The following is a 115343-nucleotide window of genomic DNA, read 5'->3' on the forward strand; positions in this document are numbered from 1 at the left end:
AGCGTTAATTCGCCATCCCGGGTAGCGAACAGGCTGCTGCCTGCCATCATCGTTCTCCACATGCTCAGGAACTCGGCCGTGGATCCGCTCAGCCGGGCCACGAACCCTCTGCCATGTGTGGCAGGGTCGGGGTTGCCGCCGGTGGAGATGAACGACGAATTCTCCAGCGTGCTGCGTCCGTATACCTCAGGATCAAGGAACGGGATCAGCGACGTTCTCAGCTCACTGTAGAATTCTTCATACAGTCCCGCCTTCAGCAGCTCAAGCAAGTATTTATAGGACATGTGCAGGAAGTTCGATTCCCGCTCCTGCCAGCCTGCGGTGAACGCCCGGATGCGTCCGATCTCATGCCCCTCTTCCTCCAGTGATACCGAAGTCCGGTACATCGAGGTGACCGGATCGAACAGCCCGCTCCGCTTCACCTTGCTGTAGATAGCCTTGGCGGTCTGCTGATCCTCCAGTGTCTTCAGCCAGCGGGTTGGGCCTTCCAGGAAATACGGCAGCGCCGAAGCCTCGAATTCTTCTACGACTGCCTTCGGCAGTCCATAGCCGCTGATGACCGGCTCGCCGGCAGCATCCGTGACCGGCCGGAAGCGCGTAGCCTCGAAACGGAAATAGGTTGGCACCAGTCCGCCGCCCATGTCTACCGCACGCGCAATCCCCTGATCCACTTTGTGCAGCCACTGCTCCAGCATTCCGCGGATCACTTCAAGGGAGACTTCGCCGGTCTCGCCCGTGATCCCGAACCGAACGGACGCCCGGTATGCCTCACGCGCTGCGGCCACACGGTCCCAATACGGGAACTCAGCCAGCGAACCGTCCAGCACTTCCGTTACAGCCTGGCCTACCTGTGTGAGCAGCGCCGCAATCTCCGATGGAAGAGCCACTGTGGAAGGAAGCCCGGCACTGTTCTCCAGCGCTTCCACCATGAAGACCAGCATCCGTTTCAGCTCCAGTGTCTCGCTCATGCCCGAGCCCATCAGGCCCGGCAGTCCGTTCATCGCATCGTTCCAGCCCGGCTTGTTCGCCTCCATCTCCACACCCATACCGTATGGATCAAGCGTGGCGAATTTGTTCAGGGCGAGCGACAGCATTTTCACAAACAGACTGGTCCGGTAGATCTCCCCGTGCCCGCCTTGTGTGCGCAGCCACTCGGTACCGGATGCCTTGCGCTTCAGCTTATGCAGCTTCTCCTCATCCTCCAGCAGAGCTCCGAACTGCCGCACCTTGCCGCCGCTGATCACGTACTTCTCGCTGCGCGGCAGGACATAGGCCGGAGAGTCGTAGAACGCATACGTCTCATCCCCGAACAGCAGCTCTCCAAGGCGCTCAGGATAAATATCCAGATAGCCTTCCACCAGGTCCAGGTTATACGTCCAGTGATCCGACCAGAACCCCTCGCCGAAGGCGGCTTCAATGTTCTGCTGCGACAACGCAAGCACCCCGCTGAGGAATTCCTGCTCACTTAGGGTTAACACGATCTGCTGATCGGCAATATAGTTAATCAGACTGCCTGCGGTGAAGCGTCCGGCCAGGAGCTGAGTAAGTCCCGCATGCTGCTCTGCAAGCGCCCCGGTCAGCCATGCCTTAAGCTGCTCCTCCGCACCCGGCAGAATCTCGAAGCTGGTGCCCTGTACACTGAGCGGGTTGTAGCCGTCTGCCTGAATCAGGCTATAGAACATTTTGATATTGAAGCTGCCCACCTTGGGATGGAAAAAGACGTCGTTGCGGCGGTTCTGGTTCATATCGCGGAAATTCCCGTTCCCCTGCGAATAATATTCGGGGGCCAGCGAGAAGAAGTTATAATCCCGTTCCATATCGCCATGCTTGCGGGAGTAGAGATGGACCACGAAGCCCTCTTCCCCATTGTCAAAGATAAACGGATATCCCCCGCGCAGGAAATTGTCGAGATAGGACTGGCGGCAATACGCGTCAAAGATCGGCGAGGACGTCCGGGTGGCGATATCCGCAGTTAACTCCTCGGTCAGTGCGGCAGCTTCAAGGGACTTGGCGGCAAAATACTCCTCACGGCACAGCTCCGCCGTCCGTTCATTAATCCGGGCAATATCATTTACATGCCCGATGATGGTGTTCAGCTTCAGCGAAGCCCCGGGGGCAAGCGTCCGGGCAGTGCCGCTAAATCCGCACGGCACCTTGTTGACCGGATACTGCGCCTGTGCCAGCAGCTCGGCCAGCGGAAGCGCCGCGAAGCGGTCAGGATAGGTCAGTGACGTATTTCCGCCAAAGATCACTTCATAATCTACAAGCGGGCGGAGCAGCTCTCCTTCCGCCGTGGAGGAGAGATAGAAATGCCCGCTCTCGATCTTGCCGATTTCGGCATCGTCATTCGTGCCGGAGCGCAGCTTGTAGAACGGAATCCCGTGCTCAAGGTTGAACACATCCATCCAGCTGCGGAGAAGGTTCCCCATCTCCTTATAGCCTCCGTTCGCCACTCCGAACGGAAGCACCTCCGGCAGACCGTCCAGCAGTTCAAGCGCAAGTTCAACTCCGCCGATATTCTGAATCTCCACCTGACGGACCAGCGCGGCATAATCATCCCCCGGAAGGTTGAAATAGTGGACTGTGGTCTTCAGGCCATGTCCGGCATGCGATTCCTCAATGGTCAGTCCGTTCGGCAGAATGGTCATGATCCGCTGGGCTGCCTGGTCCGGGCGGGCCGACTGGAACGGTTCATAGATCTCTGCGTTCCCCTTCAGCTTGATGAAGGTGCGGAAGCCGGTCGATGTTACATTCTTGTAGGAGATATTGGCCGGCGAGAACTCCATGATCGGCGAGTTTTTGTCCCGCACGCCGAAGCTGCTAATCCCTTGGCCGCGGTTCACATAGAATGTCCACATCGGTATCCCCTTCAGTCCGGCAAGGCCCGGCAGGAAGCTGGCGAACGGCTTGCCTTCATGGAACTGCTTGATCACAAATTTTCCTGAGTCAAAAGTATAACGGCTCATATTTACTCCTCCTAAAATATCAATGAATGCTTGCAGTGCAGGCCTACCCCTGCGTAATCAGATGTGTCGCGATAGAGTGCGCAGGCAGCGTGCATTCGGCGGTCTCAGCGCCCAGTCCCAGCGTCAGCGTACGTGCTTGCCCGCCTTCGTTCATCAGCACCACAGCGAGACTGCCGTCCGGATTGCGGAACGCAGCCGACAGCACATCTGCTGCTGCCGATTCAAGCCCGATCCGCACCGCACCCGGGGCGATGAATTTGCTGAAATGCCCGATGTAGTAATACGAGCTGTTGTAGTGGACCTCGTCAGTAGCCGTATCCGCGATCACCGGAGCATCGCAGAGATTGCCCACATGGTTCGGCCCGCCCGTCTCATCCAGCACCAGATTCCAGTCCAGGTAACCTTCGGTCCAGGCATTCAGATCGCCGATCATATTGCGGCCGTAGCGCTCACCCGTGAACCATTCGCCCAGACGCACGCCGCCCTCCTGACAGCCCTCGGTGAACAGCACATGCTTATCCGGGAAAAGCTCATGCACCTGCTCCACGTTGCCGAACTCCTCGCCGCCATACCAGTGGATACCGGTCCCCCAGACATACTGTGCAGCTTCCGGGTCCGACAGAATCGGGGTCACGCGCTCGACCATAATGTCGCGGTTATGATCCCAGATCACGATGTTCACATCGCCCATTCCGGCTTCGTGCATCACGGGTCCGAGATGGTTTTTGACAAAATCACGCTCTTCCTCAGCACTGTACACACAGGAATCCCAGGTCTGCACCGCTGCCGGCTCATTCTGCACTGAGACAGCCCAGACCGGAACGCCTTCCTTGCGGTAGGCCTCGATGAATTTGGTATAATACCGCGCCCAGACCGGCGCATACTCCGGCTTCAGCGAGCCGCCGTTGTTCATCTCCCCGTTCGTCTTCATCCAGGCGGGAGGGCTCCACGGGGAGGCCAGCATGGTGAACGGTCCGCCCCGGACCTCCATGGCATCCTTAATCAGCGGCAGCACCCACTTATGGTCACGCGCGATATCGAAGGTCTTAAGCTCCGTATCCCCATCCTCCACATACGTATAATTACCGAGTGCGAAGTCGCAGCTATGGATATGCACACGGCCCATACTGTAATTCAGCCCGTCTACCGGGTCAAAGTACCGCCGGATGACCTCTGTACGCTTCGCTGGACTCATCCGGGACAAGGTATACGCCGCTGCTTCTGTGAATGCGCCGCCAAAACCAATAATGGTCTGGAACGCCTGCTCCGGGTGCAGCACGATATCTGCTTTTGCCGCTGCGCCCTCTGCGCTAAACTGAATGCCATCCTTGCGACTCAGGCGATCTCCTGTATCTTTGGCGGTGACTACGGTTTGAACGGTTGTCATGTCTATCACTCCTTTATTATTTTTGCTAGGCGAAACCAAGGACGAAAGAAATCGAAACCGGTTTCGATTTTGCCGAAAAAAAAGGTATTCCTGAATGTACGCACCTTCATCACATGCGCGGCGGTGCGCAGGAATCCCTCACAATAATCTCCACAGGCAGCACAAGTGCTTCCTGAGCCGTACCTGGACCGTTCATAGATGCCAGCAGCAGCTCCGCCGCCCGGGTCCCCAACATTTCAGTATTCTGGCGTACAGTGGTCAGCGCAGGCGTAACGTATCCGGCAAGCTCAATGTCGTCATAGCCCATCACCGAGACATCCTCCGGCACCGCAAGCCCCTGATCCTTAGCCGCCATTACCGCACCCAGGGCCAGCAAGTCACCCGAAGCAAAAACAGCCGTCGGCCGCTGCGGCAACGCCAGCAGACGCTTCATTGCACCATAACCATTCTCCAGCGCGTAGAAGGCTCCCTCGGCCACATATTCATCCGGTACCTCAAGTCCCTGCTGCTCCATCGCCGTTCTGTACCCCAGCTCCCGCTGCTGTCCCGGATAGGTGTTCCCGCCTCCCGAGATATGGGCAATCCGGCGGTGTCCAAGACTGACCAGATACTCCACGGCCTGCAGCGCACCCGTCATGTTATCCGAGCAGACTGTATGCGACAGCTCCGTCTCGAAATCGAGCACCACGGTCGGAATATCACTCTCCAGCAGCTCCCGGAAATACGGGTCATCATAATCAGAGAGGAACACTACCACCCCGTCGACGCCGCGAATCCGGCAGTTCTCCAGATATCCGCTCTGCTTGCCGCCTACATCCTTCGAGATGAACATGAGGGCATAGCCCTTGGCTACGGCAACCTGCTTGAAGCTCTCAATCACTGCGCTGAAAAAAGGATGGCGGATTCCCGCCCCCGTATTCTCCACAAACAGCACACCGATGGTCCAGGATTTCTTGGTCGTCAGTGTACGTGCATGCGCATTGGGAAGATACCCCATCTCCCGGGCGGTACGCAGAATCTCCTCACGTGTCTTCTCCCGCACATCGGAATAGTTATTGAACGCCTTGGACACTGTGGTTGGTGAGTAGCCGGTCCTTTTGGCAATATCGTATATCGTGGTCATTTCCGGTTCACTCCCGCAGCTCAATGAAAGCCCTTTTATGTTCACTGACATTCTAACTTCTTTCGGCACGGCCGTCCAGCATAAAATATCTTTGGACCCCAGGCAGCAACGTCAAGATCTGAATCATCATTCCAAGTGACATATAGAACACATGAATCAAGCTGACCATGTTCCACATGTAGGTCTGCACCATAATCCAGATAATCTGGCCGAAGCCGATATAGAGCGAAAAGCTCCAGGCCGCATGCCGCTCCTTAAACGGTGTCAAGGCGTAGCTCCAAGCCCACTGCGGCTGCTTCCAGAGACCATACAGCACGAGCAGCGGGAGCACGCCGAATACGAACAACAGCAGCAGCCCAGGGACGGCAAAGCTGTGAAAGGGCATTCGTACCATTGCAGAGGCCGGCATGCCGAGCAATTCCCCGCTGGGATCAGTTAGCAGCGCCAGCCCGCCTGCGATGGCCCCCAAGCCCAAAAACCCTTGAAGTACCAGCAGCACCCTAACAGCACCTGGCGTTTTTTTAGCAGCGTTCATCCTCATTCCTCATTCCCCATTTCAGGCACCTATTTTCCGGCTACGGATTAGGGCTATTTCTGGTTAGCGCCTATGCTTTATTGAGATTTTACAGATTTCTCCTCAAGATTGCCGGGAAAGAAATCACACTCCGGAAAATTTGCATGATGTGCCTGCTGTGTGAATGTCTGCGGTTTACGCTATACTAGTATCAATTAGGACAACTCCTGACATTAAAGCGGACGCATGCAAGCAGATGCATTTATCATTCACAATACAGAAGGGATTGGACGGTTGCGGCTTAAGGCTGCTTCTGCCAAGTACACTTATGACTGAGATTACAACTCTACCTCCATCCAAAAAATGCGCGTACTGCCATCAGCTTAAGCCGCTCGCTGAATTCCGCCGGCGCACAGGCAAGCGCGCCAAAGGCGTGTCCCGGCGCGGAGCGTGCCGGGAATGCCGCAAGCTCCGCGAGGCCGAGGCTTCCTTGCCGCCAGTGCGGGCAAGCGTAGCCCCTGCCCTGCCGGAGCGCCAGGCCGGACCGGCCGGTCCCCTCAAGCGGGACAAGGGGCCGGTCTCTATCTCCAAGGCAGCTGCGCCCGAGAAGGCAAAGCCGCCCATGGCCCAGCCCCGTCCAGCCTCACGGCCGGAACGTGCCCGGGACGCCAGAGGCAGCGCGGGCACGGCCGGCCATAAGGGCAAGGCGCGTCCCCGGCATGCCGCCGAGACCGGGCGCAGCCTTCCGCAGCAGCGCGGGCCGAAGCCCGATCCGCAGGATGCCTCTGCCCTGATTCCTTCGGCCAAGGGCATGATTCTCATGCGCGGGCACAGCGATAAGGGCCGCCGCTGGCATCAGGAGATCGACCTTGAGCTTGCCGTGACACTGGTCAAGGAGCATGCGGCCATCGTCGTGAACCGGCGTACGATCCGCCGCTTGTACAGCAATAAGGACTTCCGCGCCTATATTTTGACGAGGGACAACTATACCTGTTATTTCTGCGGCCAATACGGGGATACCATCGATCATCTGCTCCCCCGCGCCAAAGGCGGGCATACTACGCCGGATAACTGCGTCTGTGCCTGCAATTTATGCAATCAGACGAAGGCTGACCAGTTAGTGGAGCAATTCATGAGCCGGTAATGTTCTTGACCCGTCCAACCTGGCCGTCCGAGAGCCGCACCTTGATCCCGTGCGGATGGCGGGGCGAGTTGGTCAGGATGTCTTTGACTGTGCCGTGCGTGAGCTTGCCGGTCGCCTGATCCTGCTTCAGTACGATATCTACCTGAATGCCAGGGCGGATATCCGCTCTTACTTGTCCGTTCATAATACACTCTCCTTCCGTTAATATTTGCGTTATATATCGTCTACTTTCTCTTACAGATAAGGATGAACAGCCATGGCTTTTGGAATCAACCGGGCGGAATTAACCCGCTGGAAACAGGCCGTCTCCGCAGGGGAGATTGCGTTCCTGACCCATTACTGGATCGATAAACGCTACCCTGAGATCACAACAGTCACCAAGGTGGGCTGCAGCGATCTGCCCCGCCTGCGGGAGTGGTGCAGGAAGCACGGTCTCCCGGCGCGGTATATCCATAACCGCCAGCCGTTCCCCCACTTCGACCTCATGGGCCCGAAGCAGGCGGAGATCCTCCGGCAGGAGGGCTTATGGGAGCACCTGGAACGCTTCCGTATGCTCTGATGAACGGCAGACTGCAAGAGCGCCTGTGACCGGGAGGTTATTTCGGTTTCCGCAGATCCTTCATAATCCGGCGGCCGGTCGGGGTCTGGGCCAGCCCGCCCCCGGCCGTCTCCCGGTGCTTCTCGGGCATCGCAGAGCCGACCTCCAGCATGACCTTAATCACTTCATCGGACGGAATCACACTGCGGACGCCGGCCAGGGCCATATCCGCCGCCGCAAGCGCCGTAACGGCACCGAAGCCGTTGCGGACAATGCATGGAATCTCCACGAGTCCCCCTACCGGATCACAGATCAGCCCCAGTGTATTTTTGAGCGCAAGACCTACTGCATGTACAGCCTGTGCCGGAGTCCCGCCGCGCATCTCAGTCAAGGCTCCGGCCGCCATACCGATCGCTGAGCCCACCTCGGCCTGACAGCCGCCTTCCGCACCCGATACAAAAGAATTATTAGCAATAACATACCCTATCGCTCCAGCCGCGAACAAACCGGAGACCATATAATCATCGTCCCAGCCGAAGCGCTCCTGACAGCTCAGGAACACACCGGGGATAATTCCGCAGGAGCCGGCAGTCGGTGTGGCAATAATCCGGCCCATAGAAGCGTTCACTTCAGAGACGGCAAGGGCATACGCCATCGCCTGGCCTGCCGGTCCCCCGAGACAAGGCTCATCCGCTGCATTATAGGCGGCCACCCGCTGGGCATCCAGCCCTGTCAGGCCGCTGCGTGAGGTGGTGTCTTCGGTCATGCCGCGCTGCACCGCTTCCTTCATTACCCCGTAATACTCGCGCATGGTGGCGAATTCCTGCTCTTTGGAACGGCCGGATTCGGCGCTCTGCTCCTCAAGCATCAGAGCACCGATCCCAAGCTCCCGCTCCCCGCATAGTACAGCCAGCTGGCTGAGTGTTTGAAAATTCATGTTGTGATGTCCTTCCCCTTCTGTGTCTGTTCTTGTGTATTGCCGTTCAAATCGACTACCTTGACGCTCTTCACTGCCGGAAGTGCCCGCAGCTTCTCCAGCAGCTCCGCCGTGGCTGGCTCATCCAGCTCCAGCACCGTTAGGGCTGCACCGCTGCGGTTCTTCCGGTCGAGTGACATATGTCCGATATTGAACTGGCCCTCCCGCATGACATCCGTAACACTGGCCAGCACACCCAGATAATCCATATGCTGAATCAGCACCGTCGGGTACATGCCGGTCAGCTTCACGCTGAAGCCGTCAATATCTACAATCTCAATATTGCCGCCGCCGATGGATGTGCCAGTAAGGGTCATCTCCGTCCCGCTCTCCCTGCCTGTAAGGCGCAGACGGACCGTATTGGGATGGGGAAACAGCCCCGTTCCCTGACCGAAGGAAATGCTCATCCCGGCTTCGGCCGCAAGCCCAATGGAATCCGGCAGCCGGTAGTCGTCCGTGGCGAAGTCAAGCAGACCTCCGGCGATCGCCCGGTCTGTCCCGTGTCCCTGATAAGTCGCGGCAAAAGAACCGAAGAACGTAACCTCGGCCTCTCGCGGCAGCTCACCAAGCACCTGCCTTGCGGCCCGCCCGATCCGCGCGGCTCCCGCTGTATGAGAACTGGAAGGCCCGACCATGGCCGGGCCTATAATTGAGAATACATCTTTAAATCTCATAGTTTTGGTCTCCCGCTATCTGAATTCGGCCATGTACAGCGAATAATGTAATGATGTCCATCCGCTCATTGTACAGCACCTATATATTATACTGCGTCCGCACCAAAGCTACACTATTACATGAATTGTGACCTATTATTCGCTGCTCTGCGAGTGGAAACGGCTTTGCCGTCCTTACAAAGGACGGTACCGTTTCAGCGAGAAGTAAAAGGAGAATGTATAGCGTGAAGTCTATACATTCTATTTCGAGAAAAGCACCAAGCCGTCCCGCTCCTGCCAGCCGATACGGGTCCAGAAGCTGCGGCCCGGCACATTAGCTTCGATCACCATGAGATGGCACTTCGTTATGCCCGCTTCGCGCAGTCCCGCAAGGCAACGCCTCACCAGCTCACGGCCTGCACCGCTTCCCCGGCTGCCGCTGGCGACAGCCACATGATACATATAGCCTCTGCGTCCGTCATGCCCGCACATCGCGGTACCCATTAGGGTGCCGTCCTCCTTCACGCACACCTGGCTGATGCCCGGATTCCGCTCCAGATAACGGATGATATTTTCACGCGAGTCGGCTTCACTGAGGCCCATTCCGTCCGTATTCTCCCACAACCGGTAAGCCGCCTCGTAATCGTCCCCTGTCATTGCTCTATATATCATGCATTCTCCCCTTTTCTATGCTTATGACTCCACTTCACGCCGCACGCTTTTCTGGGCGCATGCATACCCATATACGGAAGAGCTGAGCAGGCAAGGAGGAGTAACCGCCGATGAACCCCATGTATCCTTATTATGGCAAGTGGAAACAGCTTTGCCGTCCTTTGAAAGGACGGTACCGTTTCAGCGAGAAATAGAAGGATAAGTTATCGTGTGAAACCTATAAGTTTCTTATATTTTGAAAAGACGGTCTCCCATGTGCAGCCTGTTGCTTTTCCCCCTCAGCACCAGGACCGTTACCAGCTGATCCATGTCCAGGCTTCAGCCGGTCACGCCGGCCTTGTTCATTCCCAACCCGAGAGGATGTATAGCGATGAATCAACACAAGGATTTCAACCTGCCTTCTGTCCGCCTGAATGCGGGCATGTACGCTCTGACCAAGCTGTCGGCCGCCGGATTGACCTTCATCCTGATCTCCCTGTTCATGCTGATCCATGGCTATGAGAACGGAATTCCGTCCGGCTGGCCGGTATCGGTGCCTTATGCCATCTACGCTTACGGCCTGCCGGCTGCCATCCTGGCCGATGCGCTCCTGCGCATGTTCCGCTCCACCTCGCTCAGCCCGGCGCTGGCCCTGTACGCCATTGCCGGCTATGGCGCCGGCCTGTGGCTCGCTGCGGAGCAGGGCGGCGACTCCCTTGTCTCCGGCCTTACCGGCCTCGCAATCCTGCTGCTATTCCGCATCGCCCAGATCGCGGGCGAACGCTTCCCGATCCTGCTTCCCTTCTTCGCTCTGTTCATTCCGCTGATCTGTCTGGTCTTGTTCTGACCTGGCGGGTTCAGGCAGGGCGGAGCATTGGGGAGGGCCGGGATGGCGGGTAAGGCTGGATACCGGGCTGGATGGGATCAGTATCCGGAAACCGCAAACCCTTCTCACGGCACATTGTGTTCGGTTTTCCGCATACATTGGGACCACACGCCTCCGTCACGCCCAATGTGGTCGGTTTTTCGACTATATTTGGACCACACGTCTCCGTCACGACCAATGTGGTCGGTTTTTCGATTACATTGGGCCCGATGACCTCGCGCTGGCACATTGCGTTAACTCTTATCGTCCGGTGCATCGCGCTCAAGTAGGATGCCCGAAGCAAACAATTGGAGAAATGTGTCTTATTTCATCCGTTTCTGCCGTTTACAGGCAGGCAAGTGGAAAAGCTCCAACTAATAAAGTTAGTTTTGTCGCCTGGGGTGAAATGTGCTAAATTAAGTGCCGTTTATCCAACTAACGTCCCGCCAGAGCTCATCCGCTCATCAGCAGGTGGACAAAATCCACCTGTTATCCGCTAAAGCAGACAGCAGACTAACATAGACTTTGAACTCCAAGCAGCCCGTGCGCCAGAGCGAGCAAGAGCTTGAACTTGTTAATGAAATGGAGGGCTGGCGCTGTTGGTTGGAGACATCAAACCCGGTGCTTACATTTACAGCGCCTCGATAATATCCCCGGCGATCAGGGCAGCAGGATGGTCCCGCTTCCGGGCAGCACGTTCTCCAGCCAGCCCGTGTAGATAGACTCCGAACGCGGCGGCCTGATCCGCCTCCAGGCCCTGGGCCTGCAGACCGGAGATGATGCCTGTCAGCACATCGCCCGCACCGCCGGTACCCATACCGGGATGCCCGGTGATATTGATATAGGCCTGCCCTTCGGGCGTTGCTATTACGGTATGGGCTCCTTTTAGCACAAGGATTACCCCATGCTGAACTGCGTAAGACAATGCCAATCCGATCCGGTCCCGCTGCACCTCCGCTGTAGATATCCCCGCCAGACGGGCCATCTCCCCCGGATGAGGGGTCAGAATAACCGGATGGCGGCGGCTCCAGCTCCGGTAATCGGTATCCGCCAGTATATTCAGCGCATCCGCATCAATAACCATAGGACCCTCCGTCTCCTCCCATAGTCTGCGGAGCCACTCCGTGTCTCCTTCGAACCGGCCCAGGCCGGGGCCGATGGCTGTACAATCGCGGCTGGTACTCAGCCGCAGCACTTCAGCGGCCGTACCCGCATTCCACTCCCCGTCACCTCCGGTGACCGGGGCCAGCATCAGCTCCGGTACGGAACCGATCACATAGGGCAGCAGCTTCTCCGGCAGCGCCCAGGTTACCAGCCCGCAGCCTGCGCGCAGTGCAGCGCGGGCAGACAACAGGCCTGCGCCACTCATGCGCAGGCTTCCTGCTGCAAGCAGGACATGCCCGTAGGTGCCCTTGTGGCCCTCGGGCGAACGGCGGCGCGCCAGGTCAACCTTCAGGCGCGCCGTCAGTACTTCCGGCGTCAGGAGACTGACCTGGACGCCGCCCTCCCGGGCAAGGGCAGCGGGTATGCCGATGGAGCGGACCACGACCCGCCCGGCGGCCTGCGCGCCGGGATATTGCAGCAGCCCCCGCTTCAGGAACGCGAGGCAGACGGTCACTGACGCATGAATGCAGGGCTCATGCGTCTCCCCCGTGTCCGCATCCAGCCCGCTGGGGATGTCCGCGGACACAATGGCCCTGCCGCTGGCATTCGCAGCGGCAATCAGCTCCGCATAGGCACCGCGCGGGGCTCCCGCGCTGCCTGTGCCGAGCAGCGCATCCACGATGCCGCTGCATGCGGCAAGGTCCAGGGCGTCTCTGCCGTAGACTACGGCAGGAATGCCCATAGCTGCAGCGGCATCACGCTGCAGCGCGGCTTCGCCGGCCAGCGACTCCGGCGCGGCCGCGTACACCAGCGTGACGGCGATGCCGGCCTCACGCAGGTGCCTGGCGGCGGCGAGGCCATCGCCGCCGTTATTGCCCTTGCCGGCGAGGACGAGCCAATGCTCTCCGCCGGCAGCGGCAAGCGTCAGCGCTGCATCTCCGCTGACAGAGAAGCCCGCAGCGTCAGCGCCGAAGCCAGGCGCCCCGCGCCCGCTTAAGGCGCCCGCTACGTCACCAGCTGCTTCCGCTCCGTTCCGCATCATTCCGCCACCTGTCGTTCCCGCTCCATCCCGCTTCGCTCCACCTCCAGCCGCTCCCGCTCCAGCCCCCCACACCCTGCCACCAGGCACACCAGCTTCACTTGCCCGGCGGCGGCATAGGGCGATGAGCTCCTCGGCAATGGCCCGTCCCGCATTTTCCATCAGGGCGATGGCCGGGATGCCCAGCCGCTCGATCGTGTCGCGGTCGAATGCCCGCATCTCCTCCGCTGTCACCACATCCATTGGTCCAGACCTCCTTCATAGTTGCTTCGATTGTACTAAGTCCCGTTTCAGCAAGCAAATAACCCAGGTAGCTCATGGCAGCCAACGAGCAACAAGCCCCCAGAACAGCAAAAAGCCCTCCCGCTACGAAGAGGACTTCTATGTTAGATAGGTTATGATCCCAACTGCTTAGTCTTGAGGATCAGATAAGCATAATTGGATCCATAGTTGCATTCCATACACCTAAAAACACTCAAAATCAAGGCTGGCCTCTTCTAACTGTAGTTTGTACAACTAAATCTGCCCAATTGGAGAGAATCCCGGCACAGCGGCATTTTTAAATGTACAGACTGCAACTTAACGGATAATCGGTGGAAAATCAGGCGTTTTAGTTGTACAGAGTGCGATTAAACCCGCCGCCGACTCTACCTCTGCCTTTTCACCTTCCGCCTCCGCGTACCCCCCATCAATACCCTACAGTAAACCTGGCTCTGCTGAAATTGCCTTCCTCCAGCTCATCGATGACCGCCACGGCAAAATCCTGGATGCTGATGCTGCTCCGGCCGTCTTCGTCTACAATCAGCCGGTCGAGGCCGATGCGGAATTGGCCGGTACGGCGCCCGTCTACCAGAGCGGCAGGCGGACTAAGATACGTATAGTCCAGCTCCGACCCCCTATAGATCTCATAGGCATTAGCATGAGCCGAAGCCAGCGCGCGGTAGTCCTCCGGGAATCCGGCGGTGTCCATCAGCCATTCTCCCGATTCCGTCTTGAGGCTGCCTGCTCCGCCGACAATGATCAGACGCTCAAGCCCAGCCGCCCGCAGCCCCTCCAGCAGTGAATCCGCTACCCGCAGCAGATCATTCTCATGCCCTGCCGCCGGACCGAAAGCACTGATTACCTCCTCATGTCCGCGCACGGCTGCCGTTACCGAGGCCGGGTCCAGCAGATCAGCAGCCGTCACCTGCAGCCGCTCATGCTGAAGGCTGAAGGCTTCAGGTCTGCGTACCGCAGCCGTGACCTCATGTTTTCTTTTTAACGCTTCCTGTACGATGGCACTTCCAACCCTGCCCGATGCTCCAAACACTACAATATCCATTCTCCCGCTGCCTCACTTTCCTAATCTGCTATCCATTAGCATTACACGAATTCACACGATTTATCGCCGCAGGAACATTCCCTGTGAAGCAGGCATTACCGGCGCGAACCCGTATTTGGCATACAGCTTGGCCGCTTCCCCGTCAGCAATGAGACTGATATATGCCTTCTCCGGCACACTGTCCAGGAATGCGCGGATTTCCCCCATGATGGTTTTTCCGAGACCCCGTCCCTGGAAGGAAGGCTTCACTGCTATATCCGTCACTTGAAAAAAACATCCCCCGTCCCCAATAACCCTGCCCATTCCCACCAGCAGATCCCCCGCATACACGGTCACCGCAAAAGCAGAGTTAGGCAGTCCGACTGCCGCCCCCTCTATGCTCATCGGACTAAGCCCGGCTTCCTGCCGCAGTGCGATATAATCCTCTACTGAGGGCAACTCCTGCCGGATCTCCGGCTGTGCTGAATTTGTCATGCCACTCCTCCTATTTACTGCAATCTGCAAGCATAACCCGCCTGCTATACTGATACCAATATATATGTATTTGTTCAAAATTGAAACGCCCCGCCTCCTTCGGCGTACAATAACTCAAAACACAGCACTTGCACTCTGCAGACGGGCAGGTTATTCTTACCCCGTGTCCTTGGGTAAACTGTGGATAGACAAGCAACACTACTATTTTGGAAGGTTGGTGAAGTAATTATGTCTCCTACAGGGAAACTGTTTAAATGGGGAACTTTCGCTTATGAGGCTTTTCTGGCGCTGCCGATTATCGGGGGAAGCTTTGTGGTGGCAAATGCCTGGGCGCCGCTAGGAATCGCTTTTCTGCTGCATGCTGTAGCCATAATCATTCTGCTGAGAGAGCGCGGTCCGATTATCGGGAATGTAGTGGGCGTGGTCACCTCGGTGGTTGCCTTGATTCCTTTTGTCGGCTGGGTGATGCATGCAATTACCGCTATTATTCTGCTCGTAGAAGGGCTAAGCGGATCACGGCGCAATCCACGTTACTGACAGTAAGCACATTAATCAATGAACAAGGAGTACCTTACTAATTATGATTAAAGGATTATACGAAGCCCATTTACCCGTTTCTAATCTGGAAGCATCTATTGAATTCTATAAAAGACTGGGACTGAAATTCGCCTGGCGCGATGAGGACACCGCGTTCTTCTGGATTACAGAGGGGCGGAGCTGGATCGGATTATGGGAAGGGCCGGAGGTTCAGACCCCTTATCACCCTTCCCTGAGGCATATTGCCTTCGAAGTCACTTATGAGGACCTGAAGCAATCGCTCGCCTGGCTGCGTTCCCTACAGATTGACCCGGTTCCTTTCGGCAGCAGAAGCACGGTTGAGCCTTTTATCCGCCCCCATCAAGGCAATGCCTCGGTTTACTTCAATGATCCGGACGGCAACTCTCTGGAGCTGATGTGTCATATCGAAGTCCCTCAGGGGTTGAAGACGATCACAAGCAAGCTGTCTTTTGAGGAGTGGGAGGAGCTGTGCAGGAAGTCCAGCGATTAGTTCCAGCAGCCATGCTGAGAGGAACCTACAGGGAAACCGACATGTATACTGTTTTCCGCATACATTCGGGCCACATGCCTGCATGCCAGCAACTGTATGCTGTTTTTCGCATACATTCGGGCCACGCGTCTGCATGTGAGCACAATGTATGCTGTTTTCCGCACACATTCGGGCCACACGTCTGCATGTGAGCACAATGTATACTGTTTTCCGCATACATTTGAGCCACACGCCTGCGCGCCACTTATTCACAACAGAAGAAAATCATAATTTCCTATACCACAAGAAAGACCTTCCATTGGTTGCCCAATGGAAGGTCTTTCTGTATTATCCTCGTCCCCCTGCACGGGTATCGGTCCGCCGGCTTCCGGTCTCTCCACTACCACGTGAATTTGCTGTGCTGTTCTCGAAACGTTTGCGCTCCGTGCGCTCCATCTGTACGATTTGGCCTTCATGCACTACGATGTGCAAGGAGCCGAATTCCATATCGTCGAGCAGTTCCGTTATCCGCGCAAGCCATACCTCATCCACCTTCAGTGGTTTAGCCATTCGCAAGCCTCCCTTTCCCGGTTAGGGAATAACTCTGCCTAAATTCCGTTATTACCAACTTGTATACTATGAATTAACTTAGCACGGCACCCAATAGCTGTCAATGAGCATTTTTGCGTACAAGCAGGCTTTTTACAACCATCGTCACCAGTGCCAGCAGGAGCAGCAGAGAAGCCACCGCGAAGGATGCCGAGAACTGATATTCGTTGTACAAAATTTCGACATGCAGCGGCAACGTATTCGTCTCCCCGCGAATATGCCCGGACACCACCGAGACGGCCCCGAACTCACCCATGGCCCGTGCATTACAGAGAATAATGCCGTAGAGCAGGCCCCACTTGATATTCGGCAGCGTTACGCGCCAGAAGATATGCCACCCGTGCGCACCGAGCGTAATCGCAGCCTCCTCCTCCTGTGTGCCCTGCTCCTCCATCAGGGGAATCAGCTCACGGGCGACGAACGGGAACGTGATAAACAGCGTAGCCAGCACGATGCCCGGCAGGGCGAAGACGATTTTGATATCGTGGTCGCTTAACCAGGGGCCGAACCAGCCATGCGAGCCGAACACCAGAATGAAGATAAGCCCGCCAATCACCGGTGATACGGCAAAAGGCAGATCGATCAGCGTCACCAGAAAGCCCTTGCCGCGAAAACGGAACTTGGTTACCGCCCACGCCGCCGTTACCCCAAAGACCGTATTCAGCGGAACCGTAATGGCGGCGACCAGCAGCGTCAGCTTCAGCGCCGAGGCGGCATCCGGGTCGGTCAATGCGGCCCAGTAGACATCCAGCCCCCGCTTCAGCGACTCCACCAGCACAATAATCAGCGGCAGCGCAATCAGCCAGAGCAGGACCAGTCCCGCCAGGGAGATGAGCACCCATTTCACCGCTTGTGACTCCGTCGTAGAAGGCGATGACGCACCTGTACGCGGCCCGGGGACATGCAGGGGAACCGTACCGGCCATATTTATTCCTCCTAAAAGTTTTGTTGGTATATGCATCCTGAATCCGTTCCTAACAAAACTCGCTTCGGAAGCATATGCTTAAGTTTTGTTAGTATATGCATCCTGAATCCGCTCCTAACAAAACTCGCTTCGGAAGCATATGCTTAAGTTTTATGAAGCATACCCGTTCTCTCTTATCGCGAGCTCCTCCGCGCCCAGTGCTGAAGGCTGTTGATGACCAGCAGCATCAGGAAGGAGAGCAGCAGCAGAATCAGGGCCACGGCGGTGGCTCCGGCGTAATCGAACTGCTCCAGCTTGGACATGATCAGCAGCGGGGCGATCTCTGTGCGCATCGGCATATTGCCGGAGATAAACACGACAGAGCCGTACTCGCCGATGCCCCGGGCGAACGCCAGGGCGAAGCCCGTAAGCAGCGGCGGGAGCAGCTCGGGCAGGACAATCCGCAGGAAGGTGCGCCCGCGGCCTGCCCCCAGCGTAGCAGCGGCTTCCTCCATGTCCCTGTCCAGATCCTCCAGCACCGGCTGCACCGTGCGGACGACAAAGGGAATGCCGATGAACATCAGCGCCAGCGTGATGCCCAGCGGCGTGAAGGCAACCTTGAAGCCGAGCGGCGTCAGCAGGGAGCCGATCCAGCCGTTCTGGGAATAGAGGGCGGTCAGCGATACGCCCGCCACGGCTGTAGGGAGCGCGAACGGCAGGTCGATCAGGGCATCGAAGATTCTTTTGCCGGGGAATTCATACCGCACCAGCACCCAGGCCAGCAGCAGTCCCAGAAAAACATTGATCAGGGCCGCAGCGCCCGCCGTACTCAGACTGACACGGTAGGAGGCCAAGACGCGGGCATCCGTAGCCACATCCCAGAATTTCGCCCAGCTCAGCCCCGTTGAATTAAAGAGCAGTGCGGACAGCGGCAGCAGGACCACAAGACTCAGATACAGCACGCTGAATCCCATCGTAATCCCGAACCCCGGCAGCAGCCTGCGCCTTGATACCGTCCTTGCAGCAGCTTTGGTCGTGACATTCATCTGCCCATTCATCCTTTCCTGCCTTCGGCATATGGCCGATCAGCCTCTGGCGGAATTCCGCCTGTCAGTATGGTCTTTCCGCTTCTTCATCATCGTTCACGAACTCCGCTGTCAGCTGCCCGGTACGTAGATTTTGTCGAAAATCCCACCGTCATTGAAGTGCTTCGCCTGCGTCTCCTTCCAGGTTCCGAATTTATCCGCCAGGGTGAACAGCTTGATCTCCGGGAATTGATCCTTGAACTCGGCCTTTACGCTATCCAGTGTCGGACGGTAATAGTTCTCGGCAGCAATCTTCTGGCCTTCCTCGGTGTAGAGATATTTCAGATAGGCATCTGCTACCTCACGCGTTCCTCTTTTATCGACGACCTTATCCACCACAGCAACCGGCGGCTCAGCCAGAATACTCTCTGACGGATTCACAATCTCGAATTTATCCGGACCCAGCTCCTTGATGGACAGATAAGCCTCATTCTCCCAGGCGATCAACACATCTCCGATGCCGCGTTCCACGAAGGTAGTGGTTGAGCCGCGTGCTCCGGTGTCCAGGACCGGTACATTCTTGAACAGCTTTTGCACGAATTCCTGAGCCTTGGCTTCATCATTATTATTGTGGTCCAGCGCATAGCCCCAGGCAGCCAGGTAGTTCCAGCGGGCACCGCCGGAGGTCTTGGGGTTAGGGGTGATGACCTCTACGCCGTCCTTAAGCAGATCCGGCCAATCCTTGATGCCCTTCGGGTTGCCTTTACGGACCAGGAAGACGATGGTGGAGGTATATGGGGAGCTGTTATGCTCATATTTACTCTGCCAGTCCGCGCCAATCAAGCCGGCCTCCTGAAGCGCATCAATGTCATACCCGAGCGCCAGCGTAACGACATCCGCCTCCAGGCCATCCAGTACAGCCCGGCTCTGCTTGCCCGATCCGCCATGCGATTGCTTAACGGTTACCTTCTGGCCGGTCTCCTTCTCCCAGTAGGCGGCGAAGGCTTTGTTATAGTTCTCATACAGCTCACGCGTCGGATCGTAGGATACATTCAGCAGCTCCACCGGATCTTTGGCCTGTGTCTGGGTGGCTTCCGGTGCTGAAGATGCATTCGCAGCCGCTTCTGTTGCTGCCGGGGCCGCTGTTCCTGCACCCGCACTATTCCCTGCATTACTGTTCCCGCAAGCCGTAAGCCCTGCCGTCAATATCAATGCAACCCCGGCGAGAAGCCCCTTCTTGATCCCTTTTGTCATCCCAACCACTCCCCCATAATAGTCTTGTAACAAGCAATAGACGCAGGAAAGCCCGCTTGCGGCAAGTCAAACCGGTCTTATAGACACGTATCTGCGAGCCTGAAGCAGGCGTTCCTCCGTCTGTACGGTAAGAACTTATTCGATTATTCCTACCCATTTAGTAGGTTATACAGATATAATACTGAACGCTTCCCGCGCTGTCAAACCTTTTTTTCACTTTGAATGAAAGACGGCGATCGCTGAACCCGGGGCAGGAAGTGGCGCCCGTTCCTGTAAGACCCACTTGTTATTGTTGCCCCAAAGTAATATCATTGCTACATCTTATTGAGCGAAAATAGAGCGAATTCATATAAATAGAAACGGCATCGCAGTTTCTATTATTGCCGCTTACACCGGGGGAAATAATCATGGGAATGGATTTGGAGTATGGTCCCGCGCCGCAGGGACCACGGCTGCACAGGCGTGTATTCAGAGAACTGGGCAGACGTATCCTGGAGACGTACAGGTATGATACTACTTTATGGAGGACTGCGCTCAGCGGCCCGTGGACGCTATGCATTCTGGCTTTTTCTATAGTTATTATGGGTATTCCTACCGGACTCGGAAGCGCAGCGGATATTATGCTGGCAGCCGGCGCGGGGACGCTAGTTATGGCGCTGGCCGGCAATCTGCTGGCTGTGCTGCTCTCCCTAACCGGACTCCGCTGTCCGCATCTGTTCGCAGGCTCTTTGCTCAGCACCTATGGGACTGTATTGCTGATCCTGTATTTTTCCGATCTGGAGCTTGGAGCTGCAGCCGTTGTCGCCTGTATCGCAGCCTTGGCCTGCGGGATAGGGGGACTTGCGGCCGGTCTGCTGCGGACCCGGAGAATGTTCACCGGTGGTCTGCTGGCAGCGGCACTCTTGCTCTCCCCCTTCGCACTGGCCTATGGCTATGGGACGGGAAGCAGCCCGGTACCTGTACCCTCGCTTCAGAGTCTGGCGGCGGACGGACAGGTGCTTCCCGTAACGGCGGACGATCCCGCCCAGCCGGGCGACTATGAGTTCCACACCTTCACCTATGGCAGCGGCAAGGATCTGCAGCGCAAGGCGTATGGCAAGGATGTCCTGCTAGCCTCTGCTTCCGTGGATGCTACCGAATATATCTCTTCCTGGCCCGTGCTGCGGACCCTGTTCTGGGGGTTCGATCCCGCTTCCCTCCCGCTGAATGCCAGAGTGTGGATGCCGGATGGGGACGGGCCTTATCCGCTGGTGCTCATGGTCCATGGCAACCATATGATGGAGGACTTCTCCGAGGACGGCTATGCCTATCTTGGTGAATTACTGGCCAGCCGGGGCTTCATCGCGGTCACCCTGGATGAGAATTTCCTGAATTATTCGGCCTGGTCGGGTATTCCGGACAACGACTTCAAGGCGCGGACCTGGATGATTCTGAAGCATCTGCAGCAGATCGGCAGCTTCGCGGAGCAGCCCGGCACCCCCTTTTACCAGAAGGTTGATTATGACTCTGTTGCACTGCTTGGCCACAGCCGCGGCGGGCAGGCCGTAGCCATGGCTGCGGATGCGGCACGCTGGTTCGGCAGTGATCCGGTTCTGGACGCTATTCAGCAGTTCCATATTACTTCGGTTATTGCCCTGGCTCCTACGGATAAAATGATCGACAGCAAGCAGGCCCGTCTAACCGATGTGAGCTATCTGACACTCCAGGGCGCCCGTGACGGCGATGTACATGATTTCTACGGGGATCGTCAATATATGCGCTCTTCCTACACCGGCAATACCCCTGGCTTCAAAAGTTCGCTCTATATTGCCGACGCTAATCACAGCCAGTTCAATACGGACTGGGGGCTATATGACCAGACGCTGCCTACCGGCCTGTTCCTGAAGCGCTCCCGGATCATGGACGGGGAGGAGCAGCGGAGAATCGCCAAGGTCTATGTCTCTGCCTTCCTGGAGACCACGCTGCACGGGAGGAGCGAGTACCGGCAATTGTTCCGCGATTACCGCAGCGGTGCCCGGTGGCTGCCGGATACCGCCTACTATAACCGCTTCCAGAGCGGGGCCTATATCACGGTGGCGGACTATGATGAAGACCGCAACCGAGACGCCGTCCAAGGCGGGACTGTCTCTACTACTACGGGGCTTCACTGGAGCGAAGAGGCCGCAAAGGACCGCGAACGGAACAACAAGCCCTCTTACGGTATTCTGCTGGAGCGCAGCAGCAGCCCGGATCAGGAGCATACGGATCTTGAGGCTGCTTACAGCATTAGGCTTAGCGACACGCTGACTCAGACGCTTGCGGAATCCCCTGCCGTAGAGGGACTGACCTTCTCTCTGGCGAACCATAATTCCGGTCCTAACGAGGATGGAGATTCCAAGCCGCTGCCGGAGGCAGAGCTCTCCCCGGAGGTAGAGGTGGAGCTGACCGACAGTAAAGACACCTCTGCAAGAATTCCCCTGGACGAAGTGATGGATATTCTGCCGCTGCCACAGACTGAGTTTACGCTTAGTCCATGGCTGGAGGAGCGGATCAGTGACGGCAAATTCGGCAACCTCTCGGAAGCCGTCTACCAGACGTACAAGCTGCCCTTCGAGCTGTTCCTTGAGGAAGAGCCCGAGCTTGATCCGGATAGTCTGACAGACATCACCTTTTATCTGCAAGGGACAGAAGACAAGATTATGCTGGATGACATCGGCTTCTATGAGCGGGAGGACCCGCTGACAGAAGTGAATTAACCGGACATCATTCTATTTATAAAAAGCCAAAATTGCCCCCTGTCCGCCATACTGCGGACAGGGGGCTTTGCTGTTCCTGCACAGAGATGCTTGTCCAGGTTAGTCCAGGGCTACAAGGCAGACAGGTGCCGGCACTTCCAGCTCATTGCCGGTAGGGATCAGCCGTCCGGTCTCACTGTCTATGCGGAAGGAGGCAATATTGCCGCTGTTCTGGTTAGCAGCGAGCAGCATGCCGCCGATCAGAGCGAAATTACGCGGTGTCCGTCCCCCGGAAGTCACCCTGTCCTCCGTTTCCAGCAGACCCGTAGCCTTATCAATATGGAACAGTGCGATGCTGTCATGCCCACGGTTGGATACGTAGAGGTAGCGTCCGCATGGTGATACATGGATATCTGCAGCCGTATCATCACTTCCGGCGGTATAATGCTCCGGGAGACTGCTGATACTCTGCAGGAGCTTCAGATTGCCCTGAGGCTCATCATTGGCGAACACGGTAACCGTATTGTTCAGTTCATTAACCAGATAGATCCATTGCCGCGAAGGATGAACCGCCAGATGGCGCGGTCCTGAGCCTGGAGGAAGCTCTACCTCCCGGTGAGTGACCAGCTTCCCGTCCTCCACACGATAGAACACGATCTGGTCGAGACCGAGATCACAGACCAGCACATGATCACCCGTCTTGTCCGGAATCACGGAATGGGGATGGGGGGCCTCCTGACGGTCGCTGCGGATTCCCGAGCCCTCATGCTTCACCTGGGAGGACATCTCCTGTAATGACCCGTCCTCATTCAGCGGGAACACATTGACATTCCCTCCCGTATAGTTAGACACGGCTATGTAATCTCCCTTCGGAGCCACCGAGACATAGCAGGGCGCGCCGCCCCCGGTCGCTCTGCTGCCCAGCGGATGCAGCGCTTTGCTGCCGGGATCAATGGCGTAGGCATGAACCTCACCCTCATCCTGCTCACTCACAGCATATAATACCGTCTGCGCCGCATTAACCGCCAGATAGGAAGGGTTCTGGATCCCCCGGGTACCGCCCATAACCCTCATTTCTCCGCTCTCCTTATCCAGCGCACCGAGCAGGATGGCCTCTCTCTCCTCACTGTTGTACGTTCCAATATAGAATAATACTTCATTAGGCTGGTGCATGGCAGCGGCTCCTTTATTGTATAGTATATAAGCTTATATACCCTGTACACCCCTATACTCACTCAGCGGGTGAACCATAAATTCACTATAACATCTTTATGTACCCACTACGTTATCAGGGTTAAACAGCATAAATTTGGACAGACTGGAATACTAAATAAATGTGTGCCGGCAAAATTTAACACTTGGTTTAAACGCTGTGCATGAGGTTAATAGTAACCATCGAAGACAACAAACACAAAAGGAGCTGAAAGTTAATGAGTTTACTATGGATGTTGATTGTTGGTGGCGTAATTGGTTGGCTGGCCGGGTTGATTATGGGTAGAGACATTCCGGGCGGAATTATCGGCAACATTATCGCTGGTATTCTCGGTTCATGGCTCGGCGGCATGCTGCTGGGAAGCTGGGGACCTAAGATCAGCGACTACTATGTCTTCCCTTCACTGATCGGTGCTGTGGTTCTGATCTTTATCGTAAGCCTGATTCTGCGTTCGGTTGGCGGACGTAGCCGCTCTTAAGCTCTATGGCAGCATTCTTTCCTGAAGCTGCTGAACTATACTTAGCAAGCAGACCCGCCGGGGTTAGACTCTGGCGGGTTTGCTGTGTGCTTCAGGCAGATCACCCGTATGAGGCAGGCTGCGCATCATTAATGAAATCCGTTCATTATCTGCTATAATGAAGTAAATAGTGACCGAAATCACAGAGGAGGAACGTGAATTATGGGTAACATCAACCCCTCACTTCTGCATGTGGGCTCCACGCTGGGAGCAGTATTCATGGCGCTGATGGTGATTTTTATCCGCATGAAGGCCAGCGCCCGCCCGGTAACCATCCGCAAAATATGGATTCCGCCGCTTGGCATGTCCACCGGCTTCGCCATGTTCGTCGTACCGGAAGTGCGCTTCCCCTGGTGGTGGGCGGTAGCGGCTTTCCTGGTCGGCTGGTTTATTTTTGCCTACCCGCTAATCCGCAGTACGCGGTTCGAAGAACGTGAAGGGCTGATCTATGCCCAGCGCTCCAAGAGCTTCGCCTTCATTCTGCTTGGACTGCTGCTGGTCCGCACCCTGCTCCATGAGTTCATCAACCGGTATGTCTCTGTTCCGCAGTCCGGCGGATTATTCTTCATTCTGGCCTTCGGCATGATCCTCCACTGGAGACTGTTCATGTATAAGCACTATACCGGAATGCTGCATGCCGAGCCGCAGATTCCGCAGCCCCGGGTCTAGGGTGAGGCCGGGATGGATTATATAATTATGTACAAGGGGGTGTCCCCGGCAGCCTTAGGGAGGACTGCCGGGAACACCCTTTCCTTCTGTCTTCCCAAATACCCATCAGCTGCATATTATAATTCATAAGAACCCTGATACTCTAACCTTCCATGTGAATTATGGCCAAATAACGGACGGGTGCGGCGGGCATTTTCGGTGCGATGTCAGGTAACTTGCGATGAGATCAGTTAGAATAGTACCATACTTGTAGAGAGTGGGGACTGGGCAATTGAAAAGTAAATCGAGAAAAGTGGCAATCGTCGGCTCCGGCATGGTCGGCTCAAGCGTTGCCTATTCCATGGTGAATCAAGCCATATGCGATGAGATCATGATGATCGACCGTACCTACGACCGCGCCATGGCACAAGCGCTTGATCTCTCGCACTGCATGGACTTCACCGGAACACGCACCAAGGTCTATGCCGGCACCGCCAGTGACTGTGCGGGGATGGATGTCGTCATTCTGACGGCAGGCGCCAATCCCAAGCCGGGGCAGACCCGGCTGGATGTACTGGATGCCGCTGCTGTAATTACCCGGGAGATCATCACCGAGATTATGGCGGGCGGCTTCGATGGGATCTTCGTCGTCGCTGCGAACCCTGTAGATATTGTAACTTATATGGTCTGGCAGATCTCCGGCCTGCCGCGGCACCGGGTGATCGGCACAGGCACCTCCATCGACTCCTCCCGGCTGAAGACACTGCTGTCGGAGGTGTTCACGATTGATCCGCGCAGCGTCAACGGCTACGCCCTTGGCGAACACGGGGAGTCGCAGTTCGTAGCCTGGTCCCATGTGACAATCGGCGGCAAGCCGATTCTGCAGATTATGGAGCAGCACCGCGAGCGCTTCAGCAGCCTGGACCTTATGGATATCGCCCGCAAGACGAAGGATGCCGGCTGGGAGATTTTTACGCGCAAGGGTTCGACTCACTTCGGGATCGGCAGTGCCCTCGCTTATATCACCCGCTCCATTCTGAATGACGAGCACAAAATCATCGCCGTCTCCGCCATCCTGGACGGGGAATACGGACAAAGCGGCGTATGCGCCGGAGTTCCGGCCATTATCGGCAGCAGCGGTATTCAGGAATTGCTGGAGCTGAACCTCAGCGATACAGAGATGGCTAAATTCACCGACTCCTGCAATATCATCCGCGCGGGAATTGATAGCCTCACGCTGGAGGAGCAGCACTAAGCTTAACAGCACAGCCTATACCGCAAACCCCCCTCTGCTTCACACAGTAACCTGTGGGGCAGAGGGGTGTTTGCGATGATTTTACCTGATATTATTGAAACTTCTCGATCTCGCTGCGCAATTCGCTCATCAGCTGGTTGAGGGATTCGGCTGAGGTGACAACCTGGCCCATCAGATTCCGCTGCTCGGTGGAAGCCTCCGCCACCATCTCGGCGCTCTCGGCAGAATCTCTGGCAATAATCAGCATGTCGGAAATGGAGGCCGTAATCTCTTCTGTCCCGGCGGACATCTGCTCGTTGACGGCAGAGACGTCCTGGATCTGAACCGATACCTCACGGATGGACGAGCGGATATGGTCGAAGGAGGTGCCTACATTCTGCATTTTACCCATCCCGTCTCCGATCTCAGCAATGCTCTTCTCCATAGAGACCTCGGCCGCTCTGGTGGATTCCTGAATCTGACGGATCAGCTCCACAATGTTCACAATGGCGCTGTTCGTGCGCTCCGCCAGCTTCTTCACTTCATTCGCCACCACGCCGAACCCGCGCCCGTGCTCGCCTGCTCTGGCCGCTTCAATCGACGCATTGAGCGATAACAGCCCCGTCTGATTGGAGATTTCGGAGATTACGTCAACAATCTGGCCAATTTGTTCGGATTGCCCGCTCAGATTGCTGATCAGGGCCGAGGTCTCCTCCGCAGCGCCGCTGATGACATTCATCTGCTTAAGTGTGGATTGAATCTCCACATAGCCGTTCTCGACCTCGGCGCTGACTGTCTCCGCCTGGTCGGACACATTAACCGAGGATTCCGCAATCCGCTGCAGCCCGATCGCCATCTCCTCCGTAGCTCTGGCCGCCTGCTCCGAGCCTTTGAACTGCTCGCCCATTCCATGCGCGACCTCCTGGACGACCGTCTCAATCTCTGCCGATGTATTCGAGGTCTGACTGGCGTATTTCAGCACGCGTTCTGCCGAGACAGCAACCTGCTCCACGGTAGCATCGATTTTGCCGACAATGCCGGACAATGATCCGATCATATCATTAATGCTCTGGCTCATCTGGCCGATCTCATCACCCGAGCGCACGGTCACCCGTTCGCTGAGATAGCCGTCCGCTACTTTCTTCATCACCCCGGAGATCGCCACAATCGGCTTCACAATCAGACGGGTCAGATACAAGGCCAAGGCAACGACCGCCAGAATGATGATTGCAATGAACAATGTGGATATCCGCTGGGCTGAGGTGACTTTGGCGGTAATCTCACTTTTGGGAACCGTAATCAGCAGCTTCCAGTCTGTGCCCGGGACGGTACGGAAATAGGTAATCACCTGCTTGCCGTCCTCTCCCTTATAAACTTCCGAGCCTGCTTCCTTGCCGAGAATATGCTCTACGGCCTGCTTCATCTCTGTGGTCTTCGCGTAATCCGCGATATTCTTGCCGATCCGCTCGGTCTCGGAGTAGGCGTAATAATCACCCTTGCCAGAGATCACATATCCGTAGCCGGTATCGCCCACGTGGATGTTTTTGCCCATCTCCATCAGAATGTCCGGTGTCACCGAGAAGGCGATACCGCCGCCAAACTGCTTGTCCTTGTCCACGACCGGAACGAATACCGGGATAATATATTTACTGAGCTGTTCCAGATAAGACATCTCCGCTACCGCCGGAGCAAGACTCTCCTTGGCCTGCAGGAAATATGCCGATTGGCCTACATCCGCCGTAAGCTTAAGGGAATTAGCCAGAATGCCCTGCTTGTTAATGACGCTGTAGCCTTCGGACTGAGTATCGCTCTCTTCGAGTACCTTGACCACAGGAAAAATAGTATCCGGTCTTGAGGTATCGAATTCAGGATGCTGCGCAATCAGCTCCTGGACCGCAGATGTCCGCGTATTCAGCCACTCTACGATGCGTGTAGTGTTCATCTCCAGAATATTCTGGGCGAGCTCCTCGCTATCGTCTCTGGTGACACCCCCGAAGTACTGCATGAAAAAAATCGTGACGCCGAGCAGAGGTACAATAGCAATTGCCAAAATAACAAGCGAATACTTGCTTTGCAGCGATAATGATTTTCCGTTCTTTGCATTCATTTTCAATTTTGACCGTACACTTCCCTCATTCACCGCAAAATCCCCCTAGAAACCCATTCTGGTCTTCCATATGCTGTAAATATATATATTGATATATCGGCATAAATAGACAAAAAGCATAATACATACAATAAAAATAAGCCTTAAGACCCAAAAATTAGGATCATTAAGGCTTATACTTTTCATAATTATTTCATTATCGATTCATCTTACACGATTATAACGATTTCGGCGGCTGTAAGGCGCGCATGCTGTTCAGTACAGCGAGTACAGTAACTCCGACATCTGAGAATACGGCCTCCCACATAGTGGCAATTCCGAACGCTCCCAGCAGCAGGAAGACCGCTTTGACTCCCAGCGCAAAAGCAATGTTCTGCCAGACAATGGTCCGTGTCCGTTTGGCGATCCCGATGGCGGAAGCGATTTTGGAAGGCTCATCCGTCATGATTACAATATCCGCTGCCTCAATGGCCGCATCCGAGCCAAGTCCGCCCATGGCAATCCCGACATCCGCTCTGGCCAGCACCGGAGTATCATTAATCCCGTCCCCGACAAAAATGATCTTCTCCTTCGGTCCCTTTTCCCGCTCCAGCTGTTCAATCGCTGCGACCTTATCTCCCGGCAGCAGCTCAGCATGAATCTCCTGAATGCCCAGCTGTCTGCCGACAGACTCGGCTACCGGAGCGGCGTCACCCGTCAGCATAACCGTCTTGCGGATTCCCAATGCATTCAGAGCCTGAATCGCCTTAAGCGAATCGTCCTTCACTTCATCTGCAATGACGAGATAGCCTGCGTAGCGCTTATCTACAGCAATATGAACGATCGTCCCGTACTCCTGCGGAGTTACGCTGGTAATCCCTTCACGCTCCATCAGTCGCGCATTCCCGGCCAGCACTGCCTTCCCCTCCACGGTAACTGCGATGCCGTGGCCGGAAATTTCGTTATAGCCGGTAATGGCTTCACCCGGAATAGCTTCGCCATAGGCCGCACGGATGGATTCCGCAATCGGATGGCCGGAGTGGCTCTCCGCATAAGCCGCTACCCGCAGCAGCTCCTGCTCTGTGAAGCCTTCCGCCGGAACATTGCCGGTTACCGTGAACTGGCCTTTGGTCAAGGTTCCAGTCTTATCGAACACAACGATCTTCACATCATTCAAGGCTTCCAGATAGTTGCTGCCCTTCACCAGAATCCCGTTCTTCGACGCGGCACCGATCCCGCCGAAGAACCCGAGGGGAATCGACACGACAAGCGCACAAGGGCAAGAGATAACGAGGAAGACCAGTGCACGGTAGATCCAGTCGGAGAAGGTGGCTCCGCTCAGAATCAGCGGCGGAACCACGGCCAGCAGCAGCGCTGTTATGACTACGACCGGCGTATAGGCACGGGCGAATTTGGTGATGAAATTCTCTGTCTTTGCTTTGTTATTCGTAGCATTCTGGACCAGCTCCAGAATCTGCGAGACTGCCGATTCACCGAAGTCCTTGGTCACTTCAATGGTAATCACACCATTGCGGTTAATGAATCCGCTGAGTACCTGGCTGCCCGGCTGAGTAGAACGGGGAACGGATTCTCCGGTCAGTGCCGAGGTATCCATCATCGCGCTGCCCTCCAGAATAATCCCGTCCAGCGGAACCTTCTCACCGGGCTTAACTACGATGCTGTCTCCTACTCTAACCTCTTCGGGGGACACCTTCCGCAGATTACTGCCTTCCTTCAGATAGGCGAACTCCGGCCGGATATCCATCAGCGCTGTGATCGAACGGCGTGAACGGTTCACCGCCATTCCCTGGAACAGCTCACCTACCTGATAGAAGAGCATAACCGCAACGCCTTCGGGATATTCGCCGATGGCGAAGGCGCCGATGGTCGCAAGGGCCATCAGGAAGTTCTCATCGAACACCTGGCCCCTTACAATATTCCGGGCAGCGGCGAGGACGACTTCTCCGCCGACAATCAGATAAGCTGCCAGGAAGATCAGCAGCTCGGTGATCCCGCTGACCGGCAGGAACATGCCAGCCGCAGCCAGAATGGCACCGCCGCCCAGCCGCATCAGGATGCGGCGCGTATCGCCCTCCCCATGCTCATGGCTGTGTCCGTGGCCATGTGATTCCTCCTTGCTGTGGCTATGCTCAGCAGCATGTGAATGCGGGTGCCCCTCTTCATGGGAATGTCCTTCTCCATGGGCATGCTCATGACCGTGCGGTTCGCCGTGGGTATGAACATGACCCTGTCCTTGAACCGCTACGCCGCGTACCTGAGCTGCCCCCTCCGCAGACAACGGCTTCTTGACCGCACGCGAAGCTCGAACCGCACGCGGCTTCACATGCGGCTCCAGCTTGGTTACCGTATGCTCAGCCTGCTTCGCGATCTCATCTGCAGCAGCAGCTGTTGTCTCCAGTGTCATGGTCTTCGTCGCGAAGTTGACGGAGCAGGAGGACACGCCTTCAATCTTCTTGACCTTATTCTCGATTTTCATAGCGCAGTTCGCGCAGTCCAGCCCATCCAGGACCCACTTGCGCTTCACATTGTCTTCTACCGTACTCAAATGACTCATCTCCCTTGATCGTCCCTATATATGAGTATTTGTTCATATGTTAACTTACACCTATTATATTCCCCTGAATCATGCAGTGTCAATGCATTCAGCCCACAGATTGTGGCTAATTATGTACTGTGAAGAATCTGGATGCCGATGGAGTTATTTTGGACAAACTATTCTTCATCTATATAAAAAAGCTTGTAATTTGTCTGAGCTGGCCATAATATTAACATATGAGCAATCATTCATATGTTAACTGAAAAGAGGTCCTATCTAATGAACAATTCCAAAACCGATTCACACACTCACTCACATGCTGGAACACACACTCATTCGCACGCTGGCGGGCATTCGCATTCCCACTCCCATTCACATGCACATTCACATGCACATTCCCACGCACCGGATAATAAGAAAGGCCTGCTGATCGCCTTAATTATCACCGGCGGTATTATGTTCCTTGAATTCTTCGGTGGCCTGTTCACCGGGAGCCTGGCTCTCTTGTCCGACTCGGGGCATATGCTCAGCGATACCGCCTCCCTTGCCCTTAGCCTTGTGGCCATGATTATCGCGGTGAAACCGGCATCCTCCAAGAACTCCTACGGCTTCCACCGGTTTGAGATTATGGCGGCTTTGTTCAATGGGGTGACCCTGTTTGTAATCTCCGGATTCATTATGTATGAAGCTTTCCAGCGCTTCTCCGCCCCTCCGGTGGTAGCCAGCGGAACGATGATGCTGATTGCCAGTGTCGGACTGCTGGCCAACCTCGTCAGCGCCTGGTCACTGATGCGCAAAAGCGGGGCTAAAGACAATATCAATATCCGCAGCGCTTACCTGCATGTAATCAGCGATGCTCTCGGCTCCGTCGGCGCGCTGGCGGCTGGACTGATTATGAACCTGTTCTCCTGGTATGTGGCAGACCCTATCATCAGTGTGCTGGTCGCCCTGCTCATCCTGCGCAGCGCCTGGGGTGTCATCAAGCAGGCCTTCCACATCCTTATGGAAGGAACTCCGCTTAGCGTGAATGCCGAAGAGGTCGAAAAGGCGCTACTTCAAATTGAAGGGGTTCAGGATGTGCATGACCTGCATATCTGGACCATCACCTCCGGCCTGGATGCTCTCAGCGGTCATCTGCTGATCAAAGACGGGGTGAATACGGAGCAGGTGCTGCAGCAGGCACTTAAATTAGTGGAAGAGAATTTCGGCATCCAGCACTCCACACTGCAAATTGAGAATTCTGCTGTGAAGCACGGTGATCTTCCGGTCTGAGGAAGAGGTGGTAAGCGGGTAAGGGAGAATGAGGGAGTCCGAGGAAAATCTAACGATTCTGTATGCCTGCCGAATGTATGCTGTTTTCCACATATATTCGGCCACTTGCCCTCACAACGACCGATTGTATGCTGTTTTCCACATATATTCGAACCACTTGCCCTCACAACGACCAATTGTATGCTGTTTTCCACATATATTCGAACCACTTGCCCTCACAACGACCGATTGTATGCTGTTTTCCACATATATTTGGTTTATCGCACATCATAATATAAAAGGGGCTGCCCCAAGCCGTTACCTGGCTTGGGGGCAGCCCCTTTGCTATCATAACAATCTATTCATGCCGGATATGCTCATGGGTCTGCAGGAAAATCTGCTCCACATGTGCATCATTCAGCGAATAATATACGGTCTTACCTTCCTTGCGGCGCTTCACAATCCGCAGATTGCGCAGATAGCGGAGCTGATGGGAGACTGCCGATTGTCCCATATCCAGTATAGAGGACAAGTCATGCACACATAGCTCCTGCTGGGATAACGCGTAGATCAGCCGAACTCTTGTCGGATCACCCAGTGCCTTGAACATTTCTGCCATCTTATCTGTGATCTCACGGTCCGGCAGAATCAAGGCCATCGATTCCGGTTCCAGTTCGGAACCATTACAGGTGTTGTCGCATTCTTCAAGTGCCGCTGGTTCCATGCTCCCGCCCTCCTCCATATGCTCATCCGGTGTCACCGGCGCTTAATAGTATCTTCTACGATTAATTATAGAAAAAATGGCGTCCAATGTCCATTGAGAAGAAAATACGGGAGGGAATTCACTTAAACATGCGGCGATGTATAGCCTATCCGTCAGCGAGATCAGCTAGTATGATCAGTTTCGTTCGGGTTCGCTTCGAACATTCAGTGATAGTTGTAGTCTGTACATCTAAAAACCCCGAAAAGAAAGGTTTTCCTCTTCTAACTGTAGTCTGTACAACTAAATCTGCCCGAATGGGTCAGAATCCGGTACAGATGGATTTTTAAATGTACGAAGTGCAACTAAACCACTCCTAGGCCATATATCAGGTGATTTAGTTGTACAGAGTGCATTTAAGCATACCTCGTATACCTTAATCGCATACTTAAATCGTACGTGAACCCTAACATAGGATTAGTTTAACATTTCCCGCCAGCCGCATTCCGATACCTGCTAACCTTATACCGCCTTACGCCAAAAGGCTATCAAGCCAGCACCCAGGAACAGAAGCAGGCTACCCGCCACGACAATCATCAGGCTCTCCAGCGGCAGGTTGAAGGCGCCGAACCGTTCTTCGCCGAAGGGGGACATGGCCAGCACCGGCTGCACCCATGGATAATAAGGACCGTAGGTGGAGGAGTTCGCAATCAGTATATTGGGAATGGTGAAGCAGACATTCAGCGCAAGCGGGGCGCCGAAGCTGCTCCAGCCTTGAGATATCGCCAGTTGCAGTGCAGCCAGCGGCAGGCAGGCAAACCAGCCCCCGAACAGGCTGCTCAGCATCAGCCCCCAAGGAACTCCCCCTTCTGCACCCCGATACCATCCCACTCCCAGAACCCCTGCAAGAAACAGCAGCTGAACCGCACCCAGCAGCGCTACAATTAATGCATATTTGGCAAAATATACGGAGGTTCGTGTAACCGGAAGCGCCAGGAGCTGCTTCCAGCCGCCGTCACTATGCTCATTGCGGCAGATTAAAGCGGCGAAGAGTCCAGAGAGTACCGGAAGAAACAGCAGCGCATGTACCGCTGACATTGTGCTCAGCAGAACCTGCCAGGTTATCACCCTATCCTCTTGCATGTCCGAAAGCGCGCCTATCGGCAGGGAGATCAGCGGACTGAGCAGTATTAACAGCCAGGTGCGGAATCCGGCTATCTTCATGCACTCCGCAGACATTATTCGCAGAAAAGTCCGCATATTCAGTCCACATCCTTTCGCGCGAAATGTATGGCTCCAGGCAGGATTACCAGGAGTCCAAGCAACAGGCCGGCTCCGCTGAACAGCCAAGGACGCGGATCACTCCAGGCCAAGACCGGCCAGGAGAGCGGGAACCATTCCGTGAAGTACACACCGAACGGGCTGACCAGCGACAAGGTCAATCCCACCGATACCGGAAGGGTCTGGTTCCGGCTGGATAGAGAGAGCCACAGCTGGAGTGCAATGACAGGCATGGCCGCAGCATAAGCGGCGAAGCCTATCCGCAGGACATCTGCAAGCGGTATCGGCTGAGCGCCGAATCCGAGCAGCAGCCCGAGGACGACAGTTCCTGCCGACAGCAGCAGGCAGGACACGATAAGCAACAGCAGGCAGAGCAGCAGCTTCGCCATGAACACAGCCGTACGGGAGACAGGCAGCGCCAGAAGCTGCTTCCAGGCGCTGGTCTGATGCTCGACATTCGCAATCAGAGAGCAGATCAGTGTGCCTCCAAGATACAGGGCAATCGGTACGAAGGGTACGACCTCACTGAGCAGTCCACCCCACAGGTCCTCCCGGTACTGCCCGCGAAGATAGTCATAACGGAGGCCGAAATTCAGCCCCTGCATAGCGATAAGACCCAGCGGGCCGAGGAAGGCGAGGAACCAAATGCCTTTGCCGCGGATCTTAAGCCAGTCCGCCGACAGCGCACGCCACATCATAGCTCCCCTCCCCCAACCACCTGCAGGAAGAATTCCTCCAGAGATTGCCTGTGCTCCTCCACCCTGTAGATTGCGTGACCCTCCTCGACCAGCTCTTTGACCAGCAGCGATACTCTCGCATCACTCATCCGGGGCAGAACCAGCCGGCCCTCCTGCAGCTCGCCGCCGCAGCCGCGCCGCACCGCCGTCATCAGCGCAGTCTCCGGCTCGGATAACGCCAGACGCAGATGGCCGGCCGCCTGCTGCTGGAGATGTGCAATGGTATCCTGATAGACCATCTGCCCCTCGCGGATAATGCCGACCGTACCGGCCATTTGCTCAATCTCGCTCAGCAGATGGCTGGATACCAGAACTGTAATGCCCTGCTCTCCAGGCAGCCGCTTAATCAGGGAGCGGATCTCCTGTATGCCTGACGGGTCCAGTCCGTTGGTCGGCTCATCGAGAATCAGCAGCTCCGGGCTGCCCAGCAGGGCTGCCGCAATCCCCAGCCGCTGCTTCATGCCCAGCGAGAAGCCCTTGACTGGCCGCGTCTCCTCCCCGGTAAGCGATACGATCTCCAGCACCTCGGCAATACGCACCTTGGGCACACCCAGAATGCGGCGGATCGCCTCCAGGTTGTCCCATGCACTCAGATGCCCGTAGTAGGACGGCGATTCCACCAGCGAGCCTACCTTGCGCAGAATCTGCATCCGGTTCGCACGCAGCTCCTTGCCGAAGATTTCAATGCTGCCGGAGGTCGGCTTGATTAGGCCGAGCAGCATGCGGATGGTTGTTGTCTTGCCGGCACCGTTCGGTCCGAGGAAGCCGTAGATTTCCCCTTTTGTAATATTGAGATTCAGGTTCTTCACAGCCGCACGGCCGCGGTATTCCTTAAGCAGATTTCTTGTCTCTATCACTGTATCCTTCATTCTCTTCACCTCGGTAACAGCATAACGCCCCAAGGTTAAAAGCACGGAAGCAGCAAGTTTAAATTTTGTTTAAATTGTTCGGGGCGTCCCGCTTCCAGATCACAACCTCGGTCCCCTTCGCCGTGCTCTCCATGCTCCATTCCAGGTCCATCCGTTTCAGCAGCAGATCGACAATCGACAGGCCCAGGCCGGCTCCTGCGGAATCCGTGCTCTGCGCAAGGCCGCCGCCGTGATCGGAGATGATAATCACCCGGTTGCCCTCACGGATCTCCGTAAGTATGCCTACATATAATCCGCTGCGCGCATGACGCAGAATGTTCTGGAACAGATTATCCAGCACTCTGCGGAACCAGCTGTCATCGATCTCCCAGTACAGCGGCGCTCCCTCCAGATCAATCTCGATCTGGTACCCCTCCTTCTCCCACACCGGATACCAGGCGGCGGCGCTCTCCCGCACCAGTCTCAGCACATCCCGGCGTTCCGGGTGCAGCGCAATGCGTCCGCTGTTCAGCAGATTGTAGGACAGCAGGTTCTCAATTAGGATGCCAAGGCTCTCAATCCGCTGATCCATCAGCTCAAGGGAGGACTGGCCATGCGGTGACAACGGCTCCTTGCCCAGTACATGGAGGTGGCTGCGAATGACGGTCAGCGGAGTCCGCAGATCATGCGACAGATCGGCCACCAGCCGCTTGCGCAGCGCCTCTTCTTCCGCCTCTCTGGCACGGCCTGCCTTAAGCTCCGTCACCATGGTATTGAAGGCTTCCTCCAGACGCCCGATCTCATCCGGCTTCCCCGGCGGAACAATCTGCGGCAAGCCCTCTTGCCCGGTGAACACCATAGCGGTCTGCAGCCGCAGCAGTCTTCTGCGGATCATGATGAAGAAGAACCAGGAGCTGGTGATGAACAGCAGGAAGAACACCAGCATGGCAATCGTATACCATTTATCCAGTCCTGCCGCATATTTGCTTTCCGTAATATCCTCAGGAATCTGCATGACCATGAAGCCCTCTGCGGCCTCTGCCCGGTCTCCTATAAAAGCGACAATCGCCAGCGGCTTCAGCGCCGCACTGTCCTTCATGAAGGATACCGCTTCAGCGGCGCTCCACTGGGCGGGAACAGCCGGAGCCTCTCCCGTCAAGAGCAGCGGCGGTCCTGAAGGCTCTGTAACCAGCTGTGTTGTGCCCGCAGGATCGACCCAGAATATTCTCGACAACGGATAGGCTTCACCTAAGGCCGACAGCCGCTTGGTAATATCCGCCGGGGGTTCACCAAGAAGCTTGCGCGCTTCCTCATGCCACAGAATCTCCAGCTTATCTATACTGGAATACTGTTCATACTCCTTGGGTGGACTTGTATGAGTAGCCCCCGCGAAGATGCTGTATACGGCAATCGTCAGCGGAATAACAACCGGCACGAACAGCAGTGCAGCTACAATAATCAGCAGATAACGAAAAAGCAGCGAACGGTGCAGCAGCTGGAAACGCCCTGCCCCCTTCACCCTCTCACCCGGTAGCCGATCCCCCGGACCGTCTCAATAATCTCCGGCGCGGCCGGATCAAGCTCCAGCTTCTCGCGCAGATAACGGATATGTACCATCAGCGTCTTGTCGCCTTCGATATAGCTCTCCCCCCAGACCGCCTCATAGATCTGCTCCTTGGTCAGAATCTGGCCCAGATGCCGCAGCAGATAAGAGAAGATCTGAAACTGCTTACCGGTAAGCATAATCTCCCGTCCGGTCGCAGCTTCCGTGACCACACTACTCCCCGGTATGACAACCAGATGCTTAAGGGTCAACTGAGCGGGCGCGGCAGCGCCGCTTCTTCTCAGCAGAACCTCGATTCTCGCCGCCAGCTCATCGGGATGAAACGGCTTGGTCAGATAATCATCCGCGAAGTCCAGCCCCTGAAGCTTATCGTCAATGGAGGTGCGCGCCGAGAGCATCAGAACCGGCAGCTCCGGATAAGCCCGCTTCAGCCGCTGGCCGACGGTGAAGCCGTCCAGCCCCGGCAGCATCACATCCAGAATCGCAAGCTGGCAGCCCTCTGCAGCTTCAAGCGCCCCGTCTCCGCTCTCCAGCCAGCGCACAGCATATTCCCGTTCCCGCAGATCTGCAGCTACGACACTGCCGATCTCCCGGTCATCTTCTACGTACAATAGGGTTACACTCACGTTGTTCTCCGTCCTTTCTTCCTTCAACTGGCAAAACAAATCCCCGGATACCGGCAGTCTTGAGGTCTGCGGTATCCGGGGAGAATGATCCTTGCTGTTCAGGCCGTAATTCCAAACCGTCCCGGAGGCTTATCCTCCGGCAGCCCGAACAGATAGCCTTGTCCCAAATCCATACCGAGATCACGGCAGACCAGGAATTCCTCACGGCGTTCAATGCCTTCGGCCAGCAGGCTTGCACCGAATTCTCCGGCCCTGGAGATTATCTCCCTAAGCATCCGCTGCTTCCCCTCATCCCTGTCACAGAAGCTGATCAGACTGCGGTCAACCTTGACATAATCAGGCTGGAGGCTGGACATCAGTTCAACGGTCGAATAGCCCGCGCCCACATCATCCAGCGCAACCCGCATCCCCTGCTGGCGGTATTCGGCGAAGATGGCGCGCAGATGGGCAATATCGCTGATCTGCTCCGTCTCCACTACTTCAAATACATAGTCCTCCGGGTTCTGGTCCAGCCTCCGGATCGCCTCGAAGGTATGAGTAAGACAATACTTGGGATTATAAATAGAAGAGGGCAGGAAGTTAATGAACCGTTTGATGCCCTTAGGCAGCAGCTTACTGCTGGTCTCTATTGCCGAGATCCGGGCGGCCCGGTCAAGGAAGGAGTGAAACCCTGTCCGCCGGGCAATCTCAAACAGCTCATAAGGCTGAAAATAACTGCCCTGGGGCAGCGGGCGCAGCAGAAATTCAAAGCCGACAATCTCCTCGCTGAAATTCACAATCGGCTGCATGTGGCTGCAGAAATCATGGCTCATAATGATGGACACCAGATTCTCGTTAGCGAAGCGGACCTTCAGCTGATCGAAGGTCAGCCACCGTTCCGGGGCCGCAGGGGCATCTTTGCTCTTAACGCACACGGATAAGGAGTCCGCAATGTCCTTAGCCGCCACCAGCATTTCTATAAGCTTCAACAGCTCTTCCTTACGATGATATGGAATGATACAGGTCTTGCTTGTCTCAAATACTTCATAACCGGCATTCCGGATGGCAGCAGCCAGCGGATCAGAGCAGGGGCGGAGCTTCAGCTCCCCTTGATCCTCTATCGGGTCGATGTCAGCACAATCAACACAGTTCATGGCAATCCCCTCCGCCTCATGATGTCGATAACCTGAGGTCATTATAGCATGATTCCTTCGGCACAATCCGAAAAGCAGCAGCAGAAAGGGCCCCCTATGAACCATGGAGGTTCCTAAGAGGCCCGGATTGCCGGACTATATAGTACTTAGGCTTAGGCGGAACTTATCCGTTACCGGCCACTGCCATCCTTTTACCGGAGACAACCGCTTAAGGCTGCCATACCCCGTGCTCACCGTTCTTGCCCATATATTCAATCCGCGAAGGGGACAGCTCAAGAATGACATAATCGGGATCATCCGGTCCCTTGAACCATTTCTCCAGGGACTCATTCCATACCTTAGAGCGCAAGCTATCATCCTTCGTCACAGCAACTGTAGCTTCAATCTCCAGTACATCCTTGCCGCCGCCCTGTTCATAGCCAAGCAAGAGACTAGCATTCGGATTATCCTGAAGCTCTTCTACCTTATGAGTCTTGCGGTTAGTTGCCAGATAGATGGACAGTCCGTCATGAAAAATCGCCATGTAACGCACCTTAGGCTTGTTACCGGCCTCAATCGTGCCGAAGGAACCGAACCTGTTGTCGTCCAGCACCTGTATGATTGTTTTCTCCAGCTCTTTGTTATCCATTGACGTCACAGCTCCCTTCAAATTCATGTGAATATAAGTTTATATATTCACGTCCACGGTTTGGATTTATGATTAACCTGTGCCTAATATAGTGTACCCTTCCCGTTCATTCTGAATCCCGCCATCTGTTCATAAATTGATTCATAAGGAGTCTTATTCTTGAAAAAACTAATCTGGATCGGCTGTCTCTCCTATTTCGTAATCGGCCTCGCCCATGTCGTCCTGGGCTCCATTCTTCCGGTGCTGCTCCAGCATTATGACCGCAGCTACAGTGCAGGGGGCGAGCTGATCTTCAGCCAGTTCGCGGGCTTCCTGGCCGGCGTACTGGTCTCGCCGCTGCTGAACCGGCGGTTCGGCAAGCGCGGCGGCATTCTGATTGCAACCGGCCTGCTGCTCTGTGCCGAGATTGCCTACGCCTTCCTCCCGCCCTGGGGCTGGATGTACGTAATTGCCGTAGCCGCAGGGTTCGGCTTCGGGATGATCGAAGCCGTCATCGGCACGATTATTATTGCCGCAGTCACCGAAGGAACGGCGGTTGCCATGAGCCGGCTGGAGGTGCTGTTCGGTGTCGGGGCGCTGCTCATGCCGCTGGCGGCCAGTCCGCTGATTGCCGCCGGGCAGTGGAGGCTGGCCTTCCTGATCGTTGCCGCCTTCTCCCTCCTCTCGCTGCTCTTCTGGGCGAAGAGCAGATTCGGCCCGCTGGACAGCGCGCTGAATGAGCGGCCTGCCCGCCCTGACCGCGCTGCGGCAGCGGGAACTACGAGACGGTTGTCCTTGCCCTACAAGGGCAAGCAATGGGTGGTGCTTGGCTTGTTCATTCTGTTCTTCTTTCTCTATGTAGGCACTGAGATGAGCCTGGTGAATTTCATGCCGGCGATCTTCATCGCGAAGCTGGGCATGAGCGAGGCCGCGGCTGCGCTCACGGTGACCTTCTTCTGGCTTGCCATGTCGGCAGGCAGACTGTTCGCCGGTGTCATCGCCGAGAAGATCTCCTACCGCATCTATGTGCTCGTCAGCTGCTTTGCCGCTTTGCTGCTGCTTATTATTTTCCCGTTCGCCGGTCACCGGCTTGCCGCCTTTGCCATCATCCTGCTGCTTGGCCTGTTCATGTCCGGCATCTTCTCCATCGCGCTGGTCTTCTCCAGCAAGCTGCTGCCCGGCGCGGAAGAATCCACGCCGAGCATTATGATCGCCTCCGGCGGAATCGGCGGCGCGGTGCTGCCGCTGCTGACCGGCTGGTCCATGGATCATCTGCAGATCGCCCAGACCTCGGGACTTTTGGCCGCTTTTGCCGCGCTGTTATTCGTGCTGAGCGTAACCGCCTGGAGAATCGGGTAATTGTATACAACAAGGTCCATATTCTGTGAATAAGGATGGAACCCACATATGGCTGAACTGCATTCTGAGCCCACTCTGCATACCGCCTTGCTGCAATTCATTTTCCCCTTCTCCATCAAGGCCGAGGTCGATGAAGAGCTGATTGAGAGTTTACAGAAGGATGGATTTACGCGTTTTTTTCTTGAGAACAAGGAACTGGAGCATGCCTATTACGGAGAGAACCACTGTGTATCCCATGAGAAAATGGAGCGCAGCTATCTTCCTTTTGCCGCCCATGTCTTGTTTCCGCATGAGAAGGACAGGGATTCCTTCCGCCGCTTTTCCCGGGTGAGTGATCTGCTGTGCGGGCTGCAAATGCCCTTTCAGACGGTTCCCTTCCGCGTGCTGTCGACAGATGTGTTCCTCTGCCCGTTCGAGCTGGGCTTCCTGACGGTAAGAGTGGCTATTGAGGAAGAGAATCTCCCCTTCAGCATGGTGCTCGAATTCGCCGACCGTTTCCGCAACCTGGAGGATGTAAGCGTTCAGGATGAGCATACCTTCATCCATTGTCATAAGAAGTCTTTTGCCCGGGTGGAGGACTTCGTGTTCAGGCATCTGGCAGCCGGGCTGGAGCCGTATCTCGATCCTGCGGAGACCAATGGCAATTATTTCGAGACCCTGCCCTTCTTCGTTGATGAACGGATGCTGGTGCAGGCCTTCTACGGCGTTAATCTCCCTGAGGACGAGGAAGAGATCAGTGTCGAAATGCTCTACCGTGCCTCTCAGGTGGATGGTCTGACCATCGACGGCAGCCCCTACATGAGTGCAAGTGATCCGGATTATATCAAGCAGTACACCCGGGAGCATTGCTATAGCCGCTGGGGGCCGGACACCTACTATATGACCAATGAGCAGACCTTCTGCTGCGTGAGCCGGGCGAAGCCGGAGATTGCCGCAGGCCTGATCAGCCAGATGTACGGAGAGTATTATTACGGAATGCTGCTGAGTATTTTTCATAAAATCGTGCTGCTGAAGCTCGCCAACCTCCACTCCCGGCTGCGCATCAACCACGACAACGACGAGATCGAGAATCTGATCTTCCTGATCAACAAATTCTCGGCCAAATTCTACTTCCTGGAGCTGATTTCACAGTCGCAGGGGCGGGAGATTTTTTTTCAGCTGCGTAAGGTATATGGCAATGATGCGCTGTTCGATGAGGTGAAAATGACCCTGAATGACCTGTTCCAGTACCAGGACAAATTCCAGGCCAAACGGCGGGATACGCTCCTGATGGTGCTCACCGTATTTACGGTTATCAGCGGAATTTACGGGATGAATCAGGTCATCGAGGATCTGAAGGGCCAGATTGACTGGAGCAAAATGCTGGAGTACTCCGCGTTCGAGTATCTGGCTCTGTTCCTGACCTTCTCAGGGATCACCGTCAGTGTCGGCTTAACGCTGAGAGAGATCTGGAACGGCATCCGCAGCCGCCGCAAGAAGCGGCATTATACGAGGGATTAAGACACAGAGGGTGGACAATGTCGAAGCTGCCGTCTATAATACACCGTAAGAACATAGCAATACCCGTGAACTTTATAGAACCAGGGGTGCTGGAATTGGCCGGCTGAGATTGTATCCCACAAGATACTGACCCTTATACCTGATCTGGATAATGCCAGCGTAGGAATCTTCATTCGGCACAGTGCCTTAAGCGGTACTGAAGCTGAATTCCCCTCACGCAAGTAACTGGCGTCCCGATCTTCGGGACGCTTTTTTGATTATATGGATGTACAGGAATAGGGTTTCTGTAAGCTCTGAAGACCAGGGGTTGCTGGAAGGAGAGAAAAAGAGAAATGGGAGTCAAAAAAACAGTAATGCTGCTGCTCAGTTCCATGCTGGTTCTCACGGTCGCGGGATGTGGCGGCGGGAACAACAGCGGCAATGCGGGGGCCAGCGCACCTGCTGCCGGGAACAGTACGGCTGCACCTGATGCAACCGCAGCCGCACCCACAGATGCACCTAAGGCGCTGACTCCGGTCAAGATTGCCCTGGACTGGACGCCGAACACGAATCATACCGGCCTGTATGCAGCCAAGGAGCTGGGCTATTACGCGGAGGAAGGTCTTGACGTACAGATTGTACAGCCAGGCGCTGCCGGGTCGGATACAATGGTCACTTCCGGCGAAGCCCAGTTCGGCATCAGCGCCCAGGAGGCGCTGACCCTGGCCCGCCTGCAGGATGTGCCGCTGGTGTCGATTGCTGCAATCATTCAGCATAATACCTCGGGCTTTGCGGCTCCGAAGGACCGCAATATTAAGACGCCGAAGGATTTTGAAGGCAAAACGTACGGAGGCTGGGGCTCCCCTGCGGAGCAGGCTGCCATGAAAGCCATTATGGACCCCGAAGGCGGGGATGTCTCCAAGGTGAAGCTGGTGAATATCGGCGAAGCGGACTTTTTCACAGCTGTGAAGCGGGATATTGACTTCGCCTGGATCTTCTACGCCTGGACCGGTGTGGAAGCCGAACTGCGCGGGGAGCCGCTGGATATGCTCTATCTTAAGGATTATGCGCCGCAGCTTGATTACTACACACCGGTGCTGACCACCAGCGAGAAGGAGATCGCCGAGCATCCTGAAGTGGTGAAGGCCTTCCTTAAGGCTACGTCCAAGGGTTATCAGTACGCTATCGATAACCCGGAAGAAGCCGCGACGGTACTGTCGGATGCTGTACCTGATCTGGACCCCAAGCTGGTGCTGGCCAGCCAGAAATGGCTTAGCCCGAAATACAAGGACGACGCCCCGCGCTGGGGTGAGCAGAAGCTTGAGATCTGGAAGAATTACGCCGACTGGATGTACGGCCTGAAGCTGCTGGATAAGCCGCTGGATGCGGAGAGTACGTTTACGAATGAATTTTTGCCGGAATCATAATGAACCCGCATGCCGGGAATCTTATACTTAACTTGAAAGGAATGATTGATCATGGCTAACACACTGCTTAGCATTCAGGTAATTCCCAAGACACCGAACAACGAGGATTCCATCCCTTACGTGGACAAGGCTATAGAGGTGATTCAAAAGTCAGGCGTGAAGCATCAGGTGAATCCGCTGGAGACCACGATGGAAGGCGAGCTGTCCGAGCTGCTGGATATTGTGCGTGATATGCATGAGGCGCTGATCGCTTCCGGCAGTCCTAGTGTCATCTCACAGATCAAGATCGCCCATAATCCGGGCGGCATCAGCATGGAGAAGCTGACGGAGAAATACCGGCCGTGAGAAGCACCTGGAAGCTAGTGTGGCCGCCCTTTGTGGCGGTCCTCTTTTTTGTCGGGATATGGCAGCTATCGGTCATGCTGTTCGATATCCCGGCTTACCAGCTGCCCAGCCCCGCGGATATCGCGCGTGAGACGAAGATTAACGCCTCCGGGATCTGGGAGCACACCGCCGCCACGCTGCGGCTGACCCTGATCGGCTTCCCGGTCGGCACAGGCATCGGCCTGCTCACCGCCTTGCTGCTGCATCTGCTGCCCTGGGTCAAGCGAGCGCTCTATCCGCTGCTGATTCTCAGCCAGAATGTGCCCTCCATTGCGCTTGCCCCGCTGCTGATTATCTGGTTCGGCTTCGGCCTGCTGCCCAAAATCATCCTGATCACCCTCGTCTGCTTCTTCCCTGTGGCTGTTGCGACCATGGGCGGGCTGACGCAAAGCGACCGGGTAATGCTGAATTATATGAAGATGGCCGGTGCAGGCAAGTGGCAGATCTTCACCAAGCTGGAGCTTCCCGGCTCGCTGCCCTCCCTGTTCTCCGGGCTCAAAATCTCCGCCACTTATGCGGTGATGGGCGCAGTGGTCGCCGAGTGGATCGGCGCCGACAAAGGGATTGGCTACTATATGCTGCTGCAGAAGTCCTCTTACCGTGCGGACCGGATGTTCGTGGCCATCGCTATTATCGTGCTGCTGAGTCTCGTATTATTCGCGCTCATTGCCCTCCTGGAGAGATGGCTGGTGCGCTGGAAGCCGCGCAAGGAAGCTTAATGCCACGGGAGGATACCCCAACACGGAAGTACTTATAATCAACTGAAGGAGGTTACGCGAAGTGTCTGAGCTTACGAGGATTGAACTGGAGAAGGCGGACGGAGACGGACGCCTGGGTACACGGAGTGTGCCGCCTGCGCTCGAAGTCAGCGGCATCAGCAAGTCGTTCAAGCACCGCCGCCGGGAGACACAGGTGCTGAATCAGGTGTCCCTGACCGTGGAGCCGCAGGAATTCGTCTCCATTGTCGGCCCGTCCGGCTGCGGCAAAAGCACGCTGTTCCATATCATCGGCGGCCTTACGCTGCCGGATACCGGAACCGTCCGCATGAACGGCATCCCCGTGACCGGGCAGCGCGGCAAGATCAGCTATATGCCGCAGCAGCCCGCGCTGTTCCCGTGGCGCAGCACACTGGATAACGTCCTGCTTGGCGGCGAGCTGCAAGGCGCCCCGCAGCGGGAGGCCCGCGAGGCTGCACGCCACTGGCTGGCGAAGATCGGCCTAGGCGGCTTCGAGCGGGCCTACCCGCACATGCTGTCCGGCGGCATGCAGCAGCGGGCCGCCTTCCTGCGGGCCATGCTCGCGCCGCAGGAGCTGATGCTGCTCGACGAGCCGTTCAGCGCGCTCGATGCGCTGACCCGCGAGCAGATGCAGCGCTGGCTGCTGGAGCTGTGGGAGGAAAACCGCCGTTCCGTGCTGTTCATCACTCATAACATTGAAGAGGCACTGCTGCTCTCCACCCGCATCTATGTTTTCTCGGGGCGTCCCGGCTCCGTCCTCCACACCGTGGAGGTCCCGTTCCCGCGTCCGCGCCGCGAAGAGATCGCCGATTCGCCGGAGTTCCTCCGGATGCGGCGCCAGCTCTCAGAGTGGATGCGCGAGGAGCAGGCGAAGAGCCAGAGCTAAGTAGGCTCTTTGCCTGCTGGTACTGCTGCGCTCATTGCTGTGCCGTCTCGGCAGCAACTTATTTCTAACTGATTGTATTTGGTGCAATAGAATCCGCAATACTCCGGGCCAAACTCAAATCTGCTGTATTTCGTACAGCAGATTTCTGTTCTTTGGCCCCAAAGAGCCTTTTTCGCAGATTTCTGCTGTACGAAGTGCATTAGATTCAAATTTGCGGTGGATTTAAGGAGCATCTGTTGTAGAAAATACAATGGTCTAGAACAAACTCAGGTGGTGTAATGTAAGTTGCGAACCACTTCACCCGTGTAGTTGTATTCTGTACATTTAAAAACAGTAAAAAGGATCGCTCGCCTCCTATAACTGTAGTCTGTACAATTAAATCTGCCCGAATGAGTAATATCAAGCTATAAATACCAGGTTCCCCCGCCCTACATCCAGCCCTTGTCCTCCGCCAGCCGTACCGCTTCAATCCGTGTTTTTACCTCCAGCTTGCTGAGGATCTCCGAGATGTAGTTGCGGACCGTGCCATAGGAGAGGTGGAGCGCCGCGGCGATCTCTCCGGCGCTGCGGCCTGCGGCAGCCAGCTTCAGAATCTCCCGCTCCCGGTCCGAGAGCGGGTTCTCTTCACGCAGGCTGCCAAAGACCAGCTCCGGGGAAACCTCGCGGCCCCCGCCCATCACGCGGCGGATGGCATCCGCCAGCTTATCCACCGGCTCATCCTTCAGCAGATACCCCTGAATCCCGGCCTTCACCCCGCGCTCGAAATAACCGGGACGGGCGAAGGTGGTCAGGATAATGATTTTGGTGCGGCAGCCCCGCGACTTCAGCAGCTCGGCCACCTCCAGACCGCTCATCAGCGGCATCTCAATATCCATCAGACACACATCCGGCTGGACACGCTCGATCAGAGCCAACGCCTCCGCCCCGTCTCCCGCTTCGCCCGCTACCTCAATATCCTCCTCCAGATCGAGCAGCGATGCCATTGCGCCGCGCAGCAGCCGCTGATCTTCGGCAATTATGATGCTGATCATGCCGTTTCCCCATCCTTTCCATCCTTAACTACTCTTGGTGTGACCACCGTCAGCCGGGTTCCCCCTCCGGGTCTCTGGGCAAGCGTCAGTGAACCGTCAATCAGGGCCAGCCGCTCGCCCATTCCCTTCATGCCATTGCCGTCCCGGCGATCCGTGCTCTCCGAGCCGCAGGCATCTACCCCTATGCCGTTATCCTCCAGCGTAATCTGTACCTCGCCGGGTGTCATTACGATGCTGATCCGGCACTGGTCCGCACGGCTGTGCTTGACGATGTTGGTCACGCCCTCCTTGATGCAGAGGCTGAGAATACTCTGCGTCAGAGCGGATACGCCTAGCAGTGCTGCATCCCCTTCAACTTCAAGCGCGATCTCCGCACTGCGCAGCATCTCCGCTGCCTCAACCAGCTCTTCGGCAACTGAGACTGCACGCATCTCTGAGACCAGCTCCCGCACCTGGCGCAACGCGGCCCGCGAGGTCCACTGGATCTCACGGGCTTCCGCCTGCGCCCGCTCGGGGTTCTTCACCACCATTTTCTCAATAAGCTGGCTCTTCAAGGTAATCAGTGACAGCGTGTGTCCCATCGTGTCATGCAGATCGCGGGCGATGCGCATCCGTTCCTCGCGCTTGATCATCTCTCTAATCACCTCATTGGCCTGATCCAGCTCCTTCTCCAGCATCCTCCGCCGGTTCATGGAGCGGATACCGAAGGGAGTAATCAGCATCATCAGCGCAAAGGGCACCATGAACAGCAATCCCCCCGTGCTATACATTTGATCCAGGGACAGCAGAGCCAACGCGATCAGCATAGCTGTGAATATGGCCAAGGCCCGTCTGAACCGGCGCAAGTCGGTATACCAGCCGATAAAGTTGCTGGTGAAGAAGCCCATATACATGTTGTAGGGGCTATAGACTACGGTTAGCACGACAATAATCAGCATCTGCAGCCCCAGCCAGGCCGTATACGTTCTCTCTTCCGCCCAGTAGAGCTGGCGGTAAATCACCAGGAACAGCAGGAGCAGCGCCACTCCCCACATCAGCTTATAGCCGCTGTAGCCATCGAGATTCAGCACCGGGAACACCAGATAGAACAGCCAGATATAGGGGAAGAAGCCGAATCTTTTCGGAAATATCCAGAACTGCTTACGTGCCACCATGGATTACACCGCTTCCTGTTTTCGCCTTATATAGACCGATAATAACATAAATACAGCCAGGTAACCGAGCAGCAGCAGTACGGCCTTCCACGACGGGGAATCTCCCGCTACAATCGCCCAGGCTCCATCTCCATAATTGTAGGACGGCAGCCAGTGTCCGATCTTCTGCATCAGCTTAGGCATAATCTCCAGAGGCATCCACATGCCCCCGGCCACCGCCAGCCCCATATAGAGCACATTGCTCACCCCGCTGGCCGTATCCACCCGCTTCATGGAACCGATAATCGTACCCAGCGCCAGAAAAGGCAGAGAGCCCGCAAGCAGCCACAGTCCGCTAAGCAGCCACTGCGCTGCTGTCAGCGATACCCCGTTAATCAGGTACCCGGCTGCGAAAATGCACAGAACCGAGAACAGATGCATGATGCTCTGACCGAACATTTTACCGGAAAAATATACCGAAGACGGCAGCGGAGTAATGCGGATAAACGTATTCCAGCCCTGCGTCTGCTCCTGCACCAGCCGGACGCCGAGGGTCATAATCGCCGAGCCCATCACGCTGAAGGCCGCCATCGACATCAGATAATGCGCCTGCCACTGCTTCGTATCGTCCGTCCCCGTATTCACCACCCGGGTGAAGATGAAGTAGAACATAATCGGCATGAGCAGCGACCAGAATACATAATAGGGATTGCGGATAATCCGCAGCAGCTCTGCCTTGCACTGGGCTATCATAGGGTTCATCATACTGCCGCCTCCTCTTGATTCAGGGTCAATTGCTCGAACGCTTCATCCAGCTTCCCCTGGTCGATCCGTACATCCTGCACGGCCAGCCCGTTCACGAAAATAGCCCGCAGCGCCTCATCCGTATTCCCTGTCGACACATGCAGCCGTCCATCCTTCTCGTAGCAGCCTTCCACGGCTGGCAGCTCCAGCAATTGACCGCGCAGCAGCGCCGGGTCGCCGGACGCCAGGAAGGACAGCGACTTCTTGACCAGTCTCGCCTTAATCTCATCCGGGCTTCCGTCCGCCGCCAGCACTCCCCGGTTGAACAGCAGAATCCGGTCCGCGATATCCTCCGCCTCCTGCAGATAATGGGTGCTGAACAGAATCGTCTTGCCCTGACCGGCCAGTCCCCGCACCCTCTCCCAGAAATGCCGCCGCGCTGTCGTATCCAGCCCCACCGTGGGCTCGTCAAAAAACAGCAGATCCGGGTTGCCCGCCAGCGCCAGCGCGAAGCTGAGGCTGCGCTTTTGCCCGCCGGAGAGCTTCTCCGCATAGCGGTTCAGATCCGCCTCCCCCAGCCCCGTCGCCTGAAGCAGCACCTCCATCTCCATGGGCTGCGGATAATAGCTGCGGATCAGGGCCAGAAGCTCCCGGACCTTGAGCCGGTCCATGACACTGACCTCCTGGAGCATGGCTCCGGTCCGCTGCTTCACTCTGACGTCTGCCGGCTTAAGACCGAACACCTTCACGCTGCCCTCCGAGGGCTCGAGCAAGCCCAGAAGCATCGCCAGTGTAGTGGTTTTGCCGGCTCCATTAGGGCCAAGCACCGCTGTGATCGAGCCGCGGCTAATCGTAAAGCTCACCTGCTTTACCGCTTGCTTCTCCTGGAAGCTGCGGCTGACATTGTTCATTTCAATGACATGTTCCATCGTGTATCCCTCCGTGTCCTTCTGCCCTCTTGGCTATATTGCTATAGTACCGGAGACCGGAGAGAAGCATCAGTATGGACTGTCACCGATTCAAAGTGACAACTGTCACCCGGGCAACAAGTGGAAACGGCTTTGCCGTTCTTTTAAAGGACGGTACCGTTTCAGCGAGAAATAGAAGGATAATTTATCATGTGAAACATATAAATTCTTATATTTAAATAAAGCGCTCCTATCCACGATTCCGTTATCGTAGCAGGAGCGCCTCCGTGTGCATATTATTCAAACCTCAATTGCCCAATCGCCTGTTCCAGCATGCCGTTCAGCGTCTCCCCTCCGGGAGGGGCGCTTACCCAATGGAAAACCGCTGTGCGTATCGCTGCCATAAGCAGCGCGGCCAATAAATCCGGGTACAGGTCGAGCTTCACATCCTTGTGTGTACGCTCCGATATCACCTTGGCGAGCTCCCGCTCAATCTCGATCTCCACCTTCCGTGTCGCGCCGAACAATGCAGGATCATCGCGGAGGAGGACGATGCGTGCATACCACTGCCGGTCTGTAGTCTCAGCGAATCCGTCAAGCACAGCGGCACGGATGGAGTCCTGAAGCGGTTCACCTGAAGGACGGCTGGCAAGGGTAGCCGCTATCCGCTCGGAACGCTGATAGGCATTGCCGACAATAGCAGCCTCTTTGGACGTAAAATAGTTATTGAACGTCCGCATGGAGACATTCGCAGCTGCGGCAATATCCTCCACCCGAACCTGACTGGCCCCTTTCTCCATGGCAAGTCTGCAGGCTACATCACTTAGCGTCCGCCTGGTCTCTTCCTTCTTGCGTTCTCTCAAGCCCGGTTTCTCAGTCGTCATGTCCGTCTATGTCTCCATTCCTGTATGTAGTCAATTCAATATGTATTCAAAGGCCTGCGGTGCTGAAAATTTCAGCACTACAGACCCTGGTATCATTCTGCGGAATGGTTTACTGCGCCACTGGAAGCTGAATGTTATAATCCAGCACCTCGTCCAGCCAGTCAAACATCACCTGATAGCTGAGCGGCAGATTGTTCAGTTGGCAATGCAGGTCGGCACCATCCTCTTCCGTCCCCTTGAATATCGCGTTCTTCTCATTCGGAGCCTTCTCGTAAGTGTCTATCGCTTGCCGCTGCATCTCAGGATGCTCTGCTTCCGAATACATGGAGAGCAGGGGACATTTGACGTCCTTCGGGTCCACCTCGATAGCTTCCCTGGCTACATGATACCACTCGGCAATACTGTCGAAGCCGTGCGACCAAGCCGATCCGGCGAATAGAACCTGGCCGGTATAGGGCATCTTCTTGCTCTGCTCCGCCGCTTCTTCCGCGGTGCCCCGCAGGAATGAAGGCATCCCGCGTTCAATGAAGGACGCCATAGAGTACACCGGCGAGTTCGGCACTGCCGCAGCGAAGCGGTCGTCACAGCTGGCATGCACCATCGTCTTGGCCCCGCCATAGCTCATGCCGCTGACCACCAGCCGCTCAGGGTCCACATCCGGACGGGCCAGGACGAAATCCGTGGTGGCTCTGTAGACATTATGCAGCTCCTCGCGCGGGAAGTTCCGTGCTGTCGCCTCAGGCTCATAGAATCTGACACATACATCATAAGGAAGGTCTACGATCAGCGCGTTGTATCCCCGGTCAATAGCCGCTTGCCCTCCGAGAAAATAGGTATCTTCCTTGTGCGTCTCCCCGCCGTTATGGAAAATAATCGTTGGCTTAGGCGCATTCCTGTGCTCCGCCTTCAGGAAGCAGCCCGGGAACTTATACCCCTTGTATTCCACCTCGACCCACTCATGGGGGATCTGCTCAGACTTCGCATCAAGCGCCTTGCGGAAGCATTCCACACTTTTGCCGTGATACCGAACGAAATCCGGTTCACCGGGAAAAGCTCCATAGAAGGCTGCCCTGTAATACGAATGGGCACGAATGAATGCCTCACCGGCGCTGATCAGATGCCCTTTCTTCAGGCAGCGCTCTGCTGTTGCCTCGATTTTAACGGCTTCCTTCTCGAATTCAGTCTTCCAGCTGGTCAAAGAGCCGGGATCGATGTTCCTTGCAAGCTTGAATACTTCCCCCTGTGCCACACCGCCGCAGTGTACGAACGACAGCAGCCACTGGAACGTGAATTCAATGTCATCCCGCTCAAAGAATACCTTGTGTGTCAACCGTGCAGCCACCTTTGTCTCTTGCCCATCTACCTGTACCATACCATTCTCCTCCTTCTCCAATCTATCCTTTCAAGATCATCCACAGCAGACACAGCCGCGAAGCGGAAGAGGGAATCAGGCTACGGCGCGATTCCGGGCCCGGGTGTTGGCGTCCAGCGAAATTCGGCCTCTAACCAGATTTTAGCACTTTCCATATTTTTGCGCAACACGCAATATTTCTTGTAATGCAATTTTTCAATACGTGCAAAATAATCAAATGGGGGAATAGTATTCCGCTCGCTTCGGCTCCCTCACCTCCACTCGAACCCACTGCATTCGGTTTTCCGCATACATTTGCCCCGATCCCCCCCGCAGTTGCACATTGTATGTTGTTTTCGGCATACATTCGCCCCGTTCACCTTGCAATTGCACATTGTATATTGTTTTCCACATACATTCGCCCCGCTCATCCTTGCAGTTGCACATTGTATGTTGTTTTCGGCATACATTTACCCCGCTCACCCTCGCAGTTGCACATTGTATGTTGTTTTCGGCATTCATTTACCCCGCTAACCCTTGCAGTTGCACATTGTGTGTTGTTTTCCACATACATTCGCCCCGCTCACCCTCGCAGTTGCACATTGTATGTTGTTTTCGGCATTCATTTACCCCGCTAACCCTTGCAGTTGCACATTGTGTGTTGTTTTCGGCATACATTTACCCCGATATCCCCGCATCAGCACATCATGGCAACGTTCTGCCTATCTCTGGCTAATTTTGATGGTTTTCACTCTTACCAACCGCTTGTATGGAGCAACATTGTTGCAGTTTTTGCAGGATTTCTCCAGACATGTTACTGGCTGCGGTGCAATGTTGCATCATTTGCAGGAATTTTGGTGTTTGGAGCAGGTTAGCTCTGACATTGTTGCATTTGGTGCAGGATTTCTGCATAGGCCGCTTATATTGGGCAGCATTGTTGCATTTCTTGCAGAAAATTTCAATATTTGTTACTGGCTGTGGCGTATTGAACGTGCGTACCTTCGCACAAGCCTACATTTTTCACTTTTACGCATACCTTCTGTCCATCCTCCTCCAATCAAAAAAGGCCTTCCCCACTGACTCTGGAGAAGGCCTTACTGTTCACTACCTCTGCATGAATCCCTTGCTAAGCAGGAATTCCTTCATGTGCAGCCGGGCAGGCTGAGCCAGCCGGCCGGCCATCATCTCCGACCAGGAGGCTGCGCTCTGGCCGCCGGTACGCTCGCGCATATAGTCGCTGGAGATGGTGTCGTATACGCGGGCCTGTTCCACTGCGGCTTCGGCATTGTAGCCGTTATGATGCAGCACCGCTGCCTGCGGCAGGCGCGGGCGGATGCCATTCACGGCGGCCGGATACCCCAGGCACATGCCGAAGACCGGATAGACCAGCTCTGGCAGGCCGAGCAGCTCAGATACCGCAGCGATCTGATTGCGGATGCCGCCGATGTAGACAATGCCAAGACCGAACGATTCTGCGGCAACAGCAGCATTCTGCGCGGCTAGCGCCACATCGACAGTCGCTACAATCAGATTCTCGGCCGTATCCTCATAGGACGGCTTCCCCTCCAAATGCGGAGCAGACGCTTCCCGCAGCCGGTACAGATCCGCACACCAGACCAGAAAGACCGGGCACTGCTCGATGTAGGCCTGATTGCCGGATAAGGCAGATAACTGGGCTTTCAGCGCTGGCTCCGTTACAGCAATTACTGTGTACGCCTGGACATTGCTGGAGGTCGAAGCCATCTGCCCCGCTCCAATCACTGCTGCCAGCAGTTCGTCACTGACCGGCTTGTCCTGGTACTGGCGGACAGAGGTATGACGGTTCAACAGCTCAAGGGTTTCATTCGTAGGTTTCATTATCGTTCCGCCTCTCTTCACTCATATATAAGCCTATTATGATCCCATTTCACGGCACAGACAACAAGCGTGGCTTCCTCTTCCTCTTCCTCTTCCTCTTCCTCTTCCTCTTCCTCTTCCTCCTCCTCTTCCTCCTCCTCTTCCTCTTCCTCTTCCTCTTCCTCTTCCGCCTCCGCCTCTACCACCGGCTCCCCCGCTTCACCTCCTGGACAATCGCCAGGATTCCCTCATCAATCTGCGTAAGCCCCGCCCGGGAAATACTGATGCGCAGGAATTTGTCCCGGGTCTGGTAACCCGGCAGATAGAAGCCGTTCCCCGGCACCACGTGGATCTTCCGCCCGGCCAGGCGCTTGACCAGACGCTCCAGGTTGACGGTGACCGGCAGCTTGAACTGGATATAGATGCCGGAGCTGTCCGCAGAGGCTTCGATGAAGCCGTCCGTATTATGCCGCCCAAGCGCTTCGTATACCGCGCGGATTTTTTTGGCGTACATAGCTTTGATCTTGTGCCTGTGATGCCCGTACATCCCGTTCTTGATGTATACCTCAAGCGCAGCCTGCGACAGCAGCGAGGTATCGGTGTAGCCTTTATAGGAGCGGAAGGCCTCCAATAGCGGCTGCGGCACAACCACTGCACCGAGCCTGAGGCCCGGGAAGATGATTTTGGAGAAGCTTTTGAGATAAATGACATGGGAGGTCTGGTCATACGCATAGATCGGGTCATAACGCCGTCCGATCCCCAGATCCGCCATATAATCATCCTCGGCGATGTAGACATCGTATTTAGCTGCCAAGCCGGCAATGGCCTTGCGTTCCTCTGTGCTGTAGGTTGTCCCAAGCGGGTTGTGATACCTGGGCATCGTATAAAAAAACTTGAATCTTCCGCTAGCGAACCGCTCCTCCAGCTCCTGCAGGTTGATGCCCGCCGCCGAACGCCCGATTCCGCTCACCGGCAGCCCCTCAGCCTCCAAATACCGCAGATAGATATCATATCCCGGCTGTTCTACCAGAATCTCCGTCCTGCCGCTGGGAAAAGGCATTCTGGCCAGAATCTCCAGCGCCTGCTGTATCCCGGAGGTAATCAGGATCGACTCCGCCTTGGCGAACACCTGATACTCCGCCAGATGCGACACTAGGGTGCGGCGCAGTGTCTCCAGCCCCAGCGCATCGCCATAGGTGAACAGATGGTATTTGTACTGGTCAATCGCTTTATTGAGGCAATGCTGGAAGTCCAGGTACGGAAACACGTTCAGATCCGGCGAAGCCGAAGCAAAATCAACCGTCCCTTCGCTCCCCGCCGCTGCCGAATCGTCACTCTTGTCCACCATGTAATAGCCGCTCTGCGGAATAGAGTAGATCGTATGCGTCCGCTCCAGCTCCCCGTAAGCCTTCAGAATGGTACTGACGCTGCAGCCATAGATTTCTGAAGCACTGCGCACAGACGGCAGCTTATCCCCGGGGCGGTACTGCCCTTCCTTCATCTGCCGCTCCAGCTCTGTGATCACCTGATGATACTTGTTCATCGCCCGCCTCCGTTCGCCGTCATTACCATGCTATGCCTTGTATTTTATCCTATTATTCTTCCCTTATTATATAGGGATCGCTGCAAACTGTACCGGTACAGTTAAGGAAACCTTGTATTGTTGGTGTACGCCTTTTCCTTTAATTTTAAAGTAATAGATCGAATGTTTACAGCATCCAATCTTCACTAACCTACAAGGAGATGTACCCATGCACAAACAAGGACTCAAGCTGGCCTACAGCTTCGCCGTACTCAATGCGGTCATTATCGGCTTCTCCTTCCTGTTCACCAAAGTGGCGCTCGTTCATGCCGGGCCGCTCGACACGCTGACCTTCCGGTTCGCCGCCTCTTTTGCTGTGATGTCGGTTCCGGTCGCCCTCGGCTGGGTCAAGGTTTCCTACCGGGGCAAGCCGATTGGCCGGGCCCTGCTGCTCGCCGCGATGTACCCGCTCGGCTTCTTCACCCTGCAGGTCTTCGGACTTCAGCGTGCCACCTCAGCCGAGGGAGGCATCCTTTATTCATTCACTCCGGTGGTGACGATGATCATCGCTGCGATTTTCCTGAAGGAGAAGACCACACTGCTGCAAAAGCTGTGCATCTTCCTCTCGGTATTCGGCGTGGTATTCATCTTCGTCATGAAGGGAAGCGGCATTCAGCTGTCCAATATGACCGGGATTGTGCTGCTGTTCATGACTTGTCTCGCTTTTGCCGGGTACAGTGTGCTGGCCCGCTCTCTCTCCAGCCACTTCAGCCCCGCTGAGCTCAGCTACCTGATGATGGGGGTCGGCTTCGCCACCTTCCTGATCATCTCGCTCACCGGTCATACAGTCAGCGGGACGCTCGGGGAGTTCCTGAATCCGCTGGGAAGCGCAACGTTTGTCCTGTCCGCCGTATATCTTGGGGTGGTCGCCTCGCTGGTCACAACCCTGACTTCAACCTATATTTTATCCAAAATCGAGGCCTCACTCATGAGCGTCTTCACTAATCTGTCTACCATCGTATCCATTGCAGCCGGAGCGGTCTTCCTGGGTGAGCAGATCACGGTCTATCATTGGATCGGATCCTTCCTGATCATCGCCGGGGTCATTGGCACGAACCTGCTTGGCCGGAAAAAGACCGCTGCGGCTTCCGCAGCAGCCAGCGAATAGAGTAGCTTAGACTTCATTCGCCTATCCATTCAGCTTCTTCGATAACAAGTGGAAACGGCTTTGCCGTCCTTTTAAAGGACGGTACCGTTTCAGCGAGAAATAGAAGGATAATTTATAGAGTAAAACATATAAATTCTTATATTTAAATAAAGAATCGCCGGCAGATGCTTGCCGGCGATTCTTTGAGTTGCGGCCTTCTGTCCGTCCGGATGACTCCGGCTGCGGCAGGCCGCATAATTCTTATAGCTTGACGCGCTGTAGCCGCAGCGCATTCAGTACAACCGACACCGAGCTGAAGGCCATCGCGGCTCCGGCCAGCCAGGGCGCCAGGAAGCCCAGTGCCGCAATCGGGATTCCGACCGTATTGTAGGCCAGCGCCCAGAACAGATTCTGCTTGATATTGCGCATGGTCTTGCGGCTCATCAGGATCGCATCCGGGATGCCCAGCAGATCGCCGCGCATCAGCGTAATATCCGCCGCCTCCATCGCCACATCCGTGCCTGTGCCGATCGCCATGCCCGTATCCGCAGTCGCCAGCGCCGGAGCATCGTTGATGCCGTCGCCGACCATAGCCACCTTGACCCCGCCGCTCTGGAGCCTGCGGATCTCTTCCGCCTTGCCCTCAGGCAGCACCTCCGCCAGAACCGTGCGGATACCCGCCTGATCTGCAATTGCCTGGGCCGTAATCTTGTTGTCTCCAGTAATCATGACAACCTCGATACCCATGGCATGCAGCCGGGATACCGCCTCACGTGAGGTCTCCTTGATGGTGTCAGCCACGGCAATCACTCCCGCTACCGCATCATCGACGGCTACCAGCATCGCTGTTTTGCCTTCCTGCTCCAGCTTGGTCATGATCCCTGTCCACGGCTCGATATCCAGCCCGTTCTCCACCATCATCCGCCGTGTGCCTACGCTTACCTTCTGGCCGTCCACTACCGCCGACACCCCGCGCCCCGGTACCGCCTCGAACTGGCCCGCAGGCGGCAGGTCGATTCCTCTGCCCTGTGCTCCGGCCACAATGGCCTCCGCCAGCGGATGCTCCGAGAGCTTCTCCGCAGCCGCTGTTATGGCCAGCAGCCGGTTCTCGCCAAGCACCCGGCCTTGTGCAGCTATTGCTGTAGTCGCTACAATATCGGTCAGCACCGGCTTGCCGTTGGTCACGGTCCCGGTCTTATCCACAACCACTACCTTCACGCCCTGCGCAGCTTCCAGATGCTCCCCGCCCTTGAACAGAATGCCGAACTCAGCAGCCCGCCCGGACCCGGCCATAATCGAGGTTGGCGTCGCCAGTCCCAGTGCGCACGGACAGGCAATGACAAGCACCGCAATGGCTTTTTCCAAGGCCTCCGCGAACTGACCGGGCGCTCCCCAGATATACCAGACACCAAACGTTACGGCAGCAATACCGACCACAATCGGCACGAAGATCCCAGAGATGACATCGGCAACCCGCTGAATGGGCGCCTTCGAGCCCTGCGCTTCCTCCACGACTCTGATGATCTGTGCCAGCGCCGTATCGCGGCCGACCTTGCGGGCTTTAACCCGCAGCATTCCGTTCTTGTTGAGCGTAGCTCCGATAACGGAATCCCCCGGCTTTTTCTCTACCGGGATACTCTCGCCCGTGAGCATGGATTCATCGACGGAGGATAGCCCCTCTACGACTTCACCGTCTACAGGCACCTTCGTGCCGGGCTTCACCAGCACAATATCGCCGATCACTACATCCTCGACGGGAATACTCAGCTCTGCACCGTCCCGCAGCACCAGCGCAGTCTTGGCCTGCAGCCCCATCAGGCTGCGGATCGCATCTGATGAACGCCCTTTGGCCAGCGCCTCAAACCATTTGCCCACCAGAATCAGCGTGATCAGCACCGCGCTGGTCTCGAAGTACAGCTCCACGGTATGGTTCATCCCGCTCATTTTCAGGGAATCGATCGTCAGGTATAGGCTGTAAAAATAAGCCGCAGAGGTGCCCAGCACCACCAGCACATCCATGTTGGCACTGCCGTTCTTCAGCGCCTTATAGGCGCTGACATAGAACTGCCAGCCGATCACGAACTGAACCGGGGTCGCCAGCACAAGCTGGAACCAGGGATTCATGAATAGCTCAGGCGTCCAGATCCAGGTTGTGAACGAGAAGTGAGCTGCCATTGCCCAGAGCAGCGGTAGGGACAACAACGCGGAGAGCATCCACTTATTCCGCTTGCGTGTAATCTCTTCGCTGCGCTGCTCCGCGATATCCTTCCGGTCCTGCTTAAGTGCGGCCTTATAGCCGATGCTGCTCACCTTATCCATAATCTCGGCTGTGCTGACATTGCCCGGCGAATATTCCACATGCGCAGTCTCCAGCGCCAGGTTCACATTGACGGCCGCGATCCCCGGCATCCGTCCCAGCACCTTCTCAATGCGCGCCGAGCAGGCGGCACAGGTCATCCCGGTAATATCGAAATCCGCCGACTCTTTCAGCGTATCGTAGCCAAGGGAGCGGATCTTCTCCTCGATCTGCGGCACATCCGCAACGGCCGGATCGAAGCCCACCGTAGCCTGCTCCAGCGCCAGATTGACATTCGCCCGGGATACCCCCTCCATGCGGGACAAGCCCTTCTCGATCCGCGCCGCACAGGCGGAGCAGGTCATGCCGGTAATCTGCAGGGTAGCCTGCTGTTCCGGGGCTTCAGCACTCTTTTCCATCATCATGCACCTCCGCATACCCCCAAGGGGTATATTTATTTTGAAAAGAAAAGGCATTGGCGCCCGGCCCTGTACCCCAGGGTTCCCTGCTCCAAGCCCTTATATTACAACCCTTAGCTTACACTACGTCGTAGCCCTGATCTTCAATAGCGGCCTTGATCTTATCCAGGCTTACCGTATTCTCATCGAATTCAACCGCCACCGTCTTCGCCGGCAGATCCACCTTCGCCGCAGCGCCTACACCGCTCACAGCCTTCTCTACAGCACTTACACAATGACCGCAGGACATTCCTTCAACATTCAGTGTTACATTCGACATTTGAATAACCTCCTAATTGTTGTTGATATACACATAATTTGTGTTCATATTCGACAGCCAGCTATATAGATTTTGATACGCGAGGAAGGGATGGCTGTGCTTGATTGTACTTTGTACAACAGATACCGGATAAATCAGCCTCCAAATCGAATCTATTGTATTTTGTACATTAGATTTTCAACTTTTAGGCACTTTAACCTTATTTCCCTGACTTCAATTGTACGGAATACAATAGAATAGGTGTTTGGATTGTTTAGCAGGAATTCTATTGCACTAAGTACAATCAGACCTTTGAGAACTTGAACTATTAAATCCCCTACAAAGGTGATCTTCACCGTTCCATTTCTCCAGGCCCCACCTTTATTTCATCAGCTTGTTCACCGTGACCAGCAGCTCGTCAATCACCTCATGCTCACCGGCTTCGATCCGTTCAATAATACAGCTCTTCATGTGGCCTTCAAGCAGCAGCTTGCCGACACTGTTCAGGGCCGCCTGCACCGCCGCCAGCTGATTCAGCACATCATCACAGTAGGTATCGCGTTCAATCATGCCTTTCACACCGCGGATCTGCCCTTCAATCCGGTTCAGCCGGGTCGTCAGCCCGTTCTTGAATTCCGGGGAATGATGACTCTTGCGGCCGCCGGATGCTGCAGAAGAATGGCAGGCTTCGGCGAAATCCTGTCCGGCAGGGTCCTTCTCATTTGTAGACACAGGAATCAACCTCCTTATGTACCAATATAATATACCCCCCATGGGTATGTCAAGACCTTAGCGGACAAGCGCCCTCCGCCCCTCCTTCAGATATTTTGCCCTATTGCAGCTGGAATAAAGGACCGGCCGATAAGGAATACCAAGTACACGCATGCAAGTTCCCAAGCAGATCCCAACCCGTCTGTCCTCCTAAAAAAAACAATTGCCACCCTATTCAAATTTGAATATAATAAAATTCCATTGAATTTTAAACATAAAGGAGCTTAACATGCACACCAAAGAAAGTAATCTCAAGCTCGTCATTGTCGGACTGCTGCTCGGCATTCTGATGTCGGCCATGGATAATACCATTGTTGCCGCAGCTATGGGCACGATTGTGTCCGATCTTGGAGGACTGGATAAAATCGTCTGGGTCACCTCTGCTTATATGGTCATGGTTATGGCCGGCACCCCGATCTTCGGCAAATTGTCCGATATGTACGGGCGCAAGCGGTTTTTCATCTTCGGGCTTATCGTGTTCCTGATTGGCTCCGCCCTGTGCGGAACGTCGGCGAGCATTACCCAGCTCAGTATTTACCGTGCGATTCAAGGGATTGGCGGCGGTGCACTGATGCCGATTGCCTTCACGATTGTCTTCGACATCTTCCCGCCTGAGAAAAGAGGCAAGCTCACCGGACTCTTCGGCGCTGTCTTCGGGATCTCCAGTGTGATTGGGCCTCTGCTTGGTGCTTATATCACCGAATATATGAGCTGGCACTGGATTTTCTATATTAACCTGCCCATCGGGATTGTCTCGTTCTTCCTTATTATGACCTCCTACAAGGAATCCATATCGCATTCCAAGCAGCGGATTGACTGGGGCGGCGCCTTCACCCTGGTGGCAGGGATTATCTGCCTGATGTTCGCCCTGGAGCTTGGCGGTAACCAGTATGCCTGGGATTCTGCGGCTATTCTCGGACTGTTCGCTGCGTTCGCCGTGCTTCTGATCGCCTTCATTGTCATTGAAAAATTCGCGGCAGAGCCGGTCATCTCCTTCGCCATGTTCCGGGGGCGCCTGTTCGCAACCAGCAGTATCCTGGGGCTGTTCTATGGTTCGGCATTCATCGTAGCAACGGTATATATCCCGATCTACGTCCAGGGGGTATACGGCGGCTCGGCCACCAACTCCGGCCTGATTCTGATGCCGATGATGATCGGTACCGTAATCGGCAGCCAGTCCGGCGGCCTGCTTACCACCAAAACGAGCTTCCGCAACATCATGCTGCTGTCAGCAGTCTGCTTCGTAGGCGGGATCTACTCCCTCAGCACATTGACCCCGGAGACCTCCCGAATGGCGCTTAATGCCTTCATGGCCCTGACCGGCTTCGGAGTCGGCTTCTCCTTCTCCGTGCTCAGCCTGTCTTCGATCCAGCATTTCGACATGCGCCAGCGCGGCTCGGCAACGTCCACCAGTACCTTCATGCGCTCGCTCGGAATGACGCTGGGGATAACGATCTTCGGCATTATCCAGCGTAACCACTTCGCCTCCGAGCTTAGTACAGCCTTCGGAGACAGCGGCCAGGCCGCTTCCTTCGGCGACCCGCGTTCCGCGTTGACGCCCGAGGCCAGAGCGCAGATTCCGCCGCCTGTACTGGAGAAAATCACGAATTCACTGTCTTCGTCGATCTCGCATACCTTCTTGTGGGCTATAGTTCCGGCGGTGCTTACCGTGGTCTTCGTCCTGCTGATGCCGAAGGACCGTCTGCTGCCGCAGGGTAGCCAGCACGGTACAAATCAAGGTCAGCGGTAAGCCCATGCCGATGAAGCTGCTGATTCTGGGACTCCTGCTGGAGCGGGATATGCATCCCTACGAGATCACCCTTGTCATGAAGGAACGCTCCATGGATCAAGTCATCAAGCTGCAGACCGGTTCCTTATATTATGCCGTTGACAAGCTGGCCGCAGGCGGCCATATCGAGGCGGTAGAGATTATCCACAGCCCGGACCGGCCGGATAAGACCATCTACCGCATTACGGATAAAGGCAAAGAATTGATGGAGCAGCTCATTCTCCAGCAGATTAAAAAAAGTGATCCGCCCTATCATCCGCTGTACATGGCCCTGGCCCTCGCGCGTCATATCGACCAGGGCAAGGTGGCGAAGCTGCTGGAGGAACGCATCCGGGAGGCGGAGCATCAGGTGAATTATGCCTACCAAGTATACGAGGAGCATATCTCCATCGTGCCCCGCTCGGTGCTGCATATGATGTACGGCAGATATGAGCATAGCCAGACCGAGCTGAAATGGCTGAAGCGCCTGTATGAGGATGTAGCCGTCCGCAAAATGAATGATATCGGCAGACCGATTATCGCAGACTAAAAGAAGTAGATAGCCGATGTGATTGTTTAGCGAAGACGATATGTGTTTATTAGCAAGTGGAAACGGCTTTGCCGACCTTTTAAAGGGCGGTACCGTTTCAGCGAGAAATAGAAGGATAAGTTATCGTGTGCAACATATAAATTCTTATATTTGGAGCAAACCGCTGGCGAGCGGCTTGGGCATCCGGCTGTACCACAGTTTGTATTCGTGCGGTGTGCCGGCCCCGCCCTGGCGGATACTCTGGAAAGGGAAGTGAAGCCGCTATGAGCGATGATAAAAAGCCGATCAGAGACGAGCGTGACCACCCGGAGCAATACCCTACAGACAAGCCCAGCCTGTTCGATGTAGATGAGAGCGAGCAGCATGTGGACCCGATACCCGTAGAGGACCTGACACTTGAGAAGGAGGAAGAGAAGGATAAAGAGACCACGAAGCACCGCTCCTCCAGCGACAAGAGATACCACACCGGGTTCTAAAGGTGTATGCTTTTCCGGTAGTATCATCGGAGCATTTACAAGCTTAATGGTATGGAGGGATCACATTGCTGAGAGCGTTACCCCTTAACCGGCGCGGCATACCTGCCAGCCGTATCGCCCTGGGCTGCATGGGGCTGGGCGGCGGGTGGGACCGTGAACCGGTCACGGCTGCGAACATAAAGCAGGGACACGAGGCGCTGGATGCGGCGCTGTCTATAGGTATTAATTTTTTTGACCATGCGGATATCTATACCCGGGGCAAGGCGGAGAAGGTGTTCGGGCAGATCTTCAAGGAGCGGCCGGGGCTGCGCGAGGACATTCTCCTCCAGTCAAAATGCGGCATCAAGCTGATGGAGCCAGGCGATATCTCCAATAGCTTCGACCTCTCCAGGGAGCACATTCTGTCCAGCGTCGATGGAACTCTCGCACGGCTGGGCACAGAGTATATTGATATTCTGCTGCTGCACCGCCCCGACCCGTTAATGGACCCTGAAGAGGTGGCGGAAGTACTCCATCAGCTCAAGGCCTCCGGCAAGGTGCGCCACTTCGGCGTCTCCAACATGAGCGCCGCCCAGATCCAGCTGTTACAGACTTATTGCGACGAGCCGTTCATTGTCAACCAGCTGCATATGAGCCTGTCCCGGATCAGCTGGGTCGACGCCGTACTCAGCGTGAACCGCGACCCGTGGAAGGACATTACATTCCCGGAGGGCACCATGGAGTATTGCCGCGCCGGGAACATCCAGCTCCAGGCCTGGGGCCCCCTGGCCCAGGGACTCTTCAGCGGACGGCCGCTTGAAGGCCTGCCGGAGAATGTTGTGAATACAGCAGCCATGGTACAGAGGCTTGCTAACGAGAAGGGCACAACGCCCGAGGCTATCGTGCTGGCTTGGCTGATGACCCATCCCGCAGCCATCCAGCCCATCATTGGCACCGTGAATCCGCTGCGGATCGCTGCCTGTGCAGACGCAGACCAGCTAGAGCTCTCCCGCAAGGAATGGTATGAGCTGTACGTCACCTCCCGCGGGGAGAAGCTTCCTTGAGATTGAATTTTACTGGAAATTACATGATTGAACAGGTTCAGGTTCAGCGATAGTCGAGAGGTACTGTCCTTGTATGGACAGTACCTTCTTTGTGTCGAAATACGCTAACCCTATCGTTTAGCCAACTGGTGCAGCATCCGAATTGTATTCGGTTTTTCGCATACATTCGGCCCACACGCCTCCCGCTGACCGATTGTGTTCGGTTTTTCGCATACATTGAGTCCGATTACTTTCCTCATTCCCGCTCGCCGCCCACTTTTGCCCCATTCAGGGGCACTTGTGCCCCTCATTTCCGCTCGCCGCCCACTTTCGCCCCATTCAGGGGCACTTATGCTCCTCATTTCCGCTCGCCGCCCACTTTTGCCCCATTCAAGGGCACTTTGGACTCCTGTCAAGAAAGTAGACAGCAACTACATCGTTGTTCGCTTAAATGTGGCTGCAAACTGAACCGGAGAAACGTAACCGAGCGCCCCATGGATTCGTTTGCGGTTGTAGAAAAATTCAATGTACTGGAAAATGGCATCATACGCCTGTTGCTTCGTTTTAAATCGATTCCAGTACACCAACTCTTTTTTTAAGAGGCTGTGAAAAGATTCGATACAGGCGTTATCATAACAGTTCCCTTTGCGGCTCATGCTTGCCGTCATCTGGTACGTCTTTAGGCGTTCCCGGTAGTCTTCCGAGGCGTACTGGGAGCCTCGATCCGAATGGTGAATTAAGCCCTTCCCGGGGCGTTTGGCCTTGTAGGCAGCGTCCAGAGCGCCTTGTACGAGGTCAGTGGTCATCCGGTCGCTAAGCCGCCAGCCGACAATCTCCCGGGTACACAGGTCCAGCACACTCGCCAAGTACATTCGTCCTTCCCGGCAGGGAATGTAGGTGATATCCGCCACCCACGTCTGGTTCGGCTTTTCCGTGTGAAATTGCTGGTTTAACAGGTTGGGGGCAATGGGTAACGGATGGTTGGAGTCGGTGGTGCATACGCGAAATCTCTTTGCGACACAAGAGCGCAGACCCAGTTCTTTCATGTACTTGCCTACCGTGCGTTCACTGACCTGGTGCCCTTCACGCTCTAGGAGAACCTTGATTTTGGGGCTGCCATAGCGACCCTTAGAGTCATGAAAATGATAGGCAATCCGCTTCAGCAACAAGGTTTTGCGGCTGGCTTGAGGGCTGGGCTTTGCTGTTCTCCATTTGTAGTACCCGCTCCGGGACACCTGAAAGACATTGCACATCTTCTCCACGCGGAACTCGGAGCGATGATCTTCAATAAACTGAAATCTCAGTTCTTTGGATTGCTGAAGATGTGCACGGCTTTTTTTAGGATTGCCATCTCCTCTGTCAGCTCTGCGAGTTGTTGCTCCCGCTCCTTCAGTTGACGTTCCAGCTCTCTGTATTTGTCTGGAGTCACGATGGGCTCATTCTCAAACTGCCGGTACTGTCCTAGCCATTTATGCAACGTTTTGGCGGGGACATCCAGTTCCAGGGCCAGTTCCGCCACCGTTTTCGTCTGCTCCTGGATGTACTTTACGGTCTGTCTTTTGTATTCTTCATTGTAGCTTCTCCGTGTTCCACTCATGGGGACACCTCCTCGTTAAGCTTATTATCTCTATTCTCTTAACGGGTGTCCACGGTTAACACTAACAGCACTTATGCTCTTCATTTCCGCCTACCGCCCACTTTTGCCCCATTCAGGGGCACTTGTGCTCTTCATTTCCGCCTACCGCCGACTTTTGCCCCATTCAGGGGCACTTGTGCTCTTCATTTCCGCCTACCGCCCACTTTCGCCCCATTCAGGGGCACTTATGCCCCTCATTCCCGCTCGCCGCCGACTTTTGCCCCATTCAGGGGCACTAATGCCCCTCATTTCCACCTCCCGCCCACTATCAGCGATAACTCCTATGCACTTTATCTCTCCCTCACCTTTCTCCGCTCCTCCCAGCCACGCTCGCCGACCGTTCTTTATAAAGAACATTCGTGAAAAACAGCGATATCGTCAGATAAAACGAGATATCTCATACATTTCGTACTTTATTGCGAACATTCCGCTGAAAATAACATTTTTCTTTTCTCAGCAGCACAGTGTATGATTTGCTTACGATATCGTTCTTTATTAAGAACGAATATAACGAATTATTCATTAGCAACTCGAGAGGGGGCTTAGCTATGTACCCCAGATCTGCCAAGCGGCGCAAACGGAAAACCAGGAAGCTCGGCCTGCGGATTCTGCAATCGGGTATGGCCGTATCTGTGCTCCTGATGTACACCTCAGGCCAGATCGGCAGCACCTATGGAGAGTTCAACACCTCCCAGGAACAGATCAGCTCCATCGGGCTGTGCTCGGTTTTCCCGGGTCAGATTGAGCAGTTGTTGTCGGAATTCAGCGGGCATCTAAACACCGTCATAGAGCTGAAAGCTTCCCTTGGCAGCCATAGCATCAGCGGAGTGTATAACACCTCAGTCGCTGCCGGAGAGCTGTCGCTTGCAGAGCTGGATCAGGCTGCGGATGAACTCTCGTCCGAGCTCACTCAAGCTGGCAGCGAGATCGACCTGCTGGAGAAGCAGCTGAGCTTCAATGGGACGGTCTGGCAACACATTCTGCAGGAAATTGGCAATGCAGCGGCCATTCTGCACAAGCTTGGAGGATATATGGTGAACCTCGATCCTAACTGTCTGGAAATCCGTGATGCCCAGTTCTTCGACCAGATTCAAGAGAGCCTTCATCAAAGCGGGATTCTGTCGGAATCGCTGGCAGAGACGTTAAGCGGAATTGTGCAGTATCTTGGCTCGATTCATGATATCGGCGGATCCTTGCCCACCGGCAATCCGGACCGCGTCTTGCTCCGGCAGGATGACTACAGCTTCCCTGCTGAAGAGCCTATCCTCTCATTCGTAACCAGCGCCTACCAAGCAGATTCGCAGGTATCCCCCGCGCTGCTAGCCACGTATGAGCAGTTGAATACCGAATTAACGGCGTCAAAGGATACCCTGTTCTCCACAATCCATACCTTACAGGAGCGGCTCACAGAAATCGCTGAAGCCAAAACAACCCTTGAGGACAAAGCGAAGGCACAGCAAGAGGAAGAGGAACGCCTGGCGCTTGAAAAGGCCGATAAAACCAGAGCGGAGGAAGCCCAGCGGCTCGCCATAGAGAAGCAGAAGGCTGCTGACGAAGCGCTGAAGCTGGAGCATGAACAAGCACAGAACCAGCCGGCCGCAACCAGTCTTCCTGACAAAAGCCAGCCGGGAGAGGATCCTGCTCCCGCAGCGCCTGTAGAGGACAATCCAGTCCCCACAGCTTCAGCAGCAGCAGAGGTTATTCCCACTGCCACTCCGGCGACTGAGATTCTTTTACCGGAAGCAACTCCAGATCCATTACCCGGCAGCGTAATTCCAGGCACTGTAATGGACGGCGCGCAACCTGCTCCTACAGCTACACCGGCTCCACAATCTGAACCCAGCAAAGGCGGCGAATAAGATGCGCATCCGAAAAATAGTCAATACGATAATTTCCACTCTGATTCTTATAGTGTTCCTGGTGCTAATCACAGCCGTTGTCATCTCCAAAGCCTCCGGCGGCGAGCCCTCCTTCTTCGGCTACCAGATCAAGACGGTATTATCCGGCTCCATGGAGCCCGGCATCCAGACCGGTTCCATTGTGGCCATTAAGCCGGGCGGGGATATGACCCGGTTCCAGAAGGGCGATGTGATCACTTTTCTGAATCCCGATAATATTCTGATTACCCACCGCGTGGTCGATGCCGAGCTGAACAGTGCTCTGGGGGAAGCCAGCTACACCACCAAGGGCGACAATAATGATTCAGCCGACACCGCAGCCGTCAGTTCCACGAATGTGGTAGGTGAGTACACCGGCGTGACCGTCCCCTATGTGGGCTATGCCATGAGCTTCGCAGTCTCCAAAGCCGGAAGCGTAGTGCTGATGATTATTCCCGGACTGCTCCTGCTTCTCTACGCGCTGTATTCTTCCTGGAAGGCCGTTGCAGCACTGGAAAAGAAGAATGCCCCGTCATCCGCAGCCAGCAGCGGCGGGCCGGATACTCTGACTGATCTCGTACAATGATCAATTGTCCTCTCCCGTTTACGAAACGCGGAGCCACAATACAGCTTGCCGGAAGCACCGGCTATGCACAAAGCAGACTCATAAGAGAGGGATGAACAAATGAACGTCAAAAAAACATTAGGTCTCGGCGTTGTATCGGCAGCATTAGGCTTAACCCTGGTCGGCGGAGGCACCTTCGCTTACTTCAGCAGCACTTCTACTTCCTCAGCTTCTTTTAACAACGGAACCCTATCACTGCAATCTGACCCCTCCGTCATTGTTAATCTCAGCAATCTCAAGCCGGGTGATACGGTCTTACGGGACTTCAAACTTAAAAATGACGGGACGCTCAATATTCCCAAAGTGGTACTGCGCACCTCATCGGCCATTACAGACGCCCAGGGAGACAACGGCTCCCATAATTTCAAGGATGATATTATTGTGACCTTCCTCGTGAACAAGGATAAGAAGGAATCGCCGCTCCTGGTCATCTCGCTGGCCGATCTGGAGCAGGAGAGTCCCGATCTGGTGGCCCGGGGAATTCTCGGAGCGATCTTAGGCGGAGAGAAGTCCGGCATCAAAGCCGGCACCTCGGATAACCTGACCATCCAATTCGCCTTCAAGGAGACCCTCCAGCCGCAGAACTATTATCAGGGCGACACGCTTGCACTGACTCTGAATTTCGAAGCCAACCAGGAAAAAGGCACGCTCAAATAATTCCACAAAAACAAACCATTCGAGGAGGAAATAAATAATGGGTATCAAAAAAACATTGGGTCTTGGCGTAGCATCGGCAGCACTGGGCTTGTCTTTAATCGGCGGGGGCACCTTCGCTTACTTCAGCTCCACAGCTACCAGCACGGCAACCTTCGCAGCGGGTACGCTGAAGCTCGGCTCTTCCTTCAATACTCCGGTAGCGCTGACGAATCTGAAGCCGGGAGACTACACCGTCCGCACCTTCACCTTGTCCAATGACGGCACACTGGATATCAAATTCCTCAAGCTTGCCACCACTTACACCGTGACCGATGCCAAGGGCGATAACGCGGGCCAGGATCTCGGAGACCACTTCAAGGTCAAGCTCCTGGATAATACGTACACCGGCGGTTCACTAAGCGGTCATGTGCTGTCCGAGATCTCCCTGAAGGATCTGAAAAACACCCCCAGCTACGATCTCGTAGCAGTAGGTGTACTGCCAGGAGGGATTGCCGCCGCCGGGTCCAAGACCTTCAAGATCGCCTTCGAATTCGTAGACAACACGCTCGATCAGAACATTTTCCAGGGTGACGGCTTAGCTCTGAACTGGACCTTCGATGCTCTTCAAGGAGTGGGAGAAGCCAAGTAGATCAGGGGCCAGCCTATACAAGTGAAAATAGCTTTGCCGTCCTTTTATTAGGAAGGCAGCGTTTCAACAATCCATCAAGACGGCATATCCTCCCTCATCCGGGCCGGGTATGCCGTTTCTTTTTCCCCGCTGCCGGGTTCAAGGATTTTTGTCCGTTTTGCGGATTTTTGTTATACTGACAAGAGAAAACGGCTTTGCCGGCCTTTGAACGGGCGGTACCGTTTCAACGAGAAAGATAAGGAGAATGTATAGCGCGAAGCATATCACTTCTTATTTTTCACCAAAAAAAGTACGGAGGGCGTTGTAATCGTGTCAGATACTATGGGAAGCCGCATCCACAAACTCCGGCTGGAGAAGGGCTATTCGTTATCCGAGCTTGCCGATAAGGCTGATGTGGCGAAATCATACCTCAGTAATGTGGAACGGAACATTCAATCCAACCCCTCCATTCAATTCATCGAAAAAATCGCTGACGCGCTTCAGGTATCCATTCATGCACTGTTGTATGGCGGACTGGCAGAGACGGAAGAACAGGCTCTGGACGGGGAATGGTTCCGGCTTGTTCAGGAGGCCATGGCCTCCGGTATAAGCAAACGCGAATTCAAGGAATTCCTCGATTACCAGAAATGGCGCATGGAACAAAAGGACAACTAGACGGGCATTATATGCCACAGGGAAGACTCCGCACGGCAGGGAGGCCGCCTTCGGCGAAGGCAGCCTTTCAAGCGGCATACAGAAAAGGCACAGCGTACCGGACGCTGTGCCTTTTCTGTATGTATCCGAACAATGATGACCGCCCTTACATCGCCTGGAGCGCCTTCTCACTTAGAAACCGGCGGATATCCTCCGCCGCGATCCCCGCCTGCTTGGCAGACATCAGCAAGTGCACCCATTCTAAATCCAGATCTACTGCCTGCAGCTCGTCATTCCCCTGGTTGGACATATCCAAGAAATCTCCTCCTAGAATTTTCGCGTCCCCAGGCAGTCCGGCCATCATAGTAGTATTGCTACTTTGTAGTATTTCTACTTTAGATCCGAGACTTTGTGCCCCTGTCTTTCGGCAGGTTTACCTTTTACTGGACCCTTTCCATCATGAAAGGATCTGGCAAGAATCGATGAAACCGTTCTCCGCAATAACATTATACAAGATCATACGCAATTAGTGTGTCGTTTTCTGGAATTTTTTTATGAAAAAATGTGAGGAAACTTAGCTGAAATTGCCAGCGGCTTGTATAAATATTTCCAGTTCCAAGTTCAAACACTAGCTAATAGTTTAAATATACTAAAGGGAACCCCATCCGCCCCGACTTACCGCTGCACGCAACATCGTATAGAGACAATTACCCATTTGTATGTATAACGGGCTGTTATATGAGTTTTTTCTATTTATGATAGTTCCGTATGAATACTGTAATGAATCATGCCAAATTGCGAACGGATTGACCGAAAGTATGAATTGATTACCCCGCCGGAAAGTAGCACAATAGGATGAGAATGAAACCGCAAACATTTGCAGCTCCGCCAAGTGGCACACTGGATGCCTCGCGTGGAGTTTATCCGTTAGGAGGACCTATTCATGGCAGTCAAAGAGCCCTATAACGACACAGTATGGAGCAAATACTACGGCCCCAACCTGGGCTACATCCAAGAAAGATATGAGCAATTTGTCAAGGACCCCTCTTCTGTTGAACAGCATTACCGCGATCTCTTCACCGTATCCGGCCCCCCTCCACTGGCACCCGATGCCGAGAGGGCTCCAAGGCCTGCCGTATCAGCAGATGCCGAGTGGCTCAAGAAGGCTGTCAAGGCCTCGAAGCTGATCGCCAATATTCGAATATATGGCCATATGGCCGCAGACATTGACCCGCTGGAGCGCAGCACGAACCCGATGGCCAAATGGCTGGAGCTGGAGACCTACGAGCTTACCCGCGAGGATCTTAATGCCCTGCCCGCTTCGCTGATCTGGGATAATGCCCCTGCGGATGTGCATACCGCAATGGATGCCGTCCACAGAATGCGCCAGGCCTATACACAGACCATTGCTTATGAATTCGGGCATGTGCATGATGAACGCGAGCTGCGTTGGCTCAACAGCCAGGCGGAATCGATGACCTCCCCTGCCCCGCTGAATAATACAGAACGCAAAGAGCTGCTGAAGCGGCTGGTTCAGGTGGAGCATTTCGAGACCTTCCTGCACAAGACCTTCGTCGGCCAAAAGCGCTTCAGCCTGGAGGGCAATGATGCCCTTGTGCCGATGCTGGATGAGATTGTGCGGGCTGCCGCGCATGACGGCGCCGAGCATATCCTGATGGGTATGGCCCACCGCGGAAGACTTAATGTGCTGGCCCATATTCTGGGCAAGCCTTATGATATTATTTTCTCAGAGTTCCATCATTCGCCGAACAAAGAGCTGTTCCCTTCGGAAGGCTCCATGGGCGTGACCTACGGGTGGAGCGGTGATGTGAAGTACCATCTCGGGGCTGACCGTGCCGTCCGCGAAGGCGAGACCGTGCGTACCCGGATCACGCTGGCCAATAACCCGAGCCATCTTGAATTCGTCAATCCTGTCGTCGAGGGCTTCACACGCGCCGCACAGGAAGAACGCAACGCTCCGGGACTGCCTAAGCTGAACACAAGCAAGGCTATGGCTGTGCTGATGCACGGCGATGCAGCCTTCCCTGGCGAAGGCATTGTCGCTGAGACGCTTAATATCGGCAAATTGCAGGGTTATCAGAATGGCGGTACCGTGCATATTATCGTCAATAACCGGATCGGCTTCACCACCGAGAGCGAGGATTCCCGCTCCACCCATTATGCCAGCGACCTGGCCAAAGGGTATGAGATTCCGGTCGTGCATGTCAATGCCGATGACCCGGAAGCCTGCATTGCCGCAGTCCGTCTGGCCAGCGCTTACCGCCATATGTTCAAGAAGGACTTCCTGATTGATCTGATCGGCTACCGCCGCCACGGACATAATGAAATGGATGATCCCGAGACGACCCAGCCGATTGTGTACGGCAAAGTGCGGAACCACCCTACTGTGTACCGCGCTTATGCAGAACGCCTGGAGCGCGAGAAGGTAATCACAGCCGATGATCTGAAGAACATGATTGCCGAGGCGGAGAGTGTCCTCCAGCAGGCCTTCGATCAGATGAAGGAAGGCAAGCAGAAGAATGCGGAGTCCAAAACCGCCGTCGCGCTGGATAACGGCAGTCCCCAGCAGCGTCCGACAGCCTTCCCTCTGGCCGGTCTGCAGGAGATTAACCGCGAGCTGCTGCGCGTACCGGCGGGCTTCAAGGTCTATCCGAAGCTGGAACGGATTCTGCAGCGCCGCAAGGATGCGCTGAATGACGGAGAGCGGGTAGACTGGGCGCTGGCAGAGACACTGGCCTTCGCTACCATCCTGAAGGATGGCACGCCGATCCGCCTCAGCGGACAGGATTCACAGCGCGGCACCTTCGCCCACCGCCATCTGGTGCTGCATGACAGCGAGAACGGCGAACTCTATTCTCCGCTGCATCAGCTGAGTGATTCCAGCGCTTCCTTCGGCGTCTACAACAGTCCGCTGTCCGAGGCCTCTGTCCTCGGCTTCGAATATGGTTATAACGTGTTCGCACCGGAGACCTTCGTCATCTGGGAGGCTCAATATGGCGACTTCGCCAATGCCGCTCAGGTCATTATCGACCAGTTCATTTCCGCCGGCCGTGCCAAGTGGACGCAGCGCAGCAATCTGACGATCCTGCTGCCTCATGGCTATGAAGGCCAAGGACCAGAGCACTCCAGCGGCCGAATGGAACGGTTCCTCCAGCTCTCCGCCGAGGAGAACTGGACTGTAGCCAACCTGACCAGCGCTGCGCAGTATTTCCATCTGCTCCGCCGTCAGGCCGCGCTCTGCGGACAACCGGATGCCCGGCCGCTGGTGGTCATGGCGCCGAAGAGCCTGATCCGTAACACGCGCAGCACCTCAGCCGGAGCGGACCTCGCTTCGGGCACCTTCCAGCCGGTTCTTCCTGAGCCGCTGCTCGGCAGTAAGCCGGAAGCCGTGAAGCGCCTCGTGGTATGCAGCGGCAAGGTGGCCATCGACCTGCAGACGGAACTGGAGGCAACGCGCGGACAGGACTTCTCCTGGCTGCACATTTTGCGCATGGAACAGCTCTATCCGTTCCCGGAACGTGAGCTTGGCGCTCACCTGAGCAGCTTCAGCTCTCTGGAGGAGATCGTCTGGGTGCAGGAAGAACCGAAGAATATGGGCGGGTGGACGTATGCCGAATCCCGGCTGCGCGCCATCGCACCGCAGAAGGTCACTGTCCAGTATATCGGCCGTCCGGACCGTTCCAGTCCGGCTAGCGGCTACGCAGATGTCCACAGCTTCGAGCAGCGGCGCATTGTCCGGGAAGCCCTGAAATTGAATGCTGCAGTGCAAGCACCTGTACCGTCTTCCTGAGCACAGCAAGGCGGTCATCCGATATCACGCACACCACTATATTTGGGGAGGTACGGCCTGTGTCCGAGATAAAAGTACCCGATTTGGGCGAATCGATTTCCGAAGGAACGATCTACAAATGGCTGGTTAAAGAAGGCGACACTGTCGGCCAGGGAGATGTGCTTGCCGAGCTTGAGACCGACAAGGTCAATCTCGAGATCAGTGCGGAGGAGGACGGCGTCATCTCCTCCATCCTGCGCCAGGCGGGCGAGAACGTTGCCGTTGGCGAAGCCATCGGCATCATCGGCAGCGCCGCCGGGGCAGGTGCTGCCAGCGGGGGCAAGCCTGCAGCAGATAGTGCTCCGCAGAGCGGCAGCGCGCCTGCTGCTGCCGCAAGTGCCGCAGCGGCTGAACCGGCCGCTGCGGTAACGGCTCCAGCCGCCGCCGAAGGTGCGGCGGCAGGCACTGCGGCCCTGGCTTCGCCGGGGGCGCGCAAGCTGGCGCGGGAGCGGGGCATCGACCTCGGCGAGGTCAGTGCCCGCGACCCTATCGGCCGGATCGGTCAGGCTGATGTGGATGGTCATGGCGCAGCCGGGCCGCAGGCCGCTGCGCCAGCAGCTCCGGCGGCCGTGCGGCCGGAGCCGGCGAAGCCCGCGCCGCCGGCAGCGGGCAAGGCACCGCACGCCGAGGACGGCAAAGCCACCGAGCGCAAGCGCATGTCGCGGCGGCGGCTGACGATTGCCAGCCGCCTGGTCGAAGCGCAGCAGACGGCCGCGATGCTGACCACCTTCAACGAGGTGGACATGACGGCCATTCTCGACATCCGCAAGCGCCGCAAGGATGCCTTCAAGGAGAAGCACGAGGTCGGACTCGGCTTCATGTCCTTCTTCACCAAGGCTGTCATCGGGGCGCTCAAGGCTTACCCGATGCTGAACGCCGAGATCGACGGAGAAGATCTCCTGCTGAAGAAATATTACGACATCGGCATTGCCGTAGCTGCCAAGGAAGGCCTGGTCGTACCCGTCGTCCGCGATGCCGACCGGCTTAGCTTCCCAGAGATCGAGCGGCGTATCGGCGAACTGGCCTCCAAGGCGCGCGCCAATACGCTCAGCCTGCCGGAGCTTCAGGGCGGTACCTTCACAATCACGAACGGCGGAGTGTTCGGCTCCCTGCTGTCCACACCAATCCTCAATACCCCGCAGGTCGGCATTCTCGGCATGCACAAGATCCAGCTGCGCCCCATCGCGCTGGATGAGGAGCGCACGGTCAACCGTCCGATGATGTACATCGCTTTGTCCTACGATCACCGGATCGTGGACGGATCAGAAGCGGTCAGCTTCCTGGTCAGAGTCAAGGAATTGTTGGAGGACCCGGAATCCCTGCTGCTGGAAGGCTAAGCCCCCGGCCCATCGCTTCTCCAACCATTTAATTAACATAAAGGCACCCGTTAGAGCGTAACCCTACGCCCTCCCGGATGCCTTTTTGCTATATCCGCTGACTCTGCCTCCGCCATACCCGCTCATACCAACATGCGCCTGTTCTCGGCAGCCCACGCACCTCCACCGCGCTAAATGTGGTCGGTTTTTCGACCACATTTAGCCGACGAAGCGCGTCCGGGCCAATTGTGATCGGTTTTTCGATTACATTTGGCCGACGCGGCGCACCCAGTCCAATTGTAGTCGGTTTTTCGATTACATTTGGCCGACGCGGCGCACCCTGTCCAATTGTAGTCGGTTTTTCGATTACATTTGGCCGACGCGGCGCACCCTGTCCAATTGTGGTCGGTTTTTCGATTACATTTGGCCGACGCGGCGCACCCTGTCCAATTGTGGTCGGTTTTTCGATTACATTTGGCCTACGCAGCGCGTCCAGTCCATTTGTGGTCGGTTTGCTGAATTAAGTACGTTAAACAGTTGAACGGACGACATTCTGTATTAGGTACACTGCTCATTTTCATGCTGGAGTTGTGCCTCGAAAGACATGTTTGTTTTCGACCATGAAAAAAAGACCTCCACCACCCGCTCACGCGAACGTAGGACATCTCTTCTCCAAAAGCTATTCTCTTTGTCTATACTACTTTAAGCCGACGTAAGTCGATAAGTCGATATATGGTTTAAGCCGTATGCCGTGAAGGCTTCAGGCTCATTCCCTTGGCTTTGGCTGCTCTGGCTACCGGAGGCTTCAGCGAAACCGCCAGGATACAGGCCAGAATACACAGCAGACCGATGATGTTAAAAGTAGGCTTGAACCCGCCGAGGAAGGCGGCGATGAATGAACCGGACAGCGCGCCGATCCCGAAGCCCTGATAGATGATGCCGTAGTTCTTGCTGTGATTCTTCAGGCCGAAGAAGTCACTGACAATCGCCGGGAAGACGGTAATGTTACCGCCGAAGCAGAAGGCGATGGCCGCCACACAGGTGAAGAACAGGCCATAGCTCAGTGTGGCATAGCTGAGGGTAAACATTGCCACAGCCGTTACTGCGAGCGTGATACTAATCAGCTTGGTCCGGCTTACCCGGTCGGATAATGCGCCAAGAATCAGGCGTCCGGCCGTATTAAAAATAGCGATCATCGCTACAGCATTCGCCGCCGTCGCCACATCCATACCCGCCAGCTGCACACCGATATCCTTCACGATACCGATCAGATAGAGGCCGCTCATGCAGGCGGTGAAGAAAATCACGAACAGCAGGTACGCTTCCTTCGTGCGGAGCATTTCCTTCACGGTATAATCCTTGGGCAGCAGAGCCGCCCCGGAAGCGGACGATGCCCGGTTTCCCGCAGCAGTTACAGCAGGTGCAGCCACCGGAGCCTCCCGGATCAGCAACGAGCCGAGGAGGATCATCAGCATGACCATCAGGCCCCAGTATAGAAAAGCATTCGACACCCCCGCCGATTCAATCAGGCTGCCGTTGATGTATTTGAAGATCAGACTGCCCGTTCCGTAAGCACCCACGGACACCCCGGAGATCAGTCCCTTATGCTTCGGGAACCACTTCATCAGGTTGGACAGCGAAGTAATATACGCCGTGCCATCAGCATACCCGACCACTACGCCAGCCAGCAGGTAGAACATCGGCAGGGAACTGGCCTGAGAGCTTAGCATCAACCCCAGCCCCAGCAGGATACCGGAAGCTGCGGTCAGTCTGCGGAGACCGAACCGGTCCTGCAGCTTGCCTGCGAACAGTGTGGCGAAGGCCAAGGCAAAGCTGGTAATAGAGAACGTTATCGAAACTGAGCTAAGCTCAAAACCAAATGTACTGACAAGATGTGCATTGAACAGGCTCCAGGTGTAGATGGTGCCGAGTCCCATTTGCATAATTACTGTACCTAGTACGATGAGCCACCGTTTACTGGCTGTATCCGTTATCATCAGAATTCCCTCTTTCTCTTCTGAAGTCGCTGAAGTCGCTTCAAGGCTTACTCTGCCTCTTCATTGTAGCGAAAGGAGCTCCTTCTGAGAGAAATCCGGAATGAGATGACACTGACGGGGAATGAACTGCCGTTAGAGACGCATAATCTGCCTGAATTCCTTCACCTTGCTGCGGCTGACTGGAACCTCCACATTCAGATCCCGCAGCCTTAGCAGATAGGTATTGTTGAACCAGGGGATGATTTCCTTGATTTTGGACAGATTGACCAGATAGGAGCGGTGACAGCGGAAGAACTGCTCCTGCGGCAGGCGGGTATGGAATTCACTGATACTGAGGGCCATGCTGTATTCCTCCCCCTTGGTGATCACACTCGTTGTTTTCTCCTGCGCCGAAGCATAATAGATCTCGTCCGCATCGACGACGATAATCTTTTCATTTTTCCACAGATTGACCTTATCGCTGCCCAGCTTCACCGGTCCCTCTTCCCCCTGGCGGCTTCTGGCCGCGATGGCACCCTCCAGCTTCTGCAGCATCGCTCTGATCCGCGTCTCACTGTAAGGCTTCAGAATATAGTCGAATGCTTCAATCTCGAACGCCTCGGCGGCATGCTCCTTATAGGCTGTAATGAACACAATATACGGCTTGACCGCGAACCGGCTGATATTATGGGCCAGCAGCACCCCATCAATTGAAGGGATATTGATATCCAGGAAAATCACATCCACCGTATCCGTCTGCAGATACTTCAGCGCCTCCAGCCCGTCCTCGAATTCCGCCGCAATCTTGATCCGGCTATGGGTCTGAATCAGATACGTAAGCTCCTGTCTTGCCAGCACTTCATCCTCGACAATGATCGCTCTCATCGCTGCTCCTTTATCACATCAAAATAGATTTCCGTCCCCTTAGCCAGCCGCCGGATGGTCAGACCCGTACCGTAGATCAACTTGATACGTTGGTGCACGTTGTTGAGGCCGATTTTGTTGCCCTCCATGCTTCCGCTGTAGACCTTCGCAATCGTCTCTTCACTGATCCCCGCTCCGGTATCGGCAATCCGCACCCTTACGCTGTCTCCGTGGTCCTTGACCGAGATGTCTACAGTTCCGTTCCCTTTCCCCTTCAAAATCCCGTGGATAATCGCATTCTCCACCAGCGGCTGAATGACCAGACTCGGAATACGTACCGTTACCTCATCTATATCGTACAGAACGCTCAGGCGGCTGCCGAAACGGGCCTTCTCAATCTCCACATAATGCTGCACCTGCTGCAGCTCGCGCCGGATATCTATGGATTCATCGGTCAGCTCCAGATTATACCGCATATACCCCGACAGATTGACGATCAGCTCACGCGCCTTGTCCGGGTCTATCCGGATGGAGGAGATAATTGCATTTAGCGCATTGAACAGAAAATGGGGGTTGATGCTGGTCTGCAGTGCCTTCAGCTCGGCCTTGTTGGCCATCTCCTTGATCCCCTCAACCCGTGACACCTCCATCAGTGTGGAGATGATCTGTGACAGCCCTACCGCCATGGCCTGGAGGGAATAGGTGATTTTATGCGCGTGGGTATAGTAGATCTTGAGTGATCCCGTCACCTCCCCCTTCTCCTTCAGCGGGATAATGATCAGCGAGCGGATGTCCCGGTTCATGTATTCGGTATCGTCGTCACGGATGGTAATCTCCCCGCTGCTCAGCGTCTGCTTCGTCTCCTCACTGATGATCTCATTGGCTTCGGCATAATATTCTTCCCCGACACCCACGTAGGCCAGAATGACTCTGGTATCGGTAATTGCCACCGCATCCGCCCCGATATCCTCCTGGATGATTCCGCAGATGGTACGCAGCGACTCGGGAGTAATACTGCGGAAATACGGAAGCGTCTTATTGGCAATCTCCAGCGCCAGCTTGGACTGCTTCGCGGCAATCCGCTCTTTCTCCCCTTCTACACTCTGCACAAGCGTAACGATCAGCCCGGCACAGATCTGCCCCACTATCATCGGAAAAGCAATCTTGGACACGATATCCACGCCAAGCGAATGGGGATCAGCCATCACCAGAATCAGCGCCATCGTCAATGCCTCGCAGGCCATCCCGGCGACAATGGCAGCGATCCAGCGGCGTTCAGGCGAAGTGCGCCGGTAGATGATCCCGGATACCACGCCCGCCGTAATGCTGGTAATCAGACACGGGAGCGAGGTGACCCCGCCGATATCAATCAGGAAGCGGTGTACGCCCGAGATGATCCCGGTAATCAGCCCGACCCAAGGACCGAACAGAATCCCTCCGGCTATGATGGCGATAATCCGCACGTTGACCAGAGACCCTTCCACATTAATTCCGCTGTAGGTTCCGAAGATGGCGAACAGGCTGAAGATAACCGTGACAATCGCCAGTTCCTGAGGGGCATGCACCCCTTTGGCAAAAATCTCCTTGAACCGCGGCACCCGGCTCAGGACGAACAGACACATCAGCAGCAGCGCTGCCCGCTCTAACAATTGCAGCAGAATACTCAAATTATATTGCACACTCACGCCTCCATAGGACAAGCTATCGGTCCATTATAAGTTGGGATAATGGTTATAGCAATCTGCGCAGCCGCCGCTAAGGGTTGAGGTAATCCTATTGGATTTCCAAACCAGGCATGTCGTGTTCCCTCACTGAGTATAAAAGCCCTTCTATTGCGGAAAATTAACTATTATCGTAAGGTTGTTTTAAAGGAGTGATAGCTTGTGCGTATAGCTTTTTGGATTGTATTTGCCTTTGTTGGTATTTTGATCTTTTGGATTGTGGGCGGCTTAATTGGCCGTAACAAACGAAAGTAATCTATAGGGGCTATAACAGCCCCTCAAAATAACTGCTGCACCTTTTCTTCGGATTGCGCAACAGTCACTATGACTCTCGATGAAAAAGTTTCAAGGCAGGATAGTAGATGATGGTATCCTTGATTGTTTTTTGATAAACTTGGAATATATAAGAATTGGAGGCGGTTAACATGAAAAGTAAGAAGAATAATGGGCAAAAAAACGGGGAATATAGCGCCTAATTAGCCCTATAACTGCGACTCCCCATTAGGGAGAAAAATGTCTTGAATAATCCTTTTCTAAGTATCCAAAACCCAACTCCATTAGGCGCGGGTTCATACGAAATGGCTCTGCCACTAATTACTGCTTTAGAATTGAAGCCAGGTATGCGTGTATTGGAAATAGGCGCTGGTACTGGTCAAGTTGCGGCAACGGTAGCTAAACATTGGGGAGTAACTGTAATTACATTGGAATTGTGGGAAATATTGAGTGTTATCCAGGAATATGCATCAGAACAGGGTGTAGATAATAACGTTCTGGCAGTAAGAGCGAATGCTGAACTTATGCCATTTCCTGACGAAGCATTTGATGCAGTCTTTAGTATCGGCTCTTTTTTTATGATAGAGGATAGGGAACAAGCTCTGAAAGAAATCACACGCATTACTCGCACTAACAGTTTTTTTGGAATTGCAGAACCTATGTGTACATTGAATCCAATACCGCTTGGTTTGGAGAATTTCGATATCTTACAGTCTTATAAAAAATGGATTCGGACGTTAGATTGGAATTGCAATTTACTTCGAAATCAAGGTTTTTTAATTACCGAAAGTTCTTACTTCTCTGAGAGTTACCAATGGATGCTCGATAATTTCCGATATTACGAAGGCGAGAAGGATTTTATTTTGCACGATGAAGGACGTTGGTTGAGTCTAGGGCTCGCTGTTGGCAAGAAAGTACGGCGATAAGCGTTGAATTAACAGGGAATGACTCTTGAACACCGAAGGGCTACCGTATGGTAGTCCTTCGTTATGCTAAAGGGCCACGTTAACTCAATAACACAACGGCAGTCTATGACTTTATTATCTCGTTCAAGAGCTGTCGTCGTTGAAATTTTTGGGGCCAATGTTTTTAATGCACCTTATGCAAATTTGAGTTTGTTCGCAAAATGCTTATATCTCCATTCCAGCCTAATGACCCGCTAATCAATTCATCCTACTATCCCTCTCTTACTGCGCCGTATGCGTCCACTGTTCAATGCCTCTAGACTGCCAGATCAATCCCCACCACACCCACAATCTTCCCGTCCCCGTTCGTAATTGCTCTGGAGAGGGTGATGCAGGAACGCTTCGTAATGGCCGAGACATACGGCTGCGAGACGTAATGACCTTCCGCCATTGCCCCGTTCCACCAGTCCCGGCGCTTCGCATTCAGCAGCCCGGCCGCAGGCTCGGAGTAGATGAAGGTGCCATCCGTCCGGTTGGACCAGATGGCCTGCACATCCGGTACCTTATGCTTGCAGGCCGCAAGAACTCTGCCATGGATGTCCGCATCCGCTGCACACATCTCCTGCTTGGCTGCTATCTCCTGAAGCACCGTCTGCATTTCCTCAAGCCGCGCCGTATATTGACTCAGCTCAATGACTTCGCGTCCGGCAATGCCGTTCACTGACTGCTGCAGGGTCTGAGATTCCAGCAGCAGGCTTGCGCTGATCTCATTAAGCTGCCCAATCTGCGTGCGCTGGCGGGTCACCTGCTCCAAGGTCAGGTCTACGCCTGCTATGGTCTCATTGACAATCCCCACTGCACCGCTCAGCTCGCCGGTCACCTCTTCGATCAGACTGTTCTGCTGCTCTGCCGCAGCCGCTGACTCCGTAACTATGACCCCGACTTCCTCCACCCGGGCCGAGATATCCCCGAGGCGCTGCTTCACCTTCGCCACTTCATTCACTCCATGCGCAACCGCTGTCTGCTCCTTTGTGACCGACTCCAGCACCTGCCGTACGCCATGATTGAGATCCCGCAGCACCGCCGTTGAGCGCTCCACGGAATCCCGGCTCTGATCGGCCAGCTGCCTGATCCGGCCTGCGACCACAGCAAATCCGCGGCCCGCTTCCCCGGCCCGCGCAGCTTCAATCGAGGCGTTCAGGGCCAGCAGCGAGGTCTCATTGCCGATGCCTACGATCAGGGCGTTCATCTCCTCCACCAGCGCAATATGTCCGCTTAACACGGTGAATTTGCCCAGCATATCTCCGCTCTGCTCCTGCAATTCCTCCATGACCTCATCTGTATTCTTCAGGGAATCCACCATCCCCGCCATCCCTGTACGTGCTGCCTGCATCGCCATACTCAGCCGTCCGGTCAGCTCTCCAATCTGTCCGGTAACTGCTGCGACTCCGCCCATCCTGGCAAAAGCCCCCTCAATATTGGCCTTCGCCTCATTGCTGCGGGTCTGCAGCTCCACCTCGTAGGCATGCGAATAGTCCGCTGTCTGCTGAAGTCCTTCGGTATGACGGGTAATCTCCTCCAGAGCACCATGCAGCCGGTCCGAGGTGACAACAATTTCATTGCCCAGCCGCTCTACCTTGCTCTGTGATTCCGCCAATTTCCGGGCTCCAACCGCTCCGTTCCGCCCCATATCCAGCGCAAACCCGGCCAGCGCTACCATCAGCAGCAGATAGACAACCTTATGTACCCAGTACATCTCCATCCATAAGCCATACAACCCCACACCTAGCAGCAAAATAATAACGATAGCGGCCTTGCTCCGGCGAATTCCCATTCTGCACGTTCACTCCACTCTATCATGTTATGTATTCTAACATTATATCAGCAGAGTTAAATTAAGGAAACCACAACTATATAGATTTCACTTATATTTTTTCTGTTATGGGATTGCCGTGACTCCATAGAAGTTTTGGACTTCCGGCCGCACATACATTTGGTCCGTGTGCCTGCATCAGAACACAATGTATACTGTTTTTCACATACATTTGGTCCATGGGCCTGCTTGCGAGCACAATGTATGCTGTTTTCCACATACCTTTAGTCCGTGCGCCGCTCTACCAGCCAATTGCCATTCGGTTTTAAGCATACCTCAGCATTAAAGTCATTCTACGAATCATTCAAAGAATACTTATCCCCAAATCTATAGTTTCCTAAAAAACAATAAAAAACAGCCGACCCCCAGCATCTGAGGATACGGCTGTCCTTCCGGCGTCATCCCGCCCAGGATTATACCCCTGCCGGTTGTACGCTAACCTCTTGGGCATTCTTCGCCATCATGCCGCGGGCGATCCACACGCCAGCCGCTCCGGCCTGGGCCAATCCGCGGGTAATGCCTGCCCCGTCGCCGCCGCAGTAGAGGCCGGAGATTTCGGTCTCGAACTCATCCGTCAGCTTCGGACGGGCGGAATAGAATTTCGCTTCCACGCCATAGAACAGCGTATGTTCGGAGGCGATGCCCGGGGTTACCTTTTCCAAGGCCTCCACCATTTCAATCAGGCTCTTCATCGTGATGTACGGCAGTACCAGCCCCAGGTCACCGGGCACCGCTTCCTTCAGCGTCGGCTCCAGGAACCCTTCCTTAATCCGGGTCTCCGTAGACCGGCGGCCCCGCAGGATATCTCCGTATTTCTGTACAATGACCCCGCCGCCGGACAGATCATTCGCCCGCTTGCAGATCTCCCGGGCATATTCATTCGGCTTGTCGAACGGCTCGGTGAAGGTATGGGAGACCAGCAGCGCAAAGTTGGTGTTCTTCGAGCCCAGCGCAGGGTCCTTATAGGAGTGCCCGTTCGCGGCCATCGCTCCGCTGTGATTCTCCACAACCACATGCCCCGAGGGATTACTGCAGAAGGTGCGGACACGTGTACCTACGGAGGTATTGAAGATGAATTTGCCCTCGTACAGATGCTCATTAATCTCCCGCATCACCACATCCGAGGTCTCTACACGCACCCCGACATCGACCTGGTTATTGTACATTTTGAGCCTGCGCTTCTTCAGCACCTCGGTCAGCCAGGCCGATCCGTCCCGTCCCGGAGCAATCATCACCAGGCCAGCCTCATGACTCTCCCCGTTCTTCAGCGTAATGCCTGTAATGCGGTGCGTTCCGTTCTCCTTCACAGTAACGATATCTTCTACTTCTGTCTTGTATAACATATCAATGCGTGTCCGCAGATATTCATAGATCGATTTCAGAATCTCCAGGTTCTGCTCGGTTCCGAGGTGGCGGACCTGCGCCCGCAGCAGCTTCAGCCCGGCGGCATATCCCCGCTGCTCGATGCCGCGAATGCTCTCCGTAGTCGGATCGGTAATGACCGGGGTTGCCCCGTGCTCCAGGTTGATTCCATCTACATATTCAATCAGCTCCATCACCTTGGAAGGAGGCAGATAATCCGTCATCCAGCCGCCGAATTCGGTGGTAATGTTGAATTTGCCGTCACTGTATGCACCAGCGCCGCCGAAGCCCGCAGTAATGGAGCAGGCCGGCAGACACCCGGCGAATTCCTTGCGGCCGGAGGCGGGCGGACAGAGCTTGATTTTCTCCTCCAGGATCGGGCAGTTGCGGCGGTAGATATCATGTCCCTTGTCCACCAGCAGCACCTTCAGCTCAGGGGCCTTCAGTGTTAATTCATAACAGGCGAATATTCCAGCCGGACCGGCTCCAACAACAATTACATCGTATTTACTCATATCTTCTCTGTTCCTCCCAAGGTGAAACGGCTTCGGCCTGCGGTTGACAGGGGCCGCAAAGCGTCTCTGCAGTATATTAGTCCACTTAACCAAGCAGCACACAACAGCACACAAAAAAACCTGGCCTCTTCATAGGTATGCAAAATGCACCCTATTCGTAGCCAGGAATTTACGGTCCCCTGTAGAAACCCCCAAACCTTATCATTGAGGATATACGAACAACTTCACCCGTTATTACGGGACAATTGGAATTTTACCGAATAAATCCGAATGTGTCAATGATGAATAGCATGAATAGTTCGTGTTTATAGCATTATGCAGAATCACGTACCCAGACAACCTAACAAACACCTTACAAACACGAACGTTATTCCAGACCTATTCCCTGACATAAGACCCAGAAGGAGAAACAAGAACATTGTCGAATATATAAGTACATTGCCACTGGAAAAGAGGAACATCTTATGCAGATCCCGCCCCCTACTCCTCGCCAAATGTATTGGAACCGCGTCCTCCTCAATACCTTTTGGATGGCGCTTTTTGTTTATATGGCAAGCCAGCTATATGTTTACTTATCCATGTGGGGCCACCGGCCCGAGTTGTCCGACAAGCCATATCTCATTAGGCATATCTGGATTCCAGATGCTATTCTGTTCGCCCTGCTGCTGATTCTGGAGGCTGTCCATAAATACAAGCCGCTGTTATCCGAATTCTCAATTATTCTTGGAAGTCACCTGTGCGGTATCGTGTTCATCCTGAATCTTAGTTCCGAATATCATGTGAAGCCGCTGATTATGCTGCTTCCGCTGCTGGTATCCATGATCTATCTGAGGGAGAATTATCTGAGGGCTTCCTCTGTGATCTGCCTGATCTACATCATCATACTATTTCTGAACACCTCTATTACCGATTACACGCTACGCATCCAGAACATCATTATCACCCTGATCTTAGCCGGAACCTCCCTGGCCGGCTTCGGTGTTATAGCCCGGGGCAAGGATCTTATGCGCTCGCTGGAGAATTCGTTGAAGTCAGAGCAAGAGCTGCGCATCCAGAATATTATTATGGACCGACTGTCCAAGATCGACCCGCTGACCGACCTGTACAACCATAAGACCTTTCATGAGTACCTGGGCTGGCTGATTGACCATCAAGAGAGCAATCCTTTTCCGATGCAGCTGGCGGTTATTGATATCGACAATTTCAAAAAGGTCAATGACCGGTACGGGCACTGGGTCGGAGACATCGTTCTCCGGCAGGTCGCCGCTGTCATGCTCCAGCATATCGGCTCGGATGATTTCGCAGCGCGGTACGGCGGGGAGGAATTCGTGATTATTCTGACTTCCAAGACATTAGAGGATTCGGGCCGCATTATGGAGAATATCCTCGCAGGAATTGCAAGCCTTCCGATCAGCGAAATGGACAATGAATCGGTTACCGTGAGCATCGGAATGCATGAATATAACGGCGGGGATTCCAAGAGCTCTATCTTTCAGCAGGCGGACGACGCCCTGTACGAGGCCAAGAAAACCGGCAAGAACAAAATCGTCATCTTCTAAGTCCATCCATCCCACAAAGTGTGGCTTTAGCTTAAATATAAGAATTTATATGTTGCACACGATAACTTATCCTTCTATTTCTCGCTAAAACGGTACCGTCCTCTAAAAGGACGGCAAAGCCGTTTACACTTGCGATGATGATTCAGGTACTTAGCGGGGCCCACAAACATATGATTTCTATATTTCAAAAAAGCGGGTCCACCGTGCATAGCAGCCTATGCCGGGGACCCGCTTGTCATCTGAACCTGTCTGATATCTATTCCAGCTCCTCCGCCCCATACCGTCTCTGCGGAACAAGCAGCTCCATGACCTGGCGCTGCGGCACCGGCCGGCTGATCAGATACCCCTGCACTTTATCGCAATGAGCTTCTCTAAGGAAGGCCCACTGGCTGGCATCCTCCACGCCCTCGGCTACTACATCCAGACCCATCTTGTGGCCCAGAGTAATAATCGTCTGCACAAAAGATTCACTAAAGGCCTTATCGGCCAAGGAATCGATGAAGACTTTATCCATCTTGAGCGTAGAGATCGGCAGCTGCTGCAGATAGCTAAGGGAGGAATACCCCGTTCCGAAATCATCCAGGGCAATCCGTATCCCCCGGGACTGCAGGAACTCCAGCTTGCTAACCGTACTCCCGAACGACTCCATGAAGATAGACTCTGTGATTTCCAGCTCCAGACTGGATGCCACAAGGCCGCTCTCCTCCAGACTGTCCAGCACAATCTCTACGAAATCATCCTGCAGGAGCTGAATGATGGAGATGTTCACCGATATTTTGTAAGGAATGCCGGTCCGCTGATGGATGCTGTTCATGAACTTGCAGGCCTCCCGCAGCACCCATTCGCCGATATAGATAATCAGCCTGGAATCCTCGGCGATCTTAATGAAGGAGAGCGGGGAGACAAAGCCGAGGACCGGACTGTTCCAGCGGATCAGAGCCTCGAAGCCTGAGATCAGCCCGGTCTCCATCTGCACCTGCGGCTGATAATGCAGCTCGAATTCGTTATTATTCATCGCACTGCGCAGATGCTTCTCAATATTCATCCGGTCATTGAAGGCGGTATGCATCGATTTATCATATACGACGTAGGTGCTTTTCCCCTCTTCCTTGGCCCGGTACATCGCTACATCGGCGTTCTTCAGAATCTCTTCCGTCGTCTCGCCGTCTTCCGGGTAGAAGGAGATCCCGATACTGGAGGACACATACAGATTGCTCTCACCGATAAGAAAAGACTTGCGGAACGCACGCATAATATCCTCGGCCAGATTAAGCACATCCACCCGGCTCTCAATATCCTTGAGGAAAATCACAAATTCATCCCCGCCCAGCCGCGACAGCAGATCCTCCTCACGCACTACAGACTGGAGCCGTTCGCTGGCCTTGCGGATCAGAATATCGCCGGACTTGTGTCCAAGCGTGTCATTGATGTATTTGAAATTATCCATATCTACGAAAAGCAGCGCCGCACTGCCTCCCGTCCGGCGGAAATAACTCTCCATCGTCTCCAGCAGACTGAGCCGGTTCGGAAGATTGCTGAGCGAATCCATATACGCCAGGCGATGCATATTCTTCTGATTCTCCAGCAGCATATCATATTGTCCTACAATCTCCTGCTGGGTCGCTGTAAGCTGCTCATAAGTCGCCTCCAGCTCCTGGTAGCTGTTATTCAGCTTGAATTCTGCCTGCTTGCGCTTGCTGATATCGATCAGGGAACCAAGGAACAGGACGATCTGATCCTTCGGGTCAACGATTGCCTTGCCCCGCACCTCGAACCAGATGTACTCCCCCTGCCTTGTTCTCATCCGGTATTCGGTTTCATAGATCGGGGTCAATCCGGTAAGATGCTCCTGTCTGGCCTTGCGCGCGGATTCCTGATCATCCGGGTGAATAATGCTGAGCACGCCTCCCTCGAAGGAGTTGATCTCCGCCTCGGTATATCCCATCACCTCGTACCACCGGTCCGAGAGCTTGTAGAAGCCGCTGTCCCAGTCCAGCTCCCACATGTACGCACCAGAGCCTTCCGAGGCCAGGCGGAACCGCCGTTCGCTGACCCCCAGCTTATTGAACTGATCCTGCAACTCTACCTCTGTGGCCGCCAGCTCCTCATATGTAGACTCCAGCTCCTCGTAGCTAAGCTGCAGCTTAAGCTCATTCTGCTTGCGTTCATCGATATCGATGCCGACCAGCACGAAGATATCCTCCGCCTGCTCGTCCATTCCCTTGATGAGGGCCGTGCGGACGGAGAAATAATGCGCACCCGGAGAATGGTCAGGAAGCCTCAGCTCGACATTGGTCACATAATCCCGGGCTGCCGCCCTGGCAAGGAGATCTCTAAGCACGGCTGCACCGTCTTCCAGGCCGGGCAGCTCTTCTATGCTTACGCCCAGCACCTCCTTCTCCTCCAGCCCGGTCATCATCTCGGCATATTTATTGAAGCGCACGCTCCGCTTGTCCCCGTGAACAGCCCACACAATCACTCCGGCATTCTCGATCACATCCTTGAAGAATTCCTGTTCGGAGTGAATCGTACGGCGCAGCCGCCGGATATACATCCGGAGCAGGACGGCACCGAATACCAGCAGAATGGTCCCGATGGAGAATACGGTAAAAATCCGGTTACGCATCTTTTCATTATAATGGTCGGAATGCACGAAGAAATACTGCTGGTACAGCTCTTCGAAGGCACCTGAGCTTACCAGACGCTCTAGCCTTGCATTGACGTAGGACACCAGCTCCGGCTTGGACTTGCTGATGCCGTAGGCCACATCCTGCGGATACAAATTGCTCATTTTGCGGATAATATTACCGGTTAAGCCCTGTTCTACAATCAGATAATCGACAACCCCCTGATTCTCGAACAGCAGGTCGATCTCCCCCTGACGCAGAGCGTCCAACGCATCCGGTACGGTTGCATATTCTATGTATTCTGATGGCGGGATACCCGCCTCGTTCTGCAGGATGGTCTCTGCATATTGTCCTTTGCCAACACCGATCTTGTACTTACGGAGTGTGCCCAGCGTCACGTCAACCTGGAGTTCCTGACGCGAATAGACAGAAATATAGCTTTTTAACACGGGTTTCGAGAAAAGAATGTTCTGCTTCCTCTCCTCGCTGACAGCCATAAGCCCGGTAGTATCAATCCCGCCCTCACTCAGCCGCCGGTACGTCTGCTCCCACTTCCCGGTGCTGTAGTGGACAAGATATTCGTTCTTCTCAAAGATCATACTTGTCAGGTCAATATCGAAGCCCGTCAGATAACCATTCTGTATGTACTTATAAGGTGGATACTCCAGTTCTGCCTGGTACTTAATTTCCTGTCTTTCGGCATAAGCGGCAGCGGGGTGTGCAAGCATGAGCACAATGCTAATTAGAAGCAACAATTTACACCGCTTCATCGCAATTCTCCTTTATCCCAAGTAAGATCGGCATAACTATGTATACAAGCTTATTCGACAAAATATGGTAGGGTTCCTGCTCCTTTTTTCTCATTTCCGATAAATTGTGCACATCCTGCGGTTTCATATCCTTAATTCTTTAGTGCATCATCTTAGATTTAATCAAAAACTTTAGATTTGTATTGCTTTTTGCGGTTAAAGTGTGGATAATAACAGTAACGGTTGATAATGATTATCATTATTGGATGTGCAACATTCATTATTTTCTATATTTGAGCTAAAAGGAGACTGAACCCCCATGAACGCAGCCACTACCCGGACCGCCCTGCAGGTTGACGATTACCTGGACCTGCTCAATCTTGCTGTGAAAGTCGGAGATATGAAATGGCAGAAAGAAATCAAGTCCCGGTTGCAGTATATCCTGTGCCTAGAGACCAGATAGCCCATTTCATACAGAAATAGATGAATATAGCTTACTTCTTATACAAGAGGCGGTTCCAAAAGCCATGAAATGGCTGCTGGAACCGCCTTTTGATTTGGAGCAGGATCAACGTGAGCACTTGGGTGGACGCTATCGCCCGTCAATTCCGGAGTACCTGCATCTGCGGGGCTCAGAATGTGTAATGATATAGTATAATGATCAGCATACTATAACGAACAATAGCCTATAGATCGGAGTGTGTCAGATTGAGAAAAAACCTCACCCTCGCCTTGGTCCTGATATTATCCCTGCTGTGGATTCCAGGGGTCTATGCTGCAAATATTCCTGCACAGCAAGGAGTAATTACGGATGAAGCCCGGCTGCTGTCTGCCCAGGAAGCAGAGAGCCTTGCCCGGATTGCTACTACAGACCGGTACACCTTCCATGTCTTAACCGTTGATTCGCTGGCCGGAAGCAACATGTCCAGTTATGCCGCCGATGTATATGATACCTGGGGGCTGAAGTCCCGGGACATCCTGCTCCTGATCGCTTATGAAAATCAGCTGACTGAGATCAGCTTCATTAACCCTGGGCTGCAGGATGCGCTCGATGCCTGGTCCTTACAACAGGGCGGAGCTGCAGGTAACGCAGCAATTAACAAGGTGCTGGAGAAATATTTCAATCCTTATGCCAAAAACGGAGATATCCCTGAAGGCATACGTTCTGTGATCCAGCAGATGCAAGCCATTGGCAGCAGCGGACAGAGCAGTAATACCGGCAGCGGTGCGGCAGGCGGTGCGGATGCCGGTACGGCAGGAGCTGGCTCCAGTCCTAACGGCAGCAGCAGCAGATTCCCTCTCCTGCCGGTCGCAGGCGGTCTTGTCTTGGCCGCGCTGCTGATATTGCTGCTGTATGTGGCAATTACCGGAATGCGCCGCCGCAAGGGACTGTCCGTGCAGCGTGAGCAGCTCGCCGACCTATTGGTACGGGCGAACCGCGCTCTGGAGTCCCTTCAGCCTTTCCAGGGGATTGTGCAGGGCAAGACTGGTGAGAGGGTCGAGGGCATCTCGAAGCGCCTGACCTCCCGGCTGGTCGAAATCTCTGCATTGCAGACCGCCGGGCAAGCACCATTGCCGCCGTTCTACCGCTTGTCTGCGCTTAAGGCGGCGGCAGAGCAGCTTCAGCAGACAGAGGGGGAATTCCGTGCCTCCCTGGAGGAAGAGGAGAAGAATATCGCAGTCGTCAGCGACGCCGACCGGAACGTCAAGCAGCAGATCACCGAGCTGAAGCAGGCTGCCCCGGAGCTTGAAGAACAGCGGCAGCAAGCGGCCCTGGAGACGGGCTATACGCTGGAGGAGATTGCCCAAGATCTTCAGGAGCTGGCCGAAGAGACGGCCAAGGCAGATCAACTGGAGCTGTTCGACCCCATTGCTGCCCAGGAGATTACTGCACAAGCTAAAAAGCGGCAACAGCAGATTGAGCAGGATGTGCAGGATGTGGGGACCTTTGACGATAAGCTGAAGGCCTTCCCCGGAGTCCTGGCGACTACCCGCAGCCGGATTGCCGGGCTGATCGACCAGAACTCCCTGCACAATATGAAGGTTAAGCCTTACGACAGCCTGGAGCAGGCTTCCGCTGCCGCCAGTTCCATGAAAGCGCCGCTGCACAGCGGCGATATGGACGAAGTGCGCCGGATTGGCGCTGACATGGATGCCCTTCTGACTGAAGCCGTGACCATGACGGAACGCCAGGCTATGATCCGGCAGAATAACCTCAAGGATCTGGAGACTGTACGCAGCACATGGGCAACGCTTAGCCAGCGGCGGAACGAATTACAGAGCCGGCTTGCCGGGGCGAAGAACAGGTTCGCCCGGAAGCACCTGGACGCTCTGGAGCAATTGCTTGAGGAGGCCAGAGGCACGCTGCGGCAAGGCGCGGCGGAAGTGCCTCAGCTTGAGACCTGGACCAGCGATGCACGCGGAGAGTATGACAATGCCCGCAGCGGGCTGGACCGGCTCCTTGCTTTGCAGGATGAGACGGCAAGCAGCATGAGTAGCATGAGCAGCAGTTTGGACACTCTGGAGGAGCGCCTCGACAGCTTGAGCAGGCTGTTCACAGAAGGGCAGAGCCGGGTGGATGCCGCCTACAATCTGCTGCACAGCAGAGGAATTGCCTCGCAGAACCGCTTCCAGCTATCACTGCTGCCGGAATATACCGAGCTGGAACAGCGTCTGGCCTCAGGTCCTTACGATCTGGATCAGCTGGAGGAGACAGGACGCTCCTATGCTTCGCAGATTGCTTCCTTCGTAGAAGAAGCGAACCGGCTGGTCCGTCAGAAGGAAGAGGCCGAACGCGCAGCCCAAATGGCCATGCTGCGGGAGCAGCAGCGCCGGGAACAAGCCCGCAGACGCAATTCCGGCCCGCCGGGCGGAGGATTCGGCGGCGGGCTTGGCGGCGGACGCTCCTCCGGCGGCTCTTCTTGGGGCGGCGGCGGTGGCGGCGGACGTTCCTCCGGCGGCTCTTCGTTTGGCGGCGGCAAATCCGGCCGAAGCTCCGGCGGCTCCAAGTGGTAAGCAGCCGATTGCCGCTACAGCACATCCTCACCCTAACAGGTGAATGATGTAACAATTTATTCTGGGCCATCAAGCGAAATCAGGGGCATTAGTGTCCCTGATTTTTGCTTTCTATGTACTTCCTCCGGACCCTGCGCCCTCACGCTAGCACATTGTATTTGGTTTTTCTGTGAAAATACGTCTGGCGCTGCGATAAACGCACGGCCTACGCCGCGCTCCCAATCCGATTGTGGTCGGTTTTTCGATTACATTTGGCCTACGCAGCGCACCCAGTCCCATTGTGGTCGGTTTTTCGATTACATTTGGCCTACGCAGCGCACCCAGTCCCATTGTGGTCGGTTTTTCGATTACATTTGGCCTGCGCGGTGCACCCAGTCCCATTGTGGTCGGTTTTTCGATTACATTTGGCCTACGCGGCGCACCCAGTCCCATTGTGTTTGGTTTTCCGTTAAAATATGTTAAATAAATGAAAAGACGATGTTCTGTTTTTTAGCCACGCTGCTCATTTTCATGCTGGAGTTGTGCCTTGAAAGACATGTTTGTTTTCGCATACATTTGCCCACTTACCCTCGCCAGCACCGATTGTATTCGCTTTTCCACCTACATTTGCCCTAGGCCTACCTGCGAACGCACAACAGCGATCCCCCGGTAACCGGAGAATCGCTGTTGTGTCATGTTATTGCCGTTCAGTGAGACTCATCCTCCAGAAACGGCTTGTTCACATAGTAATACATCACGCCCATTAGCACGCCGCCGCCGATCAGATTGCCTAATGTGACCGGGACGAGATTATGCACCACGCCTCCCCAGGAGATCGTACCAGGGTGATCCAGGACGAGAGCAATCGCAAAGGTACACATATTGGCAATACTATGCTCGTACCCCGAGATGAAGAAGCAGAACACGAACAGCACCATGGCGAACATTTTGGCACCGTCGTTCTTCATTGACATCGGGACGAAGAAGGCCAGACAGACGAGCCAGTTACAGAGAATCGCCCGGAAGAACAGCTGCATTGCCGGTGCTTCCATCTTATGGGCCACCACATTCAGCAGGAACCCGTTGACAGAGGAATCATAGAACAATCCGGTCAGAAAAATAAGCAGCGCAAACGCCGTAGCCCCAAGAATGTTGCCCAGGTAGCTGACGACCCACATCCGCACAACCTCAGTCCATGCCAGCTTGCGCCTCAGTGCCGCATAGGTGTAATAAAAAGTATCCCCGGTGAACAAATCGCCCCCGCCGTAGGAAATCAGGATGATGGCTGCGCCGAAGGTTATCGCAGCCATCGGATAGGTCATCGGCGATTGTTCCATATAGAAGAAGTTGCCGGTCTTAAAGGCTACGATCACGCCGAATCCGATAAACATGCTGGCGAGCATGGCCCTGGCAATGTACCGCCATACGCTTTGCCGGAAGATCTTCTGTTTCTTAAGTGCAAGCTTCTCTACCTGCAGCAGTGCCTCGTTCTCCATTTGACCCTCCGTATTCACTTTATATTTTCAGTGGTGCCGGAAGACTGATGTACAGCCTCCAGCTATTATACCCAATAAACCACTGGAAATTGCTTGAATCACAGAGCATCAATAATTTATGGATTCCGTTCACTCCCCGCACCCTTGTTACAGGCCGTTATCCTCCCGTTCATTCAGGCTGGCAATCGCCTCCGCCTTCTCACTGCTGGCTACGACGATAAGCACCACGATCAAGCATCCCAGAATCATCCCGCTTATCCCCTCTTTCTCCACAGGTCGCCTTAGTGACAACGTATGTGGAGGAGCGGGATAATATGAGTAGGATTAGCGGAGAATCAGTCAGTCAAACCGCCAATATAATAATTAAGCGCCTTATAATTAGCATCATAGAACAGGATAATGTAGTCTTCCGGCTGTCCATTCCGCGCCGCATCATCAGATAACTGAATTCGCTCATAAGGATAGATACTGTTAGTATTCCGATAATCATTTAAATACTGTACTGCAGATTCTGCAGAGAATTCTTGCTTAGCTGCTGCCAACGCTGATTTAGAGGTCGCTGTGAAATAGACCGCCTCGGGATGCGTTTTCTGATAATCTTTTACAGATACATAGTCTATACGGGTACCGTTATTATAATCCCGGACCAGCTTAACTCCATCCCCAATCTGTGCCGCCGTTCCGTCCCACACCGGCCGCTTCGACGAGAAATCTACCAGCTTGGTGGTATAACGTATTGCTTGCCCTGCCTTATTATAATAGACCACTGTAACGTAATTCTGTCCGCTCTTATCTGTCACCGGAAGAACTACTGAATGAATGTCAGCAAAATCAAATTCCCCATAAGGGCTTGGTTGTGCTAAATCCTCTGCACGAACAGGATTGGCTGTAATGTAATACGAGAACCTGCCTATGCTTCCCTTCAACTCATCCGGGAAACCCATCCAATTCATACTTATTGTCTTACCGTTGAATTGATTATACCCATCAATAATTACGGATTGAACCAGATCCATATTTTGAAGTGGTCCCGATCTCTTGGCGTTCATAAGAGCTGATACAGCATTCTTAAGCTTAGTCTTGCGTTCTCCCCAATTGAAAGAATCATCAAACGGCAAGTAGGCTCTATAAGCCCTGTTAACTGCATCTTCATCCATTAAAGTTACATTCGAAGGAAGCTCGTCAATTCTTTTCATGGCTGCTTCTAATTTCAGGTCTGTGCTAAGCATCACCTTGCCGGTGTAATAACCCAATGGCTTCATCTCGGAATCGAGGAAAATAATGGTGTATTCATCTTCGTTATATGTTTTGAAATTATATAATGTGTCATAGGCAAACGGGATATAGCCCGGTGATGAAGCACCTGCTGCTGTATTAGAGGATACTGTGGCATCAACCACACTGACCCAGCCGTCTCTGTACACTTTACGCGAAGCATGAATGATATCATTCAATTCCAAATTCAGGTTACTGTCCATATAGTACTTCGGGGTAATTGTATATCCCACTGCTCTTCCGCCAAATTGCAAAGCAGCATCTTCCACATCAATAGTATCCCGATAATATACTTGGGAAGACACTGTGCTGAATTTCTCCTGGGTAATAGTCACACCACTATTTAGTAACATTATACTGCTATAAGCCTCAGTAACTGAGGGCTGCAAATTCACCTTTTGAGTATAGAATCCGGTCACTTCATTAGATGAATTCCGTACCACAACCGAGACATATTTATCGCCTGCTGTGCCAATCCTGCTCTTTGGAATCGAAACACCGGTATATGTCAGCGTCTTCAACGAGTATCCCGTACTAATAGAAGCGTACTGGAGATTGGTAAGCTCCCAGTGGAGATCTCTAGAGCTGATCGGCTTCGCTGTTACATAATAAGTTATCTGGTCATTTAGACGGATAGTGCTTCCAATCACCCTGCTATAATCAACTTCTAGATAAACAGCATTCGTAACTGAATCGTCAGGGCGAGAGGTGATGCTGATATCCAGCGCCGGAAGCTCCTTGACCGGTAATTCATTAACAGGTTCCGGGCTTGGTGTCGGTGTCGGTGTTGGAACCGGCGTTGGTGTTGCCGCCGGAGCCTGGGTTGGTGTCACCTGAGGACCACCGCCACCGCCACCGCCACTACCGCCGCCACTTCCTCCCGCAGCTACAGCAGCAGTTGCAGTTGGTGCAGCTGTAGCTGCGGGAGTAGCCGACGGTGTTACGGCTGGAGCAGGCGTTGCCGCTCCCTGTACAGCTTGACCCGTTCGAGAGACTGCCGCATCGATCAGCGCTAAGGATTCTGCACGGGTCAAGGCTTTGACGGGCCCGAAGGTTCCATCCGGATATCCTTTAAGCACCTTCGCTGTGACTGCGGCAGCAACACTCCCTTTACTCCAGGATGCAATCTGGCTTGCATCACTGAATACTTCCAATACCTCTATACTGCCCGCGTCCAGCTTCAGCAGCTTGCTGACTATAACTGCTGCTTCCTGGCGGTTAATCGGAGCATTCGGGCGCATCTCATTGTTGAAGCCCTGGATATATCCAGCCGCTACAGCCTTCGCAACCTCACTATACGCCCAGCTGGTAGACGGCACATCGGTGAATTCCACCTTACTCTGTTCCGTAAAATGATAAGAACGGTTGATGAGCGTCATGAACTCCGCTCTGGTTATGGTCTGGTTCGGTTTAACCGATCCATCTCCGAAGCCTTTAAGCAAGCCGTTATCCAGCCAGCTTTGAATCGTCTGCTGCGCCCAATGTCCCTCATAATCCTTTGTCCCTGCTGACTGGGCTGCCGCTGTCCCCATAGAACCAAACAGCATCCCCGCTCCGACTATACCTGCCAATATTCCCGTTAACTTCCTGATCATCAATACTCTCCCCCTGAATGTACGACTGAACCCATCTCATAATATCTCACCGGAATATATTAGTAAATTAGAAATTTAACAACAAAAAAAGCCCGCCGAATCCATATCAGCAGGCTTGGTGCGTTATTCAAGTTATTTTACCGGCCCAGAAGCAAACCCTTAATTCAAAAAGCTGCTCAGCCCGCTCTCCGCCTGCTTCAAAGCCTGCGGCTGTGAGCCTTCGTTAAGCCCGAGCCGGTTGTTCAGCTGGGTGTTGATGGTGGTCATTTTGGACGTATAGTCCTGACAGCTCTCGATGATCCGCCGGTTGGACTGCTCTGAGGTATCCAGGGCGCTGAGCAAGTCGCCAATAGCCTGATTCACGGCTTCCAGCGACATGGACGGCTTGGAGAGCAGCTCCGTTGTCTTCTCTGTCGTCGTGCGCAGCAGCCGCGCATTCTCCTTGAACTGGTCCTCGATGGTCTTGTTGGTGGCTTCGACCGCATTGATGACATTCTCCTGATCGGCCAGGGACATGGCAATCATCGCCGAGACGGTGATCAGGTTAGAGGTCTTATCGATCGCGTTGTTTACGGAATCAATCAGCTTGTCATTATTGTCATTGATGATATCCGTTGCCGCAATCGCCTGATTGTAGAGCAGAATCATCTCGGTCATGGACTGAATCCGCACCATGACCTTGCGCAGCCCCCGCTCCAGATACGCTTTGCGGAATTCATTCTCGGGCTTGGCGATCTCCACCTCGAACAGCTCCTTCAGCTTGTTGCCGAAGGCGATCTTGGTCTGGAGGTTATAGATCTCCTCCATGGAGGTACGCTTCAACTGGCGCATGTTAACGATGCTCTCCTCTAGCGTATCCCGGCCGTCACGCAGACCGGTGATAATGGCATCAATGTTGGTGCGGACCGACTGATATTTATATACATAATTTTTAAGCGGGCTTTTGCGCAGCATTTTGCCGAAGAAGCTGACATTCTTACTCTGCTGAAGGGTCTCGCACTCATTGCGCAGCTTCATAATCATATTCGGCACTTCCACCCGCTTGCCGCTCATCAGGTCATTGACGGGGCGGTCCAGCAGCTTCAGCGTCTGGCCTGCCTTCTCCTGCGTCTTCACACCAAGCTTCCCGATATCATCCATCAGGGAATCCAGTGCCACCGTGTCAGTCTTGGCTACCTGCTCAATTAACTGGGAAGCCTCCTGGACTACCTTCTGCTCATCTTCTTTTCTAAGCTCAATTAACTGCGTGGACATGGCTATCCTCCTCCTATAATTCGGAACTGCTGTAGCGCTGATGAATCAGTTCCGCCTTGGTCTGAAGTTCCATCAGGTCTTTGTGCTCGATCGTCGACGCAATATCGGAAATTTTGGCATCGACATCACGCAGACCGTTCAGCAGCATTCTCCGGTTTCTTGTCTTGGCTTCGCCGCCCAGGCGCAGGAACGGGTTGATTACTCCATTAAGGTCCTTCAGCACCAGCCTACGGACGGTATGGTTAATCTCACCGTTACCCAGCTCCTGCAGCAGCGGAATGACGCGCTGCAGCCTGGCGAACAGCGCCAGCGACTTCTCGACAATTTCATTGTCCAGCGTATCCTTCTGCCCTTCGGAGATGATCATATCCTCCAGGATGCCCAGATACTCCACCACCGGAGCGAACTCTGCTCCGATCTGTATGTCCTCCCTGTGTCCGGCACCCGAATGGGCCGGGGAGGCCTGTCCCGCAGCAGCAGGAGAGGCAGCGGCAGCAGACGAAGCCTGCTGCGCGGCGGAGGATGCCGCCGGAATGGCCTGCGGCTCCTGTCCGGCAGGAATCACCTCTACCGGGAGATTCACTTTGGTGCGCCTGAGCTCCGGCACTGCAAGTGCTGCGCCGATTACCGGGAGCAGCAGCGAGACCAGCTCAGGCAGGAAGCCGCTGGTCAGTACGGCTACAACATAACCGGCACCGGCATACGCCAGTACTTTGAATTTAGCTTGCATTCCTTCTCACCTCTTATGAGCGTGAATGCTACACGCTCAATTCACGGAATCCGTAATGACGGATTCTCCGTTTATTCTCATGATCAGCGGCTGCTCGACATGGCTGGCCAGGACGTTATGCTCGAACGATGCAGGCATAACCTCGCCGCCGAGCGCGCTTTTGACAGCCAGATATGGGAAATTGATTCCGGACAGACAGGAGATATGCAGGCCGCCGGACATCCGCGGGTTAATCTCCAGCAGCTTGGGGACGCCACCGCTGTATTTCATCTGGATATTGAAATTGAACGGAATCCGGTACGTCTCAGCCACCCTGCGGGCCACCTCCGCAAGCTCCGGGATATACTCCATCAACCGCAGGCGGCCGCCTGCCTTACGGCGGGGAACTGCGGCCAGCAGCCTGCCCTTCTCATCCGACAAGCAATCAATACTATATTCATATCCCTCCAGCAGCTCCATCACCATCAGGTTAGGGAAGCTCCCGGCTTCATCAAGGATACGGTAAGCTTCCTCGAAGGAGATCAGCGGAGTCACATGGCCGAACAGCTCCTCCACGGGACTGCGGTCATTGTCTATGATCCGGAATCCGAGTCCGCCTTCCGTCTCGGTAGGCTTGAAGCAGACCTTGTGTCCTTTAGCTGCGAGGTCTTCATAAGCTTCCCTGAACTGCTGCGCATTACTAACCACATGATAATCAGGAATCGTCATAATCCCGGTGGTCTTCACGCTCTCATAGAACTTGCCTTTGTCCATGATCATCTCCAGCAGATCCAGATCACGGCAGACCAGCACCTTCGTTCCGATCTCATCGAACAGCGAAGCATGCAGCGCGATATCGAGCATATGCAGCCGGGGGATGAAGATATCAATCTCGTTCCGGCGGCAAAAATCAACACAGAACTGCACATATTCAATGCCTTCGAGCGCCGGCTCGGTTCCGGCCACATCCGCGCCTTGCAGCGACATATGGTGGATATCCGGGTGGGTGGCGAAGATTTGCACCGGAATCCCGTCTTCATTGCTCCGGATGAGATTCATATAGTGATAGGCAACAGAGAACCAGCGGTTGAAATATATATTTACCTTTTTCATGGTGGCGGTCCAACTCCCAATGCTGTCAAATGTGTATAAATCCTGTGAACATACTGCATAATCTCATCCGCGGCAAATACCCCCGGCCGCTTAGTAAACGGATACTCTAAGTGTACTAAACCCGCCTGCTGCTCGGCAAATATTTCTCCGTGGCAGGGAGCTATGGCATAATCGGCGGCGGCGAGCAGGCTCTTGTCCAGAAGAGAGTCACCGGAGGCGACCATCGGCTCTGAATGCACGGTGCGGCGGACATGAAGAATGGCATCGCTTTTGTTCACCGCCTCCGGCACGATATAGAGCTTGCGCCCCTGCAGGGATACTCTCCAGCCAAGCTCACCCAGCCGTTGAGACATCCGGGCAATCTCCTCAAGCGGCAGCGAATCCCGGTGAACCACGAAGGTATAGAACAGCTCATCGCAATACCGCCGGCTAATGATCCATTCTTCCCGGACAACAGCACGCACGATGCTCTCGGCTTCTTCCGCCGCAGCGGAGCCGCGTTCCACCGCTTTGCCGACAGCCGTCCGCCAATCCTGATCCACTACCCCGTTCACAAGAATATTGCCGCCATTGCTGGTGATGGCATAATCCGGAATGACCGTCTCCTGGAACAGGTTAATCCGCCGGTACTGGGCAATGGTACGTGTAGTCACCGGCATGAAGACGATCTTCGCCGCCAGCTCTTTCAGTGTAGCCAGAGCCTGCTGTGAGATATACGATACCACCTTGCCGTCAACAACCTCTGCCGGAACCAGACCGGGGGTATCCTCAGGAACGCCTATCGCGCTAAGAGAGTAGATCAGCGTGCGGTCCAGATCGCTGGCGTAGATCATTCACTCTCCCCTTTCAGCGGCTTGATGATTCCGCAGCAGGAGTAGGTCAGCCCGGGATAGACCTCTACCGGCACGCCCCGGTCCTCCGCCAGCAGCAGAATATGCCGCAGGTTGGGATTGTCCAGCCTGTCGACAAGAATTCTCCAGGGCACTCTCCGCAGCAGCACACGTGTCGTCTCCCCCACTCCTGGCTTCACCAGATTGATATTATCGATGCCGAAGGTATCCTGGATACTGCGGATATCGGCCAGCCCCTGCCAGGTAATCTCCGGCGGATGCTCCAGCATCTCCGCAGCCTGCGCAAGTGCCTCTGCTGCTACTTCCGCGAAATATGGGGTAATCGCTTCAACGAATACGTTGGACAGATCACTGTCCAGCCATTCCTTGTAGAATTTGGCCCCGTGGAATTCCTCAGGCCCGATCAGATCATCGCGGAGCACCGTACGGCTCATCAGGCCGGATACCGTGGAGTTCAGGCAGGCGCTTGGAATCAGATAATCCTCCCGGGTACCGAAGGTTCCCGAGCAGTGCCCGGGATCGGCGAGTACCGCCAGATCATCATTTAGCGTAATGCCATATTTCTTATGCATACTCTCACAGGCCTCTATCAGCACCTGCCGGATGGCCCCCTTACCGGTCCAGCCATCGATGAATTGCAGTTCGGCATCCCTTCCATGCTGCTGTAGCATATAGAGCACCGCATTCTCATCAATCCCCTTGCCGCGGATAATCGAGATGCTGTAATGCGGAAGATCCGCTCTATATTTCTCAAGAATATAACGTTTGATCAGCACCCCGATAGGTGTGCCCGCTCTCGCCAAAGAGACCAGCACCGTATTCGCCGTTCCCCGCCGGGCAACAATCATCTCGGACACCACAGCTACAGCCAGCGCCACCTTCCTCGCAGTCTGCTGCAGCGTCTCATGAAACAATTCGATATACTGCTCTGTCGGCTGGTACTCCACCGGGAGCATCTCTGAATAATGCACGCCGGACTGGATCGCTTCCTCCCGCTCGGCTGTTCCCCGCTCCAGGGATACATTGCTTAGATCCTTGAGCAGGAAGGTAACGTCGGAAGCAGGATAGCTGCCCAGTGCCACCGGAGGGGATATTGTTCTATTGTGAATGGCTTCGATATCTATTCCCTTCATAGCTCTGAGCCTCCCGTATCTGGTTCTGGGCTGAGTACAACAAGATGTACCTTATTGCCTGCCAGCCTCTGTAAAATATCCGTCATCGGTGCAATCCGCTGCCGGGGCACCTCGCGCTCCAGCAGGACGAAGATATCGTCATACTGGCCGGAGTCCACATTATAGATGAAATTCATGATCTCCGTATCCCCTGCGGACGGATACGCAGCAGCGCTGTGCACGCCGTAATCCGCACGCCGCTCGGGATGGATCGGACTGCGGGTTGAGGCCTGGTACAGCACGCCCTCTCCCATCTCTGCGGCGATCCGCATCGGCAGATACATGAACTCGCCTACGCCCATCACCAGGGCACGGGAGCCTTCCCGCAAGCTCCCGAGCTGCTCGGCCACGCGGCTTACACCGGCATCAAGCTGCACATTATCCGCAGATTTCAGGCCAAAGCGGCCGCTGAGCTTCAAATATGCCGCCGGATTGATCACGCCTTGTGCATCCACAGAGGTTACAGGCAGCCGTTCCAGGCCGTCCCGCACATAAGTAGTTACAAGCTCTGCACCTGTGGTAGCAGCGGCTCCGTTATCAGCTGCAGGCTGCAGCAGCGGAACCCCCTCAACCTTAATGCTTCCCTGCAGCAGGGATAGAGCGGTAATCCGTATCCCCAGCTCTTGCTCCAGCTTACGGTACGCCTGAATATTCGCCTCGCTCCGCCAGTCGAGGAGCGAAGCCACTACATATTCGCGGCGCGGGAATTTCGACTGAATGTCCCGGATGATGTTGACCGCCGTATTGCCGGTGGTAATCTCATCATCCACCAGGATGACCGGTTCAGTCCCTGACAGCAGGCTGGCATCCAGCGCGTAACAGAGGTGGTCCATCGCATGGGAATGCTCCTCCACGAAGGTCACCACCGATTCCAGCTCAGGAATCATCTCACGCGTGGTATGAATATAAGACGCGCCGCCGGCGAATGCATTATACATGCTATGGCCAAGGGCGGTAGCGGTTTCGGCGAACCCGATAAACAGAACCGGCTCAGGCAGAGCCAGACGTGCAGCAAGCAGCGCATGATAAGCTTCTTCCGCATATTCAGGATGGATCAGGCCATGAACGGCCTGGTTCATCAGCGGGTCCATAACCTCCCGGTCAGCGGTATCCCCACTCATCTCCAGATACAGGAGCAAGGCGAGTGCCGCTCCGCTAAGCAGCGGGGTATAGGGCCCTACGGGAATGTGCTTGCCAAGCACTTTGCTGACGAACAGGAAGGAGCGCTTCTTATTGATTCGTGCAGCCATGGAGAACAAGGACTCCACAGGCATATGAAAAGGATTGGAGGTTTCTGTTACCGTAACCTGCAGATTCTCGACGATATTAAACGTGTGTGTATTCGTTCTCGGGTAGTAATCCGACAAAATGCTGTTGTTCATGTAACACCCCGTATATTTGAGATCGTAATAAAATTCGTCTGGCCCAGTTCAAATGAGGCTTGATTTCATTCATTTTATTATAGTATTCACTCTTGAACACGCCGCGGCTGCCATCGTTGCTGTCTACAATACTTAAGGCATCCACATACTCTTCATGCATTACGGTATACATCGCCTGCACGGGTCTGAGGTGGGAAGGGTGGATAATGGTTTTGCCCACAATGCCGTTCTCCTTGTCCAGAATTACTTCCCGGATCAGCCCGTCCATCGAGCTTGAAATGAAGCTGTTGCGCATTTCGCGGCCATGCTTGCCATAAGTATCCTCGAAGGGCGTCTCCCGCAGCTGCGGGCGGAGGACCCGGTGTCCTTTGCTGGCAAAATACTCCCACACAGGACCCGAGATCACGTATCCTTCCTCCACACGGCCAAATACGTTAATGATATCCGACATGCAGTCGCGGATCGGCGTCAGGTCATAGATGCTGATATCCGGGCTGCGCCGCAATCCGAACAGACTGGAGAAGTCCGTAGCCCCAATCCGGACATTCAGCACATACTCGCGGTATTGCCCCAGCAGATCCCGGACCCCAAGCAGAGTGTCCATCCGGCTCTCCCGGTAGATGATCGGTGCATTCTCCAGAATCGGCATCCCGTACAACACCGGGGCTGAATAGCTGCGTGTGTCATTGTAATCGGCAATGGCCTCGAAATAATCCGTACCGTTCTCTACGGAGAACTTGGGGAAGACGAAGCCGGTCAGCATGGTGATTAATGATCCCAGCCGAAAGATCAGATCCCGCAGCTGTGCAGGGTTACGTACGCGGATGAACAGCAGCGGAAGACTGCCGCGCTGGTCCGGCTCATTCTCCGCATAAGCGGACAGAAATGCCAGATGCCTGACGATGGATTCTTCGGCATAATCCACTTCACCGTCCCCGATGGCATCCTCCAAATCTATGATTACCGTGATAAGCCCCGAGGCTCTCAGCTTAATAATATCTTCGGCAACACTGGCACGGGTGGCCGGCATATAAAGGGCTGCTCCGACGGCATAAGCCAGTAAATCCTTGCGGGTAGTATGATCAAATGAAACCGGCGGAACATGGAATAATGAGGCTTCCTGTTCTTGTGTGAGGTAATCGAAATATCTCAAGGCCCTTCCCCCTTAATGTTGTGCCAGCACAATCCAAATGGCCTTTGGCTGCGAGCAGAACCAGCTATGCCGTCCTCTCGGGGACGGTATCCGGCTTGCTTAGAACCCAAGCAAAGGCCATGCTATAAACCTGTTACGATTACCCGAAAGGCGTGCCGGAGTCCACCCTTCCCGTGAACCCCGCGCCTTCCTGCACAGCTATAAAGGATAAAGAGATGAAGCACGCACAACCATCAGGCCTTGTGGTTCTCAGCCTTCTTGCGTTTGCTTGCGCTGTACACGATAGTACCTGCAAACACCGCAATTAGAATACCGAAGAAAATTACATGCGGCAATTCATAGCCGAAGGCTCCGGCAAGCATTTTACCGGCAATCAGTGCAATAAGCAGGAATGCTGTCTGTTCCAATTCAGGATATCTGGCAATCAGCTTGAGGAACACCTGTGCCACTCCGCGCATCATCAGCACGCCGAGAATACCGCCCAGGAAGAGTACCCATACTTCACTGCTAAGACCAAATGCGGCTACCACGCTGTCAATACTGAAGGCAATATCCATTAATTCAACGAGGAGTACCGTCTTCCAGAAGGATGCACCTTTATTCTTAATCTCTCCCTCTTCTCCGCTGCCCTTGAACAACCCTTTGTAGGCAATGTAGAAGAGATACAAGGCTCCAAGCACCTTCACCAGCGTGAATTTGACGAGATAGGTCCCCAGCCCAATCGCCAGGAATCTGAACACGTAAGCACCGATAATACCATAGAACAACGCCTTACGCTGCTGCTCCTTCGGCAGGTGCTTAACCATGACCGCCAGTACAAGCGCGTTATCAGCGGACAACAGACCCTCCAGCAGAATCAGGCTTCCGATTATCCCCCAGCTGACAGGGTCGGAGAGCGTTCCTGCAATATCACTCCATGAGAAGAAATGCCCGTAATTCTCACCGATACTCCTAAAAAAATCACTGAACCAGTCCATTCCACTTGCGCCTCCGGTAATATCAAATTATTTACTTCCCGCTACCCAGCGAAGCCCCCAGCCATAAGCCTCATCCATCTCCCGGTGACCGCTGAAATATTGCACGAGCCGTTCAATACTGAAGGTCTCGTTATCCACATTCCGGATCAGCGCGATGGCGCACATGCCTTTACGGTTGTTATGCTCGTCCAGATTCACGATAATATCCGGCCCTCCATCCTGCTTCAGGGTAACCACCCCATCCGCCTCAGACCAGTTGGTAACTCCTTTGTAAATAAAGGCAAACACCAGAATCCGTTCGATCTGGGCTACCTTACTTCCGTTTATACGCAGATTCTCGCCGGATGTTACGGAGCCTGTCCGATCATCTCCATCGAGCATCATATAAGGCTGCTGCTGCAGGTTACCGAACGCATTGCCCAGTGCCTGCACCACGCCTTTGCTGCCGTTCTTCAGCTCATACAGACAAGCCAGATCGAGGTCCACCCCGCCCTTGTTACGGCTGAACAGCCCTCCGCCCTGCTTCTGGTTCCAGTTCAGGTTAATCAGCAACTCACCCAGACCGGAAGCGGATTTCTTCAGGTTAATCGAATCGCCCTTCTTCTTCAGCTCAATCTTCTTCAGATTGAGATTCAGCGCCGGTGCGGGAGCAGCCTCCTGCTTAGGCGGTGCCGGTGCAGGCGGTGGCGGAATCACAATATTCGGTCTGGATGACTCTGCGCGGGGCGGCGGCACTTGAAGCGGCGGTCGTGCCTGCGTCGGTGTAGTTTCCGGCGGCTTCGGTGCCGGTGCAGGCTCGTCCTCTACTTCTATGCCATAGTTGCCGCAGAGCGCCTTAAGCCCGCCTGAGAAGCCAGCAACAATCGCACTGTATTTCCATTCTTCACCATGTCTATATAATTCTCCAACTACAACAGCCGTTTCCACAGAGAACTGATTTCCAAGGTTACACCGCAGAAGCTGCGCACCTGTCGCCTGATTCACGATCCGGCACTCCGCTTCACTCATTTGTCCGAACATCTGCTTGCGGTTTTCTCCGTCATACAGAGTAAGCGTAAAGGCAATCTTCACTATGTTTGCCGGAATCCGCTCCAGCGAGACCTCGAACTGCTTCAGTCCGCCCGAAGCTGTACCCGGTACATCTTTATAGGTGATAAAGGGAGTAGACGGGTTATTGTAAAAGATCAGATCGTCATCACTGCTCACTTTACCGCCAGCTCCAAGCAGGAATGCGGAAGCATCAATATCCATGGAAGACGGAGCTTTCCACCCGATCTCAACCGTAATGCTGCGGAGCCCCGGGTTCCCTTTGGTCAGATCTGCTTTCTGTCCTTTGACTACTTCTGTATTCATTCTTACGCCACCTTTATACATGGATAAGAGCGCAACTTATCAGATTTTGTGTATAAAAAGGGCAGGATCGATGATGATCCCGCCTTTGAAGCTCTTATTGCGCGTCCAGCCCGTAGTTCTTGCATAATGCGCTTAGTCCGCCAGCGAAGCCGCTGCCAATCGCCTGGAATTTCCAATCCGCCCCCTGGCGGTAGAATTCACAGAAGACCACAGCCGTCTCGGTGGAGAAATCCTCGCCCAGATCGAACCGCAGAATCTCACGGTCACTGGATGCATCAACTACACGGACGAAAGCGTTGGAGACTTGTCCGAAGTTCTGCGCCCGGGCCTCATAATCATAGATCGTGACCGTGATCCCGATCCGCTGAATATTGGCAGGCACCAGACTGAAGTCTACGACGATCTGCTCATCATCCCCGTCGCCTTCACCTGTGCGATTGTCCCCTGTATGGGTTACAGAGCCTGTACCGCCGCTCGGGTTGTTATAGAATACAAAGTCATTTTCGCTTTTGGCTTTGCCGTCCTCATGCAGCAGGAATGCTGATGCATCGAGGTCGAAATCCTTGCCGCCGCTGTACTTGTTTGTATCCCAGCCCAGTCCTACAACTACTTTGGTCAGACCCGGATTGGTCTTGGTAAGATCAATCCGCTGTCCTTTGGAAAGACTGATCGTCACTGTCAAAAACCCTCTTTCCTTACAGATTTAATTCCCGTAATGTCAGAGCCTTATTGCAGACCGTAATCACGGGTCAAGCCGGAGAGACCGTCCTTGTAGCCGCTGCCAATCGCGTTGAATTTCCATTCTGCGCCGTTACGGTACAATTCGCCTACAACTACGCCTGTTTCAACGGAGAAATCTTCACCCAGGTCAAAGCGGATCAGTTCCTCACTGTTCGCATCGTTGACGATACGTACATAAGAACGGGAGACTTGTCCGAAGTTCTGGCTTCTGGATTCTGCTTCATAGATGGTAATGGTGAAGGCAATCTTGTCCACATCTGCAGGAACATTAAGCAAATCGACTTGAACCTGCTCATCGTCTCCGTCGCCTTCCCCGGTACGGTTATCGCCGGTGTGAACAACAGAAGCGTTCTCGTTCTGCTTGTTGTTGAAGAAGATGAAGTTGGTTTCTTTATCGACTTTACCGTTCGCATTCGTCAGGAACACGGAAACGTCAAGGTCAAAGTCCTTACCGCCATCATATTTATTCGTATCCCATCCGAGGCCGACTGTGATTTTGGACAAGCCTGGATTTGTTTTGGTTAAATCAATTTTTTGTCCCTTGGATAAGTTAATAGCCATGAATAGAGCCCTCTTTTCTCAAATTGGATTTAGATATAGCGTTCTGCCAGCTGATTGATATGCGCGGCGTGGGCCGCTTCACCGACGGCTGCGAACTTCCACTCTTCGCCATGACGATACAGCTCGCCGCAGATTAGTGCCGTGAAGCCTGTATAATTGTCTGTCAGATTAAACTTAACCAATTCTGCATTCCCTGCCGCATTAATAATGCGGATATACGCAGATTTGATCATTCCGAAATCCTGCTTGCGGTTCACCGCATCGTAGATGTTAACCACAACAAGGACCTTATGGACATCGGCAGGAATCTGCTTCAGATTCACCATGATCTGTTCGTCGTCCCCGTCGCCCTCACCCGTCAGATTATCCCCCGAGTGGACTACAGAGTTATTCGCATTCTGTTTGTTGTGAAAGCAGACAAGGTTCAGCTTGTTCGTCAGCTTGCCGTTCTCATTCAGCAGCAGCGCTGAAGCATCGCAGTCAACATTCGCCTGTTTTTTAACCCCAAAGAATCCCCTTGCCGGTTCGGCAGGGTCCCAGCCCAGTCCTACGATTACGTTAGACAGTCCGGCATTGCCTTTGGTTAAATCGATCTTCTGACCTTTTACCAGATTAATTCCAGCCAACTTGAAGTACCTCCGTTTCCAAATAGAAGTGTGCTTGCGGGTGTTACATCAGTGATACGGCGGTCCATCGCCTAAAGTTTCAGTAATTAGCAAATGAAATCCAGCCTGTAATTACAGGCTGAATTCGCTTGGGCTAAGTCCCAGTACGCTGCAGATATTCCGCACAACTGCCTTCTCATGCTCGTCGAAGTCACCGTCGGCTGCACCAATCGCCGAGCATACGCCCACGATTAACCGTCCAACCTCCGGTTTGCCGTTAAACTTACCGATAGCCTTCAGCGCTTCCTGCTTACCGATCTCCGGCGAGAATTCGAAGTTGCTTACATAGTAATTGAACTGGGCAATGACGTCCCTCATGTCAAATACCTTGAGTTCATTGCTGAGATTCATATATCCCGCCATCTTGTTCTTCTCAGCTTCCTCAATCTTGCCGTCAGCAGCAGCGACCAGCGCGCAGCCAGCTACTACCGCATTCATAAAGTCTTTATTTTTAAATTTTTTCACTTGATCCGTCAGTCCGCTCTTGGTGGTATTCAGCCAATTTTTGAATGTGCTCATCGTATTCTCCTTCTATCATTATGGAATTATGACCAGCAGAAAGCCTATGCCGTCTTATTAAGCACCCTATCCTTTTCTGCCGGAAATATAAGGATAAATCATTATGCAGAACCGCTGTCATCCTTATACTTTAAAAAAAGATATCCCCGAGCCTCCTCCCCGCCACCCTGGGCAGCTATTCACGCTTGGACTTATTGCCTATTTCTTACTCCTCTAATATAACCGATTAAATAACAATATTCTACTTTGGGCGATTCTTACAGCACCTTGGACAGGAACTCCCGTGTACGCTCATGCGACGGGCTGCCGAACAGCTGCTCCGGCGCACCCTGCTCCACTATGGCCCCTTGCTCCATAAAAAGCACCCGGTCCCCCACCTCACGGGCGAAGCCCATCTCATGAGTCACCACAACCATGGTCATCCCCTCACTTGCCAGCTCCTTCATAACCGCCAGCACCTCGCCCACCATCTCGGGGTCCAGAGCTGAGGTCGGCTCGTCGAACAGCATGATCTTCGGCTCCATCGCCAGTGCCCGGGCAATCGCCACCCGCTGGGCCTGACCGCCGGAGAGCGAGGCCGGATACATCTCCGCCTTCTCGCTAAGCCCTACCTTCTGCAGCAGCTCCAGCGCCTTCTGCCTCGCTTGATCCTCCGTCCATTTCCGCACCTTCATCGGGGCCAGCATGATGTTCTCGATCACCTTACGGTGCGGAAACAGATTAAACTGCTGAAAGACCATTCCCACCTCGGTACGGATATCGTTAATCCTTGTGCTCTTGGCCATCAAGGAAGTGCCTTCAATCATAATATCGCCCGCTTGCGGCTGCTCCAGCAGATTAAGGCAGCGCAGAAAGGTCGATTTGCCCGAGCCCGAAGGCCCGATGACAACCACAACCTCCCGGCTGTGAATGTCGACGCTGATATCCGTCAGTACCTGATGGGCACCGAATGATTTGTGCAGATGCTTGACTGAAATAACCGGTTCCATAGGGGCTACACCTTCCGTTCGATATAATTAAGCAGCTTGCTGAGCGAATAAGTAAGAATGAAGTAGATCAGTGCAGCGGTCAGATACGGCTCCCAGATCCGCAGGTATTGGCCTTTCATGGTATTACTCCAGTACATAATCTCAGGGGCGGCAATCAGCGCCAGCAGCGAGGAATCCTTAACAAGCACAATGAATTCATTCCCGAAGGCGGGAACCATCCGTTTGATGGCCTGAGGCAGAATAATGAAGCGCATCGCCTGCTGCCGGGTCATTCCGAGGGATAGGGCCGCTTCCCGCTGACCGGGGTCGATGGACTGGATACCGGCGCGGAAGATCTCCGCAGAATAGGCGGCGGAATTGAGCGACAGCGCCACGAATGCGCTCATCAGCGCATAGGTTTTGCCATAGAACAACGGGATCAGCCCGAAGTGGACGATCAGAATCTGCACATAGAGCGGCGTACCGCGGAAGAGGTTAATATACGCGTGAAACGGCCAGCGGAAATACCATTTGGGCGCCATTTTGCCGAAGCCGATCACCAGTCCCAGCAGGGAACCGCACAGAATGGAGACCAGCGATACGCCGATGGTGAACAGGGTCCCTTTTAGCAGAACCGGTAAATAATGAATGATGATGTCGAATCTGAAATCCATAGAATTCTTCCCTTCTCTTCTGCTTGTGGCTTGCTCAAAAAAAGAAGCACGCGCAATAGCAATCATTACGCATGCTTAATTGTTGCTGGCCCCTATGCTACTTCGCGTTCATAAGCGCCGCCGTGTCCGGCTCTTCGCCGAACCATTCCTTGTAGATCTCCGCATATTTGCCGTTCTCGATGACCTTCTTGATCGCCGGGTCCAGCTTCGCCTTCCATTCACTGCCCTTCGGATACAGAATGCCGTAGTACTCGGAGCCAAAATTCTCCTTATCAATAATGCCTGTCAGCTTCTCCTTCGGATTGTTCTTGATGTATTCGTTCACGATGGCGATATCCGCGACCACCGCATCCGCTCCGCCGCCGTTCAGCTCCATCAGCGCTACCGCATTGCTGTCGAACCGCTTCAGGTTACCGTTGTCGACGCCCATAATGCCGCTCATCAGCTCATCTGCTGTCGTGGCTGCCTGAACCGCAACCTTCTTCCCCTTCAGGTCCAGGGCGGATTTGATATCGCTGCCTTCCTTCACCATGATCATGTTCGTAGATTCGAAATAAGGGATAGAGTAGTCATAGGTTTCCTTGCGCTCATCTGTAATTGATACCGAGGATACACCCGCCTGATATTCAGTGCCCTGCTTCACACTGGTCAGCATGGTATCCCAGCCTGTGTTGGTGACCGTGTAATCAATGCCGGCCTCCGCCATCACCGCCTTAATGAAATCAATGTCAAAGCCCTTGATCGTATCGGTATCCATATACTCCATTGGTGCATAGCTGGCATCGGTAGCGATTTTGAGGCTTTTCCCGTCCGCACTGCCGCCTTTCGCATCATTACCAGAGCTACAACCCGCCATTGCCAAGACCAGGAGTGCCACCATACCTGACATCGCCCATTTTTTCCGGATTCCCATTCTCCAATCCCCCTACTTATTTGTAAAATAACTTAAGGAGATTTTATCAGATTAAAGTAGTGATGACAATTAACTTTATCCTTTTGTGTAATATAATATGACATTATTATCGATATATTGTAACATCTCATGCAAAAAAGCAGCCAGAATGCCCCGGAGAGAGCTCCGGCAGCATTCTGGCTGCTTAATGGTCTATACATATTAGCGCATAAGTTAGAAGGTCAGATCGCCATCATAGGAAGCAATCATCCGGTACAGCTCCGGACGGCGGTCACGGAAGATCCCCCATTCAATCCGGCCTACCTCAAGCGCATCCAGGTCGAATTCGCTGACCAGCACGGTCTGCTCATCCCGTCCGGCTTCGACAATCTTGTTGCCCTGCGGACCAGCGATGAACGACGAGCCGTAGAAATCAATGCTGGAATCCTCGTCAGTCTCCTTGCCGATCCGGTTGGAGGCCACGACAGGAATCAGGTTAGCGGCAGCATGACCCAGCATGCAGGTCTGCCAGTGATCCTTGGAATCGATTGACCCGTCCTGCGGCTCCGAGCCGATGGCTGTAGGATAGAACAGAATCTCCGCACCCATCAGGCTCATCACCCGGGCAGCTTCCGGGTACCATTGGTCCCAGCATACGCCGACTCCGATTTTGGCATAGCGGGTATTCCACACCTTGAAGCCGGTATCGCCCGGGTTGAAGTAGAACTTCTCTTCATAGCCCGGACCGTCAGGAATATGGCTCTTGCGGTATTTGCCCATCACGGTTCCGTCTGCATCAATGACCGCCAGCGAGTTGTACCGCGCATAATTCTTCTTCTCATAAAAGCTGATCGGCAGCACCACCGCAAGCTCCTTGGCGATAGCCTTGAAGTGGTTCACCGCCTTGTTCTGCTCAAGCTCTGTAGCATAGGCATAGTAATCCGACTTCTCCTTCTGGCAGAAATACGGCGTCTCGAACAGCTCCTGCAGCAGAATAATCTGCGCGCCTTGGGCTGCCGCCTCCCTAACCAGTGTCTCCGCCTTGCGGATATTCTCATCGATGTCGCCGGAACAGCTCATTTGCGTCGCGGCTACTTTTACTTGTCTCATGGTTGTTCCTCCTTGTATGAACTTATAACACTTAGAACTCAAAGCTTGGTCGTCGCTGCGGTGAACATTTGGACTTCCGGCCGCTGTTGTCACCAGATTTCTTGATTTAATCCGCTCTTCGCGGTTGAAATCCGGTGACAAAGGCGGACGCTAACGCTCCTACAGTTCCAAATTTCCCCTCCGCTTCTTTTCGCTTTTCGCTAAGCTCCATCCACCGCAGGCATCTGCTGGGTGGTGCAATGCACGTTTCCGCCTTCGCCGATCACGGCCATTCCGTTCACCGTGCGGATTCTGCGGCCTTGGAACAGCCCGGCCAGCGTCTCTTCAGCCAGCTTGTCCGTCTCAGCCGCTGTACCGCCGAAGACTGGCAAGATAATGCCGCCGTTCACAAAATAAAAGTTCAGATAACTCAGCGTCAGGCGGCTACCCTCGAAGTCCACGCGGGGCGGCTGCTGAATGCGGATAATCTCCAGCTTCCGGCCTTTGGCATCGACGGCCTGCTCCAGGATGCGCAGATTCTCCTGCGTAATCGCATAGTTCTCATCCTGCGGGTCCTCGCAGACCTGAATAATCACCTTGCCCGGTGCCGCGAAGCAGGCGATGTTATCGACATGCCCGTCCGTCTCATCCCCGCTGAGGCCGCGCTTCAGCCAGATGATGGACTCCGTCCCGGTATATTGCTTGACATAATCAGCAATTTCTTCCCGGTTCAGCTCAGGATTACGGTTCGTATGGAGCAGACATTCCTCCGTGGTCAGCAGGGTGCCCTCGCCATCCGTATGAATGGAGCCGCCCTCCATCACCAGCGGAGCATCGAACGCGCTGACCTCCAGGTGCTTCAGAATCTGCGGAGCTACCTCATCATCGAGATCCCAAGGCGAGTATTTGCCGCCCCAGGCATTGAATTTCCAGTTGACTCCGGCCAGCTTCCCGTCAGGACCCGTGAGGAAGGTCGGTCCGTTGTCCCGCAGCCAGGCATCGTTGTGCCGGATGGGGAGCAGCGTTACATTGTCCCCAAGCGCCAGCTTCTCTACCGTATCCAGCTCATCCGGATTGACGATAACCGTCACCGGCTCGAATTCGGCAATCGCCCGGATAATCTCAGCATAGCCCCTACTAACCGCTTCATGATTATCAGGGTGTACCATAGAGTCCTTCACCGGCCAGGAAATAAAGGTCCGTTCATGCTTGGCCCATTCGGCCGGCATTGTATAGTGTAAATCACGTGGATGCATCATTTAGTTACCTCTGCTGTTTAGTTTTTGAAGCCGGGGATCTGCCCGCAAGCTCCTCACCCATCATACATGAATATGCCGGCAGGCTCAATTGCCGCGCAGCAATAATCCCTCTGGAAATATCCAGAGGGATTAGAGTGTGAAGCTGACTTGCTACAACCCGATCTGCTTGATGATATTGCCACTGAAGTCCTTAATGAGAAATTCCCCATTCTCCAGAACGCCGTAGGAGTTCGGGTTGTTCTCCTTCGGCAGCGCAATCGATCCGGGGTTAAGCACAGTAATGCCGTCCTTCACTTCTGCCACCGGCAGATGCGTATGCCCCTGAATGAACACATCCTGCGGAGCCAGCGCCGGTAAGTGGTCGATGCTGAAGCCATGCCCGTGCGTGGCGTAGATTTTGCGGCCCTCGTGCAGAATTAGCACATAATCGCCCATCATCGGGAAGTGCAGCAGCATCTGATCCACCTCGGCGTCACAGTTACCTCTTACCGCCGCCAACGATTTGCTCGATTGGCTGTAAGCATTCAGCCTGTCGGCGACCCCCTGCGGGTTGTACCCCTCCGGCAGTGGATTCCTAGGTCCGTGATACAGGAAATCCCCCAGAATAACCAGCGTGTGCGGCTGCTCCTCCTCCGCCTTCGCCAGCGCCTGCTCCAGCCAGTACAGCGATCCGTGAATATCGGAAATAAACATCAGCTTCATGTGAGTGCTTCCTTTCTGTTGGTATAGTTTATTGGTATAGTTTAATGCCTGACTGCTGCTTATACACTAACTTCTACTATAACGCCTTGTGCCACTCCAGCTAAGACTCTCAGCCAAAATCCTGCCCAAAATGCAACATTCCGCTCAGCACTCCAGTCCCAATCCACAATTGTTGTATAAAAGGCAGTATTCCTTCTCCTCCGGGCGAAATAGCAGGCTGAATCCTGCATTCTGTGCAACAATTCCGCGTAAAGCCCGCATATTGCCAGGTAGAAATTGCATTATGTGCAACATTAGATGCGAACGCTGAACGCCACACCTGCATCCTATTATAGATGATCAGCCTTGGCGGGTGAACGTAAAGCAAGACGCCCGGGAGGGCGTCTCTTGGCAGACATCGCTTGGCAGAACACGCCTTATCAGCGTTCCTTAACAGGACGTCTCATAATGGAGCGAGCGCCAAACTCAAACTCTCTCCCCTTACTCCGTCATGCCTCAAGGCAGATTGGACGAGCCCATCAGGAAGCGGTCTACCTCGCGGGCAGCCTGGCGGCCCTCGTTAATCGCCCAGACCACCAGACTCTG

The 115343-nt window shown here is 54.5% G+C and carries 101 protein-coding genes and 3 riboswitches (2 of these 104 only partly in view); of the genes, 32 read left to right on the forward strand and 69 right to left on the reverse strand.

What is annotated here, in order from left to right; genetic code table 11:
• The 4 genes from MKY64_RS25050 to MKY64_RS25065 form a co-directional block, all read right to left on the reverse strand.
• On the reverse strand, positions 1-2966 hold the 5' portion of the coding sequence (locus MKY64_RS25050; protein WP_340956479.1) for a cellobiose phosphorylase. Its footprint begins 262 nt before the window's first position; 2966 of the gene's 3228 nt are visible here — the first part of the coding sequence; its start codon is at positions 2964-2966; its stop codon lies beyond the left edge, outside the window.
• 43 nt (positions 2967-3009) lie between these two features.
• On the reverse strand, positions 3010-4353 hold the full coding sequence (locus tag MKY64_RS25055) for a glycoside hydrolase family 30 protein (RefSeq protein ID WP_340956481.1): 1344 nt from the start codon (positions 4351-4353) through the stop codon (positions 3010-3012).
• A gap of 109 nt (positions 4354-4462) precedes the next feature.
• Complete coding sequence (locus tag MKY64_RS25060; protein WP_340956482.1) at positions 4463-5476, reverse strand: LacI family DNA-binding transcriptional regulator; 1014 nt, start codon at positions 5474-5476, stop codon at positions 4463-4465.
• A gap of 52 nt (positions 5477-5528) precedes the next feature.
• Positions 5529-6011, reverse strand: a complete 483-nt coding sequence (locus MKY64_RS25065) for a hypothetical protein (protein ID WP_340956483.1) — start codon at positions 6009-6011, stop codon at positions 5529-5531.
• Positions 6012-6318: 307 nt separating this feature from the next.
• On the opposite strand from MKY64_RS25065, the gene MKY64_RS25070 reads away from it, so the two are divergent.
• Positions 6319-7134 carry an HNH endonuclease gene (locus tag MKY64_RS25070; RefSeq protein ID WP_340956484.1) on the forward strand — a complete coding sequence of 272 codons (816 nt, stop codon included), beginning with the start codon at positions 6319-6321 and terminating at the stop codon, positions 7132-7134.
• Here MKY64_RS25070 and MKY64_RS25075 read toward each other — a convergent pair.
• The gene (locus tag MKY64_RS25075) at positions 7121-7318 is read right to left on the reverse strand and encodes a YwbE family protein (protein WP_036732721.1); all 198 of its coding nucleotides are present in this window, start codon (positions 7316-7318) and stop codon (positions 7121-7123) included. The genes MKY64_RS25070 and MKY64_RS25075 overlap by 14 nt on opposite strands.
• Positions 7319-7390: 72 nt before the next feature.
• Here MKY64_RS25075 and MKY64_RS25080 point away from each other — a divergent pair, with 72 nt between their 5' ends.
• The gene (locus MKY64_RS25080; protein ID WP_209877347.1) at positions 7391-7693 is read left to right on the forward strand and encodes a hypothetical protein; all 303 of its coding nucleotides are present in this window, start codon (positions 7391-7393) and stop codon (positions 7691-7693) included.
• Between the two features lie 37 nt (positions 7694-7730).
• Here MKY64_RS25080 and sdaAA read toward each other — a convergent pair whose 3' ends face one another.
• The 3 genes from sdaAA to MKY64_RS25095 all read right to left on the reverse strand — a co-directional run bounded on the left by sdaAA (position 7731) and on the right by MKY64_RS25095 (position 9973).
• Positions 7731-8609, reverse strand: a complete 879-nt coding sequence (sdaAA, locus tag MKY64_RS25085; RefSeq protein ID WP_340956487.1) for an L-serine ammonia-lyase, iron-sulfur-dependent, subunit alpha — start codon at positions 8607-8609, stop codon at positions 7731-7733.
• Positions 8606-9322, reverse strand: coding sequence for an L-serine ammonia-lyase, iron-sulfur-dependent subunit beta (sdaAB, locus tag MKY64_RS25090; protein ID WP_340956488.1), 717 nt, complete (start codon positions 9320-9322; stop codon positions 8606-8608). Before sdaAB ends, sdaAA begins: the two co-directional genes overlap by 4 nt.
• 240 nt (positions 9323-9562) lie before the next feature.
• Positions 9563-9973 carry a GNAT family N-acetyltransferase gene (locus tag MKY64_RS25095; RefSeq protein WP_340956490.1) on the reverse strand — a complete coding sequence of 137 codons (411 nt, stop codon included), beginning with the start codon at positions 9971-9973 and terminating at the stop codon, positions 9563-9565.
• 370 nt (positions 9974-10343) lie between these two features.
• Between MKY64_RS25095 and MKY64_RS25100 the strand changes: the two genes are divergently transcribed.
• A complete protein-coding gene (locus MKY64_RS25100; RefSeq protein ID WP_036732735.1) occupies positions 10344-10799 on the forward strand; it encodes a hypothetical protein in 456 nt (151 codons plus the stop codon).
• A gap of 649 nt (positions 10800-11448) precedes the next feature.
• Here MKY64_RS25100 and MKY64_RS25105 read toward each other — a convergent pair.
• The 3 genes from MKY64_RS25105 to MKY64_RS25115 form a co-directional block, all read right to left on the reverse strand.
• Entirely contained in the window at positions 11449-13203 is a 1755-nt protein-coding gene (locus MKY64_RS25105; RefSeq protein WP_340956497.1) for an NAD(P)H-hydrate dehydratase, read from the reverse strand.
• Positions 13204-13648: 445 nt separating this feature from the next.
• Positions 13649-14281 (reverse strand): NAD(P)-dependent oxidoreductase, encoded by a 633-nt coding sequence (locus MKY64_RS25110; protein WP_036732742.1) that lies wholly within the window; start codon positions 14279-14281, stop codon positions 13649-13651.
• A gap of 60 nt (positions 14282-14341) precedes the next feature.
• Positions 14342-14755, reverse strand: coding sequence for a GNAT family N-acetyltransferase (locus tag MKY64_RS25115; protein WP_340956500.1), 414 nt, complete (start codon positions 14753-14755; stop codon positions 14342-14344).
• 228 nt (positions 14756-14983) lie between these two features.
• Between MKY64_RS25115 and MKY64_RS25120 the strand changes: the two genes are divergently transcribed.
• Together MKY64_RS25120 and MKY64_RS25125 are read left to right on the forward strand one after the other, a co-directional pair.
• Positions 14984-15292: a hypothetical protein gene (locus MKY64_RS25120; protein WP_340956501.1), complete on the forward strand. Its 309-nt coding sequence runs from the start codon at positions 14984-14986 to the stop codon at positions 15290-15292.
• A 43-nt stretch (positions 15293-15335) separates the two neighbouring features.
• Complete coding sequence (locus tag MKY64_RS25125; RefSeq protein WP_036732749.1) at positions 15336-15803, forward strand: VOC family protein; 468 nt, start codon at positions 15336-15338, stop codon at positions 15801-15803.
• Between the two features lie 327 nt (positions 15804-16130).
• On the opposite strand, the gene MKY64_RS25130 is transcribed toward MKY64_RS25125, so the two are convergent.
• From MKY64_RS25130 to MKY64_RS25145, 4 genes are all read right to left on the reverse strand, one after another.
• Positions 16131-16352, reverse strand: a complete 222-nt coding sequence (locus MKY64_RS25130; RefSeq protein WP_036732753.1) for a YezD family protein — start codon at positions 16350-16352, stop codon at positions 16131-16133.
• A 100-nt stretch (positions 16353-16452) separates the two neighbouring features.
• Positions 16453-17316 carry a sulfate ABC transporter permease subunit CysW gene (cysW, locus tag MKY64_RS25135; protein WP_340956503.1) on the reverse strand — a complete coding sequence of 288 codons (864 nt, stop codon included), beginning with the start codon at positions 17314-17316 and terminating at the stop codon, positions 16453-16455.
• A 173-nt stretch (positions 17317-17489) separates the two neighbouring features.
• Positions 17490-18341, reverse strand: coding sequence for a sulfate ABC transporter permease subunit CysT (gene cysT, locus MKY64_RS25140; protein WP_339253162.1), 852 nt, complete (start codon positions 18339-18341; stop codon positions 17490-17492).
• Positions 18342-18452: 111 nt separating this feature from the next.
• On the reverse strand, positions 18453-19574 hold the full coding sequence (locus MKY64_RS25145; RefSeq protein ID WP_036732757.1) for a sulfate ABC transporter substrate-binding protein: 1122 nt from the start codon (positions 19572-19574) through the stop codon (positions 18453-18455).
• 407 nt (positions 19575-19981) lie between these two features.
• Here MKY64_RS25145 and MKY64_RS25150 point away from each other — a divergent pair, with 407 nt between their 5' ends.
• Positions 19982-22309: a poly(ethylene terephthalate) hydrolase family protein gene (locus MKY64_RS25150; RefSeq protein WP_340956506.1), complete on the forward strand. Its 2328-nt coding sequence runs from the start codon at positions 19982-19984 to the stop codon at positions 22307-22309.
• Between the two features lie 99 nt (positions 22310-22408).
• On the opposite strand, the gene MKY64_RS25155 is transcribed toward MKY64_RS25150, so the two are convergent.
• The gene (locus MKY64_RS25155) at positions 22409-23461 is read right to left on the reverse strand and encodes a lactonase family protein (RefSeq protein ID WP_340956507.1); all 1053 of its coding nucleotides are present in this window, start codon (positions 23459-23461) and stop codon (positions 22409-22411) included.
• 257 nt (positions 23462-23718) lie between these two features.
• Between MKY64_RS25155 and MKY64_RS25160 the strand changes: the two genes are divergently transcribed.
• The 3 genes from MKY64_RS25160 (at position 23719) to MKY64_RS25170 (ending at position 25921) form a co-directional block, all read left to right on the forward strand.
• A complete protein-coding gene (locus tag MKY64_RS25160) occupies positions 23719-23979 on the forward strand; it encodes a GlsB/YeaQ/YmgE family stress response membrane protein (RefSeq protein ID WP_036732764.1) in 261 nt (86 codons plus the stop codon).
• A gap of 201 nt (positions 23980-24180) precedes the next feature.
• Positions 24181-24687: a CcdC family protein gene (locus tag MKY64_RS25165; RefSeq protein ID WP_340956509.1), complete on the forward strand. Its 507-nt coding sequence runs from the start codon at positions 24181-24183 to the stop codon at positions 24685-24687.
• A gap of 271 nt (positions 24688-24958) precedes the next feature.
• A complete protein-coding gene (locus MKY64_RS25170; protein ID WP_036732776.1) occupies positions 24959-25921 on the forward strand; it encodes an L-lactate dehydrogenase in 963 nt (320 codons plus the stop codon).
• Positions 25922-26012: 91 nt separating this feature from the next.
• Here MKY64_RS25170 and MKY64_RS25175 read toward each other — a convergent pair whose 3' ends face one another.
• Both MKY64_RS25175 and MKY64_RS25180 read right to left on the reverse strand, forming a co-directional pair.
• Positions 26013-28040 carry a methyl-accepting chemotaxis protein gene (locus MKY64_RS25175; RefSeq protein WP_340956511.1) on the reverse strand — a complete coding sequence of 676 codons (2028 nt, stop codon included), beginning with the start codon at positions 28038-28040 and terminating at the stop codon, positions 26013-26015.
• Positions 28041-28224: 184 nt separating this feature from the next.
• Complete coding sequence (locus tag MKY64_RS25180) at positions 28225-30552, reverse strand: heavy metal translocating P-type ATPase (protein WP_340956513.1); 2328 nt, start codon at positions 30550-30552, stop codon at positions 28225-28227.
• Between the two features lie 270 nt (positions 30553-30822).
• Here MKY64_RS25180 and MKY64_RS25185 point away from each other — a divergent pair, with 270 nt between their 5' ends.
• Complete coding sequence (locus MKY64_RS25185) at positions 30823-31815, forward strand: cation diffusion facilitator family transporter (RefSeq protein WP_340956516.1); 993 nt, start codon at positions 30823-30825, stop codon at positions 31813-31815.
• A 337-nt stretch (positions 31816-32152) separates the two neighbouring features.
• On the opposite strand, the gene MKY64_RS25190 is transcribed toward MKY64_RS25185, so the two are convergent.
• From MKY64_RS25190 to MKY64_RS25225, 8 genes are all read right to left on the reverse strand, one after another.
• Positions 32153-32518 carry an ArsR/SmtB family transcription factor gene (locus MKY64_RS25190; RefSeq protein ID WP_036732785.1) on the reverse strand — a complete coding sequence of 122 codons (366 nt, stop codon included), beginning with the start codon at positions 32516-32518 and terminating at the stop codon, positions 32153-32155.
• 498 nt (positions 32519-33016) lie between these two features.
• Positions 33017-33754, reverse strand: a complete 738-nt coding sequence (locus tag MKY64_RS25195) for an ABC transporter permease (RefSeq protein ID WP_340956518.1) — start codon at positions 33752-33754, stop codon at positions 33017-33019.
• A gap of 2 nt (positions 33755-33756) precedes the next feature.
• Positions 33757-34473, reverse strand: a complete 717-nt coding sequence (locus MKY64_RS25200) for an ABC transporter permease (RefSeq protein WP_076083440.1) — start codon at positions 34471-34473, stop codon at positions 33757-33759.
• The gene (locus MKY64_RS25205) at positions 34470-35381 is read right to left on the reverse strand and encodes an ABC transporter ATP-binding protein (RefSeq protein WP_036732796.1); all 912 of its coding nucleotides are present in this window, start codon (positions 35379-35381) and stop codon (positions 34470-34472) included. Before MKY64_RS25205 ends, MKY64_RS25200 begins: the two co-directional genes overlap by 4 nt.
• A gap of 58 nt (positions 35382-35439) precedes the next feature.
• Positions 35440-36879, reverse strand: coding sequence for a sensor histidine kinase (locus MKY64_RS25210; protein ID WP_340956521.1), 1440 nt, complete (start codon positions 36877-36879; stop codon positions 35440-35442).
• Positions 36876-37550 (reverse strand): response regulator transcription factor, encoded by a 675-nt coding sequence (locus MKY64_RS25215; protein ID WP_036732799.1) that lies wholly within the window; start codon positions 37548-37550, stop codon positions 36876-36878. The genes MKY64_RS25210 and MKY64_RS25215 overlap by 4 nt, the downstream gene beginning before the upstream one ends.
• Positions 37551-37648: 98 nt before the next feature.
• A complete protein-coding gene (locus MKY64_RS25220) occupies positions 37649-38683 on the reverse strand; it encodes an EAL domain-containing protein (RefSeq protein WP_340956522.1) in 1035 nt (344 codons plus the stop codon).
• Positions 38684-38891: 208 nt separating this feature from the next.
• Complete coding sequence (locus tag MKY64_RS25225; protein WP_036732803.1) at positions 38892-39311, reverse strand: pyridoxamine 5'-phosphate oxidase family protein; 420 nt, start codon at positions 39309-39311, stop codon at positions 38892-38894.
• A gap of 159 nt (positions 39312-39470) precedes the next feature.
• Here MKY64_RS25225 and MKY64_RS25230 point away from each other — a divergent pair, with 159 nt between their 5' ends.
• The 6 genes from MKY64_RS25230 to MKY64_RS25255 all read left to right on the forward strand — a co-directional run bounded on the left by MKY64_RS25230 (position 39471) and on the right by MKY64_RS25255 (position 45562).
• On the forward strand, positions 39471-40649 hold the full coding sequence (locus MKY64_RS25230; RefSeq protein WP_209877382.1) for an MFS transporter: 1179 nt from the start codon (positions 39471-39473) through the stop codon (positions 40647-40649).
• A gap of 48 nt (positions 40650-40697) precedes the next feature.
• Positions 40698-42149, forward strand: coding sequence for a hypothetical protein (locus MKY64_RS25235; protein ID WP_340956526.1), 1452 nt, complete (start codon positions 40698-40700; stop codon positions 42147-42149).
• A 72-nt stretch (positions 42150-42221) separates the two neighbouring features.
• Positions 42222-42332, forward strand: a riboswitch (TPP riboswitch).
• A gap of 149 nt (positions 42333-42481) precedes the next feature.
• Positions 42482-43555 (forward strand): ABC transporter substrate-binding protein, encoded by a 1074-nt coding sequence (locus tag MKY64_RS25240; RefSeq protein ID WP_036732815.1) that lies wholly within the window; start codon positions 42482-42484, stop codon positions 43553-43555.
• A gap of 51 nt (positions 43556-43606) precedes the next feature.
• Positions 43607-43900 carry a thiamine-binding protein gene (locus MKY64_RS25245; RefSeq protein ID WP_036732817.1) on the forward strand — a complete coding sequence of 98 codons (294 nt, stop codon included), beginning with the start codon at positions 43607-43609 and terminating at the stop codon, positions 43898-43900.
• Entirely contained in the window at positions 43897-44658 is a 762-nt protein-coding gene (locus MKY64_RS25250) for an ABC transporter permease (RefSeq protein ID WP_340956530.1), read from the forward strand. Before MKY64_RS25245 ends, MKY64_RS25250 begins: the two co-directional genes overlap by 4 nt.
• A gap of 79 nt (positions 44659-44737) precedes the next feature.
• On the forward strand, positions 44738-45562 hold the full coding sequence (locus MKY64_RS25255; RefSeq protein ID WP_235192090.1) for an ABC transporter ATP-binding protein: 825 nt from the start codon (positions 44738-44740) through the stop codon (positions 45560-45562).
• A gap of 428 nt (positions 45563-45990) precedes the next feature.
• On the opposite strand, the gene MKY64_RS25260 is transcribed toward MKY64_RS25255, so the two are convergent.
• From MKY64_RS25260 to MKY64_RS25300, 9 genes are all read right to left on the reverse strand, one after another.
• Positions 45991-46593: a response regulator transcription factor gene (locus tag MKY64_RS25260; protein WP_340956532.1), complete on the reverse strand. Its 603-nt coding sequence runs from the start codon at positions 46591-46593 to the stop codon at positions 45991-45993.
• Positions 46590-47747, reverse strand: a complete 1158-nt coding sequence (locus MKY64_RS25265; protein ID WP_340956534.1) for a sensor histidine kinase — start codon at positions 47745-47747, stop codon at positions 46590-46592. Before MKY64_RS25265 ends, MKY64_RS25260 begins: the two co-directional genes overlap by 4 nt.
• Positions 47748-47750: 3 nt before the next feature.
• A complete protein-coding gene (locus MKY64_RS25270) occupies positions 47751-48488 on the reverse strand; it encodes an ABC transporter permease (protein ID WP_340958165.1) in 738 nt (245 codons plus the stop codon).
• Entirely contained in the window at positions 48488-49399 is a 912-nt protein-coding gene (locus MKY64_RS25275; RefSeq protein ID WP_340956536.1) for an ABC transporter ATP-binding protein, read from the reverse strand. The genes MKY64_RS25270 and MKY64_RS25275 overlap by 1 nt, the downstream gene beginning before the upstream one ends.
• Positions 49400-49674: 275 nt before the next feature.
• Positions 49675-50262 carry a TetR/AcrR family transcriptional regulator gene (locus MKY64_RS25280; RefSeq protein WP_036732836.1) on the reverse strand — a complete coding sequence of 196 codons (588 nt, stop codon included), beginning with the start codon at positions 50260-50262 and terminating at the stop codon, positions 49675-49677.
• A gap of 109 nt (positions 50263-50371) precedes the next feature.
• Positions 50372-51634, reverse strand: a complete 1263-nt coding sequence (locus tag MKY64_RS25285) for an alpha/beta hydrolase family protein (RefSeq protein WP_340956540.1) — start codon at positions 51632-51634, stop codon at positions 50372-50374.
• Between the two features lie 1083 nt (positions 51635-52717).
• Positions 52718-53470, reverse strand: a complete 753-nt coding sequence (gene nfsA / locus MKY64_RS25290; RefSeq protein ID WP_209877401.1) for an oxygen-insensitive NADPH nitroreductase — start codon at positions 53468-53470, stop codon at positions 52718-52720.
• Positions 53471-53487: 17 nt separating this feature from the next.
• On the reverse strand, positions 53488-53655 hold the full coding sequence (locus tag MKY64_RS25295; RefSeq protein WP_340956543.1) for a hypothetical protein: 168 nt from the start codon (positions 53653-53655) through the stop codon (positions 53488-53490).
• The gene (locus tag MKY64_RS25300; RefSeq protein ID WP_340956544.1) at positions 53649-54992 is read right to left on the reverse strand and encodes an aminotransferase-like domain-containing protein; all 1344 of its coding nucleotides are present in this window, start codon (positions 54990-54992) and stop codon (positions 53649-53651) included. The genes MKY64_RS25295 and MKY64_RS25300 overlap by 7 nt, the downstream gene beginning before the upstream one ends.
• Before the next feature lie 208 nt (positions 54993-55200).
• On the opposite strand from MKY64_RS25300, the gene MKY64_RS25305 reads away from it, so the two are divergent.
• The gene (locus MKY64_RS25305; RefSeq protein WP_209877405.1) at positions 55201-56139 is read left to right on the forward strand and encodes a DMT family transporter; all 939 of its coding nucleotides are present in this window, start codon (positions 55201-55203) and stop codon (positions 56137-56139) included.
• Between the two features lie 240 nt (positions 56140-56379).
• On the opposite strand, the gene MKY64_RS25310 is transcribed toward MKY64_RS25305, so the two are convergent.
• The 3 genes from MKY64_RS25310 to MKY64_RS25320 form a co-directional block, all read right to left on the reverse strand.
• Positions 56380-58833, reverse strand: a complete 2454-nt coding sequence (locus MKY64_RS25310; protein ID WP_340958166.1) for a heavy metal translocating P-type ATPase — start codon at positions 58831-58833, stop codon at positions 56380-56382.
• Positions 58834-58951: 118 nt separating this feature from the next.
• On the reverse strand, positions 58952-59152 hold the full coding sequence (locus tag MKY64_RS25315) for a copper ion binding protein (RefSeq protein ID WP_036732845.1): 201 nt from the start codon (positions 59150-59152) through the stop codon (positions 58952-58954).
• Positions 59153-59512: 360 nt separating this feature from the next.
• Complete coding sequence (locus MKY64_RS25320; protein ID WP_076086814.1) at positions 59513-59863, reverse strand: metal-sensitive transcriptional regulator; 351 nt, start codon at positions 59861-59863, stop codon at positions 59513-59515.
• A gap of 268 nt (positions 59864-60131) precedes the next feature.
• On the opposite strand from MKY64_RS25320, the gene MKY64_RS25325 reads away from it, so the two are divergent.
• From MKY64_RS25325 to MKY64_RS25340, 4 genes are all read left to right on the forward strand, one after another.
• Positions 60132-61652 carry an MDR family MFS transporter gene (locus tag MKY64_RS25325; protein WP_340956548.1) on the forward strand — a complete coding sequence of 507 codons (1521 nt, stop codon included), beginning with the start codon at positions 60132-60134 and terminating at the stop codon, positions 61650-61652.
• 4 nt (positions 61653-61656) lie between these two features.
• Positions 61657-62220 (forward strand): helix-turn-helix transcriptional regulator, encoded by a 564-nt coding sequence (locus MKY64_RS25330; protein WP_036732907.1) that lies wholly within the window; start codon positions 61657-61659, stop codon positions 62218-62220.
• A 263-nt stretch (positions 62221-62483) separates the two neighbouring features.
• Positions 62484-62696 carry a hypothetical protein gene (locus tag MKY64_RS25335; protein WP_339253130.1) on the forward strand — a complete coding sequence of 71 codons (213 nt, stop codon included), beginning with the start codon at positions 62484-62486 and terminating at the stop codon, positions 62694-62696.
• Positions 62697-62761: 65 nt separating this feature from the next.
• On the forward strand, positions 62762-63739 hold the full coding sequence (locus MKY64_RS25340) for an aldo/keto reductase (RefSeq protein WP_339253129.1): 978 nt from the start codon (positions 62762-62764) through the stop codon (positions 63737-63739).
• A gap of 410 nt (positions 63740-64149) precedes the next feature.
• Here the strand turns inward: MKY64_RS25340 and MKY64_RS25345 are convergent, their stop codons facing one another.
• Positions 64150-65133, reverse strand: coding sequence for an IS3 family transposase (locus MKY64_RS25345; RefSeq protein WP_339257364.1), 984 nt, complete (start codon positions 65131-65133; stop codon positions 64150-64152).
• Positions 65019-65315 (reverse strand): transposase, encoded by a 297-nt coding sequence (locus MKY64_RS25350; RefSeq protein WP_339223802.1) that lies wholly within the window; start codon positions 65313-65315, stop codon positions 65019-65021. The genes MKY64_RS25345 and MKY64_RS25350 overlap by 115 nt, the downstream gene beginning before the upstream one ends.
• Positions 65316-65902: 587 nt before the next feature.
• Between MKY64_RS25350 and MKY64_RS25355 the strand changes: the two genes are divergently transcribed.
• From MKY64_RS25355 to MKY64_RS25375, 5 genes are all read left to right on the forward strand, one after another.
• Positions 65903-67213, forward strand: a complete 1311-nt coding sequence (locus tag MKY64_RS25355; RefSeq protein WP_340956552.1) for a hypothetical protein — start codon at positions 65903-65905, stop codon at positions 67211-67213.
• Between the two features lies 1 nt (position 67214).
• A complete protein-coding gene (gene sipW / locus MKY64_RS25360; protein WP_340956553.1) occupies positions 67215-67817 on the forward strand; it encodes a signal peptidase I SipW in 603 nt (200 codons plus the stop codon).
• A 99-nt stretch (positions 67818-67916) separates the two neighbouring features.
• The gene (locus tag MKY64_RS25365; RefSeq protein WP_036732870.1) at positions 67917-68513 is read left to right on the forward strand and encodes a TasA family protein; all 597 of its coding nucleotides are present in this window, start codon (positions 67917-67919) and stop codon (positions 68511-68513) included.
• A gap of 37 nt (positions 68514-68550) precedes the next feature.
• Positions 68551-69141 (forward strand): TasA family protein, encoded by a 591-nt coding sequence (locus tag MKY64_RS25370; RefSeq protein ID WP_340956556.1) that lies wholly within the window; start codon positions 68551-68553, stop codon positions 69139-69141.
• A gap of 321 nt (positions 69142-69462) precedes the next feature.
• Entirely contained in the window at positions 69463-69795 is a 333-nt protein-coding gene (locus MKY64_RS25375) for a helix-turn-helix domain-containing protein (RefSeq protein ID WP_036732876.1), read from the forward strand.
• A 145-nt stretch (positions 69796-69940) separates the two neighbouring features.
• Here the strand turns inward: MKY64_RS25375 and MKY64_RS25380 are convergent, their stop codons facing one another.
• Positions 69941-70084, reverse strand: a complete 144-nt coding sequence (locus MKY64_RS25380) for an anti-repressor SinI family protein (RefSeq protein ID WP_143803895.1) — start codon at positions 70082-70084, stop codon at positions 69941-69943.
• Positions 70085-70118: 34 nt separating this feature from the next.
• Positions 70119-70222, reverse strand: a riboswitch (cyclic di-GMP riboswitch).
• Positions 70223-70717: 495 nt separating this feature from the next.
• Here MKY64_RS25380 and MKY64_RS25385 point away from each other — a divergent pair.
• Both MKY64_RS25385 and odhB read left to right on the forward strand, forming a co-directional pair.
• Entirely contained in the window at positions 70718-73585 is a 2868-nt protein-coding gene (locus tag MKY64_RS25385; RefSeq protein ID WP_340956557.1) for a 2-oxoglutarate dehydrogenase E1 component, read from the forward strand.
• A gap of 59 nt (positions 73586-73644) precedes the next feature.
• Entirely contained in the window at positions 73645-74961 is a 1317-nt protein-coding gene (odhB, locus tag MKY64_RS25390; protein ID WP_340956560.1) for a 2-oxoglutarate dehydrogenase complex dihydrolipoyllysine-residue succinyltransferase, read from the forward strand.
• 716 nt (positions 74962-75677) lie between these two features.
• Here odhB and MKY64_RS25395 read toward each other — a convergent pair.
• From MKY64_RS25395 to MKY64_RS25405, 3 genes are all read right to left on the reverse strand, one after another.
• Positions 75678-76934, reverse strand: a complete 1257-nt coding sequence (locus MKY64_RS25395) for an L-lactate MFS transporter (RefSeq protein WP_442792617.1) — start codon at positions 76932-76934, stop codon at positions 75678-75680.
• 135 nt (positions 76935-77069) lie between these two features.
• Positions 77070-77801, reverse strand: coding sequence for a LytR/AlgR family response regulator transcription factor (locus MKY64_RS25400; RefSeq protein WP_036723527.1), 732 nt, complete (start codon positions 77799-77801; stop codon positions 77070-77072).
• Entirely contained in the window at positions 77798-79402 is a 1605-nt protein-coding gene (locus MKY64_RS25405; protein WP_200869519.1) for a sensor histidine kinase, read from the reverse strand. The genes MKY64_RS25400 and MKY64_RS25405 overlap by 4 nt, the downstream gene beginning before the upstream one ends.
• A gap of 617 nt (positions 79403-80019) precedes the next feature.
• Between MKY64_RS25405 and MKY64_RS25410 the strand changes: the two genes are divergently transcribed.
• On the forward strand, positions 80020-80700 hold the full coding sequence (locus MKY64_RS25410; protein WP_051477874.1) for a class I SAM-dependent methyltransferase: 681 nt from the start codon (positions 80020-80022) through the stop codon (positions 80698-80700).
• 295 nt (positions 80701-80995) lie between these two features.
• Here MKY64_RS25410 and MKY64_RS25415 read toward each other — a convergent pair whose 3' ends face one another.
• Positions 80996-82513, reverse strand: coding sequence for a methyl-accepting chemotaxis protein (locus tag MKY64_RS25415; RefSeq protein ID WP_340956562.1), 1518 nt, complete (start codon positions 82511-82513; stop codon positions 80996-80998).
• Positions 82514-82965: 452 nt separating this feature from the next.
• Complete coding sequence (locus MKY64_RS25420; protein ID WP_036695613.1) at positions 82966-84429, reverse strand: NAD(P)/FAD-dependent oxidoreductase; 1464 nt, start codon at positions 84427-84429, stop codon at positions 82966-82968.
• A gap of 138 nt (positions 84430-84567) precedes the next feature.
• Positions 84568-84667, reverse strand: a riboswitch (purine riboswitch).
• Positions 84668-84977: 310 nt separating this feature from the next.
• Between MKY64_RS25420 and MKY64_RS25425 the strand changes: the two genes are divergently transcribed.
• Positions 84978-85988 (forward strand): diguanylate cyclase, encoded by a 1011-nt coding sequence (locus tag MKY64_RS25425; RefSeq protein WP_162174672.1) that lies wholly within the window; start codon positions 84978-84980, stop codon positions 85986-85988.
• 256 nt (positions 85989-86244) lie between these two features.
• Here MKY64_RS25425 and MKY64_RS25430 read toward each other — a convergent pair whose 3' ends face one another.
• Entirely contained in the window at positions 86245-89385 is a 3141-nt protein-coding gene (locus tag MKY64_RS25430; RefSeq protein ID WP_340956564.1) for an EAL domain-containing protein, read from the reverse strand.
• A 298-nt stretch (positions 89386-89683) separates the two neighbouring features.
• Here MKY64_RS25430 and MKY64_RS25435 point away from each other — a divergent pair, with 298 nt between their 5' ends.
• Positions 89684-89827 (forward strand): hypothetical protein, encoded by a 144-nt coding sequence (locus MKY64_RS25435; RefSeq protein ID WP_200869518.1) that lies wholly within the window; start codon positions 89684-89686, stop codon positions 89825-89827.
• A gap of 245 nt (positions 89828-90072) precedes the next feature.
• Positions 90073-92379, forward strand: coding sequence for a TPM domain-containing protein (locus MKY64_RS25440; RefSeq protein ID WP_340956567.1), 2307 nt, complete (start codon positions 90073-90075; stop codon positions 92377-92379).
• A gap of 686 nt (positions 92380-93065) precedes the next feature.
• Here the strand turns inward: MKY64_RS25440 and MKY64_RS25445 are convergent.
• From MKY64_RS25445 to MKY64_RS25550, 22 genes are all read right to left on the reverse strand, one after another.
• Positions 93066-93854 (reverse strand): formate/nitrite transporter family protein, encoded by a 789-nt coding sequence (locus MKY64_RS25445; RefSeq protein WP_036723535.1) that lies wholly within the window; start codon positions 93852-93854, stop codon positions 93066-93068.
• Between the two features lie 335 nt (positions 93855-94189).
• Positions 94190-96724, reverse strand: a complete 2535-nt coding sequence (locus tag MKY64_RS25450; protein ID WP_340956570.1) for an S-layer homology domain-containing protein — start codon at positions 96722-96724, stop codon at positions 94190-94192.
• Positions 96725-96883: 159 nt separating this feature from the next.
• Positions 96884-97978, reverse strand: coding sequence for a toxic anion resistance protein (locus MKY64_RS25455; protein ID WP_036723538.1), 1095 nt, complete (start codon positions 97976-97978; stop codon positions 96884-96886).
• Positions 97979-97991: 13 nt separating this feature from the next.
• Entirely contained in the window at positions 97992-98708 is a 717-nt protein-coding gene (locus tag MKY64_RS25460; protein ID WP_339312437.1) for a hypothetical protein, read from the reverse strand.
• Between the two features lie 36 nt (positions 98709-98744).
• Complete coding sequence (locus MKY64_RS25465; protein ID WP_339312436.1) at positions 98745-99800, reverse strand: ATP-grasp domain-containing protein; 1056 nt, start codon at positions 99798-99800, stop codon at positions 98745-98747.
• The gene (locus MKY64_RS25470; RefSeq protein WP_339312435.1) at positions 99797-100633 is read right to left on the reverse strand and encodes an HAD family hydrolase; all 837 of its coding nucleotides are present in this window, start codon (positions 100631-100633) and stop codon (positions 99797-99799) included. Before MKY64_RS25470 ends, MKY64_RS25465 begins: the two co-directional genes overlap by 4 nt.
• Positions 100630-101784: a cysteine protease StiP family protein gene (locus tag MKY64_RS25475; protein WP_339253108.1), complete on the reverse strand. Its 1155-nt coding sequence runs from the start codon at positions 101782-101784 to the stop codon at positions 100630-100632. Before MKY64_RS25475 ends, MKY64_RS25470 begins: the two co-directional genes overlap by 4 nt.
• The gene (locus MKY64_RS25480) at positions 101781-103073 is read right to left on the reverse strand and encodes a phosphoribosyltransferase family protein (RefSeq protein ID WP_340958167.1); all 1293 of its coding nucleotides are present in this window, start codon (positions 103071-103073) and stop codon (positions 101781-101783) included. Before MKY64_RS25480 ends, MKY64_RS25475 begins: the two co-directional genes overlap by 4 nt.
• Positions 103074-103149: 76 nt before the next feature.
• Positions 103150-104358: an HpcH/HpaI aldolase/citrate lyase family protein gene (locus MKY64_RS25485; protein WP_051477877.1), complete on the reverse strand. Its 1209-nt coding sequence runs from the start codon at positions 104356-104358 to the stop codon at positions 103150-103152.
• A 233-nt stretch (positions 104359-104591) separates the two neighbouring features.
• A complete protein-coding gene (locus tag MKY64_RS25490) occupies positions 104592-105335 on the reverse strand; it encodes a TerC family protein (RefSeq protein WP_036723548.1) in 744 nt (247 codons plus the stop codon).
• A gap of 27 nt (positions 105336-105362) precedes the next feature.
• Positions 105363-106688 (reverse strand): TerD family protein, encoded by a 1326-nt coding sequence (locus MKY64_RS25495; RefSeq protein WP_339253107.1) that lies wholly within the window; start codon positions 106686-106688, stop codon positions 105363-105365.
• Between the two features lie 94 nt (positions 106689-106782).
• Positions 106783-107364: a TerD family protein gene (locus MKY64_RS25500; RefSeq protein ID WP_036723550.1), complete on the reverse strand. Its 582-nt coding sequence runs from the start codon at positions 107362-107364 to the stop codon at positions 106783-106785.
• A 50-nt stretch (positions 107365-107414) separates the two neighbouring features.
• Positions 107415-107990, reverse strand: coding sequence for a TerD family protein (locus MKY64_RS25505; RefSeq protein ID WP_209876311.1), 576 nt, complete (start codon positions 107988-107990; stop codon positions 107415-107417).
• 29 nt (positions 107991-108019) lie between these two features.
• On the reverse strand, positions 108020-108616 hold the full coding sequence (locus tag MKY64_RS25510; protein ID WP_036723553.1) for a TerD family protein: 597 nt from the start codon (positions 108614-108616) through the stop codon (positions 108020-108022).
• Between the two features lie 111 nt (positions 108617-108727).
• Positions 108728-109174, reverse strand: coding sequence for a tellurite resistance TerB family protein (locus MKY64_RS25515; protein WP_036723555.1), 447 nt, complete (start codon positions 109172-109174; stop codon positions 108728-108730).
• 257 nt (positions 109175-109431) lie between these two features.
• Positions 109432-110163, reverse strand: coding sequence for an amino acid ABC transporter ATP-binding protein (locus MKY64_RS25520; RefSeq protein WP_340956575.1), 732 nt, complete (start codon positions 110161-110163; stop codon positions 109432-109434).
• Between the two features lie 5 nt (positions 110164-110168).
• Complete coding sequence (locus tag MKY64_RS25525) at positions 110169-110816, reverse strand: amino acid ABC transporter permease (protein WP_340956577.1); 648 nt, start codon at positions 110814-110816, stop codon at positions 110169-110171.
• A gap of 97 nt (positions 110817-110913) precedes the next feature.
• On the reverse strand, positions 110914-111729 hold the full coding sequence (locus MKY64_RS25530) for a transporter substrate-binding domain-containing protein (protein ID WP_036723560.1): 816 nt from the start codon (positions 111727-111729) through the stop codon (positions 110914-110916).
• A gap of 213 nt (positions 111730-111942) precedes the next feature.
• Complete coding sequence (gene aguB / locus MKY64_RS25535) at positions 111943-112818, reverse strand: N-carbamoylputrescine amidase (protein WP_036723561.1); 876 nt, start codon at positions 112816-112818, stop codon at positions 111943-111945.
• Between the two features lie 200 nt (positions 112819-113018).
• A complete protein-coding gene (locus tag MKY64_RS25540) occupies positions 113019-114053 on the reverse strand; it encodes an agmatine deiminase family protein (protein ID WP_340958168.1) in 1035 nt (344 codons plus the stop codon).
• A 153-nt stretch (positions 114054-114206) separates the two neighbouring features.
• Positions 114207-114758: a phosphodiesterase gene (gene yfcE / locus MKY64_RS25545; protein ID WP_340956579.1), complete on the reverse strand. Its 552-nt coding sequence runs from the start codon at positions 114756-114758 to the stop codon at positions 114207-114209.
• A 495-nt stretch (positions 114759-115253) separates the two neighbouring features.
• On the reverse strand, positions 115254-115343 hold the 3' portion of the coding sequence (locus tag MKY64_RS25550) for a glutamate synthase subunit beta (RefSeq protein WP_340956580.1). It continues 1395 nt past the right edge of the window; the window shows 90 of its 1485 coding nt (coding positions 1396-1485); its start codon lies beyond the right edge, outside the window; the stop codon is at positions 115254-115256.

The organism is Paenibacillus sp. FSL R7-0210 (genome assembly GCF_038009085.1).
In the GTDB taxonomy this organism is placed as follows: Bacteria; Bacillota; Bacilli; order Paenibacillales; family Paenibacillaceae; genus Paenibacillus_AQ; species Paenibacillus_AQ silagei.

Bases quoted from the DNA above. Each gene is read 5' to 3' on its own strand.
- MKY64_RS25055 (WP_340956481.1), bottom strand. From the start codon at position 4,353: ATGACAACCGTTCAAACCGTAGTCACCGCCAAAGATACAGGAGATCGC.
- MKY64_RS25060 (WP_340956482.1), bottom strand. From the start codon at position 5,476: ATGACCACGATATACGATATTGCCAAAAGGACCGGCTACTCACCAACC.
- MKY64_RS25065 (WP_340956483.1), bottom strand. From the start codon at position 6,011: ATGAACGCTGCTAAAAAAACGCCAGGTGCTGTTAGGGTGCTGCTGGTA.
- MKY64_RS25070 (WP_340956484.1), top strand. From the start codon at position 6,319: ATGACTGAGATTACAACTCTACCTCCATCCAAAAAATGCGCGTACTGC.
- MKY64_RS25075 (WP_036732721.1), bottom strand. From the start codon at position 7,318: ATGAACGGACAAGTAAGAGCGGATATCCGCCCTGGCATTCAGGTAGAT.
- MKY64_RS25080 (WP_209877347.1), top strand. From the start codon at position 7,391: ATGGCTTTTGGAATCAACCGGGCGGAATTAACCCGCTGGAAACAGGCC.
- sdaAA (WP_340956487.1), bottom strand. From the start codon at position 8,609: ATGAATTTTCAAACACTCAGCCAGCTGGCTGTACTATGCGGGGAGCGG.
- sdaAB (WP_340956488.1), bottom strand. From the start codon at position 9,322: ATGAGATTTAAAGATGTATTCTCAATTATAGGCCCGGCCATGGTCGGG.
- MKY64_RS25095 (WP_340956490.1), bottom strand. From the start codon at position 9,973: ATGATATATAGAGCAATGACAGGGGACGATTACGAGGCGGCTTACCGG.
- MKY64_RS25100 (WP_036732735.1), top strand. From the start codon at position 10,344: ATGAATCAACACAAGGATTTCAACCTGCCTTCTGTCCGCCTGAATGCG.
- MKY64_RS25105 (WP_340956497.1), bottom strand. From the start codon at position 13,203: ATGGATGTGGTGACAGCGGAGGAGATGCGGGCATTCGACCGCGACACG.
- MKY64_RS25110 (WP_036732742.1), bottom strand. From the start codon at position 14,281: ATGGATATTGTAGTGTTTGGAGCATCGGGCAGGGTTGGAAGTGCCATC.
- MKY64_RS25115 (WP_340956500.1), bottom strand. From the start codon at position 14,755: ATGACAAATTCAGCACAGCCGGAGATCCGGCAGGAGTTGCCCTCAGTA.
- MKY64_RS25120 (WP_340956501.1), top strand. From the start codon at position 14,984: ATGTCTCCTACAGGGAAACTGTTTAAATGGGGAACTTTCGCTTATGAG.
- MKY64_RS25125 (WP_036732749.1), top strand. From the start codon at position 15,336: ATGATTAAAGGATTATACGAAGCCCATTTACCCGTTTCTAATCTGGAA.
- MKY64_RS25130 (WP_036732753.1), bottom strand. From the start codon at position 16,352: ATGGCTAAACCACTGAAGGTGGATGAGGTATGGCTTGCGCGGATAACG.
- cysW (WP_340956503.1), bottom strand. From the start codon at position 17,316: ATGGCCGGTACGGTTCCCCTGCATGTCCCCGGGCCGCGTACAGGTGCG.
- cysT (WP_339253162.1), bottom strand. From the start codon at position 18,341: ATGAATGTCACGACCAAAGCTGCTGCAAGGACGGTATCAAGGCGCAGG.
- MKY64_RS25145 (WP_036732757.1), bottom strand. From the start codon at position 19,574: ATGACAAAAGGGATCAAGAAGGGGCTTCTCGCCGGGGTTGCATTGATA.
- MKY64_RS25150 (WP_340956506.1), top strand. From the start codon at position 19,982: ATGGGAATGGATTTGGAGTATGGTCCCGCGCCGCAGGGACCACGGCTG.
- MKY64_RS25155 (WP_340956507.1), bottom strand. From the start codon at position 23,461: ATGCACCAGCCTAATGAAGTATTATTCTATATTGGAACGTACAACAGT.
- MKY64_RS25160 (WP_036732764.1), top strand. From the start codon at position 23,719: ATGAGTTTACTATGGATGTTGATTGTTGGTGGCGTAATTGGTTGGCTG.
- MKY64_RS25165 (WP_340956509.1), top strand. From the start codon at position 24,181: ATGGGTAACATCAACCCCTCACTTCTGCATGTGGGCTCCACGCTGGGA.
- MKY64_RS25185 (WP_340956516.1), top strand. From the start codon at position 30,823: ATGAACAATTCCAAAACCGATTCACACACTCACTCACATGCTGGAACA.
- MKY64_RS25190 (WP_036732785.1), bottom strand. From the start codon at position 32,518: ATGGAACCAGCGGCACTTGAAGAATGCGACAACACCTGTAATGGTTCC.
- MKY64_RS25195 (WP_340956518.1), bottom strand. From the start codon at position 33,754: ATGCGGACTTTTCTGCGAATAATGTCTGCGGAGTGCATGAAGATAGCC.
- MKY64_RS25200 (WP_076083440.1), bottom strand. From the start codon at position 34,473: ATGATGTGGCGTGCGCTGTCGGCGGACTGGCTTAAGATCCGCGGCAAA.
- MKY64_RS25205 (WP_036732796.1), bottom strand. From the start codon at position 35,381: ATGAAGGATACAGTGATAGAGACAAGAAATCTGCTTAAGGAATACCGC.
- MKY64_RS25220 (WP_340956522.1), bottom strand. From the start codon at position 38,683: ATGAACTGTGTTGATTGTGCTGACATCGACCCGATAGAGGATCAAGGG.
- MKY64_RS25225 (WP_036732803.1), bottom strand. From the start codon at position 39,311: ATGGATAACAAAGAGCTGGAGAAAACAATCATACAGGTGCTGGACGAC.
- MKY64_RS25235 (WP_340956526.1), top strand. From the start codon at position 40,698: ATGGCTGAACTGCATTCTGAGCCCACTCTGCATACCGCCTTGCTGCAA.
- MKY64_RS25240 (WP_036732815.1), top strand. From the start codon at position 42,482: ATGGGAGTCAAAAAAACAGTAATGCTGCTGCTCAGTTCCATGCTGGTT.
- MKY64_RS25245 (WP_036732817.1), top strand. From the start codon at position 43,607: ATGGCTAACACACTGCTTAGCATTCAGGTAATTCCCAAGACACCGAAC.
- MKY64_RS25260 (WP_340956532.1), bottom strand. From the start codon at position 46,593: ATGATCAGCATCATAATTGCCGAAGATCAGCGGCTGCTGCGCGGCGCA.
- MKY64_RS25265 (WP_340956534.1), bottom strand. From the start codon at position 47,747: ATGGTGGCACGTAAGCAGTTCTGGATATTTCCGAAAAGATTCGGCTTC.
- MKY64_RS25270 (WP_340958165.1), bottom strand. From the start codon at position 48,488: ATGAACCCTATGATAGCCCAGTGCAAGGCAGAGCTGCTGCGGATTATC.
- MKY64_RS25275 (WP_340956536.1), bottom strand. From the start codon at position 49,399: ATGGAACATGTCATTGAAATGAACAATGTCAGCCGCAGCTTCCAGGAG.
- MKY64_RS25280 (WP_036732836.1), bottom strand. From the start codon at position 50,262: ATGACGACTGAGAAACCGGGCTTGAGAGAACGCAAGAAGGAAGAGACC.
- MKY64_RS25285 (WP_340956540.1), bottom strand. From the start codon at position 51,634: ATGGTACAGGTAGATGGGCAAGAGACAAAGGTGGCTGCACGGTTGACA.
- nfsA (WP_209877401.1), bottom strand. From the start codon at position 53,470: ATGAAACCTACGAATGAAACCCTTGAGCTGTTGAACCGTCATACCTCT.
- MKY64_RS25300 (WP_340956544.1), bottom strand. From the start codon at position 54,992: ATGAACAAGTATCATCAGGTGATCACAGAGCTGGAGCGGCAGATGAAG.
- MKY64_RS25305 (WP_209877405.1), top strand. From the start codon at position 55,201: ATGCACAAACAAGGACTCAAGCTGGCCTACAGCTTCGCCGTACTCAAT.
- MKY64_RS25310 (WP_340958166.1), bottom strand. From the start codon at position 58,833: ATGGAAAAGAGTGCTGAAGCCCCGGAACAGCAGGCTACCCTGCAGATT.
- MKY64_RS25315 (WP_036732845.1), bottom strand. From the start codon at position 59,152: ATGTCGAATGTAACACTGAATGTTGAAGGAATGTCCTGCGGTCATTGT.
- MKY64_RS25325 (WP_340956548.1), top strand. From the start codon at position 60,132: ATGCACACCAAAGAAAGTAATCTCAAGCTCGTCATTGTCGGACTGCTG.
- MKY64_RS25330 (WP_036732907.1), top strand. From the start codon at position 61,657: ATGCCGATGAAGCTGCTGATTCTGGGACTCCTGCTGGAGCGGGATATG.
- MKY64_RS25335 (WP_339253130.1), top strand. From the start codon at position 62,484: ATGAGCGATGATAAAAAGCCGATCAGAGACGAGCGTGACCACCCGGAG.
- MKY64_RS25350 (WP_339223802.1), bottom strand. From the start codon at position 65,315: ATGAGTGGAACACGGAGAAGCTACAATGAAGAATACAAAAGACAGACC.
- MKY64_RS25355 (WP_340956552.1), top strand. From the start codon at position 65,903: ATGTACCCCAGATCTGCCAAGCGGCGCAAACGGAAAACCAGGAAGCTC.
- sipW (WP_340956553.1), top strand. From the start codon at position 67,215: ATGCGCATCCGAAAAATAGTCAATACGATAATTTCCACTCTGATTCTT.
- MKY64_RS25365 (WP_036732870.1), top strand. From the start codon at position 67,917: ATGAACGTCAAAAAAACATTAGGTCTCGGCGTTGTATCGGCAGCATTA.
- MKY64_RS25370 (WP_340956556.1), top strand. From the start codon at position 68,551: ATGGGTATCAAAAAAACATTGGGTCTTGGCGTAGCATCGGCAGCACTG.
- MKY64_RS25375 (WP_036732876.1), top strand. From the start codon at position 69,463: ATGGGAAGCCGCATCCACAAACTCCGGCTGGAGAAGGGCTATTCGTTA.
- MKY64_RS25380 (WP_143803895.1), bottom strand. From the start codon at position 70,084: ATGTCCAACCAGGGGAATGACGAGCTGCAGGCAGTAGATCTGGATTTA.
- MKY64_RS25385 (WP_340956557.1), top strand. From the start codon at position 70,718: ATGGCAGTCAAAGAGCCCTATAACGACACAGTATGGAGCAAATACTAC.
- MKY64_RS25400 (WP_036723527.1), bottom strand. From the start codon at position 77,801: ATGAGAGCGATCATTGTCGAGGATGAAGTGCTGGCAAGACAGGAGCTT.
- MKY64_RS25405 (WP_200869519.1), bottom strand. From the start codon at position 79,402: ATGTGTCTGTTCGTCCTGAGCCGGGTGCCGCGGTTCAAGGAGATTTTT.
- MKY64_RS25415 (WP_340956562.1), bottom strand. From the start codon at position 82,513: ATGGGAATTCGCCGGAGCAAGGCCGCTATCGTTATTATTTTGCTGCTA.
- MKY64_RS25420 (WP_036695613.1), bottom strand. From the start codon at position 84,429: ATGAGTAAATACGATGTAATTGTTGTTGGAGCCGGTCCGGCTGGAATA.
- MKY64_RS25425 (WP_162174672.1), top strand. From the start codon at position 84,978: ATGGCAAGCCAGCTATATGTTTACTTATCCATGTGGGGCCACCGGCCC.
- MKY64_RS25430 (WP_340956564.1), bottom strand. From the start codon at position 89,385: ATGAAGCGGTGTAAATTGTTGCTTCTAATTAGCATTGTGCTCATGCTT.
- MKY64_RS25435 (WP_200869518.1), top strand. From the start codon at position 89,684: ATGAACGCAGCCACTACCCGGACCGCCCTGCAGGTTGACGATTACCTG.
- MKY64_RS25445 (WP_036723535.1), bottom strand. From the start codon at position 93,854: ATGGAGAACGAGGCACTGCTGCAGGTAGAGAAGCTTGCACTTAAGAAA.
- MKY64_RS25450 (WP_340956570.1), bottom strand. From the start codon at position 96,724: ATGATCAGGAAGTTAACGGGAATATTGGCAGGTATAGTCGGAGCGGGG.
- MKY64_RS25455 (WP_036723538.1), bottom strand. From the start codon at position 97,978: ATGTCCACGCAGTTAATTGAGCTTAGAAAAGAAGATGAGCAGAAGGTA.
- MKY64_RS25460 (WP_339312437.1), bottom strand. From the start codon at position 98,708: ATGCAAGCTAAATTCAAAGTACTGGCGTATGCCGGTGCCGGTTATGTT.
- MKY64_RS25465 (WP_339312436.1), bottom strand. From the start codon at position 99,800: ATGAAAAAGGTAAATATATATTTCAACCGCTGGTTCTCTGTTGCCTAT.
- MKY64_RS25470 (WP_339312435.1), bottom strand. From the start codon at position 100,633: ATGATCTACGCCAGCGATCTGGACCGCACGCTGATCTACTCTCTTAGC.
- MKY64_RS25475 (WP_339253108.1), bottom strand. From the start codon at position 101,784: ATGAAGGGAATAGATATCGAAGCCATTCACAATAGAACAATATCCCCT.
- MKY64_RS25480 (WP_340958167.1), bottom strand. From the start codon at position 103,073: ATGGCTGCACGAATCAATAAGAAGCGCTCCTTCCTGTTCGTCAGCAAA.
- MKY64_RS25490 (WP_036723548.1), bottom strand. From the start codon at position 105,335: ATGGACTGGTTCAGTGATTTTTTTAGGAGTATCGGTGAGAATTACGGG.
- MKY64_RS25495 (WP_339253107.1), bottom strand. From the start codon at position 106,688: ATGAATACAGAAGTAGTCAAAGGACAGAAAGCAGATCTGACCAAAGGG.
- MKY64_RS25505 (WP_209876311.1), bottom strand. From the start codon at position 107,990: ATGGCTATTAACTTATCCAAGGGACAAAAAATTGATTTAACCAAAACA.
- MKY64_RS25515 (WP_036723555.1), bottom strand. From the start codon at position 109,174: ATGAGCACATTCAAAAATTGGCTGAATACCACCAAGAGCGGACTGACG.
- MKY64_RS25520 (WP_340956575.1), bottom strand. From the start codon at position 110,163: ATGGAACCGGTTATTTCAGTCAAGCATCTGCACAAATCATTCGGTGCC.
- MKY64_RS25525 (WP_340956577.1), bottom strand. From the start codon at position 110,816: ATGGATTTCAGATTCGACATCATCATTCATTATTTACCGGTTCTGCTA.
- MKY64_RS25530 (WP_036723560.1), bottom strand. From the start codon at position 111,729: ATGGGAATCCGGAAAAAATGGGCGATGTCAGGTATGGTGGCACTCCTG.
- aguB (WP_036723561.1), bottom strand. From the start codon at position 112,818: ATGAGACAAGTAAAAGTAGCCGCGACGCAAATGAGCTGTTCCGGCGAC.
- MKY64_RS25540 (WP_340958168.1), bottom strand. From the start codon at position 114,053: ATGCATCCACGTGATTTACACTATACAATGCCGGCCGAATGGGCCAAG.
- yfcE (WP_340956579.1), bottom strand. From the start codon at position 114,758: ATGAAGCTGATGTTTATTTCCGATATTCACGGATCGCTGTACTGGCTG.